Annotated in this window: 101 protein-coding genes and 1 pseudogene (2 of these 102 cut by a window edge); 40 read left to right on the top strand and 62 right to left on the bottom strand. The window is 43.2% G+C overall.

What is annotated here, in order from left to right:
- The 15 genes from E4N65_RS07020 to E4N65_RS06950 all read left to right on the top strand — a co-directional run.
- Positions 1–2,159: the 3' portion of a type IV secretory system conjugative DNA transfer family protein gene (locus tag E4N65_RS07020; RefSeq protein ID WP_253672465.1), read on the top strand. The gene continues 16 nt to the left of window position 1, outside the view; the window shows 2,159 of its 2,175 coding nt (coding positions 17–2,175); its start codon lies beyond the left edge, outside the window; the stop codon is at positions 2,157–2,159.
- Between the two features lie 291 nt (positions 2,160–2,450).
- Entirely contained in the window at positions 2,451–3,386 is a 936-nt protein-coding gene (mobV, locus tag E4N65_RS07015) for a MobV family relaxase (RefSeq protein WP_253672463.1), read from the top strand.
- Complete coding sequence (locus tag E4N65_RS07010; protein WP_253672461.1) at positions 3,386–3,868, top strand: ribbon-helix-helix domain-containing protein; 483 nt, start codon at positions 3,386–3,388, stop codon at positions 3,866–3,868. The genes mobV and E4N65_RS07010 overlap by 1 nt, the downstream gene beginning before the upstream one ends.
- Positions 3,869–3,873: 5 nt before the next feature.
- Positions 3,874–4,830, top strand: a complete 957-nt coding sequence (locus tag E4N65_RS07005) for an ATPase, T2SS/T4P/T4SS family (protein ID WP_253672459.1) — start codon at positions 3,874–3,876, stop codon at positions 4,828–4,830.
- A 227-nt stretch (positions 4,831–5,057) separates the two neighbouring features.
- Positions 5,058–5,477, top strand: a complete 420-nt coding sequence (locus tag E4N65_RS07000; RefSeq protein WP_253672457.1) for a hypothetical protein — start codon at positions 5,058–5,060, stop codon at positions 5,475–5,477.
- 28 nt (positions 5,478–5,505) lie between these two features.
- Positions 5,506–5,790 (top strand): hypothetical protein, encoded by a 285-nt coding sequence (locus E4N65_RS06995; protein ID WP_253672455.1) that lies wholly within the window; start codon positions 5,506–5,508, stop codon positions 5,788–5,790.
- Between the two features lie 78 nt (positions 5,791–5,868).
- Complete coding sequence (locus E4N65_RS06990; protein ID WP_253672453.1) at positions 5,869–6,123, top strand: VirB3 family type IV secretion system protein; 255 nt, start codon at positions 5,869–5,871, stop codon at positions 6,121–6,123.
- Positions 6,116–6,418 (top strand): HU family DNA-binding protein, encoded by a 303-nt coding sequence (locus E4N65_RS06985; RefSeq protein WP_253672451.1) that lies wholly within the window; start codon positions 6,116–6,118, stop codon positions 6,416–6,418. The genes E4N65_RS06990 and E4N65_RS06985 overlap by 8 nt, the downstream gene beginning before the upstream one ends.
- Positions 6,418–9,000, top strand: a complete 2,583-nt coding sequence (locus tag E4N65_RS06980) for a VirB4 family type IV secretion/conjugal transfer ATPase (protein WP_253672449.1) — start codon at positions 6,418–6,420, stop codon at positions 8,998–9,000. The genes E4N65_RS06985 and E4N65_RS06980 overlap by 1 nt, the downstream gene beginning before the upstream one ends.
- Positions 8,997–9,905, top strand: a complete 909-nt coding sequence (locus E4N65_RS06975) for a hypothetical protein (RefSeq protein ID WP_253672448.1) — start codon at positions 8,997–8,999, stop codon at positions 9,903–9,905. The genes E4N65_RS06980 and E4N65_RS06975 overlap by 4 nt, the downstream gene beginning before the upstream one ends.
- A gap of 5 nt (positions 9,906–9,910) precedes the next feature.
- Positions 9,911–11,854, top strand: a complete 1,944-nt coding sequence (locus E4N65_RS06970; RefSeq protein WP_253672446.1) for a type IV secretion system protein — start codon at positions 9,911–9,913, stop codon at positions 11,852–11,854.
- Between the two features lie 58 nt (positions 11,855–11,912).
- Positions 11,913–12,641, top strand: coding sequence for a VirB8 family type IV secretion system protein (locus E4N65_RS06965; RefSeq protein ID WP_253672444.1), 729 nt, complete (start codon positions 11,913–11,915; stop codon positions 12,639–12,641).
- Positions 12,642–12,659: 18 nt separating this feature from the next.
- The gene (locus tag E4N65_RS06960; RefSeq protein WP_253672442.1) at positions 12,660–13,685 is read left to right on the top strand and encodes a TrbG/VirB9 family P-type conjugative transfer protein; all 1,026 of its coding nucleotides are present in this window, start codon (positions 12,660–12,662) and stop codon (positions 13,683–13,685) included.
- Positions 13,686–13,705: 20 nt separating this feature from the next.
- Positions 13,706–15,349 carry a TraB/TrbI/VirB10 family type IV secretion system protein gene (locus E4N65_RS06955; RefSeq protein ID WP_253672440.1) on the top strand — a complete coding sequence of 548 codons (1,644 nt, stop codon included), beginning with the start codon at positions 13,706–13,708 and terminating at the stop codon, positions 15,347–15,349.
- A gap of 88 nt (positions 15,350–15,437) precedes the next feature.
- Complete coding sequence (locus E4N65_RS06950; RefSeq protein ID WP_253672438.1) at positions 15,438–21,284, top strand: hypothetical protein; 5,847 nt, start codon at positions 15,438–15,440, stop codon at positions 21,282–21,284.
- A gap of 64 nt (positions 21,285–21,348) precedes the next feature.
- Here the strand turns inward: E4N65_RS06950 and E4N65_RS06945 are convergent, their stop codons facing one another.
- The 12 genes from E4N65_RS06945 to E4N65_RS06890 all read right to left on the bottom strand — a co-directional run bounded on the left by E4N65_RS06945 (position 21,349) and on the right by E4N65_RS06890 (position 27,190).
- Positions 21,349–21,822: a hypothetical protein gene (locus E4N65_RS06945; RefSeq protein WP_253672436.1), complete on the bottom strand. Its 474-nt coding sequence runs from the start codon at positions 21,820–21,822 to the stop codon at positions 21,349–21,351.
- A gap of 14 nt (positions 21,823–21,836) precedes the next feature.
- Entirely contained in the window at positions 21,837–22,667 is an 831-nt protein-coding gene (locus tag E4N65_RS06940; RefSeq protein ID WP_253672434.1) for a hypothetical protein, read from the bottom strand.
- A 121-nt stretch (positions 22,668–22,788) separates the two neighbouring features.
- Entirely contained in the window at positions 22,789–22,938 is a 150-nt protein-coding gene (locus E4N65_RS06935) for a Txe/YoeB family addiction module toxin (protein WP_253672432.1), read from the bottom strand.
- 58 nt (positions 22,939–22,996) lie between these two features.
- Complete coding sequence (locus E4N65_RS06930; RefSeq protein ID WP_253672430.1) at positions 22,997–23,869, bottom strand: hypothetical protein; 873 nt, start codon at positions 23,867–23,869, stop codon at positions 22,997–22,999.
- On the bottom strand, positions 23,857–24,153 hold the full coding sequence (locus E4N65_RS06925; RefSeq protein WP_253672428.1) for a hypothetical protein: 297 nt from the start codon (positions 24,151–24,153) through the stop codon (positions 23,857–23,859). Before E4N65_RS06925 ends, E4N65_RS06930 begins: the two co-directional genes overlap by 13 nt.
- Complete coding sequence (locus E4N65_RS06920) at positions 24,141–24,350, bottom strand: hypothetical protein (protein WP_253672426.1); 210 nt, start codon at positions 24,348–24,350, stop codon at positions 24,141–24,143. The genes E4N65_RS06925 and E4N65_RS06920 overlap by 13 nt, the downstream gene beginning before the upstream one ends.
- Before the next feature lie 156 nt (positions 24,351–24,506).
- On the bottom strand, positions 24,507–25,106 hold the full coding sequence (locus E4N65_RS06915; protein ID WP_253672424.1) for a ribbon-helix-helix protein, CopG family: 600 nt from the start codon (positions 25,104–25,106) through the stop codon (positions 24,507–24,509).
- 21 nt (positions 25,107–25,127) lie between these two features.
- A complete protein-coding gene (locus E4N65_RS06910; protein WP_044013453.1) occupies positions 25,128–25,388 on the bottom strand; it encodes a type II toxin-antitoxin system RelE family toxin in 261 nt (86 codons plus the stop codon).
- Positions 25,385–25,639, bottom strand: a complete 255-nt coding sequence (locus E4N65_RS06905; RefSeq protein ID WP_044016929.1) for a hypothetical protein — start codon at positions 25,637–25,639, stop codon at positions 25,385–25,387. Before E4N65_RS06905 ends, E4N65_RS06910 begins: the two co-directional genes overlap by 4 nt.
- A 156-nt stretch (positions 25,640–25,795) precedes the next feature.
- The gene (locus tag E4N65_RS06900) at positions 25,796–25,996 is read right to left on the bottom strand and encodes a hypothetical protein (RefSeq protein WP_144389647.1); all 201 of its coding nucleotides are present in this window, start codon (positions 25,994–25,996) and stop codon (positions 25,796–25,798) included.
- 8 nt (positions 25,997–26,004) lie between these two features.
- A complete protein-coding gene (locus tag E4N65_RS06895; protein ID WP_253672422.1) occupies positions 26,005–26,712 on the bottom strand; it encodes a hypothetical protein in 708 nt (235 codons plus the stop codon).
- A complete protein-coding gene (locus E4N65_RS06890; RefSeq protein ID WP_253672420.1) occupies positions 26,696–27,190 on the bottom strand; it encodes a hypothetical protein in 495 nt (164 codons plus the stop codon). Before E4N65_RS06890 ends, E4N65_RS06895 begins: the two co-directional genes overlap by 17 nt.
- A gap of 42 nt (positions 27,191–27,232) precedes the next feature.
- Here E4N65_RS06890 and E4N65_RS06885 point away from each other — a divergent pair, with 42 nt between their 5' ends.
- The 4 genes from E4N65_RS06885 to E4N65_RS06870 all read left to right on the top strand — a co-directional run bounded on the left by E4N65_RS06885 (position 27,233) and on the right by E4N65_RS06870 (position 38,803).
- A complete protein-coding gene (locus E4N65_RS06885; protein ID WP_253672418.1) occupies positions 27,233–35,743 on the top strand; it encodes a MuF-C-terminal domain-containing protein in 8,511 nt (2,836 codons plus the stop codon).
- 164 nt (positions 35,744–35,907) lie between these two features.
- Positions 35,908–36,633, top strand: a complete 726-nt coding sequence (locus E4N65_RS06880) for an ArdC family protein (RefSeq protein ID WP_253672417.1) — start codon at positions 35,908–35,910, stop codon at positions 36,631–36,633.
- An 84-nt stretch (positions 36,634–36,717) separates the two neighbouring features.
- Entirely contained in the window at positions 36,718–37,728 is a 1,011-nt protein-coding gene (locus tag E4N65_RS06875) for a hypothetical protein (protein WP_253672415.1), read from the top strand.
- 7 nt (positions 37,729–37,735) lie between these two features.
- Positions 37,736–38,803 (top strand): JAB domain-containing protein, encoded by a 1,068-nt coding sequence (locus E4N65_RS06870; protein WP_253672413.1) that lies wholly within the window; start codon positions 37,736–37,738, stop codon positions 38,801–38,803.
- A gap of 114 nt (positions 38,804–38,917) precedes the next feature.
- Here E4N65_RS06870 and E4N65_RS06865 read toward each other — a convergent pair whose 3' ends face one another.
- The 26 genes from E4N65_RS06865 to E4N65_RS06740 all read right to left on the bottom strand — a co-directional run bounded on the left by E4N65_RS06865 (position 38,918) and on the right by E4N65_RS06740 (position 54,154).
- Positions 38,918–39,220, bottom strand: a complete 303-nt coding sequence (locus E4N65_RS06865; protein ID WP_253672411.1) for a hypothetical protein — start codon at positions 39,218–39,220, stop codon at positions 38,918–38,920.
- A 192-nt stretch (positions 39,221–39,412) separates the two neighbouring features.
- Positions 39,413–39,730 carry a hypothetical protein gene (locus tag E4N65_RS06860; RefSeq protein ID WP_253672409.1) on the bottom strand — a complete coding sequence of 106 codons (318 nt, stop codon included), beginning with the start codon at positions 39,728–39,730 and terminating at the stop codon, positions 39,413–39,415.
- A complete protein-coding gene (locus tag E4N65_RS06855; RefSeq protein ID WP_253672407.1) occupies positions 39,720–39,923 on the bottom strand; it encodes a hypothetical protein in 204 nt (67 codons plus the stop codon). Before E4N65_RS06855 ends, E4N65_RS06860 begins: the two co-directional genes overlap by 11 nt.
- Before the next feature lie 76 nt (positions 39,924–39,999).
- Positions 40,000–41,322: a hypothetical protein gene (locus E4N65_RS06850; RefSeq protein ID WP_253672406.1), complete on the bottom strand. Its 1,323-nt coding sequence runs from the start codon at positions 41,320–41,322 to the stop codon at positions 40,000–40,002.
- Between the two features lie 7 nt (positions 41,323–41,329).
- Complete coding sequence (locus tag E4N65_RS06845; RefSeq protein ID WP_253672404.1) at positions 41,330–41,494, bottom strand: hypothetical protein; 165 nt, start codon at positions 41,492–41,494, stop codon at positions 41,330–41,332.
- Positions 41,494–41,694: a hypothetical protein gene (locus E4N65_RS06840; protein ID WP_253672402.1), complete on the bottom strand. Its 201-nt coding sequence runs from the start codon at positions 41,692–41,694 to the stop codon at positions 41,494–41,496. The genes E4N65_RS06845 and E4N65_RS06840 overlap by 1 nt, the downstream gene beginning before the upstream one ends.
- A gap of 18 nt (positions 41,695–41,712) precedes the next feature.
- On the bottom strand, positions 41,713–42,024 hold the full coding sequence (locus tag E4N65_RS06835; RefSeq protein ID WP_253672401.1) for a hypothetical protein: 312 nt from the start codon (positions 42,022–42,024) through the stop codon (positions 41,713–41,715).
- Between the two features lie 195 nt (positions 42,025–42,219).
- A complete protein-coding gene (locus E4N65_RS06830) occupies positions 42,220–42,474 on the bottom strand; it encodes a hypothetical protein (protein ID WP_253672399.1) in 255 nt (84 codons plus the stop codon).
- Positions 42,465–43,388 (bottom strand): ATP-binding protein, encoded by a 924-nt coding sequence (locus E4N65_RS06825; RefSeq protein WP_253672397.1) that lies wholly within the window; start codon positions 43,386–43,388, stop codon positions 42,465–42,467. Before E4N65_RS06825 ends, E4N65_RS06830 begins: the two co-directional genes overlap by 10 nt.
- On the bottom strand, positions 43,388–43,636 hold the full coding sequence (locus E4N65_RS06820; protein ID WP_253672395.1) for a hypothetical protein: 249 nt from the start codon (positions 43,634–43,636) through the stop codon (positions 43,388–43,390). Before E4N65_RS06820 ends, E4N65_RS06825 begins: the two co-directional genes overlap by 1 nt.
- Complete coding sequence (dcm, locus tag E4N65_RS06815) at positions 43,633–44,739, bottom strand: DNA (cytosine-5-)-methyltransferase (RefSeq protein ID WP_253672393.1); 1,107 nt, start codon at positions 44,737–44,739, stop codon at positions 43,633–43,635. The genes E4N65_RS06820 and dcm overlap by 4 nt, the downstream gene beginning before the upstream one ends.
- Positions 44,740–45,066 carry a hypothetical protein gene (locus E4N65_RS06810; protein ID WP_044013417.1) on the bottom strand — a complete coding sequence of 109 codons (327 nt, stop codon included), beginning with the start codon at positions 45,064–45,066 and terminating at the stop codon, positions 44,740–44,742.
- A complete protein-coding gene (locus E4N65_RS06805; protein ID WP_253672391.1) occupies positions 45,067–45,540 on the bottom strand; it encodes a hypothetical protein in 474 nt (157 codons plus the stop codon).
- Positions 45,541–45,543: 3 nt separating this feature from the next.
- Positions 45,544–45,828, bottom strand: a complete 285-nt coding sequence (locus E4N65_RS06800; RefSeq protein WP_253672389.1) for a hypothetical protein — start codon at positions 45,826–45,828, stop codon at positions 45,544–45,546.
- Entirely contained in the window at positions 45,825–46,343 is a 519-nt protein-coding gene (locus tag E4N65_RS06795; protein WP_253672387.1) for a hypothetical protein, read from the bottom strand. The genes E4N65_RS06800 and E4N65_RS06795 overlap by 4 nt, the downstream gene beginning before the upstream one ends.
- Positions 46,344–46,361: 18 nt before the next feature.
- The gene (locus tag E4N65_RS06790; protein WP_253672385.1) at positions 46,362–47,153 is read right to left on the bottom strand and encodes an ATP-binding protein; all 792 of its coding nucleotides are present in this window, start codon (positions 47,151–47,153) and stop codon (positions 46,362–46,364) included.
- Positions 47,154–47,173: 20 nt separating this feature from the next.
- The gene (locus tag E4N65_RS06785) at positions 47,174–47,485 is read right to left on the bottom strand and encodes a hypothetical protein (protein ID WP_253672383.1); all 312 of its coding nucleotides are present in this window, start codon (positions 47,483–47,485) and stop codon (positions 47,174–47,176) included.
- Positions 47,478–48,368: a ParB/RepB/Spo0J family partition protein gene (locus tag E4N65_RS06780; protein WP_253672381.1), complete on the bottom strand. Its 891-nt coding sequence runs from the start codon at positions 48,366–48,368 to the stop codon at positions 47,478–47,480. Before E4N65_RS06780 ends, E4N65_RS06785 begins: the two co-directional genes overlap by 8 nt.
- Positions 48,356–48,580 carry a hypothetical protein gene (locus E4N65_RS06775; RefSeq protein ID WP_253672379.1) on the bottom strand — a complete coding sequence of 75 codons (225 nt, stop codon included), beginning with the start codon at positions 48,578–48,580 and terminating at the stop codon, positions 48,356–48,358. The genes E4N65_RS06780 and E4N65_RS06775 overlap by 13 nt, the downstream gene beginning before the upstream one ends.
- Entirely contained in the window at positions 48,577–48,984 is a 408-nt protein-coding gene (locus tag E4N65_RS06770; protein ID WP_253672377.1) for a hypothetical protein, read from the bottom strand. Before E4N65_RS06770 ends, E4N65_RS06775 begins: the two co-directional genes overlap by 4 nt.
- Before the next feature lie 73 nt (positions 48,985–49,057).
- Positions 49,058–49,270: a hypothetical protein gene (locus E4N65_RS06765; RefSeq protein ID WP_044013400.1), complete on the bottom strand. Its 213-nt coding sequence runs from the start codon at positions 49,268–49,270 to the stop codon at positions 49,058–49,060.
- 25 nt (positions 49,271–49,295) lie between these two features.
- On the bottom strand, positions 49,296–49,736 hold the full coding sequence (locus E4N65_RS06760; RefSeq protein WP_253672375.1) for a hypothetical protein: 441 nt from the start codon (positions 49,734–49,736) through the stop codon (positions 49,296–49,298).
- Between the two features lie 92 nt (positions 49,737–49,828).
- The gene (locus E4N65_RS06755) at positions 49,829–50,275 is read right to left on the bottom strand and encodes a hypothetical protein (protein WP_253672374.1); all 447 of its coding nucleotides are present in this window, start codon (positions 50,273–50,275) and stop codon (positions 49,829–49,831) included.
- 11 nt (positions 50,276–50,286) lie between these two features.
- Positions 50,287–51,054, bottom strand: a complete 768-nt coding sequence (locus tag E4N65_RS06750) for a ParA family protein (RefSeq protein WP_044013395.1) — start codon at positions 51,052–51,054, stop codon at positions 50,287–50,289.
- Between the two features lie 1,105 nt (positions 51,055–52,159).
- On the bottom strand, positions 52,160–53,131 hold the full coding sequence (locus tag E4N65_RS06745) for a helix-turn-helix domain-containing protein (protein WP_253672372.1): 972 nt from the start codon (positions 53,129–53,131) through the stop codon (positions 52,160–52,162).
- A 75-nt stretch (positions 53,132–53,206) separates the two neighbouring features.
- Entirely contained in the window at positions 53,207–54,154 is a 948-nt protein-coding gene (locus tag E4N65_RS06740) for a helix-turn-helix domain-containing protein (RefSeq protein WP_044015980.1), read from the bottom strand.
- A gap of 472 nt (positions 54,155–54,626) precedes the next feature.
- Here E4N65_RS06740 and E4N65_RS06735 point away from each other — a divergent pair, with 472 nt between their 5' ends.
- From E4N65_RS06735 to E4N65_RS06720, 4 genes are read left to right on the top strand one after another with little or no spacing between them, the layout of a single operon-like run.
- Entirely contained in the window at positions 54,627–55,346 is a 720-nt protein-coding gene (locus tag E4N65_RS06735; RefSeq protein ID WP_253672370.1) for an energy-coupling factor transporter transmembrane component T family protein, read from the top strand.
- A gap of 15 nt (positions 55,347–55,361) precedes the next feature.
- Positions 55,362–56,837 (top strand): ABC transporter ATP-binding protein, encoded by a 1,476-nt coding sequence (locus tag E4N65_RS06730; RefSeq protein ID WP_044015984.1) that lies wholly within the window; start codon positions 55,362–55,364, stop codon positions 56,835–56,837.
- A 4-nt stretch (positions 56,838–56,841) separates the two neighbouring features.
- On the top strand, positions 56,842–57,438 hold the full coding sequence (locus E4N65_RS06725; RefSeq protein WP_044015986.1) for an MptD family putative ECF transporter S component: 597 nt from the start codon (positions 56,842–56,844) through the stop codon (positions 57,436–57,438).
- Positions 57,439–57,451: 13 nt separating this feature from the next.
- Entirely contained in the window at positions 57,452–59,197 is a 1,746-nt protein-coding gene (locus E4N65_RS06720) for an ABC transporter ATP-binding protein (RefSeq protein WP_044015988.1), read from the top strand.
- A gap of 68 nt (positions 59,198–59,265) precedes the next feature.
- Here the strand turns inward: E4N65_RS06720 and E4N65_RS12240 are convergent, their stop codons facing one another.
- Entirely contained in the window at positions 59,266–59,580 is a 315-nt protein-coding gene (locus E4N65_RS12240) for a hypothetical protein (protein ID WP_052185538.1), read from the bottom strand.
- A gap of 57 nt (positions 59,581–59,637) precedes the next feature.
- Positions 59,638–61,110 carry an Eco57I restriction-modification methylase domain-containing protein gene (locus E4N65_RS06715; protein WP_044015990.1) on the bottom strand — a complete coding sequence of 491 codons (1,473 nt, stop codon included), beginning with the start codon at positions 61,108–61,110 and terminating at the stop codon, positions 59,638–59,640.
- A gap of 171 nt (positions 61,111–61,281) precedes the next feature.
- On the opposite strand from E4N65_RS06715, the gene E4N65_RS06710 reads away from it, so the two are divergent.
- Together E4N65_RS06710 and E4N65_RS06705 are read left to right on the top strand one after the other, a co-directional pair.
- Positions 61,282–61,473, top strand: coding sequence for a hypothetical protein (locus tag E4N65_RS06710; RefSeq protein ID WP_044015992.1), 192 nt, complete (start codon positions 61,282–61,284; stop codon positions 61,471–61,473).
- A gap of 16 nt (positions 61,474–61,489) precedes the next feature.
- Entirely contained in the window at positions 61,490–64,630 is a 3,141-nt protein-coding gene (locus E4N65_RS06705) for an SIR2 family protein (RefSeq protein ID WP_253672368.1), read from the top strand.
- A 222-nt stretch (positions 64,631–64,852) separates the two neighbouring features.
- On the opposite strand, the gene E4N65_RS06700 is transcribed toward E4N65_RS06705, so the two are convergent.
- On the bottom strand, positions 64,853–67,054 hold the full coding sequence (locus E4N65_RS06700; RefSeq protein ID WP_044015996.1) for a DUF262 domain-containing protein: 2,202 nt from the start codon (positions 67,052–67,054) through the stop codon (positions 64,853–64,855).
- Between the two features lie 249 nt (positions 67,055–67,303).
- Between E4N65_RS06700 and E4N65_RS06695 the strand changes: the two genes are divergently transcribed.
- Positions 67,304–69,058, top strand: coding sequence for an ABC transporter ATP-binding protein (locus E4N65_RS06695; protein ID WP_253672366.1), 1,755 nt, complete (start codon positions 67,304–67,306; stop codon positions 69,056–69,058).
- A gap of 20 nt (positions 69,059–69,078) precedes the next feature.
- On the opposite strand, the gene E4N65_RS06690 is transcribed toward E4N65_RS06695, so the two are convergent.
- Positions 69,079–69,195 carry a BrnA antitoxin family protein gene (locus tag E4N65_RS06690; protein ID WP_253672364.1) on the bottom strand — a complete coding sequence of 39 codons (117 nt, stop codon included), beginning with the start codon at positions 69,193–69,195 and terminating at the stop codon, positions 69,079–69,081.
- A gap of 105 nt (positions 69,196–69,300) precedes the next feature.
- Here E4N65_RS06690 and E4N65_RS06685 point away from each other — a divergent pair, with 105 nt between their 5' ends.
- From E4N65_RS06685 to E4N65_RS06665, 5 genes are all read left to right on the top strand, one after another.
- Positions 69,301–69,921, top strand: a complete 621-nt coding sequence (locus E4N65_RS06685) for a TetR/AcrR family transcriptional regulator (RefSeq protein WP_044016000.1) — start codon at positions 69,301–69,303, stop codon at positions 69,919–69,921.
- Between the two features lie 111 nt (positions 69,922–70,032).
- Positions 70,033–70,617, top strand: coding sequence for an MptD family putative ECF transporter S component (locus E4N65_RS06680; RefSeq protein ID WP_253672362.1), 585 nt, complete (start codon positions 70,033–70,035; stop codon positions 70,615–70,617).
- Between the two features lie 62 nt (positions 70,618–70,679).
- Complete coding sequence (locus E4N65_RS06675; protein WP_044016004.1) at positions 70,680–71,417, top strand: energy-coupling factor transporter transmembrane component T; 738 nt, start codon at positions 70,680–70,682, stop codon at positions 71,415–71,417.
- Between the two features lie 61 nt (positions 71,418–71,478).
- Entirely contained in the window at positions 71,479–73,125 is a 1,647-nt protein-coding gene (locus E4N65_RS06670; protein ID WP_044016006.1) for an ABC transporter ATP-binding protein, read from the top strand.
- An 8-nt stretch (positions 73,126–73,133) separates the two neighbouring features.
- Positions 73,134–73,277: a hypothetical protein gene (locus E4N65_RS06665; RefSeq protein ID WP_158506665.1), complete on the top strand. Its 144-nt coding sequence runs from the start codon at positions 73,134–73,136 to the stop codon at positions 73,275–73,277.
- A 91-nt stretch (positions 73,278–73,368) separates the two neighbouring features.
- Here E4N65_RS06665 and E4N65_RS06660 read toward each other — a convergent pair whose 3' ends face one another.
- Together E4N65_RS06660 and E4N65_RS06655 are read right to left on the bottom strand one after the other, a co-directional pair.
- The gene (locus E4N65_RS06660; protein WP_081984438.1) at positions 73,369–74,163 is read right to left on the bottom strand and encodes a DUF4261 domain-containing protein; all 795 of its coding nucleotides are present in this window, start codon (positions 74,161–74,163) and stop codon (positions 73,369–73,371) included.
- A gap of 162 nt (positions 74,164–74,325) precedes the next feature.
- Entirely contained in the window at positions 74,326–74,691 is a 366-nt protein-coding gene (locus tag E4N65_RS06655) for a four helix bundle protein (RefSeq protein ID WP_235619689.1), read from the bottom strand.
- Positions 74,692–74,852: 161 nt separating this feature from the next.
- Here E4N65_RS06655 and E4N65_RS06650 point away from each other — a divergent pair, with 161 nt between their 5' ends.
- Positions 74,853–75,746, top strand: a complete 894-nt coding sequence (locus E4N65_RS06650) for an Rpn family recombination-promoting nuclease/putative transposase (protein WP_253672360.1) — start codon at positions 74,853–74,855, stop codon at positions 75,744–75,746.
- 186 nt (positions 75,747–75,932) lie between these two features.
- On the opposite strand, the gene E4N65_RS06645 is transcribed toward E4N65_RS06650, so the two are convergent.
- From E4N65_RS06645 to E4N65_RS06635, 3 genes are all read right to left on the bottom strand, one after another.
- Positions 75,933–76,463: a hypothetical protein gene (locus E4N65_RS06645; protein WP_253672358.1), complete on the bottom strand. Its 531-nt coding sequence runs from the start codon at positions 76,461–76,463 to the stop codon at positions 75,933–75,935.
- A 7-nt stretch (positions 76,464–76,470) separates the two neighbouring features.
- A complete protein-coding gene (locus E4N65_RS06640; RefSeq protein ID WP_253672356.1) occupies positions 76,471–76,725 on the bottom strand; it encodes a hypothetical protein in 255 nt (84 codons plus the stop codon).
- 173 nt (positions 76,726–76,898) lie between these two features.
- Positions 76,899–80,963, bottom strand: coding sequence for a right-handed parallel beta-helix repeat-containing protein (locus E4N65_RS06635; protein ID WP_253672354.1), 4,065 nt, complete (start codon positions 80,961–80,963; stop codon positions 76,899–76,901).
- A 294-nt stretch (positions 80,964–81,257) separates the two neighbouring features.
- On the opposite strand from E4N65_RS06635, the gene E4N65_RS06630 reads away from it, so the two are divergent.
- Entirely contained in the window at positions 81,258–82,016 is a 759-nt protein-coding gene (locus tag E4N65_RS06630) for a hypothetical protein (RefSeq protein ID WP_044017312.1), read from the top strand.
- A 74-nt stretch (positions 82,017–82,090) separates the two neighbouring features.
- Here E4N65_RS06630 and E4N65_RS06625 read toward each other — a convergent pair whose 3' ends face one another.
- The 8 genes from E4N65_RS06625 to guaA form a co-directional block, all read right to left on the bottom strand.
- Positions 82,091–82,837 (bottom strand): tRNA threonylcarbamoyladenosine dehydratase, encoded by a 747-nt coding sequence (locus E4N65_RS06625; protein ID WP_044017314.1) that lies wholly within the window; start codon positions 82,835–82,837, stop codon positions 82,091–82,093.
- A 69-nt stretch (positions 82,838–82,906) separates the two neighbouring features.
- A complete protein-coding gene (locus E4N65_RS06620; RefSeq protein ID WP_052185541.1) occupies positions 82,907–83,965 on the bottom strand; it encodes a phospho-N-acetylmuramoyl-pentapeptide-transferase in 1,059 nt (352 codons plus the stop codon).
- Positions 83,966–84,003: 38 nt separating this feature from the next.
- Positions 84,004–84,504, bottom strand: a complete 501-nt coding sequence (gene ruvC, locus E4N65_RS06615) for a crossover junction endodeoxyribonuclease RuvC (RefSeq protein ID WP_044016014.1) — start codon at positions 84,502–84,504, stop codon at positions 84,004–84,006.
- Between the two features lie 81 nt (positions 84,505–84,585).
- The gene (locus E4N65_RS06610) at positions 84,586–84,984 is read right to left on the bottom strand and encodes a type II toxin-antitoxin system VapC family toxin (RefSeq protein WP_044016016.1); all 399 of its coding nucleotides are present in this window, start codon (positions 84,982–84,984) and stop codon (positions 84,586–84,588) included.
- The gene (locus tag E4N65_RS06605) at positions 84,968–85,246 is read right to left on the bottom strand and encodes a hypothetical protein (RefSeq protein ID WP_044016019.1); all 279 of its coding nucleotides are present in this window, start codon (positions 85,244–85,246) and stop codon (positions 84,968–84,970) included. The genes E4N65_RS06610 and E4N65_RS06605 overlap by 17 nt, the downstream gene beginning before the upstream one ends.
- 78 nt (positions 85,247–85,324) lie before the next feature.
- Complete coding sequence (locus tag E4N65_RS06600; RefSeq protein WP_253672352.1) at positions 85,325–87,082, bottom strand: aminopeptidase P family protein; 1,758 nt, start codon at positions 87,080–87,082, stop codon at positions 85,325–85,327.
- 75 nt (positions 87,083–87,157) lie between these two features.
- Positions 87,158–87,763, bottom strand: coding sequence for a glucosaminidase domain-containing protein (locus E4N65_RS06595; protein ID WP_052185542.1), 606 nt, complete (start codon positions 87,761–87,763; stop codon positions 87,158–87,160).
- 10 nt (positions 87,764–87,773) lie between these two features.
- Complete coding sequence (gene guaA / locus E4N65_RS06590) at positions 87,774–89,321, bottom strand: glutamine-hydrolyzing GMP synthase (protein WP_044016023.1); 1,548 nt, start codon at positions 89,319–89,321, stop codon at positions 87,774–87,776.
- Between the two features lie 125 nt (positions 89,322–89,446).
- Between guaA and dnaX the strand changes: the two genes are divergently transcribed.
- The 5 genes from dnaX (at position 89,447) to E4N65_RS06565 (ending at position 99,153) form a co-directional block, all read left to right on the top strand.
- Positions 89,447–90,697: a DNA polymerase III subunit gamma/tau gene (gene dnaX / locus E4N65_RS06585; protein ID WP_044016025.1), complete on the top strand. Its 1,251-nt coding sequence runs from the start codon at positions 89,447–89,449 to the stop codon at positions 90,695–90,697.
- A 137-nt stretch (positions 90,698–90,834) separates the two neighbouring features.
- The gene (locus E4N65_RS06580) at positions 90,835–91,356 is read left to right on the top strand and encodes a DNA polymerase III subunit gamma/tau (RefSeq protein WP_235619691.1); all 522 of its coding nucleotides are present in this window, start codon (positions 90,835–90,837) and stop codon (positions 91,354–91,356) included.
- Positions 91,356–91,667 (top strand): YbaB/EbfC family nucleoid-associated protein, encoded by a 312-nt coding sequence (locus E4N65_RS06575; RefSeq protein ID WP_044016029.1) that lies wholly within the window; start codon positions 91,356–91,358, stop codon positions 91,665–91,667. Before E4N65_RS06580 ends, E4N65_RS06575 begins: the two co-directional genes overlap by 1 nt.
- A complete protein-coding gene (recR, locus tag E4N65_RS06570; protein WP_044016031.1) occupies positions 91,667–92,257 on the top strand; it encodes a recombination mediator RecR in 591 nt (196 codons plus the stop codon). Before E4N65_RS06575 ends, recR begins: the two co-directional genes overlap by 1 nt.
- A gap of 356 nt (positions 92,258–92,613) precedes the next feature.
- Complete coding sequence (locus E4N65_RS06565; RefSeq protein ID WP_253672351.1) at positions 92,614–99,153, top strand: hypothetical protein; 6,540 nt, start codon at positions 92,614–92,616, stop codon at positions 99,151–99,153.
- A gap of 86 nt (positions 99,154–99,239) precedes the next feature.
- Here the strand turns inward: E4N65_RS06565 and E4N65_RS06560 are convergent, their stop codons facing one another.
- Complete coding sequence (locus tag E4N65_RS06560) at positions 99,240–100,139, bottom strand: hypothetical protein (RefSeq protein WP_044016035.1); 900 nt, start codon at positions 100,137–100,139, stop codon at positions 99,240–99,242.
- Between the two features lie 89 nt (positions 100,140–100,228).
- On the opposite strand from E4N65_RS06560, the pseudogene E4N65_RS06555 reads away from it, so the two are divergent.
- Positions 100,229–100,420: pseudogene (locus E4N65_RS06555) on the top strand (toprim domain-containing protein); the annotation flags it as partial.
- Positions 100,421–100,753: 333 nt separating this feature from the next.
- The gene (locus E4N65_RS06550) at positions 100,754–108,046 is read left to right on the top strand and encodes an Ig-like domain repeat protein (RefSeq protein ID WP_253672349.1); all 7,293 of its coding nucleotides are present in this window, start codon (positions 100,754–100,756) and stop codon (positions 108,044–108,046) included.
- 116 nt (positions 108,047–108,162) lie between these two features.
- Here the strand turns inward: E4N65_RS06550 and E4N65_RS06545 are convergent, their stop codons facing one another.
- The 6 genes in view from E4N65_RS06545 to E4N65_RS06520 are tightly spaced (at most 36 nt apart) and all read right to left on the bottom strand, a layout consistent with a single transcriptional unit that may run on beyond the window.
- Positions 108,163–109,011 carry an FAD binding domain-containing protein gene (locus E4N65_RS06545; protein ID WP_044016039.1) on the bottom strand — a complete coding sequence of 283 codons (849 nt, stop codon included), beginning with the start codon at positions 109,009–109,011 and terminating at the stop codon, positions 108,163–108,165.
- Positions 109,001–109,480, bottom strand: a complete 480-nt coding sequence (locus E4N65_RS06540; RefSeq protein WP_044016041.1) for a (2Fe-2S)-binding protein — start codon at positions 109,478–109,480, stop codon at positions 109,001–109,003. The genes E4N65_RS06545 and E4N65_RS06540 overlap by 11 nt, the downstream gene beginning before the upstream one ends.
- A 1-nt stretch (position 109,481) precedes the next feature.
- Positions 109,482–111,542, bottom strand: a complete 2,061-nt coding sequence (locus tag E4N65_RS06535; protein ID WP_044016043.1) for a molybdopterin cofactor-binding domain-containing protein — start codon at positions 111,540–111,542, stop codon at positions 109,482–109,484.
- A gap of 36 nt (positions 111,543–111,578) precedes the next feature.
- The gene (locus E4N65_RS06530) at positions 111,579–112,760 is read right to left on the bottom strand and encodes a DegT/DnrJ/EryC1/StrS aminotransferase family protein (RefSeq protein ID WP_044016045.1); all 1,182 of its coding nucleotides are present in this window, start codon (positions 112,758–112,760) and stop codon (positions 111,579–111,581) included.
- A 16-nt stretch (positions 112,761–112,776) separates the two neighbouring features.
- Positions 112,777–114,342, bottom strand: a complete 1,566-nt coding sequence (locus E4N65_RS06525) for a glycoside hydrolase family 3 protein (RefSeq protein ID WP_044016048.1) — start codon at positions 114,340–114,342, stop codon at positions 112,777–112,779.
- Between the two features lie 12 nt (positions 114,343–114,354).
- Positions 114,355–115,343, bottom strand: the 3' portion of a protein-coding gene (locus E4N65_RS06520) for an exo-beta-N-acetylmuramidase NamZ family protein (protein WP_044016050.1). Its footprint extends 169 nt past the window's final position; 989 of the gene's 1,158 nt are visible here — the last part of the coding sequence; the start codon falls outside the window, past its right edge; it ends in the stop codon at positions 114,355–114,357.

Below are 115,343 nucleotides of genomic sequence, written 5' to 3'. Positions count from 1 at the left end.
AATTTATACGAGGTAAGCCGACTCGAAAAAAAATAACGGTCATTATGGATATCCTTAATTTTGTTATTCCGGTTATCACCGTAGTCGGCGGCTTTTGGTGGAGTACACAAGTTTTCGCACACCTTATGCGCTATAATCCTCATATTGTCAGGTATCCGTTATTTCGTTTTCCTTCAGGATATCCGGTGTATAATCCGTTTGTGTACTTCGGCTGTTTCATCAAATACTTTCTTCGTCCCGGCTTTGATGTGTATTTATTCCGCTCAATAAAGCCGGCGCTCATTGGAACAGCAATCGCGATCGGTTTTATTATTCTGTATGTCATTCGCTCGTTACGGCAAAAGGAAGAACATCTTTATGGAACGGCGCGATGGGCAACAGAGAAAGACCTTAAAAATGCAGGGATGTTTCGTGAAACCGGCGTCGTATGCGGGCAGACGGCAGATGCTGAAATCAGTGCCGAGTACAATGCAAAAGATGATGCCGTACGCCTTAAAACAATATCCGAAGGCAGAAGGCTCTTGTGCCATTCGGGGAAAACCAACACCCTCTGCCTCGCTCCAACGCGGAGTGGAAAAGGCGTATCCGTTATTATCCCAACACTATTGAACTACCCGCATAGCGTTATTGTCTTTGACCCTAAGGGAGAAAACTGGAATATTACGGCAGGTTTTCGAAAGCAATTTTCACACTGCCTTAAATTTTCGCCTATTTCACGTGATACGCTGAGGATCAATATTATCGATGAGATACGGGACGGAGACTTTATGTATAGCGATGCGAACCTCATTGCCGATATTCTTTTCGCAAGTGATAGTGCCAAAGATTCAGGGACGGAACAATTCTTTAATAATAGCGCCAAAGATTTTGTTACCGGTGTCATTTTGCATGTAAAATATTCTGATCAATACCCTGCAAAAAATCTCACCACCGTGTTACGGCTCATATCGGAGTCAAATGCCTTTTTCTCACAAGGACAAACGGAAACCGATATTAAAAATCCGCTTGTTGAGGCGATGCTTAAAGATAGGCACAGCGGCAATAAAAGCGCTTGTAAGACAATCGCCGGATGCGCAAGCAGGCTTTCAAAAAATCCGAAAGTCCAAGCAGACGTCCTTTCAACGTGTTTTTCAAAATTGCAATTATTTGAAGATCCGCTTATCGAAAATGCAACATGTGCAAGCGATTTTTCAATTGAAGATTTTATTTCAACGAAGACCCCAATATCATTATATCTGACCGTTCCATATGCACATATTAAACGGATCGCACCGGTATTCCGCTTACTCATTGAATTTATGCTCAGGAAATTTTCTGAAGGAGAAACACAGTACGGAGCGGTTAAGCTTTCTGAAGATTTACTTTTCATTCTCGATGAGTTTCCGATACTCGGCTATTTCCCGTTTCTTGCAGAAACGATGGGTGTTCTTGCAGGTTATGGGGTACGTTTCTTAATCATCTGCCAGGCAATGAATCAGCTTGTGAAATTATATGGACAGGAACATCCGTTTTTAGACCATTGTGAAAACACGATTGTTTTCAGGCCGAGAAAGCCCAGTGATGCGAAAGTCTTTACTGACTTACTTGGTAAAGAATCGGTCGTGCATGAAAACATTTCACAATCGGGAAGGAGGTTCGGCCCGCTTGATAACCGCAACCTTGCGGCACAAGAGATACAGCGGGACTTAATGAATCCTGATGAGCTTACAAAACTTGATTGGAATTCACTTCTTTTAATTAACAATGGTATGCCGTATATCGGAAAGAAAGTGGTCTACTTTGACAGTCCCCGCTTTAAAGATCGTGCCAATATGAGTGTACCGCAAAAAAGGAAAGAGCTTTTAAGCGAATGTGTAAAACTCCCATCTAACAATGGAATCGATATTTTAGCACGGTCAGCTGAAGTTGAAAAAGCCATGCAAAAAGATACACCGCTTTTTTTAATGAGCGGACAGGATATCCATGTCGAAGAAGCGACGATGGAAAACGCAACACTTGCCGATTTTCTTGAACCGCTTCCGCAGGAAGGTGAGCGGCATTTTTGCGATCCTTCCGATCCGTGTATCCAAGAATTAAAAAGGAGAATTAGCACACTGGAATTACAAATAGCCGGTGAGAGTGAAAATGAATGGGAGAATCAAGATCATGAGGTCTTCTAAACGAAAAGAATGGAAATTCTCTATCAGAGTTGACAGAGAGTTGTATGAAATTTTATTGATAAAGAGCAAAATGCGGCGCGTTTCTGTTTCTGAAATTGTCCGCGATGAGCTCACTCGCGTACTGATGCCAAAAATAGAAGACACCAATACACAGGAAAGAAAGGCAATAAAAAAGCCTCGTTACAGAAAACAAAAGATGTCGAATTTTGGACGATTAAAAAAGCGCGTTGCAGACATAATCGGCAAGCTCTTTATAAAGCAATGAAAAAGAAAGGTTTGAGGAGGCATTGGATGGCGCAGTTTTGCATTATGAGAACAAAGAAACTCAAGGCTGACTTGAATGTTGGAGCGAGTGTCTCTCACGCCTTGAGAACCCGCGAGACCTTAAATGCTGATGAGCAAAAAACACCGGATAACTGGTGCTGCTGGAAAGGCACGAAGGAAGAGCGCAGAGACAGAGCAATGGCAGAATATCGCAAGCGGCTTCCGGAAAAGGTGCGGAAGAACGGGGTTCGAGCGGTTGAGCTGATGATGACGGCCAGTCCTGAGGTTTTCACGAGAATAAAGGCGAATGAATACCTCAATGCTTGTGACGAATGGGCTAAAAAAGTATTTGGTGCATCAAGCATTTTTCTCATCACGCATCACTATGATGAGACCACTCCTCATACATCGATACTCCTCGTGCCAATCGATCCGAAAGGAAAGCTGAATTGTCGGTATTTTCTTGGCGGAAGGGAGAAGATGAGCGCGTTACAAGATAGCTTTGCGGAAACCGTCGGGAAGTCGTTCGGTCTTGATAGAGGTGTAAAAGGCTCGAAAGCAAGGCATCAGACGATAAAGCAGTTTTACGGTAAGGTGCAGGCTTTGGATAAGGCAATAACTCCGCCAAAGAAAAAACTACTCGAAAGTCAGGCAGAGTATGAGGAGCGGTATAAGGAGCAGCTTGCGCCGGTTGTTAAGAATGCCCTAGCTGCCAATGCGCTCAAAAAGCAAGTCGATGAATATGGCAAGGTCCACAAGCAAAGGCTACAAGCCGTTAAAACAGCCTACCAGACGCAAATAGCGGGCTTACAGAGCGATAATATCAAACTAAGGCAAGAAGCCGATTATTGGCGCAATTTAAGCCAGCAGGAACTTATGAGCTATGCTAAGGCGCTAGAGAAAGAGGGCGTCGGGAGCGTCAAGGAGCTAGGAGAAAAGGTGAAGAAGGAGGGGTGTATTTGATGAAAAAAACAAATAAAACATCAGTGCCGGTTTTTTCAGGAAGAAAAGCGCAGTTTATTGCTACACGAGTTGATTCAAAGCTGTATGAACTGCTGCAGCTGAAAAGTAAAGAACAGCGTCAGTCGCTTTCCGATATTGTTCGTGATGCACTTGCACTCTATGTTACGCAAGAAGTGAATGATAAAAATTTATTCTATGATGCAATTTCTCAAGTAAAAAGTCTCCTTTATTTTCTTGAAAAAAAGGTCGATTTTCATCGGGAGTTATGGTTTTATTCTCTTATTCCGCAGTTTGCCAATTACGTCGATTATTTCGATAAAACGGCAGAAGAAAAAAAACAGATTGGATCTATCGCTGTCAAACGACGTAATGACCTTTTAAAAAGTTTCACCCAAAGAATGTACCGGCAGCCGTCAGTGATAGAAAATTTTTTACAAGATTTTCTTGAACAAAGCAATGCAGTGGAAGAAAGCCAGGAATAGATGATATGAGCGATGATGATATTCGATTAAAACGACAATATGATAACCTTATGCGGGATTTACAGCCGCTTGAGTGTTATCTTGCTGACAGTGAAGTCACCGATATTGCAACTCTTGCAGACGGTGAAATTGTCATAGAAAAATTTTGTAAAGGAAAAGAATTTACCGGAATATATCTTACGGAAGGACAGACACAGCGGATTACGCGAAGTCTTGCGACGGTTCTCCATAAAGAGATTGAAAACTCGCGTATTCCAACGCTTGAAGGTGTTATTCCTCATTACAATGCACGTATCCAAGCGGTCTTTCCGCCGTGGACAAAGCGGACACAAGTATATATCCGCCGTCCTGCGCAAAAAATATTTACGCTTGAGCAGTATGTTGATCAAGCATTTATGACGGAGGAACAGTATGACGTAGTGACAAAAGCAATTAAAGCGAGAAAAAACATTATGGTCGGAGGAGCGACCGGAAGCGGAAAAAGCACATTTTTAAATGCCGTGTTACACAAGATGGTGGAATACACGCCCGATGACCGGTTTCTCATTATTGAAGATGTCCCTGAATTACAGTGTACGGCACATGATGCGCATTTTCTTTTGACAAGTTCAAAGGAAGCTTCCGAAGCAATCGCCTCGGCAATGCGTATGAAGCCGCGCCGTATTATTTTTGGGGAATTACGTTACGGCAGTGTCGCGAATGAGCTCTTGAAGGCATGGCAGACCGGGCATCCGGGAAATGCTACGACTATTCATGCAGAAAGCGCACCGCTCATGCTTGCGCGTATTCAAGGGCTTTTACGGGAAGTCATTATTGGCTCATTACCTCCTGTATCGGATGCAATACACGTATGTGTGCATTTGACTGCAACGGAAACGGGACCAAAGGTCACCGAAATACTCGATACGTCGATAAGCGGACTTGATGAATACATCAAGGAAATGCAGCGCATTTCTTCATGATGCTATTGATGGTATAACCGCAATATATTATAGTATTATAGACTGTACGGTAATAAAGTCTGCGCTATCACAGATGTGGTAGGTATATGGGTAGATGACGGCGGCAGAGCTTCATATCAATGAAGTATTCAATGTGTCGATAAACAGCACGTTTTTGCAATGATATTGATGTAATAACATCAATATCATTGCAGTATATCGCGCGCTGTAATTTTAAGGAGTGTTACATGAAAAAGAAAGTGCGTGAAAAACTTTCACACAGCACAAAGCTGTCCTCTAAACGGACAGGGAATGGGAAAAAAATAATCGCATTTTGTATTGTTTTTTTCATCTCAATTGTATGCGCCTATGCAGATAGCGGACGAAGCATTGGAAAGCTTGATGATTATGCTCGATTGATTTTGGGCATCTTTACGAGTTTTTGGATGAAAGCCCTCTGCGCGGTAGCTTTTATCATTATTTGTATGCGGGCAATTACTGTCGGTCGTGACGAGCCGGGGCTTATCAAAAAATACATTCCGTGGATGATGGGCGTTTTATTACTTATGAGTGCCGGAGACATTGTTAATTTCTTCTTCAACGGAAACGAAAATATCGCCGACCAGCTCGGAGGCTTAGTACAAGCGGTATCGCTGCTTGTTGCATAACAGACTATAGGTAAGGAGAAAAAAGAATATGGCGAAAGTTGTAACGCATTTATGTGCTGCGATACGGCAATATACGGACAAAGATGGAAAAGAAAAAACACAGTATCAACGGATTGGCTGTGAAATGGAAGATGAAACCGGAAAACGTTTTATCATTCTTGACCGCTTCATCGCCCTTTCAGGGCTTCCTGATTTTTCAAACGGGAAATATAGCGATTCGGTTTTGGTCTCGAAATTTCCTGTAAAGAAAAAAGGAGAAGCTGAGAGTGAGACAAGTTTTGAAAGTGAAGAAGCCGATAACGGCATCTTTTAAACCTATTTGATACGAAACAAACGGAGCGTATTGAATAGCCAATGCGCTCCGTACTCGTAAGATGTGGAGTGCGAAAAAATGGAAATGATAAGTGATTATGCAATACCGGTTCATAGAAGCCTTATACAGGTTGATATGCTTTTTGGTATTGGAACAAAAGCGGCGATCCTTCTTTTAATTGTTACGGTGGTCATGATACAGATTACCGGCGCGTGGTTTTTAATCGTTTCAGCGGCACTTTTTTTTCTCATGCGATTACTCGCAAAGCATGATCCATATTTATTGGATATTCTTTTTGATTCGGTTTTGCAACAGGATATTTACTATGGATAAAGAAGAAGGCGAAGATCTGCGTGAATACGATTTTGCACTCGCTTTAAGCGAAGAGCGCAGGATAAGCGTACAGGAAGCGCTCTATAGCTGCCAATACTTACGGGATTTTTTCCGTGAAAAAATCCTTGAAGGAAAGTCCGTGTATATCCACGGCATCGGCAGATTCCAGGTGAAAAAAAGGAAATTTCGGCATTGTAGAGATTTTCAGTCAGGGCAAGACATAGGGGAAAAAGAAGTTTTGACTCTGCAGTTTACAAGTGCCCATTCATTACGAACACAGTTAAGAAAAAAATAATGGAGGGAAAAAAAACGAAAAATGTATTAAAAAGCCTTTTTAAACCACGCCGGTTTATTGAAGGGTTCGACTTAAAAAGGTACAAAGAAAGAAAAAATATGTTTTCCTCATGGTGTCCATGGGCGACACTGTTAGCAGATGGACTCGTTCTTTTAAAGAATGGAGCACTGTTACAAAGCTTTGCCTTTTCAGGGCCGGATCTTGAATCGGCATCGGCGGCAGAAATTGCAGGAGTATCGGCACTTTTTAATGACGCAGTAAAACAGCTCGGTGGAAGGTGGGCGCTACAACTTGAAGCGCAACGGTATAAAACAACCGTGTATCCTTCAGCGCGATTTGACAATCCTGCAGCATACATTATCGATAAAATACGGGAAGGCATCTACTCAGCCGGTAAGGAAAATACGCATTTTGCTTCTTCATATTACCTTTCCTTCACGTATGAACTGCCCTCTGATTTAAAACGAAGCAGTACTCGCTTCTTTTTTTCCGGAGGAGATAAAAGCAAAGGAAGTTACACGCTCAACATCGATGCGATTATGGGGGAGATAAAAAGTTTTCAATCGGTAACGAGTAAAATAACAGACACGCTCAAGCGTGCGCTTGTTATTGAACCGCTCAATTCCGATGAAATGCTTACGTATCTTCACACGTCCGTTTCACTGAAATGGCATCCGTTAAAAGCGCCTGAGTACCTTTTGTTTTTGGATAAGATTATTACCGATTCAAATATCGAAAACACGATTCCATTAAAGCTCGGAGACTATTACGTGCCGGTTATCACAATTAAAGATTTCCCGCAAGAAACGTATCCTGCCATTTTTGACCGGCTTAATCGCACCGGCATTGAATACCGCTGGTCAACCCGCTTTATCTGTCTTGATAAAAAAGACGGATTAAAAGAAATCGACAAGTGGCAGGGACGTTTTCATGGGGGAAGAAAAAGTGCGAAGCAAATTATGACTGAGTACACCGAAAAGCACGAATCAAGCCGCATAAATCAAGGTGCGGTTGCCCTTGAAGCAGACGCTTCTGCTGCACAGGTAGAGGCGATGACAGACCTATACCGGTTCGGCTATTACACCTCGACACTTGCCGTATGGGATCGCGATCTTGAGAAAGCGGAAGAGAAAGCGCGTATTTTGGAAGGCGAAATAGCCGCTTGTATGTTTAACAGCATCCAAGAGACGGCCAATGCATTCGAAGCTTTTCTTTCGATGATGCCGGGTAATGTCTATGCGAATATCCGCCGCCCCTTAATTTCAAGCGGGAATCTTGCCCATATCATTCCGCTTTCTGCCGTGTGGACAGGGATTATCCATAATGATTTTACCGAAAGTATTTCAGGATGTGCATCGCCTCTTTTAACCTGTTCGAGTAATTATGCGACACCGTTTTTCTTTAACTTAAATGTCGGTACTGTTGGGCATACGTTCTTTTTCGGGCCGACGGGATCGGGAAAATCGACAATCTTAGCGCTCATTGCCATTCAATTTTTAAAGTATCCGGATAGTAACGTTATCATATTTGATAAGGGCAAAAGTGCACGCAGTGTTACGATGGCCGCAGGCGGCGTCTATGCAGAGCCCGGTATCGGAGACATCGGCTTTCAGCCGCTTGCAGACCTTACTACCCCGTCAGATATTTTGTGGTGTGCAAGTTTTATCGAAGTACTTTTAAGCGAACAGGCGGTTACCGTTGACGCTTCAATGCGGAACGCCATTACCGAAGCGTTGAAGCTCATGAAAGATATTCCGCTTGAAGATCGTACCCTCACCACCTTTACCACCTATGTGAGCTACACTAATCCTTCCACTGGTATAAACGACATTAAAGCCGGTTTAAGCCCGTACCTGAAAGGAGGACAGTTCGGCAATATCTTTGATGAATCAGAGACGTCGCTTCCATATTCAAAATGGACGATGATTGAAATGGGGTCTCTTATGGACTTATCGGAAAAAGCGGTACGTCCTGCCCTTGTCTTTTTATTTAAATATATCGAACGTATTTGGAAAGGAACGAATGCAAAACCGAAACGGAAAAAAGAACTCACCCTTTTAATTCTCGATGAAGCGTGGCTGTATCTTGATAATCCCGTTTTTGCGACTCGTATCAAAGAGTGGCTTTTAACGTGCCGTAAGGACAATGTGTTTGTCGTTTTTGCGACGCAGCAGGTAGAAGCAGCTCGCCGATCAAGTATCGCTCCTGAAATTGTGCAGTCATGCCTGACAAAAGTCTACCTTGCAGATAGAAGCGCGCAAGACGCTATTCAAAAAGAAGCATACCGTTATTTCGGTTTAACCGATGCGGAAATTTATGCGATTTCAAAGGCACAGCCCATGCGCGATTATTTTTATAAATCTTCGCTCGGAACACGTATGTTTAATCTTAACCTCGAAAAAGGGCAGCTTGCAATTCTTTCAAGCGACCATGCCTACCTCGATTTACTTGAGCAAAAGTACGGAAGGAATTCAAAACGGTATCTTGTTTTTGAAATATTAAAACATCGTGGAATCCCATTTACTCATTTTTTTGATCAGCAAACACTCACTGAATTATTGAATGAAAGGAGCTTACTATGAAAAAAGTACAGTGTATTATTCTTGCCATTCTTCTTTTCGCAGCTCATACCCATGCGCAAATGGCGGTTTTTGATCCGAACAATTGGTTAACGGCTATCGATACCCTTTATGCAACGTACGATCAACTGATGAATACGGTTCAACAGCTCAAGACACAGTACGAGCAGCTGCAACATGCATACGAGATGGCAAAGACATGGGATTTTTCAAAACTAAAATGGGATGGAGACTGGGATTTCCGTAATGAAATTAGTAATGCCGGAGCTGCGGTCAACCGGCAGCTGGCAGGCTTACGGAACATGAAAGAAGCACTCCAGAGTCAAAACATTCGATTGGGAGGAGTAAGTTACAGTATTGCCGATTTAGTCGGTGCCGGAGATGTAAATAAAAATATTTTGCGTTTTGTTGAGCATGGCGCTGAGTGGATGAGTAATGAGCAAATGAGCCGCGCGGTACGTGGTTTCACCGGAAAAATGAGCGAAAGAGAAAAGCGTGCAATCTGGAGCAAATACGGTATCAGTCCCGAGAACTTTGTCTTTGTCAAAGAGACGGAAAAGTTTTTGAAAAAACAAGCCGATCGGGTGCTAGCGGCAGGACTTGATGAAAATACCAATGAGCTCATTGAATCGACGACAAAAAAATACGGAGACGTGTTTGCCGCTGCTATGAACGGTAAAAACCCGACGGAACTGTTACAGCAGCTTGCGGCAATGCTGAAATTGCTTGGAGAGCAGGTAAATACGCTCAATACGAATTTAAGTCAAATCGGAACGCTGTACGCAACCCATACCCAAAGAGAAAAAACGCAACAAGACATTGCTCGCGATACGGCAAATACCATCAATGAGGCGCAAAAACGAGGGACGCCTTCCAGTATGTTTGTTACCACAAGTGAGGATAAATAAAAGGAATGAATTATAATTGGATTGACGTTCCATTTCTCGATGCGATGGAATATTTTTCGAGCATCTTCTATTACTTTCTCATTATTGCAAAACGGCTCGGCTACATTCTTGCTATCGTAGGAATCGGCTGGACAGCACTACAGCTGATGTTCGCATCCGTTTCGACGGAAAAAGCCTTGAAAGGACTCTTTTTTAAGTTCGCCCTTTTCTTTTTTGCACTCAATGTCTATCATCCGGCGGTTACCCTTCTGGCAAAAACCGTCACGAAGTGGGGAGTGAGAGCCGGAGACGGGGATAACGTGATTCAAGAAAACCTGACCGTTCTTCTGAAAAAAGCAGAGCACGATTTACAAATTGCAGAGTCTCTTGAAGCGGGGGGAAAAAATGCGGAAGTTTTAACGGTTACGGCAATTCCTCAAATGAAAAGCCTTAAAAACACTCACATAAACGGATCGCCGCTTGTAGGATCAGATATCATTGATTCTCAAGGGAGAGAGCAATACGTCAATGCAGTTAATAAATATCGTACTACGGAAGAAAACCGCGAATGGGCAGAAAAGACGATTAAAGCAGTGAGCGCCGTATTAAAACCTACCTATTATAAAGATAAAAACGGAAACCTCATCAAAGGATATTATCTTGATGTTATGATGAAAGGGAAAGGCAGCGTTGCAAGTTCCTTTGTTTCCCCGAATGCGATTTTACGAATCGCCCTTTTAACGGCAAATATTTTAAATAGCCGTCAGATGGATTACCTCACCGTTAAAATGGAAGAAGGGAAAAAAGATGCCGGTTGGCTTTCGATGAATAATATCGGTATTGTGCATTTAACGATGGCAGACATCGGAAACACGCTTCTTACATGGCTGTGCTGTCTTTGTCTTATCGTCGGCTCTATTTTTGCCATTATTCAATACGTCATGTGCATTTTGGAATACTCCATTATTGCAAGTATCGGTATTGTATACGTGCCGTTTATACTGTTTGACGGAACAAAAAGTTTTGCTCAAAAAATTATTCCTGCCCTCACCGGTTTTGCCACTAAGCTTTTAGTGATGACGTTGTGTATTTTCTTTGTCTTTTATCAGTATCTCTACCTTGCAGGAACACAAATGGGAGAGACAAGCCCGCTTGATTGGACGGTTTTTGCCTACATCGCGTTTATGATCATTATCAGCTGGGTATTAACGCAAAACGCACCGCAGATTGCAATGACACTTCTAACGGGAAACCCTCAGCTTTCGATGGGAGAGTTTATGCAGGCCCTTGGAACAGGCGCGGCGCTCGGAGGAGCTGCGGTAACAGCTGCTGCCGTTACCGGTAAGGGAGCGCAGATTATGAAACAAGGAGGCGCAGCGCTTATCGGCGGGACAACGAATACAGTTGTCTCAGGAGCGGGAATGCTGACAGAAGCAAAAGCGGCAAAACAAGCGGCCGTACAAGATTTACGTGCTAAAGGATATAGCGCCGATGAAGCGGCAGCCGTTGGTAATAGAGCCTACAGGGCATCAGTTGGAAACCATATTAAAACCGGCTTTAAGAGTATGGCTCACAGGCTCTCTCATGCCGAAGGTTCTGCAGGAGGTAATGGCGGAGGATTTGCAGGAGGCGGCTCTCGCTTTGTAAACCGCTATAGCGGTAAAGACGGAAGCGGTATGGATGCCGTCAAGCAGCCTGACGCTAATCACAGCTCGTTTAAATACGCAAAAAATCCTGAGACAGGGGCTTCGCTTACCGCAGCTGAATTTTTAGCGGAACGGCGAAATGCCGGTACGGCTCAAGGATCTGCAATGAGTGCAGCGTATGCACCGAAAAACACACCGCCTCACGGATCACAAAAGAACATAAAAAGCTCTATCGAGTTACCGCAAGCCCGTGAACAAAGGAGCCTTCCTGAACCTTCACGTGAAGCGTTACCTGAACCGAAGCCGCGCCTTCCGGCTCCGTAATAGAGGATTATCAAGAGAAAAAAAATTTTATTCAAGGAGAATAAAAAGGAACACTACTATGGGAAGTAAATTTTATTTACCGAAAGGGTTTAATACCACACCATTTAACCGGAACATTAATAAAAAGGGTGTTGAAGTCGGCTTGCGTCATTACGATGAACTTATCGGCGCAGAAAATGAACACAATATTGCATGGCGTTTCGTAGCGCTTTGCTCAATACTTGCCTTCTTTCTTTCTGTCGGCGTTAATTTTTATGCCATTACGAGACCTGCAACGGTACCGCTTGTGATTACCGTCTCTGAAACCGGAGAAGCAAAGTATGTCGGAGACATTTCACACCTGTCGTACGGAAACATCAAAGTACCTGAAGTCGCCATTAGACGGCAGCTTGAAGACTTTATCACCTACACCGGAACGCTTTCAACTGACGGCGCGGTTATAAAAGCGAACATTGCACACTGCTACGCGATGTTAAACGAAACGGCTGCCAGTAAATACTCAAATCTCTTACGAGACAAGCATCCGTTTGAGCTTTTCGGGAAGGCAAAGAAAAATATCCTTCTTGAAAGCACCTTAAAGCTTTCTCCGCAAACCTATCAAATCGATTATATCCAAAACACTACCACCCTTGCAGGGCAAATTACCTCACGCATCCGCTACCGTGCCATTATCAGTATGGTGTGTATGCAGCCGCCTGAAGGAAAAGAAAAAACAAACCCGCTCGGTATTTATATTACCGATTTTGACATTACCGAAGTCAACGTACTTCAAAGCTCAAAAGAGTAATTTTTGCATAAGGAGTTTATGATGCATAAAAAGTATTGTATTTCAGTTTTTTTCATTGCTGCCCTCATGGCAACAAGCTGTATGACAACCCGTTTGGTTAATGAACCGATTCCGGCGGAACGGACAATCGAAGGAAATGCCAAGACGCGTGAAGAGGAAGAAAAAGCAATCGAACAGGAAGATGAAAAGCATTTGGTTGAACTTCTTGAAAAAGAAGTTGATGTTGCAAAAACGGTTGTCTATGTTGAAAAGCCCGTATACCGGCCGGCTGAAGCAAAAAATGATCCGCTTGCACGGGAAAATGTTCAAAAAGGACTTCCTGCAGCAAAGGCGGCAATCGATGGCGCCTTACGGATGCCTGAAAAATATTCAGGTGCAAAGATGCTCTATGATTATGATGAGCGCTTCGTTTATGAAATTTACTGTAAGCCCTACCATATCACCGATATTGAACTTGAACCGGGCGAGGAGGTATGGGAAGCGCCTTTTGTTTCCGAGCCGGACGTATGGCAGATCGGAGCGGGGGTGAGTAAAAAAGGCGGAGTTGATGTTCAGCACTTTTTTTTAAAGCCGTCATATTCAAAGCTTGCAAGTAACATGATTATTATCACGAACCGCCGGATCTATCATCTCCAGTTGAGAAGCTATAAGGATGATTACATGGCGATGGTGCAGTGGAATTATCCGCCTTCCATGCCATACGTGATGGCAAAATCTGAAAATGCGGTTAATTCCGTTAAAAGCGTTTTAAGCGGTACTTCTCCTGAATTTTTATCCTTCGATTATAAAATCAAGTATTCACCATTTAAAAAACCGGCCTTTATCCCTATTCGTATCTACGATGACGGAGCAAAAACGTATATCGAAGTAGACGACGAGGTGCTGCACGGACAGCTGCCCGCCCTTTTTGCTGAAGACAAAAACATTATCAATTATCGCGTAAAGGGTAATCTTTTTATTATCGACCAGCTCATTACCAAAGCAACGCTCCGTCTTAATAAAGAGAAAGTCATCATTGAAAAGCTCAAAAGCAAAAGTAAATAATGCAGGGAGAAATGAAGTATATGAGTGATATATTCGGCTTTGACGACGTTCTTGAAGGAGCGGAAAACGATACCGGCAATGAGTTTACCGGAGGAGCGCCGGTTACGAACGATGAGCTGTCAGGAGAACCGGCACTTCGTGATGAAAAGAGCTCACCATACGGCGAACAGACAAATGGCGATGAAATTATTGCGGACTTTTTTGGAGATGAAGAAAATGCCGCTTCATCCGATTACGAACGAGCAGGTGAAATCCCAGTAAGCGATTCTGATGAAAGTGGTAACGATGCACAAGGTGCGTTCGATACGCAAAATCCAGTACCGGAAGCAGCTGCTGAAATGCAAGAAGCATCGAGCGAGGCTGTCCATGCAGATGAAAAATACTCCGCGCAACAGGCTCTCTCAAGCGGTAAAAGTGCGTTAAAACTGAACCGCCAATTGATCTTTACTGTTATGGGCATTTTATTTCTCGCTGTTTTCTCTATCTTTATCTTTTTCACTTCATTTCGGAAAAAACCGGAAGAAAAGAAAACCATTGCAAAAGCATCAGAACGCTATGTCCCGGACTTTCCGCTCTCTCAAGGAAATGAAAAAGAAGGAGAGAAAAACACCGCCCTTTCTGAAACCCTTGCAAAAGAAGATCCTCCCGATAACACGAGTCCCTATTATTACGAGGAGCCTGTCGCCTCTTCCGAACAAAATACTTATACCTATCAAGGTACGGCAGGAGGAGGAGCTTCGCGATCAAAAAGGCCTGATACGCGCAATAACGCAATTCAAAAACCAATTCAAGGGATTAAAGGTTTAACGCCCACCGGAAGAACGGCACAGAGTGCTGCACAAGGCTCCTATCAAAGTGGTACAGATTCCGCAATAGCTGTTTCTCAAACAAACCCGTATGCGCAATTCGGACTGCCTGCAAAAGAAGATTTAATGAAGCAAATCCTTTCTCAGCAAGGCTTACGTGGCGGCTTTATCAATAGTTATGATGCGCAGAATAACCAAAGTGGCAAGGAAAACTTTTATACGAGCGGAAAAGGAACAAGCGATGCCGGACAATTTCTTTCTGCCTTTTCCCTTTTTCAAGGTACGATTATTCCTGCGGTTCTTATTACCGGCATTAATACCGATTTACCCGGAGACATTATCGCACGGGTAACGAGTAACGTATATTCTTCACAAACCGGTCAATTTTTGCTCATCCCGCAAGGAACACTTCTTTTTGCCTCCTATAATTCATCCGTCTCTTATGCGCAAAACAGGGTACAGATTGCATGGAAAACCCTCATACGGCCCGACGGGTTTATGATGGAACTGGGCAATATGCAAGGAGCTGATGCACAAGGCTATGCGGGAGTACGCGGAAAGGTTGACCATCATATATGGGCATTTTTAGGCGGTATGCTTTTAACAACCGCTGTCGGACTTGGAGAGACGGCGCGTAAAGTCGAACAGTTACCAAAAAATTCATACCTTAATAGTGCGACTAATAGCGCCTATGATGCAACAAAGCGGCTCGCTGATAAAATTATCGATCGTGCCCTTGATATTCAGCCAACCATTATTATCGCTCCCGGTGAGAGTGTGAATGTTTTAACGAACGCAAACCTCGCGCTCCCGCCGGTTGAGTCCCCGGCAGTTACACGCCGATACATTCGCCATTAATGTGCTCGATTGCTAATGTTATGACATTATCAAATTATAACGAGGAGCGTTTTCCTCCTCGCATACATTTTTAATGAAGGAGAAAAAAATGATGAAACACCGCATCACCCCACTTTGGAAAGCGCTTTCACTGCTCGTTGCCCTACAGCTCAGCGCTTGTTCGCTCTTTATGAAGCCCGATACATCGAAAGGAAGTGGTATCGAGCTCAATCAACTCGAATGGGAAAAACCCATACTACAAATGAAAGCAGGCGGTATGGAACACGTAAAGCTCACCGCTTCCCCACGGGAAAAACAGCGTAATGCCAACATTACGTTTGAGTATGATGAAAAGATTATTAAAGTGATAACGAATAACTATGGCGTCGTTATCGAAGCGCTGAAAGCCGGCCGTACCGTGCTGACTGCCCGAAACGGTTCTTTAAGTACCAACCTTGTTATTACCGTTGACGGATATGCAGAAGGCTATAGCCGTCCGCCATACATTTATTCGCAAGCAAAAGTATTAACGTTAAGACCTTTTATCCAAGAGCGTATCTCTGTTTCCCTTTATGCAGGACAACCGGAAGACGGCAGTGAGTTCCGTTGGACGAGTGAAAATCCTTCCGTCGCTGAAGTTATTCCGAACGGTCAGTTTGCCCTCATCGAGACAAAAGGAGAAGGACATACTCGTATTAAAGTAACGCACCCCAAAGCGGAACATCCCTATACGATGCTTGTCTACGTCTTTGCCGATAATCAAAAGCCGACCTTTATTACCACGCAAGAAAATGTCGTTACCCTTCAAAAGGATAAGGGAGAGCGTACGATTACCGTCGACCTTGAAAATCCGCAAGGAACCGTTAACCCTGCAAGTTATCGCTGGACACTTTCCACCAAAGACGGTAAAAATCCGTGCGTCAAAGTCGAAACGAACGGGAATAAAGCAGTCCTGACTCCCCTCGAAGCGGGAAGTTCCCTTCTACAGGTTTCTCACCCGCAGAGTGCCTATCCGCTTGAAATCCTCGTTCGCACCGTCGAAATCGTTAAAAACGTACATATCGAATTGACGAAAAAATATGTCGAGCTTTCAGGAACGGCGACAGAGACAATTACCGCGACATTAAAAGGGTTACCGGTAGATGCTTCTTCCTATGATACCAATGCGTTCGTATGGAATATCGAAGAAAATACCTGCCTTGAATCCGTCGCTCATGCCGACCAGCTCTATCTTTCGGGAAAGGCAAACGGTATCGTCCGCATCTCCGTCTCACATCCGAAAGCGCAATATCCGCGAGAACTGTTTGTTTCCGTTATTAATCAACAAGCCGACGCCCTTGATGCCTCACGCTATATTACTACCACTCAAAACTTTATTCGTACAAAAGTTGGCGCTGCCGCTATTCCGGTTGATATTCAACTTTTTGGCGGCGAAGAAGGGGATGAGCGGGATTTCCTCTGGACGGTTTCAGGAAAAGACGTTGAAGGAAACAAGGCTGATATTATTAAGCTTGAAACACCGACTGGTACCAGTATCTCCCGTGCAGCAGCTCCTACGTATGCGTTTGGTAAAGCACTGATCACACCGTTGAAGGAAGGCACGGCAACGATTTCCCTTACCCATAAGAAAGTAAAGTACCCGACCGATATTATCGTAAAAGTACTTCCTTCTTATGCCGTTCTTGAAGATCCCCTCTATTTTACCGGCTCTTCTCTTGAAACACTGATAAACGGTGCGGAAAAAGATATTTCCGTCCGTCTGATGGGAACTGTGAAAAAAGAAAGTGATAACGAGAAAATTAGCTGGAAGTCAAGTAACGATACAACTCTTTCCGTAACCGGCAGCGGAGAACAGGCGCACATTAAAGCTACGGCGAGCGGAAATACCGTTTCCTTTATTACCGTAAGCCACCCGAAGGCCGAAGAAAATAAAAAAATTACCGTCCTTTCGGCTGATTCAGAACAAGACCTTCAAAATATGAAAGTCCTTTATGCTGATAAATATTCCTACGGCCTAAGAGCAAAGGCGGAGGCGGAAGCGTTTATCTCGTATTACGGATTATCGGAAAGTGAAATCGAATCCCTCGTTTGGACAATACAGGATAACGGCATTATATCCCTCGAAAACCCGACCAATGAACAAACGCACAAAGTGCAGCATACGATGGCAAAGTTGCGCGGTTTAAAAGCAGGGCAAACAACCGTTACGGTGAGTGTTAAAAATATCCCGACCATTAAGCCGGTAAAACTCACCGTTACCGTTTACCCTGAAAATGCCGACCTCTCCGTACAAGGGCAAGCGCCCTATCTTACGACTGACCAAAATGTATTGGTGCTTTCAAAAGCCGGACAAACCGGCGCTCTACAGGTACGAGCCATCGCACTTTCTGAAAGCAAACAGCAGGCGATTACGTGGACACTCGAAAAGCCCGGCATCATCGCGCTCGCTCCGAACGGCTCATCTGCTCATGTAACAGCCTTACAGGAAGGAGAAACGAAAGTAACCGTTTCTCATCCAGACAGCCAAAATGCACTCACCCTCTTTGTCAAAGTCGGAAGTGAATACATTCACAATAACCCTAAAACGGCTTTTATTTCGCTCAGTGCCGATACGGTACCGCTCGTAAAGGATGCAAAACCGGCAACCTTAAAGGCAACTCTCACTAATGCAGGAGGCGCTCAAGGCGGCTTTTCTTTTACGATCGACCATCCTGAAATCGCCTCTCTTTCAAGTACCGACGAAGGCGTTTGCGTTATAACGCCGGTAAAAGCAGGACAGGCACAGATCGAGGTAAAAAATAAACACTGCTCCCTTTCCCGTAAAGTTCTGGTTCTTGTCGCAAACTCTCCGGAAGAGCTGAAAGGACTGACCTATCTTACGACCAATATGAATGTCGTAACGGTTTACAAGGGGCAAAATAGAAATGTCTCTGCTGCAGTCCGCAATAGTGACGCTCCAATCCTTGACGGCTTCCGTTGGGAAAGTGCCGATAAGGGAATTGCAACCGTTGAACAAAGTTCCGGCGCCAATGCCGTTATCCACGGCAATGAAATCGGTACCACCCGCCTGACCGTCTCGAATACCCACTGTATCTATCCGCTTGAAATTATCGTCCAGTGTGTCGATCCTATCCTTGCAAAGAATCATCCGTATATCGACACTCCGGCAAACATTGTTCCGTTGACTGTACGTGCAAACAATGTACCCGGCGGATGGCAGACTATTACCGCCTCTCTTGAAGGAGGAACCGAAGCGGATAATCAGAATTTCAGTTGGGCAATCGAAGATTCCTCTATCGCCCAGATGTATGGACAAGGCTCCTTATGTAAGGTACGCGCACTCCTTGCAGGTTCGACCCGCATTGTGATTCGCCACCCAAAAGCAGAAGAGCCGTGTTACGTTCTCCTTCTCTGTGATGCAGCCCCTCAAACGAATTGCTCCATCTCCGTTCGTGAATCGATTATCACAATGAAGCCGTCGGAAGGAGATAAAACGATTACGGCAACCCTCATCAACGGTACCCTTGAAGATAAATATGCCTTTAAATGGTGGGCAGATACCTACGATGTCATTAGCCTTAATTATTCGGCAAATATTGCCAGTATCCGTCCCATCGGTGAAGGGGAAACAACCATCCATATCACCCATCCGAAAGCACCTTATGAACAGGAAATTAAAGTGCGCGTCAGCGAATACACCGAATTTGCCTTTGCTGCCGACTTTATTACCCTTACCGAAGGAAAGACGCAGTTCCTTTCGATGAAAGTCCCGTCTTCTTCGATAAAAACGCATATCGAGTATATCAGTGAAAAACCGACGCTCTGTATGGTAACCGGTACCAATAAGACCGCGCAGCTGAGTGCCTTAAAACAAGGTTCCACGAAAGTAAAGGCACGCCTTATCGCCACTAAAACCGGTGCCGTACAGGCAGAAGCCGAAATTCTGGTAACGATTGAAAAAGCCGACCCCGATATGGTCTATATCACCGCCTCTAAAACTGTCTATATGATTGAACAAGGCGCGACGCAAACCATTACGGCGAATATTCAAGGGAAAAATATTACCCCTGTTGACGTGCAGAATTTAAAGTGGAAAAGCTCTGAGCCTTCCATTGTCAAGCTTGCCGCCGCTTCTTTTACCGGCATTTCCATGGGGCCGGAAGCGGTCTTACAAGCGGTCGGACAAGGAGAATGCACCGTTACCGTCAGCCACGAAAAAGCGCAGTCGGATTTAGTCTTAAAAATAATCGTTCCCGGAAAGGATAAACAAGAGATTACCTTAAATAAAACCTATATTCGCCTCGAGACAGGTTCTCAGACTGAAGTAAAGGCGAATATTCCGGGGGGTAAACCAAACGACTATAAGATGATTGAATGGTCAATTGCAAAGTATAATGGAGAAACAATTGCAAATGTGCTTGGCAAGGGACAATCCGTTGCCGTCTATGCGGTAAAACCCGGTAAGTCCGCTTTACGTGCGACACTTCCGAACGGCAGCGTCGCAGAGTGCGAAATCCTCGTCGAAGCAAGTAGAGACTTACAGTTTTCAACGCAAAGTATCCGCGTCGCTCCCGGCGCTACACAGACCTTTACCTATCAAGTTTCTCCTTCCGATGTCGCCGTCGAATGGCGCACCTCTTCGGATGATGCCTTCTCTTACTCCGTCGATACCGTTAAAAAAGAAGTAACCATTACCGGCCGCAATGAAGGAAACGGTATCCTCACCGGTGTTACCCAATACGGCAATAAGGCGTCCATCCGTATCGTCTGTGCATGGGATTATGCCTTGACCCTCGGAAAGTCTGCGATTATAAGCGAGCCGGAAATTAACCCCGCACGCCCGGAGGACTTCGTTATCCCCTATACCGTTAATCCGAAAGACGCCGACTTAGAAATCAATTGCGACACCGATATTGCAGGCTTTATCGTCGATAAAGAGAAAAAGAAAATCTTTATCACCCCGAAAAAAGAAGGGGAGACAAGTCTTACCGTTACTGCAAAAAATCCGCATAAAGACGACTATACCTTTGCTACCCGTAGCTGCATGATAAAACTGCGCTACGCGAAAGTAAACCTAATTGCGGAAAAAATTACGCAAACCGGTTCCTTTAGCCGCTTTGATAAAGGCATAAACCGCATTACTATCGGAGACGGGGAAGACTTTACCTTCCGCCTCGCTGCCGATAAAGAGCGTGCAGACCTTGCCGTCACCAATGCAACCTTTACAGCAGCGAATGGTACTGAGATAACCCTCAAAGAAGACTCTTCCGGTAATGCAGATATGTACACGCTTTCGCACCCGACCGATTACCTTGAGTATCGCTATCTTATTGATAAAGATGTACGGTGTATGATAAATATGATTTACTATACATCTCGCTACGATTCATATCATGAAGTTGACACAGAGGTTCAACATGATGATTGGAAAGAGTGTTCAAATATCGGCTGGCGAGAATTTAGTACCCAATACCAGGGGGCGTGGCCAGGGACAACAGGACGTAAAGGAATGGCCTTTTATGGCATAAACAACGGATATGAAATAAAATTAGATCCACGAAAAGAGATAGGTCGTTTTAATAACGAATACTTCTTCAAGCAACGTGAGGATTCAAGACTCGCTGACCTTGTAAAATTCGAGACAACTCCGTGCACCCCGTATTATGTTCTTGAGGCAGAGTTTAAACACAACGGCTTATGGTATAAGCCGGCAATTCAATATGAAAATACAGTTGTTAAAAGAGATGGGCTTAAAACCTGGTGGGAGCATGTTTCGTATGATGACCATCCTGAAAAAAACTTACATAATTTTGCACGTTCTCCGGTTGTCTCAAAGGAGGTAAAACTCAACGATTTTGTAGGAAACCTTACCGTTACCTATACACACCTCGGAAAATCCGGAAGTCAAAAAATACCGGTTTACTTTGAAAAAAGAAGCTGTATGAAAGATCGATAAATAAAAGATAAAAAGGCACCTGCTATTATAGCAGGTGCCTTTTATACTTAGGGCTGAAGTGTTTTTAAGAGGGAAGAACAATAGAAGATACCGTTTGAGGAATCAAAGAAGTAAGGGTCTTGCTTGAAAGAATAAACACGACCCCCCAGTCTCTTGACTTTAAAATAAGTGTAGTGCCTTGGTATGAATAAATAAAGTTCATACCAAGGAAATTCAGTAAATTATTGGAAATTGTGTACGGTCCGGTTCCTCTACCTTTATCTATCCATTTGTTTTCATCTTTAAGATACTCCTCTCCAGTTATTTCATATGTCCCATCTTTCTTAAAAACAACCCGAACATTCCGAAATGCATCGTATAATTTTGTTTCTTTGTTGGTTGCTTCATCATAAGAAAATACGATACCGCTACCGGTAAATACCGCTTTATCTTCTTGGGGCAAGGTTAGACCCTTACCGCCGGATGTTATACCTTGCCCACAAGAGAGGGCGGCACAGACAAAAGCAACAAGTGCTATTAATTTCATTCCTTTTTTCATACAACAACTACTCCTTAGTCTTCCATTCTTATGGTATAGCTATCTATGCTGAAAGTAGATTGTTCAATGGATTTGATTTTTCCTTTTACAGAAACCATTTCACCCTTACGATATTTTATATATTCATCATTATTAGTATCAAAAGTGATGTACATAGTCGATGATGTAAAAAATTTTGACTCGGGTGTATAAGAACCGGTAATTCGATATTTATATTCCTTAGAGAGGCCTTCTTCCATATTGTGCATCATATACTGTATTGAAAGTATCCGATTAGAGAGGTTAATCGCTTCTATCCATCGTTTAAAGGCAACTGAATTCATCCCATAGCAAACTGAATGCAAAAAATCCAAATTTGAAATTGTTTTATTGAGTCTATTTTCAAAAGCTTCATCAGATAATTTCATAATATCGGTAATATTTTTTGCAGCTTTATTCTCAATACTGACAAGATCTAATTGTGTTGTTCTGAATGCACCCGTTTTTAAATCTTCAATTTCAGGTTTACTTGCTGTAACCAAAACAGCGGTTGTATTATCCGCATTTTTTTCTGCTGTTATGGTAACAGAACAGCGCACTGTTACATTTTGTATACCAAAATTTTTAGCCATAAAATACATTGTCGCTTGATACTCATTTCGCAGAACATCAAAACCTGTAAAATAAGTTCTACCCTCAGCATTGTTAAGGCCTTCATACACGCCAACAAACAAGGGGCGTTCATTATTATACGCATAGTGTTCTTTTACGCTTTGTTTAACAGCCCCTCCGAATAGAAAGCATCCGCTTACCAAACTTGTAATTATGCATAAGATAATGACAGCACTAAGATTGCTTTTTTTCATACAACAACTACTCCTTCATTTTTTGTTGTTTATTCGATACTCGATAGCCATTCGGTTATCGTTTGTTATACAAAATTAAGTATACGTTACCGGCACACAAAATGCAACAAGAAAATCAAAATCAGCTGTCATAATGGCCTTTACATGAAACAATAAAAATGATACCGTCTTGTTCATAATATACAATTCTATTCGCATCATCGATACGCCTGCTCCATAGACTGGTCAGATTTCCCTTTAATGGTTCCGGTTTTCCGATCCCCTCAAACATATTTCTCTTTTTGCTCATCCGTGAGCGGATTGCATTTTGTTCATAAAGTCAAAAATAACTATAGTCCTACATTTATTTTAAGCGCTAGCAGAGGATTTAGTATCCAAGGTTCCTGTGGAATAAATCCTCGTGGCAATGAACCTTCAAAAGCTTCTTTCGTAATATGTTCGTCAAGCGATAATTTATCATATGGTATTTCTTTAAGCCTCTTATATTGTTCAAGATGCTGCAGTATTTTGCTATACTGCTGTTTTTCTATTTGATGGCTCACCCCATTTGTATGATACGCTATGAATTTAAAAGCGTCAGTGATAGAGTATTTAGAATCTCCATCAATATCATACGGTTGATCAATCCAGCGAAAAAACGCAACGAGCAGGATATTCGCATACCATGAAATATCACCATATTCAACAGGTGTACTCATACTAACTGCAATTTTAGTAGCACCGATGATGATAATCTCGGGAGTATATGTACCGTCTCGTTTTTGCTCCTTTTGTATCTCTAAATGGTCAAAAATACCAGCATAACACTGCCCTAAAAATAATAAGACCGTGCTTGCGTTCGCATACTGCTTTATTGTATATAAGAATTGATAGGGCTTTATTGGTAAACGAGCATCTATCCCCTCAATACTACCGTGTCCTGTAACAATTATCATAATATAACGCCTATTAAGCGAAGCTAATAATGATGGAAGTTTGTCATAATTATGGATAACCGTGTTTTGACCGAGTAGCGGAAAAAATATGTTACGGATTCTTAAACTATCATCGTCCATTACTAAAGAAATATTATTGATTGGTATACCTTTCTTTAAGAGAATTGTTATGCCGAAAACAATATCATAAATATGCCGATCTTCCGGTTTTTGAGAACTTGTCAGCATAAAAAGCCACTGTGTATTCTCTTTCGTTATATCATCCATGACGATTCTGCAAGATTTAATTTTGAAGGTTTCGGAATATCATCAAAATTGATAATCGATTTATAGTCTATATCAGCCGTTTTCGGATATATACCAACTGCACTGCCATCTTCGGATAACAGTATGTCTTGTTTATCAGTTGATAATAAATACCTTACATTAGAATCAGATGGATAATCAACTTCATATAAAAACCATATCCCGTAATTAATGAGATCTTTTGTGATGCCCTGCAGGTGTCGTAATGATGAGGATGTAATATCTTTTGTTTTTAGTGTTTGCATACTATTTTTCCTCCTTTTATTCCCGCAAAAGCAATTGCGGCATCTGCCCGTAAAGCATCCATATCGGCTTCCAGTGCTTTTTGATCATTGGTATACGATAAAACAATATCATCATATGGAGTATATACACCGAGCAAATCGATAATACTTGCAATGCCGTCTACCACCGATGGCTTTGATAATAAAAGTTTTGTCATTGAATAGTACTCCAAAAGAATTTTTTGATTGAATACTCAAGCGAGCCGACAACCTGATCTTCCATAGATAGCTCTTTTCATCATTTACTACCTCCCTTGTTATACATAAAATATGTTAGTGTATTAAGCAGTTTTTTGCAAGCGGATAACAAATTATTACTTTTCTCGTTTTTCATAGATGAACCAGAGGTCTGGATCAATCCAGTGCCGTAATGCACGTATCATAGAATATGAAGGAAAGCCAAAAGCTTTCCTACTCTTCAAGTTATAGAGCTGATCATAATTAATGCCGTTTTCAGCACACCATGAGTAAGTAAGCGGCTCTAAGTGTTTATACCCTGCGGAATGCTCCCTCACGATTCGGTAATCATCCGGGCCGGTAAAGTGTTTTTGCTCAGGCTTTGCTTCTGCCGTCGAGGTTACCCACCAAGAAGGCGGAATAACATTCCGTAAGCGAAACATCGTCTCGTAGGTCGGTTTTGTCATACCGGTGATATTTCTAAAGAAAGAGATGTACTCAAGTCCATTCTCAAGCGCAAAGGAGCGGATACTCCTCCCGCTATTTTTTACAAATTGAACTGCATACAGTTCGCTTTTATCTTCAGCGGGTTTGGTTGCTTCTGCAACAGGTTCTTGTGTAAGGTACTGCATCAAGGCCGCTTCGATAATCTTCGATTGCGAAACGCCGGTCTCTTGTTCTTTCTTAAGCAGTTTATCATAGAGATTTTTCTTTATATTTGCGCTTATTTGTTGCATCGTAGTGTTCCTTCAAACATGCTACTCATCGTAAACCTCTTTGCGATGACCTACTTCAACAACAGTAATTACAAGCTCTTTATCAACAATTCTGCAAAGAAGCCGATAATCGCCCACCCGATACCGCCAGAAGCCTAAGAGGTTTCCTACAAGCATTTTTCCACTAGCTCGTGGATCGCTCATACCTTCCAGCTTCAAAATAAATTTTTGTATTTGCTTCTGAATAGGCGTATCAAGCTTCAAAAAAAACTTTTTCGCCTTATCAGAAAAAACAACTTTCATAACCCAGCCTCAGCAAAAACATCTTCCGAAGAAAAAGACTTTTTACCAGACTTTTCATAATCAGCCCAAGCAGCGACAGCAGCTTCATAATCTGCCTTATCTTCAAGGCATTCATTCAGGAACAACTCCGCCGCCTTGTTCATAAACCAACTTCGAGAGCAACCACGATAATCACAAAAATCATTGATTTTCTGAAACATATCGGGCTTAAAACTCACGCTCATACTCTTAGCTTTAGCCAAAACTGCCATAAATGCCCCCAAATAACACCCCTTACGGGGCTATCATCTGATACTAAAAATAGTACTTATTTAATAATTTTATTAAAAATATTAGAATTATTCATATTTGTCAAGCAGTATGGGGTAAAACAACAACCGAGAAAGGCTTCAAAGGACTAAAATTTTCTAAAACAGCATCGATTGTATTGTACGAATGGCTTTTGCGATCAAGAAAGGAATATTGTAATAACAGAAGATGGCTAAAACCGCCAGCATACTCAGCTTGAGCGCGAACATAAGGAAGCGTAACAGCCGCGATCGTCGCCGGTATGATTGGCGCGGAATAATGATAATATACGGCTCATCATCGTCAAAAAAACGCATCATTGGTTTCCTTACAGGCTGCTGTGTACCGCATGCTTATGGGGACTATCAGTTAAGCAGTCGACATAATGTGCAAGACGCATCACATAATGAATATCAAGTGGCTCTTTTATACGAACAGCAATATACAGCCGCCCATCTTTTTTAAAAAAGCGTACCGGAGACAGTTGTAAGAAGGATATTAAAGATGGAGCTGTAAAGGTAAGACGCAAGGCCATCGGATCTCGGATATTCATTTTGCCTTCCTGTCCGCAAGAAAGGAGTAGACCATGTTCGGCAATGTTTTCAATGATGCAATCATATTCATAGCCGTCTATCAAAACCGTTTGATACAGCTGTTTAAGACCGAGCATTTTCCAATACGTAACTCCTACTGGAAGCCGTCTTTCGCCTCGTTTATCTGCTGTTTCAAAGCGGCTTTGAAGAAATGCAAGTTTATATGCTAATTCTAACGGTAAGGTATGAGTGAAGACTGCTGTGTAATGCCGCCTTTTACCGCGAACACCGGTTAATTGTACCGGTACCGATAAACGTTCCCTTCGATAGGTAATAAGCAGTTTATCATGTCCCTGTCTCGGGGACAATTCCGTAATACAGTAAAGCTGCCATGCTTCTTGAAAGAAAAAAACCGGAATACACGAATGAGGTGCTCCAGCCTCCTCAATTACAATCTTTTCAATTCCTAAATAGCTTAATACCTGTTTATCGACATGAATCACAGGGGACACTCCTTTTTCCTTGTTCGGCATACCAATAGCCGTATTTTTCTAACAACGTGATAAGCGTTCTTTTACCCATCTTTTTTTGATCGAGGAGCAGCCCCAACTCTCGATAAAAAAGTGCATCAAACCCAAAATACGCACCATAAGTAAGGTTATCTAAAAGAAATAACATCCGCTTTAATACATCAATACGCCTTCCGGTCGCGGTGTATAAAACGGTTACCGCAGGCCTTACCAAAGGAAGTATCCGTTTACATCCGGTTTCTTTCCCATAAATAATGTATGCACGGCGCGTGGAAGGGAAGGTGTAAAAAAGAATGACGGGACTTTTATCATCAAAGGTAAAGACGGTCGCATCCGGAAGCGTTTCAACATGGGCGGCTCCTCCGTGTGCGAATAGAGACAGTCCCTTTTTTTCAGATGGAATAGATACGGTAATCATACTATATAAGATAATGTATTGTAGTAATAACATCAATACGATATACTAAGAGTATAATATTGTAGGAGGAATTGTATGCAAGGATTCTTGCCTCCGGCGCCTGAAGTGCGCGTTTTAACTCAAATTACCGAATCATTTAATCTTTCAAAAGATGAAGCTGAAACCGCTTTGTTACTCCTGAAAGCCCGTGCCAAAACCCTCGATATGTCATTCGATGAGTACCTTTCAACGTACCATCCGAAAGGTTTTGTCGTTTCCGATACGAGCCTTCCGGATGATGTAAAAGGCTATACAGCCTTTTTATCAGGTGATGCCCGTGCCCTTATCGGGGCAGGGAAAAATGCGGACTTTTTCACCTTTGTCCATGAAGCCGCTCATGTCTTTAGGCGGCAGTTAACCGGAACGCTTAAAGAAAAGGCAGAGAAAGTCTTTAAGGTAGAAGAAAGTACATGGACTGAAGCGCAGGAAGAAGCGTTTGCTTTCGGGCTTGAACAGTATATCCGCTTACGCCTTGCGGCTTCCGAAGACCACCACCTCGTCTTTGAAAAAGGAGCGGCCTTCGTACAGCGCGTTTATAACGGCCTTGACCGAATTATTCCGCTTAATCCCGAAATGATCCGGGTATACGATGAGCTTTTTACAGCCGAACGGTTTATGTTTAATCAACAGCGCTTTGATGAAGCAGTCGATACCATCAGTACTCAAAAAGATGCATCGCAGTTTGCTGAAAGTCATCTATACCTCGGTATGACGGCGCCTATCTATCAAGAACTTGGCTTTGAACGTTTACCGGTGATGATAACTGCTCGTCATATTCAAAATATTATGCAGCCGGAAAAAGAAGGAAGCGCTCCCAATTACCACGGACTTACGCCTGAGATGATAAAACAAATTCCGGATGCGTTAAAAAAGCCGCTTCTTGTTATGCAATCGCAACGGAGCGATAGTAAAGAAGATATTATTGCGGTTGTGTCACTAAAAGATAGTGAAGGCCGCCCGATCATTATCCCGCTTTCACCGAATAAAAAAGGTTTTTTCAATGGTATTGAAGTCGATATAAATCTTGCAAAAACGATATACGGGAAAGACCGCTTTACCAACTTTTTACAAAAAGCAGTACAAGAAAAGAGAGTGCTATATATAAATGAAAAAAGCCAAGAATTAGCAATCCCGGAGCTCCAATTGCTCCGCAACTACCATTCTCAGCTTCTGTATGAAAATATAGCAGCATATCATGATTCTGTCAAGCAAAAAAATCCCGGCATTCCGCTTCTGTATCAAAAAACAGCGTATTATGCAGGGCAGCAGGGGGCATTTGATTTTTTAAATGATCCGGTAAAGCAGGATGCTGTAGCAATGTCTCACAGTCCTCATCATACCGTTTCGCATATCGATATCGCAGCGGATAAAAAAGAGGCAGACGGTAGTGCGAATGCGAATACCCTAAAAATAGTCAATAATACCGCACTGAAACGTGTGCAGCTCTTTTTTCCGGACAAGCCATCTGATGATGTCAGAAGCGATTTAAAAGCGCATGGCTGGAGATGGTCGCCGCGCAATTTTTGCTGGCAGCGGCTCAATACCGAAAACGGCCTTGCCGACGCCGCCAGAATTCAAAAAACATGGTATCCGGAAAAAGACGAGAAACAAGCACCGAATATAAAGCCGGAAAACGTACCGCCGGTTTCTACAGAAAAGCAAGAGTTGCCTCTTACCCCTGAAAGAAAAGAGATAGTTCTTACCCGGAAAGACTTTGCTAATGCCCAAAAGGTTATTCCACCTTTGCAGTACCGCACAACGGTCGCTTTCACACGGCAGTCAGAAGATGCAGAATTCTTTAAGGAAATTATTAAAACCGTTTCCGAAATAGTTGAAACAGATCGCGCTACCTCTGACAAAAGACGAGGGGGAAAACAAGGACATCCGATTCTTTTGCGCTATTTTCATCCCTCCGGTACTGAATACTACGTGTCTGACATTGATAAAACAAACGGAGAAGTCTATGGCTTTGGTATTTTAAACGGCGACCTTGAAAACGCCGAATGGGGATACAATAACCTTGACCAATTACGTTCGGTACCGAACATGGAGCTTGACTACCATGTCCCCGAAGGGATGACCATTGAGCGGCAGCTGCATAAAACGTATCCTTCTTACTTCCCTGAACCGGAAGATGAGATTGAAAACAGCGGAAAAGATCTCAAAAAAGGAGTAAACCAGATACCGCAACCGATAGTAGCGCCGCTCGCTTCTAGCGAAAAACACGCGACAGCGCTTACACACAAAGAAGCGTATCCGCCGGTACAAGAAGTCGATCAGCTTCAAGCGGCTCAAGGCTCATGGAATATTTTTTACCCGCCACACCGCCACCGGTGGAATAAGGGGCCTTATATCGAAATCTATCATATTGACGATTTTAAACAAGGAGCCATAGGAACAGCCAAAAACGGAAAGTCAAAAAATGATTTTGGCGCATTACTGGAAGGTCTCGACGATGTGGTATTCAAGGCGGATCGTTGCGGAGAAGAAAAAACTGAACGTTTTTTGGAGCAATTTAAAAGCTACGGCTTTCACCCACAAAAGCAGTATACTAATAAAAGAGGACAAAGGCAGTTTATCCTCATGATCCGTGATGGCTCAAAATCAGGCAACGTCGAAATGATCCCAGAACGGAAAGATAAGCAGTTACAGTATACCGTCTTAACGAAAGACGATGACGGTACGATACTTGAAAGGAAAACTTTGAGTGGGGTCCCGCTCTTTAATGTACACTTCTATATGGAAGAGAAACGACAACAGCTCAAAAGGGAGAAAGAATATGGATGGAACCTTGATAGCGGAATACCGGACGGACAGGGGAACCGTCATACGGAAATGGGAGATGCCGGACGGACAGAAGATACAGGAAGAAATACCGGCATGGATGACGGAGCGTTTGAGCGCAGAAGAGAAAACGCTGACAGAGCGAATAACGTACCGCATTACGCCGGAGAAGTTCGGCCGCGTTCTCAAAACGATGAGCGTGGAAGAGTCTCTTTTGTGGGCGGTTCAGATAAACCGAAAAATGGGAAGGCCTCTTACCGAGGAACATCTGATGTCGGCTCTGATCAACCTCGAAATGGATCTATAAAGGCTGAAGGCAACGATAAACAAACTATCGGGGATATAAAGCGTATCCGCGAACAGTGCCTCATTCTCTTAAACGAAAAACGAGCCGATGAACTGACGACTGAAGATAAAAAAATGCTTATGCAGTATGAAGGAGGAGGCGGAACCGGCGAAGCGGATCGGAGTGCATCCGGTGTCTTATATGAATTTTATACACCGAAAGCCGCCTGCGATGCACTCTGGCATCTTGTCGACGCGTATGATCCTACCATAAAAACAGTTCTTGAACCGGCCGGCGGAACCGGACGCTTTTTAGAAGGGCGAGAGCACAATGACTGTACACTTATCGAACCGGATGAGACTGCAAGTCGTATTGCTCGGCTTTTGCACCCTACAGCTGAGGTAAAAACACAAGCGTTTCAAGAACTCTTTTTTAAAGACGGTGTTATTCACAATGCACAGTATACGGGAAAAAAGTTTGACCTTGTAATCGGTAACCCGCCGTACGGTGTCTATAGCGGCTTTTATAAAGGAAAGGGCGAAGGATCTTCTCATAGCCGCTACGAGCAGTATTTTCTCGATCGGGCGCTCGATGTCGTAAAGGACGGCGGCCTTGTTGCGTTTGTCCTTCCTTCTTCTTTTTTACAGAGTGCCCAAACAGAAGGAAAGCGCCTTATTGCTGCAAAAGGAACGCTCATCGATGCGTGGCGACTCCCTTCCGGCGTTTTTCCAACAACCGATGTTGGTGTTGACCTCGTTATCGTCAAAAAAGAAAGAGGATATGAAAAAGATTTTTCACTCGATTCTTTTTTTGCCCGGCACCCTGACCATATTCTCGGAGAAGAAAAAGAAGGAGTCAATCGCTTCGGACAAAAACAAATCACGATAGCCCCTTTTGCAGGAGAATCGCTTGAGACAACTCTTGCGCGTATTATGCCTGAAAGCATTCTGAAACCGGAAAAAGAAGAACTCCACCAAAAGGTCGTGGAAACAGATGCAGCGAACAAAGCGGGAGCCGTTAGCGGCAATAAAGAATCTATTGGAAGTGCTAAAAACTGGTTTGAAGATTACTACAAAAACTCTGTAGGCGGTATGGTACTCCAGTCAGTAAAGGACGGCAACGTCCATATCATCGATCTTACCGGAAAAAATAAGCGAGTATCAATAGTACAAGAAGAACAAACTAATACCGTTTCCGCTGAAAACGAAAATGTCAAATCCGGTACTGCTTCATGGATGAACGGAAGCGTACTGGCAGATGAGGGCATAAGCAGCACATCTATAAAATCAGCGCAAAAACAAACCCTAAAACGGCAACCGGTACCGAATAATGATGAGATGAAACGGCATGAAGGTAAGCTTCTGTCCGCTTCTGACTTTGCCGCTAAGTACGGTAAAACGCTCGATGAGCGGGAAGCGCCGCTTTGGAAAGCGACTGACTATGAAGGGAAAATTGAAAACGCATCGCTAACGGCTGAACAACGCGCCTTTATTGCCCAGCACCCCGATTATATCAAAATCACTGAAACGGCATGGATGCACACGGTCAATTTTACCAAAGGTAATATTTATGAAAAGCTTGAGGCGCTTGAAAAAAATAAAGAGTCGATTGGCGAAACGCTTTACCAACGGCAAAAAAAACTCCTTGAGCAATCCTTGCCGCCTGAAGTACCGTATGAAAAACTGGCTATTCCGGTTCATTCAAATCTCGCTCATGAGTTTATCGTCGCTCGTGATGACAATGGAGTTCCGTATAACCTGAGGGAAGGTTTTATTAAATGGGCAACCGGTGAGCAGTTCCTTTTTGAAGCGGGACTGCCTCTTTCACACCCCTCACGAGTGACGCTCAACGATGAATCGCCGATACGGCCGGAAGATTTACCTCCTGAAATTCGGTGGTATGATATTATCTCGTATATTGATCGGGATCCGGTGCGAGCACATCAAGAGTATACGCCCCAAAAAAAGAAGGCGGCACAGCTTGAAGCTAACAGAACGCGCACTCTTCGGCGCGAAACGGCTGAACGGCTTTTTAACCGTTATATCCAAGAAGGGGTACCTGAAGGAAAACGCCGTGAGCTTTTAACGCTGTGGAACCGCCGCTTTAACGGGTATCGCGGTGCCGATTATGCTAAGCTGCCGCTTTTTGTTTCGGGTATGAGCGAGAAGAAAGACGGGGAAGTCTTTACCCTCTATGAGCAGCAAATAAAAGGGATTTCATTTTTAACCGACAAAGGAAACGGTCTTCTTGCCTATGATGTCGGCGTCGGTAAAACTGCTTGCGGTATTGTTGCAACCGTCAATCAAATCCAAGCAGAAAGAGCTCATCGTCCCCTTATTTGCGTTCCAAAAGCGGTGTATTCAAAGTGGCTCCATGATATAAAAGAACTGTTCCCGACTATCCCGGTAAACGACCTTGGAAACTTTAGTGAAGAAAAGCTCAAACCCTTTTTGGTCGGTGAACACGGACTTTCCCTCGAAAAGGGCAGTATATCCTTATGTACGCATGAAGCGTTACAAGCGGTAACCTTTAAAAAACAGACGCTTGAAGGAGAGTTAACCGTCGATTTACTCGATGCCCGCAGTACCGTAAGCGGTAACGCATGGGATAATGCACAAGAGAAAGAAAGTATTCAAAAGATACTGGGGGAAGCCTCTTCCGTAAAAAACGGGTACGTCTATTGGGAAGATACCGGATTTGACCACATCACCGTTGATGAAGCGCACCGGTTTAAAAACCTTTTTACTATGCCGCGGCCGCAGTATGATGATGAGGCAAAACGGCAAGCCAATGAATTTGAAGGCATCGGAAGCGGCACGCCTTCAAAGCGGGCACAAAAGCTTTTTGCCATTACCCAGCTTATCCAAAAGGAAAATAACGGTAGAAATGTCTTTCTTTTAACGGCAACACCCTTTACGAATTCGCCGACGGAAATCTATTCAATGCTTTCGTATGTCGGGCGGGAAAAACTAAAAAATATGCACCTGTATAATCTCGGCTCCTTTATGACCGAGTTTGCCCAAACCCATACCGAATGGGCGGTAAAACCGAACGGAGAAATACAGCCGAAACAGGTGATGAAAAACTTCCGCAATGTGCAGAGCCTTCAAAATCTTTTGACGGAATATATTGATAAAGTCGGCGCAGAAGAAGCAGGCGTTATCCGGCCGATAAAACGCGTTCATGCGATTGAGCTTGAAGCGACGGAACTCCAGAAAAAAATTATCGATGTAGAAACAAAGCGCCTCAGTACGATTTCAAAAGATGATCCGGGCGGAGCGCTTGTCGCGATGAATAATATGCGCATGGCGCTTTTATCCCCGGCACTCGTAAAAGCAAGCGATTATGATTTTGCGCTGCCTCCCATGACTGAACTCGTTGAAAGCTCTCCGAAATTAACTTTTGTCTGTAATGCCATCGCGGCTTCTTATAAAAAAGTTCCTGCAGGCGGGCAGGTAATGTATATGCCGCGCGGGGTACAAGAAGCGGAAGAAGTAAAACGGTATCTTATTGCGCATGGAGTTCCGGAAAAAGCAATCGGCATTATCAATTCCGGAACATCAAGTAAGAAAAAAGATGAGATGACCGAACAGTTCAATGATAAAACAGCTCCATTAAAAATCATTATCGGAAGCGAGACTATCAGCGAAGGAATCGATTTAAACGGTAATTCTTTTGCCCTCTATAACTGTATGCTCGGTTGGAATCCGACTGAAAGTACGCAAGTTGAAGGGCGTATCTGGCGGCAGGGAAATGAGCAAGGTCATGTCCACATCACCTATCCTCTTATCACCGACTCCATCGATTCGCTGATGTATCAAAAGCATGATGAAAAGTCATCCCGCATCAATGCCTTGTGGAGCTATAAAGGGGATACGCTTGACGTGCAGGATATTCGCCCCGAAGAATTAAAACTTGACCTTATCAAAGACCCTGAAAAAAAAGCAGCGTTTATCATAAGCCGAAAGAAAGCTGCATTGGAAGGAGATCGGGCAGTCATTGACCTCAAATTGAGTACCATCGATTCGATTATCGAAAAAAAGCATGCCATAGCTATCAACCTTGCTGCAGCCGAAAGATGTGATGCCAAAGGAGAAGTACGCTTTTATAAGACAAAACTACAGCTACTTGAAAAAAAAGAAGCTGCGTGCGGCATCGACAGTGAGCACAGCGCCGCTATGCGGATTGCCGAACTCAATGAAGAAAAAAGAAAACTTACTGAACGCATCGACTCAATCGAAAAGGAAAAACCGCGTCTGATTGCCGAGGCGAAGAAAGCGCAAGCTGCGGAACACTCTCTTGCAGGCTCTCTCGTTGATATTACCGAAAACTATGTACAAAATCTCTTAAACGACTTAAAACCGATGGCAGAGGTAAGAAAAGAAATTGAGCTGGACAGGAAACACAACACGCTTTCTACAAAAGAAGTAGTTGAAAATATGCCGAATGAAAAAGTTCTCTCGCATAAGAATGTCGAGATACCGCTTGAAGCGGTTAACAAAACGCAATCGGTACAGCCGATTATTGCACCGCTTCGCTCATCTTCCGGTAGCACGATCGCGTCGGTTACGCAAACCGTATCCGGACAAAGCAAGACAAAAACCGCACAGAGTGCCAATAAACATGATATGTCATTCGAGCGTGCAGTCCCTTCGTGTTATGCACGGATCGGTGGCAGAACGCTTTCTGTACAGTCTCTTGCACAATTGCAAACACACTTTTCTTTTCGAACCGTTGCGGGCAATAATACTTCAACTTTACAACCGCACGAGATTACCGCTGTCGCCCATGCGTTCGCCGATATGGCTGATGTCTTACACCTACCTGATACACAGATCGGAGTTTTTTCAACGCTCGCCCTTTCACTCGCCGGAACACAACAGAAAAGAAGCGGCACCCATTACGATCGGAATAAACAAACACTCTCCTTAATGCATGGAAAATCAGGCGGCCTTTTAGCTGAAAAATGGTTTTCTGCCTTCGACAACCTCCTTTATAGTGCTGCTACCGGTCAAAAAAAAGATGTGTGTCTCACTGAGATTCCTCAAGGAAAAGGAAAAATCAATCAAGCGTTTCAAAACCTTATCACAGCTATTACGGAAAAAGAGGATAAAACCCCATCCGATTATCTCCGTCATGCCCAGCTGCTTGACGGAAAAGAGGCGGCTCATCCGTATTGGGCACGGAAGCAGAATTTAGCAGCACGTGCATTTTCTGCGTATGTTTCTGACAAGCTTGAAAGCTTAGGGAGAAAAAATACGCTTTTATGTTTTAAGCCGGATAACACCTTTTATAAAACACATACTCCGGCGCAAGGAGTACCAAAGCCGTATCCTGAAGGGGCAGAGCGTGCCCGCATCAATAAAGCGTTCGATGCACTGTTTGACGCGCAGCGGCAATTCCTCTACGCGAAAGAACACCGACCACTTGTCGCACAGACGGTAAAACCACAACCTACTTTTACCTTTGAGCGATAGATTTTCATCTACTGTATATTGATGTTATAACATTTATATTGTATACTGCTGGTAGAAAAGATGTTAATTGATAAGCGGCACCGGAAACCAGTTGCCGCGTAAAAGATGCTTTTCATACGTTTTATTCTTGTACGGTGATAATGATGAATACTCAAGAAGAAAAAATGACCAATCAAACAGATGACCGTAAAACAGGCGTTACTTTCAAACCCATTACGGAACTACAAACCGAGCATATGCTCGATCTTTTGGAAAAAAGAAATCTTCCCTTCCTTCCGGATGAAAACGGATTCTGCGATACCCGCGCTGTTCGTAATGCCCTGACCGGTTATGAGTTTACCGGTATCAATCAAATCCTTGCAAAAGCGTATTTGCATGAAAAAGGTTTAGACGGACACAATATTTTGACCTTTGATCAAGCCAATAAGTGCGGCGCCGGTATCAAAAAGGATGCCAAAGCCTTTCTGCTTTCTTTTCAAGATATGGATAAGCGTGATGAAAATGGAAAGGCAAAGGTGGTTATCAATCACTACTTTGCCGATTCCCACGTAAAGCGGCCGGAGAAATTGCCATCACTTTGGAAAATATCGATCTATACAAAAGATAGTATCGAACCGCGCTTTTCAAATCCATCAAAATATCTTGGGGCTTATCTTCTTAGCATACACTATGGTATTGGGTTTACCCCGCCTTCTGAACTTGCAGCAGAATTTTCTCAGAAATTTAAAGAAGCACTCCAAGCTTCCCCCTCCAATTTATTTAAAATCGGACGGGATGCACACAGATGGATGAAAGAAGATGTTTCACAAACAGCTGAACGAGCTGAACGAGCTGAACGAGCTGAACGAGCAGCGCCGACTCACAGCGCATCTTCTTCTTTCTCTCGATAACCGTATACCGCACAAGTACATCTAAGGGAGACCGCTCAAAACAAACGTTGCGAGTGCTCCCTTTAATAAGGAGCAAATGCTACTATGCCTTCTTTTTTTGACACCTCAACACCTATCAATAAAAATGCCTATCGTTCAACCGTCTATCTCGGTGAGAAAGATGAAGTCCTCGATCAATGGACATCAAGCGATACTGCCCGTCACGGAAGCCCTGAAGAGTTTTATACCGACCAAGTCAATAAACTCCTTTCCGTTTGCGTTACCGAACATAATGTTCCGTTTTTCAGGCAGGGAGATAAACCTGTGCCGAACAATCTTTTAAACGGTACGGTAATGAAAGATATCAATAAAGCTGCCGCTGAACTTCATGCGACAGCGACCGGTTGTAAGAAAACCGACTATATTTTCGGTCATGAAGCACGTTCTTTAGGACTTACCCTTGACGTAAGCAAAAACACGACGCCGCTTTTAGTCTGTAACGACACAAAATTTGCTTCCCGCAGCCCGCTTTTAAACGAAATACGAGTTGCCGGAGAAGGAACAAAGACAGGCTTTCAGTATATGTATAATGTTGAACAATTTGACGATCGCAGCCGGAAGCTTTTACACAAAATATTACCTGAGCGGAAAACGTTTGAAAGTGAACAAGCACAAAGCCATGCTCAATCTCAAAAGAACTTTCTCGATAATACCCGTAACCCTGCTATCAAAGAAGCGATGCGGCTTGAAAACGAAAAGCGGAAAGATGAACTTTCCACTGTAGGACTTTTAAATGTCTACAAAGCCATACAAACGCATAATATTGTACAGCAACATGGATCGTATGACCTCGTAGGCGGCGTTCCTTCTTTTGACGCTGATGCCCGTATGAGTGCACTTTTTTCTATGGAAGTGCAAAATGCTTTAAAGAAAATTGATAAAGGAACACTTACAAAACAAGCGCTTCTTTACAGTATGTATCAAGGGCAAGATTTTTCAAACCGCGCGGTAATGCCTCAATTCTCCTATGAAACGAAACATCAAATGGATGAAAAGCTCAAAAAAGAGAAAAATATTCACCTCTCCGCTGCTCCATCCGTCTCTATAAGCCGATAAGCAAAGTATGACTCTTTCTCGCTATGTAAAACAGCACCGGCATCCTTTCGATTTTCCCGACTACCTCGTCGAAAAACCGATTGACATTACTGCTGATGGAACCCTTTCTGAAAAAGGGCTCCATCAGGCCTATCACCTTTTATACCGCTACCGCAGTAAAAAGGTAGAAACGTTCCGCCATATCATCGTCGATGCATCCGGTACTATCCGAGATCAAATCGCCATCACCAATAAAAGCCTTATCTCCGCTTCTTTTTCAGCAGAGAATAAAGATGCAAATACCAAACAAAACCACTACTGGAATGCTATTAAATCCTATTTAAAAGAGCATAACTATTCGCTGCTTATTGCGCATAATCACCCGACAGGACAAATTGTCCCTTCTACACGCGATGAAACATTAACTGCCCAAATCGAACTTGAGCTTTCTTCACTTGGTGGCACTTCCCGCTTTTTAGGACATATCATCCTCGATCATGGTAATTTTGCTTTTTATAAGCCGGGTAAGGGCTGGCAGTATTCCGCAGATCCCGAAACTCGTAAAATACACGATCCGCTCATGCATCCTAAAAAAAATAATAGCATTATTCCCTTTATGATAAGCGGAGATGATACGCATAAAATGATGTGGATTTTAAACGATATTGATGGAAAATCACACTGGAAAACGGAAGGAAAAACACCCTTTTTTGCTCTTGATCAGCGATATGTCATCGCAGGTATTTACTTTTTTAATAACCGTGATATTATTGCAGCCGCTCAGTCGCCTGAACAATGGAACCGTTTTTTCATTGATTTTCATAAAAAGGCAGCCTTACTCGGCGCCGATTCTTTTTTCCCGGTTAACCGAAGCGATGATGAAAAATTAGAAAAGGCATTGCTGTTTATGGCAGAAAAAAAGATTTTCCTTGACGGCTACAATAAAAACTATTGCTTTTCCGATAAAGACCCTGACCTCGCTTCTCATTACATCGATCCCCTCTATTCGCCGACTGTCATTGCATCTTCAAAAGACTTTAAAGAATTTGCACGGCAAAAGAAATTAAAACGAGTGAGTACGTATATCGAACGATAACACGCTTCCATTTACCACAAGCTCCACAGTCAAAAGTCAGCTCCGGGATGTTTTGGGCATCCCTTCACCCGCCTTTTTCGTGTGGATTTGTGGAAAATGAAAGCGGCAAGTCCCTTATTTTTCTTCGACTGAAACGAGCCGAACACTGCCATCGGCATTTTTTTCATACTTTTCAGTTCGCTTAAAGCCGTTCGTACTGATTTCTTTCAAGACTCCTTCCTCCCAGTACTCGATATGTCCCGGCCCCTCAATTGCCGGATACGTCTCATTTCCGTGTAATAACCCATTTTTTAAGCGACAGATGTATCCTTCAACGAGCATATGTTCTCCGTTAATTGGAGTCGGATCATCCCCTTTCGTAAAAACCGCTTTTCCTTTTAACGCATGCGGAAGAATACTTGATGTTTTCTCATTCATATTGATCTCCTCTTTTATCGGTATCATTTATACCATTGTTTTTTGTGTTTAATTTACTCAACGCTTTATGTATCTTTTGCCGATGTTTCATTGAATTCCATTCGTAGGCAAGATACAGTGTGCCAATACAGAATATTACTATGAACGCAATACAAAAAAGAGCGCAGAGTTCACTCGCTGCTTTGATGACAATCATTCCTCTTCTTTGTACACGCTCAACAGCTTGCCCCCCTCCCAATATTCTTGCACACCACTTGCAAGATCATAGAGTGCCGGTAATCCTTTCCGGTGTAAAAGTCCTTTTTGGCGATATTCGACATAGCCGGTTGCACTTTCTATTGCCGGCTGCGTCCCTCCGTCCAAATAGCCATTCTCGTCAAAGCGGAATATCGTTCCGTCGGCGCTTATCATATCGTCGGTAAAAATATGCCCGCGGCGGTCGGTAATCTTCTTTCCGCTTAACGCTAAAAATTTGCATATCGTTTTTAGTTCATTCTTTTCAGCTGTCATACAGACACTCCTCATCATAGTATTGCTCGAACTGCTCAATTTCTGTTTTCTGACACTGACATTTTTTCTGAATTCCTTGCGTAATACACACTAAAATTCGCTCAGTTTCAGGAGAAATACCGCAATCCTGATTTTTTAAATCTTTCCTGATTTCATGCAGCTGCTCCGGCCGCACATCTATCAACACTTTCATAAGTTTCACACCTCCTTAAAAAACTTTTTTCTCAGAGCCGTTTTACAAGGCTCTTTTTAAAGCAAGTATACAGCGCTTAAAATACAACCCCGCTCAATAAATCCTGTTCATCACAAGAGTTTTCAAGACGGCTGTGTTTAAAAAGTTCCGGTAACGCTTCCTCGCTAAAATCTTGTTGAGGGGGTGGAGAACGTGCCGTATCTTGAAGCTCAAATGCAGCCATTTCGAAATGATCAGGTAAAAACCGTGAAATAATTTTTTCACTGCAAAAACCGCTAAAGGGTAATCGGCTTTTCCACCACGTTTTACCGCTTTTTTGCAGTGCCAACACCTGCACATAGTTTTTACACGCGCTAAGAATATTGGTATCAAACGGAATTGTCCGCTCGTGCAGCTTAGTAAGCCCATATTTAAAATCGCGTTGTAAAAATACCAGAAACTGATCGGCTTTGTTTATTCCTGCCTCTACAAACAGCGCATAAATCTCTTCTGCCAGTTTTGTAACAGACGGATTTATTGCTTTTTGATAGGCAATCTTTTCTTCCTCCTCCTTTTTTTTTCGTATCTGTGATTTTTCTTCATCTCCGTCTAAGCTTGATCGTACTTCAAGGGAAGGAGAAGAAGTAATCGTTGAAGGTAATTGATGTATGTAATCGATGTTATTAGTAGATTCGGACAATTTGTCCGAATGGATTCGGTCATTTTGTCCGGATGGATTCGGACATTTTGTCCGGATGGATTCGGTCATTTTGTCCGGATGGAACCGGTCATTTTGTCCGGATGGACTTTTACCAACTTCTCTGAATGACGGCAGAGTGTTTTGTACGCCCTCATCCTTATTTGCATGTGGTATAATACAATTATCTATCACGCCTTTTTCAGAAGACGAGCGTTGTTGCTCTTCTTGTTCAACCGGAGTAGACTCATATACCGCCTCTTCTTGTGTGTTTTCACAAGATACGACAGCGTCTTGATTTTCATCGCTATCATGTACACCATGATTCTGTGATTCCTCTTGCTTTTTTCCGGTATAGAGCATAAGAAGACTGTCGATTACTTTTACCATCACTCGCCAATGACATACCGGTATTCCATTCCTGTGCAGAATCTTCATTTCGATATAGCCTTTTGCAACAAGGTAGTCTTTAAGCCTTCTAAGCTTTCGCTCTTTGATAAAAAGCTCTTTTTCCCATTCTGCATACGTTTTATATATCCAGCCATTTTCAAGGTACGATTTATCAGACCAGTAAATAATTTGGCTTAAAAAGACTGCTGCCTCATAATCATAATCGCACAAAACGAGGTATTCTTTTTGAATACTTACTACGTTCCCTTGCCCTGAAAAGGCAACGAGTAGTGCAAAAACATCTTTTTTATCTACATATTTTTTATCATTCATACTCATATTATCCATGATTGATTAAACTGGTAATATGTCCACGTCCTAAAAGCGGCCGGTCGGATCGAGTACTGCGTACGTATCCCTTTTTCTTTTGCGGCTCAAGAAGCGGTTTTTGCGCATCCTCGCGTTTTACTTGTACTTCTTGGCGGATATTTTCAGTAGTAGTCATTATTCCTCCCTTAGAAATTCAAGCATCGTTTCCCGCATAACGCTCACCGGAATATAATTTCGCTCAGCGACATCCGTAATGATGGCATCAAATATTCCTTTTAAACCTGTTAAAAGCACCTCGTTTGTGCCGCTTGCAGATAAATACGCTTTATCAGAGCTTTCGTCTAGTTGCCAGCTAATATGTGCCCGCTCTTTCATATAGTTATTCCTCCTTCTTTAAACCTTGAGCGTTTGAAATTCCGCCCATGCAATAACGTATGGATTATTCCTCTTACGTTCCCATGTGTCTGAGATGATCATTCCTCGCTCTCCTTTAGAAGCAAAATAAAACAGGTACTCTTTATCTTCTTGAGGAGGGGTATCTCCGTCTTTCAAAAAGTGCCAACCGTATTCATTAAGGCAACTTTGATAACCGGCATCAAAGTCTGCAATCTCAGCCCACTGCTCCGGATTCTCGCTTGCGCAACATGGCTCAAGAGGTCTATCATCATTGTAACCTTTTTTCCATTCTTCAAAATTAAACGCCATCGCTATTCCTCCTCAATTTTTTGCTATCGGGTTAAACCCAATATGCTCCGCAAGTACCTCGATATTGCCATTTGTCATATTCTGTTTCAGGTGTCCGACAATTTGTATGCTTATGCAAATTGCACCGTTGACAGGATGGGAAAAGATTGTCCTTTACATCTTCTCCAGCTATCGCAGGTTTTTCATCTAAACCTCTCAATGATCAAGAGTGTCTATTTTCCATTCATACGGAATATGTTTTGCAAACATATCGCAGGAAGAACCGACAAAGATAAAATTCCCTGTTCCTAAGTCTGTTTTTAATTCTTTTTCGTCAAAGTGCAACGGCGGCTGTTTGCCCCAGCGTTTCATATAACAGTAGCTGCATCCGTGCGGACATTCACCCTTAATTGTGTTCCAAGTGTGAGTTATAAAGTTATACATATTTCCGATCGATTTATTTAACGGCATGTGATATCCCCTTCTAAACTCTGGTATAACTTATCACCCAGAAGCTGAATAATTTTTGTTACTACTTGTCTTTGTGATAAATCGTCATTATCAATACATTCTGCTATATCACTATCAGTAATATAGCTTTCTGCTTGTATCGCCTTAACATAGAATTGTGCAAATGCTCTATTATCATCTAATGATAATCGCTCTATTTTTTGTTTAACAGAAAAACGATTAAGCACAGCATCATCAATAATATCAATCCTATTAGTGGCTGCAATCAAAATAATATTATTTGGCAGCATATCAAATTCCTGCATTAAGGTTATGGTAACTCTTGAAAACTCTTTTTCTGCTCCATTAGCACAACAACGGCTTTCTGCTATACAATCTACTTCATCAAGCATAAAGACACACTCACGCTTTTTTACATAATTAAATATATTTGCAATATTTCTCCCAGTATTCCCTAAAAGAGAATCTATGATGCTTGAAAAATTAAGATAAAATAACGGTAGATTAAGCTTATGTGCTACATAGCGAGCGAATTCTGTCTTTCCTGTGCCGCTTTCTCCATAAAGAATTGTTGCATTGCGGTAATGAATACGCATAGAAGCCATCATCTCTGCAACCGTCTTCATTTTCATAATTGATTGTAAAACGGAATCAATCCATCTTTGTTGGGTGTAATACCGTTCAGGAATAAAGTTTTCAGGTGAATAACAGATTACCTTACCCTCAATATTTGTCGGAAGTCTTACGGACTGCTCTGTAAGTTTCTTTTTCATCTGTGCAACAAAATCGGTATTTGCCGTTTTCGTATCATCATCTAAACAGTTTGTTATGCATCTTTTCACTGAATATGATAAGTAGTCATTTTCAGTTACAAGTGTTTCTAACAGTGCTTTTGTATTTTTATTTAATGACATTATTTATCCTCCTCTTTTGTCTTATTTGAATAGCGGCTATCAATTTTTATTCCTGCTTTGTTGTAAAAATAGTTTTCAAGTTCTTTTTCAAGATAATTAGTCTTGATTTCCCTCTTCAATAAGCGTAAAGCAATCAAAGAAAAACAACTCAGTAATAACCCGCTTATATTTATTGGAAAGGTGTTAATTATTATTCCTACAAGAACTGCATAAATGATAATTATAAAAATAACTGTTTTTTTTTTCATTTTATTTTCTCCTCTATCCTTTTAATCCTTTCCCCGATCCAGCGCATGACAGGGACTGCCATACTGTTACCGATTGCCTTGTAGCGCAAACTGTCGGGGCATTGTTCAGCAGGTTTCCCGCGCCATTCAATCTGTGTATAATCGTCAGGGAAGCCTTGCAACCGTTCGCACTCAAGCGGGGTAAGGCGGCGTATACAGCATTGCGTATTGGTCTTTTCTGTATAACATACCGTATTTGTCCGCCCGTCCGTATCTAAGGTAACAGCCCTATTTTTACTAATAACAGGGTTTTGCCGTCCGTTTACGACAAAAGAATCTCCGCTAACTGCTTCTTGATTGTTTTGCCATAAATGCTTACCGTACTGCCCTAAAAGCGTTTCTGCTGTTTCTTTTTCATTTGTTAAAACTAAATCGAAACAATCAGACGATGCACTACTTCTTAATGTTGCGGCTTTCTTATCTTTGTGATATTTGAAGTTTCCTCCGCGACGGAAATAGTTAACGCCTTTTCCAATAGCGGCGGTAGTTTTCTTTTGTGTTTCGCTGCCCGTCGCAATATTCCCGCACATGCTTTCCGGCTTAAATAATACTTCTGCGGCAAGGTCTGCCCTGTTATCAGAATGTCCGATAACAAAGACTCGACGGCGGCGCTGGGGTACTCCGAAATACTGAGCGTCAAGCACCCTGTACGCCCACCCATACCCGCATTCTTCCAATCCGGCAAGGAACGATGCAAAATCATATCCGCTGTTCGATGACAATACGCCGGGGACGTTTTCCCATATAACCCAGCGGGGGCGATATGTTTCCACAATTCCCAAATAGGCATACATGAGAGCGCCTCGCTCGTCAGCGGTTCCGCCTCGTTTCCCGGCAATACTGAAAGACTGGCAAGGTGTTCCTCCGGCCAGAATGTCAAATTGTCCTGCGTTCCATTTCTCATATTGTGTTATGTCTCCATAATTTTTTACGTTCGGGTATTTTTGCTTCAACAATTCGCAAGGGAATTTTTCTATTTCTGCAAAACCGATAGGCGTAAATGCTAACGGTTCCCATGCAACGCTTACCGCTTCTATACCGGAGCAGACTGATAAGTAGGTCATTTACTTACCTTTTGTTTTTTTGAATTGTGTTCTCCACAGCTCTATTTTACGACGCAGTTTTTTTTCTTTTTTAAGATAAACTCTCCAATCAAGATTTATTCCGCAAATTGGGCAGCATTTAAATTCTCTAGCTCCACCTGCTAAATTAGCGCGCACTCCAGTAGCCCTGCAGACAGGACAAGATGCTTTAATCTCTGTATATTGTCGTTCATCATTGGGAATTTCTCCATATCCATAATAGTGAAGAATAGGCTTTACTTTGAGTTTTCTTTCACAAACATATTTAGCATTATTGTCAATAATCATTAAATCAGTCTTTATTTTCATTTACTCCTCCACCAATTCCCCGCAGGGGCTGCCGTCGTCGGCAAAAACATAATATCGAAGTATATCATTAAGGGAATACCAAGAATTCAGTATATTTATTTGCTCATTACTTTTTAAGAATACAATACTCAATATGTTATTCCTTTTATCTTTAACCCACCTGCCGTGTGCCTTTATCGCCGCCATTGCCTTTTCAACGCTCTGGAACGGCTCGTACATACGATCGGGGGGCGAAGAGATAAGGTAGGCGTAACGATATTTAACACAGTAACGATACTTATAATTATAATAAGCTACAAACCGCACCCCCCTAATACCATTGTGCAGTCCAATGAATGTGTCCGCGTAAATGGCATCACTAGTTTGTACTATCTTTTTCAAAGCTCTTGTTGTGTTCGCAAAAAAACACTTGCTTCCTATCTTTAATTCTTCTGCATTAAGTGCAGAAAATACACGGGATTTGTCAAATTCCATTGTTTATTCCTCCTCGCTTTTGTAAAAATCTTCGTTACAATTAGTAAATACCCCTTGTCCGTCAGCTCTTATTGGAAGACCTCCTTCACATTCACCCAGCCCTAGAACTTCCGTATATTCACGGTCTGCAAAAGAAGAATCAAAGATTTCATTAGCGGAACATTCAAATATTTTGTAGGCATCTTTAATGTTCCTTGCCCATACTTCAATTTCCTCTGTATAGATCAGTTTTTTGATATACGCCGAATACCGCTTAAACCCTTTTGCTTTCATTTCTTCAATGGTCATTTTGTTTTTCCTTCTTTTTCCCAATCTACCGGGATAAAGATTTTATTAAACTGCAATTTATCTTTAGCAAATACTGTTACGTGTCCTAAATCAAAAAGACCGTAAACTTTCCAATCGCAAGTTTTGTTATCTTTTTTGATACCTGAATTACACTCGTAAGGATTTGTTGTAATTCCTTTACAGCAAGGGCAAATAAACTTCTTAGAAGGAATAGATTTTAGAAAATCATCTACAGTTTCAAAAACAAAAACGTTATCACCCTCGATTTTTGGCATATTATAATCTTGATAATAGTTCATATACCAATAATCTCGTTCTTCTTCCCATTTATCCAAAAGTTCAGAGGAAGATAGATTTAGTTTTTCTGCATAATACAGCACTCTTTCTATTACCCAGTTTAATTTTTCTGTGAATCTTGTATCTTCTGGGTTTCGAGCAATATCTTGCTCAACCGCTTTTGATAAAGTCTGATACCCTTTACATTTTTTCAATTCAATTAAATCTTCTTTTTTCATTGTTTATTCCCTCCATTATCAATTTACTTTTCGCAACTTTGGGCGGTAGCTTTCCCAGTTACAAAGGACAACTTCACCGACTTCATCAATACGATCTTTGAGTGCATGTTTGCCACTCTGATCGATACGGCTGCAGAGGGTTTCAAGATCGATATTACCGCAAAGAACGAGTGGCAACATATCGTTATACCTTTTGCGCAATATGATATTGAGCCAATTGATGCGACCGGCTGTTGGGTTTACTTTGTCCACTTCATCAATAACTAACATTGGGGCGGATGCATATTTAGAAATTACTTTCTTCATCCCCTCTCCGGATCTTTTTTGTGCATCCTGCATATCGATAGCGATGTCATCGAACTCACGAAATATTCCACCGGTCATTTTTAAGACCGCATGAGCGAGGTGTGTTTTTCCGGTACCATTCTCTCCGAGTAATAACAACCACGTGTTTCTCGGTTCTTTTGCAAACTTCAAAACACGATTAAATGCAGCTGTCTTTTTTTCAGTTAACTCAAAATTTTTAAAACCGGCATTCCGATATTTTGCAGGAAGCCCATCAATCCTATTGAAGATTGTTTTAATCTTCTCACGTTCTCGATTTTCTTTCTCTTCCGCTTCTTCCTGTTCCTTACAACAAAGAGGACACATTCCTTCCTCTCCTGAATCGGTAACAAATGTCTGATAGGTGCCATGTTTTTCACAAACCCTTTCAGCAGGCTTATATTTTTCAGGAAGAAGACGCATAAGAAACGAATCACGAGGATGGATAGGAGACGAGGTAAGAGTACCTTCTGTTTTTGTTTGCATGATTCACACCTCCTTCTTTTTTAATCCTTTGCGCTGTTCAACCGTTTCTGAAATTCATACATACACCGCGGATATTCTTTTCGTGTTCGCTTTAAATACCGCATAATGTTGATCGCAAGTTCTGTTGCTTCCTGCTCTTTTTGTTCACTCAGTAGTGAGCAAACCATACACATCTCTTCAAGACATACCAATTTTGCCGTATGCATCCAAACTCGTAATTCTGATTCTTCTTGCGGATTAAATGAGGTACAACCTGAGGTAAAGATAAGTTCCTGATCACCGACCCCGATAAATACTTTCCCGTCTTTTAAGACGGGGGCTATTTCATACATGCGTTTCATCTCCTCTATGTTCAGGTTTATCCGGTAAGGCCGAAAGCGGAAGCCAATAGGATCCGGTCAAAAACGTATGTAACACTTCAAATTGACCAAGATCATGATGATAGGTTCCTTCGTAAATATATCCTCCGTTTTGTTCAGATGCCGAAGGTGCAATAAATAATACCGGAGTATTTTCTTCAGGTTTCTGGTCTGCGGTCGATATCCACTGCGGTGCTGTCACTTTTTTTACAACACCGTCTTTTTTATCGCTTCTTTTGTGCAGCTGTTTCATTGTGTCGGTATATCCTGCATGAATGCTCATTGCACCGGATGCCACAGCAGCCTGTATTTCAGGTGTTGCTTTGTTCTGTATGGTACGTACTTTCTCAACCTTTGATCGTGATATACCGATTTTCTGTGCGGTTATTTCTGCTGATTTTCCTTGTTGTCGAGGCTCATTATCATCAGTTGTTCGTCCGCGGCTCTTTAAACTATCCAGTGTTTGCAGAGTTTTATAAATCTCTGCATCAGACAAATTACGTCGGTCGGTTTGAAGTAAAATGGCATATTCCAATGCTTCTTCCATACTATTAAAGTGATGGTAAAAAACCGGAACCTCACGTAATCCTGCTTTAATAGCCGCAAGCCGCCGATGATGCCCATCAACTAAAAGCATTCTTTCTTTCCATACATGAAGAGGTTGACTTTTGTCATAACCTTTCTTTTGCATCGATCCACTGATTCGGCTAACCATCACCTCATTAACCGGAAATAAATCCTTAAAATGAGTATCAAGCTGTATATCATCAATCGATACAAGAACTGATAATTCTGCGGCTCCCGAATTGGCGATTGATGCCTTTGCTAAATTACTTAATGCGGTTAGTGTTGCCATTGATCTCCTCCTCCAATAATTCTCATTTGTGTTTTAAGAGCTGATGAAAGTGTTTTTCGGTAATGCTTTTTTATCACGACACCATTGACAATAACGTATATTTGATGTGTGTATGCGCGAGTCGGTGTATTCATTACGACCGATTCAATAAAATCGGTATGCTGTAGTATATGCTTCCGGTTCTGCTCGTATGACGGGTAATAGATTTTCATAATGGTTCTCCTTCCATAATAATACCCCCGAACAATATTAGACTCAGTACGCAAGAAAGAGCAAAAAAATACGGCAGTATGGAACGCCTCCCTTTTCCTAGAACCTTACATTCAGCCTCACTTGAGGTTATTTCTGTATCAGGAAATAAATCAGGATATTTGTTTGTATCAACTTTTGCTAATCCCAAAAACGACAGGTTTACTATCTTATTATGCTTAATAATATCTTCCGCTATCTGTTTCCTATCTTTATCGTTTAGTTCAGAAACAGTTTTACACTTCTCCTCGATAGAATATTTATTCATGAAGCAGAGGCCTGTAAAATTACCCCATACTATGATAAATACAGCTAGTCTGATGAGAATACTGCGCGGTATTTTTGTAAAACGAAATAAAACAACCATAACTAGTAGCGTAAAAAAGAAAAACATTGTTCAAACTCCTTTTATTAAACTTTTTATTTAGCCTCAGTTGAGGCTATTTTACGGAACGCATCCTCAAGCCGTTCGATGTCTTTTTCTGAAACAGCATTCCTTCTTTCCATACATGAAGAGGCTGACTTTTGTCATAGCCTTTCTTTTGTATCGATTCACTGATTCGGCTAACCATCTCCTCATTAACCGGAAATAAATCCTTAAAATGAGTATCAAGCTGTATTTGTTTTGTTCTATCTTGATTTATAGTAAGCATTTTACTTCACTCCTTTGAGGCTATTTTATTGGCAAAAAATAAAAAACATCAAATCTGAAACCAAATAAATCATATTTATTATGATGAGATATCTTAGATTCACGTGTCGGTAGTTTTTTATAAAAATAAAATTAACCGTAATCGTGATAATAGCGAAATAAAGTGCTATATAATGTCTCTGGTCTGAATTATTTTGCGGCCGCTTTGTTGTCTCAGTTGAGTTTATTTCCGTAGCAGAAAATAAATCAGGATATTTATTTGTATCAACTCTTGCTAATCCAAAGGCAAAGCGATCTATGAACTTGTTATAACTAACAATATCTTCTACTAATTTCTTTCTATCTTCATCCTTGAGCTCAGAAATAGTTTCACATGCTTCTTCAGCAGCGTATTTATACACAAAAGTAAAACAAATCCACAAACCCAATGCAACGACAAGTAACGATACAAGAAGAGAAAGTGTCACAGATGAACTTAGGTTCTTGCAAGATATAAAATACATGATAAACAAGCACAATAATACTCCAAATACAAATAGAATAAGATAAAAATACTGCATTATTTGCCACCTTTATGATTTTTTAATCGATTGATATGCTCAAGCAGAAAAAGGCAATGACTGGTACTGCGTTCCTGTTGTTTACTGCCGACCATAAAACTATAGCCGGTCGGAATAAGTTCAATGTCTTTAAGCACACTCCCGTCATAGTTAAAATAGGTTTGTTTGATAGGATAATATTCCTTGCCATATGAAAATTCTTTTACAAGAAAAACCATTGCAGTCGCCATATTACAATTTTCGCGAATAGTAATAGTATCCTCTTTATCATCGCCTACGGTTACATAAACAGGGTATGCTTCTTTATTTGCAACAATCTTTTCAAGAAGTTTTTTTGCTCGCTTTGAAATCGGTTTAAGAAAAATACCCGCTAACTGTTGTTCTCGTTTCCGTGCCTCCATACTGACAGCTATACGGTTAAGAGCCTTTTCAATTGTTTCTTTCATATTTCGACCTTTTAAAACTTTTCGGGACGAATCTCTTCTTCCAACAGTATTGAACATAGCTCGCACACCGCCTTGTGGAGCTTTTCCGTTTGCCCTTTGTTGCAAAGGGCTTCATTGGTATCCGCAAATTTCCGCATATTGCGGGTAAAAGGAAATCTTACCGGTAGAAGTTTTTTTCCTAAGATGTCATGCTGCGAAAATAACAGGTGATATTGGTTCTGGAGACTTTCAGGATTCCCGTCGTATCGGCTTTCATAGCCGTTGAAGAATAAGAACCATTTATCAAAGCTTTCCGTCTCTAAACGGAGCTTTTGACTTAAGAATATGGACGTATTGAAGTTAAATTGATCGTAATTTATCGGGGTGATAATATAATCTGCTGCGTTTATTGCATTAAGTACAATATTATCGTATGTCGGCGCCGTGTCGATAAACACGGCATCATACCGATTGTTAAGACTTGTCATTAGTCTTTTTAATATGCTCGTCGACATCGCTCTAAGATCGACGAGACGTAAGCTTGACGGAATAATATCGATATTTTCATTCTTTGTAGTAATGATGAAATCGGAAAGATTATCGCTTTGCAATGCGTAGGCGATATTTTTTTGCCCACTCTCATTACTATTTTGTAAAAAATAGAATGAGACCGAATTGTTTATGTCCATGTCTATGACAAGGACTTTTTTACCGGCAGCCGCGCAGCATTCCGCAGCGGTTATCGTTGTCGAAGATTTGCCGGTGCCTCCTTTGAGGCTTGCAAATGTGTACACCTTCATCTTTTGCTCCTGTGTGTGTAGGGTTGGGTTAGTCGATAGGATAAAAAAACGCCCTCAAAGGCCGTTTTCTCTTTGAGGGCGTCCCGGAATGATAGTCTTTAAGAGAGAGCTATTATCCCTATTAACCAACGACTAACCGTCATTGATAAAAATAAATACATGGAAAAACGGCAAAGCCATATACTTATTTTTCACTACAATGGAGCGAATCGAGCCTTTAGACCGCCGAAATAGGTTCTAAAGAGCGCTATCCGCGCTTTGTGTGTAAAAATAGCTTTGTCAATTTTTGCTACAATGAAGGTATGCTCTTTTTCGTGATTGTTATAAATACTGTTTTGATAATGACTTGCCTGTTTTTATCATGTTTCGTGCACGCACAAAACTCGCCTTCAACTGATGTACATGGACGTACAACAGTTGAAGATGGTTCAAATGGTCTCACAGTCTCAATTTTTCCGCGATTTTTATCTATTCTGCCTGATGCGTTTACCCCTTTGATGGAAAAATGTGCGAAATTTTATGCAAAATTTCGTACAGAAGAGAGACTTGAGGATAGACCTTCCGTTAGTCTTTTGGAATAGATGGTACAGATGCTAGGAGCGCATAAAAAACCCCCGCAGGCACGACAAAGAATGAACATTCGTGTACATTCTTTGTCTGCGAGTTCACAGTGCGAACTCGATTCCGTTTGAAACCACTGCCATCCTTGGCCGTTTTGATACGTCGAGGATTTTCAAAAGCGGCACGGATGCCGTTGGTTCTAAGCAACAGCGATGTTTTTTTGCTTTGCAAAAAAACTCGCGTGCAAATTTTGACACGGAAGTCAATTCAGAACGGACAAGGATGTCCGTGGTATTAGACAGACGCGATGTTTTGACGTAAGGCAAAACTCGCAGTCAAAAATGTACAAGGATGTACATTTTTGACGTTGCGTTAGGGATTGCAGCGATAGCCTTTTTGCTGCCGAAAGAAGTCACATGCAGTTTTCGACGCGAGGAGAAACACTGCTGAAATGATACAAACGCAGCAAAAAGCTATAAGCGTAAAGCCCGACGGGAACCGGAACGCCCAAAATAATTATCCATTACAAAGTATTAATTATAAATTACTTCCGGCGATATTCCCGCGGAGAACATCCGAATGTATTCTTAAAAGCGGAAGAAAACTTATTCGGATTTTCATATCCGGTCAGAGTAGCGATTTCCGTAATCGATTTTTCCGTAGTGTGTAATAGCTGCGCCGCTTTTTGCATTTTGTATTCTTTTTGAAAAGCATAAATCGGTTTTCCGTACACTGCTTTAAAACAGTCTTTCATTACCGTTAAACCGATGCCGTATTTTTGCGACAAATCTTTTAACCGCGGATTTTCGCTCCAGTGTTCCGTAATATCAGCTTTAATCGCTTTTATCTTTTTTATATATACTCCTGAAAAACAGGTATGTGCCGCAGACTGCTTTTGCGGTTTATAGTGCTGCAATAAAAACAACAGCTCTAAAACTTTCAGGCGCAGGTAGCCGTTTGTTGTATCAGAGGGAAAGCGGCAATCTTGGGATGCTTCATATAATTCATTGAATATACGGAGCAGCATCGGCGGTGTTTTAATAACTGCGCATTTATTGTCGGGGCAATAGTTTTGCAGCAGTGCCGCTAGGTCAATGGATATACCTTTGATAGTATTCTGAAAAACCATACCTGTCTTTTTGACATCGATAATGATTGTGCAGCCGGTGTAATATCCTAACGGGAAATAAGGCTTTTCCGTTTGAGCTTCCAAAACACCGACAGCAAAATCACCTTCACCGATATATGTAAAATAACCGTTTTTATATTCGCATTCAAATCGGCCTGACTTGCAATAGGCTATTTCGATAACATCGGATACTGCATGTTTGCGGTAATCACATGAGGTCGCTTCAAAAGTTGTAAGTGCATAATCAACTCCTGAGAATAAATGAAAGGTTTTCATACGCCCGTTCGGTGTATCGCAGTTGATAGCGTATTCCGTTATCAAATTGGTATTAGATACAATAGCGGCGCGTGTTCCGTGCCATTCGGTTGCGTGTACACAAGAGTTCATATTAAGGTTCCATTATGAGGGTGATACTGTCTAATAAAGATGGATGAAACAAAAATAAGCGAATATCAATACATATCAATGGGTGCGGTAGTCCGACGGCAAGATACCCGTATAGTTTTTAAATTGAGTTGAAAAACTTCCCGCATTTTTGTAGCCGAGCCGGTAAGCAATTTCCGCAACATAGAGATTGCTGTGTGTTAAAAGTTCGCAGGCTTTTTCCATCTTTTTTTGCGTTATGTAGCCGGAGAATGTTTGCCCCGTAACCGCTTTAAACACATATTTGAATTTTGAAACACTCATATATGCTTCGGCTGCCAGTTCGGATAACAAAAAGTTTTGAGATAAATGATCGTTCGCATATTCTGTGATCTTTGCAACGGCACACTTGTCGGAAGCTGCAAGTTTTAGATCATGCATAGAGCGGAACTCTTCCGCTTTCTGCATAATGATTGCAGTCAGCTCATCGATCTTGCTTTTGAAAAAGAGCCGTGAACTAAGTTCACTCCCGTTAAAGCTGCGTATCTTGCTAAATATCGCTGCAATTTCAGGAATTACAACACCATGCGGAAACACCTGTAGATATTTTTTTAAATCAATTCCTTTTATACTGAACTCTTTTTTGAGATATGTTTCGTAATAATCCGGCAGCAGCTGAATACCAATCACCTTTGCCGGAACATTTTTTTTGATGACATATCGATAGGTTCGGTTATCCGGTGCATAAGCGATATACTGCATTCCTGCCGATACATTCCCCTGCGGATAACGCCGATCAGAATCGATGGAATCATACTGCTGTATGCTGATGGAGTCCTCTGCCGGCACGGAATATTCAAAATCCCTGATATATGAATGTTCCGCAATGCATATACTCGCATAGGAATCGAGCTGATATACGGCAGTGTATCCTTTGCCGTAGTCGGATGAGAATTGGTATGTATCAAAACACTCGTTCAGCAGCGCGCTTTTTTTGGTAAGTGTGCTGCCGGTATGTTCTATAAAACTTTGATAACTGTTGGTCAATTTTGATGTTCCTAATATAATCAATTATAAAATTGTACTTCTGCGTTATAGGCATCAGGCACTCTCCAGTGCGTCAAGATTGCGGAATGCCGTTATCGGTATAGGTAATTACAATTCCATCTTTTTCACAAAACACTTTACGACTCATAATAGTCTCCTACGTCCTATATTATACAATATATAGCCGAATAATGCTATGTTATGGAACATTATTTTATTTTAGAAATATTTGTCACTTTTCTATTAACCTGTATAATGCCGGTAAAATAAATTTTCTTCCATACCCTCCTCGCTTTCGCTCCCAGCCAAAAGATATAGCAAAAAGACAATGTTACGATGTTTTGATAGCCTTAGCTAACTTATATAGCTATGATAATACACAGGATTCCGGTATCTGTTAAAAAAGCTCAAGACGAATATTTAGGCATCAAAGATTACCGGCGCCTATATAAAAAGGAAAAAGTTGTACGATATGCAAGAAAACAAAACGGCCGTATTCGATGCGAGAACACTTCTTTTTTTAGATATGTTGATTATGGTTTTTATGCTGATTTCCGGAAAGCCGGAAGTAACGCTCGGCTCTTTTATTGTTGCGGCAGCAGTGCCGGTCATAACGGGATTATACGGCGCCTTAGTGTGCTACGCTATTTTGTTTGCAGTGCTTTTTTCTTATTACCAACTGATTTTTCATTTGAAGCTGCCGGTGTTTCACTACGCGTTTTTTTCCGTTATTGGAATACTCGCTTTTATCGTACAGCGGATTATTCCCTTTATGCTCCAGGGGACGGTAATTAAAAAGCAAAAAAATATTTCGGAAATTACGATGGCGCTCGAACGTATGCGACTACCGAGAGGAATTATTCTCAGTATAGCGGTGATGTTCCGCTATTTTCCTGCAATAAAAGATGACTTTTTTGTTATCATCGATTCGATGAAGCTGAAAGGTTTGTATACGTCAAAACGTTCGGCTATGCTTCATCCGATAAGGACGATGGAATTTATAATTGTGCCGATGCTGTTTAAAAGTCTGCGAACTGCCGAAGAACTTTCCTGCGCAGCACTGATCAAGGGCATTGAAAACACCGGTAAGAAAACATCGTATTTTGATGTCAAGCTCAGATCGATTGACCTTATATTTTCGTTCGCCGCACTCGCAATTCTAACAGCAAGTACAAGCGTAAAATTATTTTGAATGAGAGCCGCGCGTATGATCAATCTGAATGATGTAAGCTACAAATATAACGATGCTACGGCACAGGCAATTCGACACATATCCTTGTCCGTAAAAAAAGGTGAATTGGTTGCTATTACCGGAAAAAGTGGCTGCGGAAAAACAACACTGTTTCGCTGTATGAATGGGCTGTGTCCTCATTTTTATGAAGGAGAAATAACCGGCAGCCTTACGCTAAACGGCAATGCTCTTTCATCGATGCATATATGCGATATATCAGACATTGTGGCATCCGTTTTTCAAAATTCCGAAAGCCAGTTTTTTACTACCGATGTGCTTTCCGATCTTGTGTACCCATGCGAAAATTACGGTATAGAAAAAGAGGAAATACAAGAGCGGCTGCACCGTGTTACAAAACTGTTATCGCTGGAACCGCTTTTGAACAGAAAGCTTTCGGAACTCTCCGGAGGTGAAAAACAAAAGATTGCAATCGCTTCTGTTTTAATGTTGGATACGCGCGTTGTATTGATGGATGAGCCGTCTTCCAATCTTGACTATCGATCCGTTGAATTGCTTACACAAATACTTGCACAGCTAAAATTAAAAGATTACACGATACTCATCATCGAACATCGGCTGCATTATTTGGCGGAACTCTGCGATCGGCTCATCGTAATGGAAAACGGGTCTATAGTACGGGAATATGAAAAAGCTTTGTTACGCACTATCGGTAATGATGAGTTGCACAAACAAGGACTTCGCGGCTTGCATTTATTTCAAAATAACTGCGATACACTGATCTCTCCGCAGCGGCAACATACAGACAAACCGTTGTTGGTACTGCACGATATTCATTTTTCCTATCAAAAAAATGTTGAGGTTTTAAAAGGAATACATCTTTCAATATATCCCGGAGACAAGATCGCTTTAATCGGTAAAAACGGATGCGGAAAAACAACGCTTGGGAAAATCCTTTGCGGATTAAAACGAGAGAAAAGCGGCAATCTCTTATTTGACGGAAGCGCATTCCCTGCAAAGGTACGCAGTAAGACGGTCGGGTATGTGATGCAGAATGTAGACTTTCAGCTTTTCGGGTGCAGTGTATATGATGATTTATTGCTCGGTAACGAAATGCTGCACGACCGGAAAAATCAAATACAAACAGTGCTTGCAAAGATTTGTCTTTCAGAGCTGCAAGAACAACACCCGACCACACTGTCGATGGGACAAAAACAGCGTTTAGTGGTCGCATCATCATTTTTGCAAAATAAGCGGCTTACTATTTTTGACGAACCGACAAGCGGTTTGGATTACGGCAATATGCAAAATGTCTGTGCATTAATCGATTCGATAACAGGCAAGACAAACGCCTCTGTTATTATTACGCATGATTATGAGTTCATTTTGAACACCTGCAATAGAGTTGTTCTTTTGGAAGACGGACGGATAACCGAAGATTTTCAATTGAACGGCTCGATGCAGTTGGAACATATTTTTAAAGAGAGGTTATAAAGGTATGGAAACAAAAAACAATCACTGGAAAATCAGTTACTTTGTTTTAATCGGTTTAATGGCGGCGATTTATGCAGCCGTTATTTATGGGGTCGGAATGCTGACGTCTGTTACTATCCCCGTTATGCACGTGTTTGCGCCCAGTATGACGGGAATTCTCATGGGGCCTATCGTGCTTTTTGTTGTAAAGACTGTCCGGCGATTCGGCGTATTGACGCTGCTTGCCGGTTTGGGCGTTGCGCTTTTTACGCTGACCGGAATGGGAAGTATTAACTGTTTAATTTTTGTCGTCATTATAGGCTTGATAGCTGATGTAATTATCACAAAAACAGGATTCAAAACACTTTCAATCGGTATCGGTCACGGACTGACGCAGGCTGCCTATTTTACCGGAGGCGCGTTTCCCTTCCTTTTCTTTTTGGAACGAGAATTAGCAAAGTGGCAGGAAATGGGAATGAGCCGGGAAGAGATACTTGAATATGTACACTATTTTACCGGAACTTTCGCCGTAATCGGCATCGTATCTGCTATCATTTTCGGTATTGCAGGTATCTATATCGGCAAGCTCATTTTAAAACGGCACTTTAAGGATATGAAGTAGAGGATTGCCAATCATGCGATTTAAGGATTTTGTAAAAGAACATATTCCGGTTTATAGTGTTTCTGTGGCTCTGGCGATTGCTTCCGTGTTTTTCGGGTTGTTGCCGTATTATGCGGTGTACCGGCTGCTGCTGCGTATTGTGCAGGGCTGCAATGGGCGAACGGTGTTGTGGTATGCGCTGTTGATTTTGCTGTCGCTTGCGCTCGAAATATTGATGCACTGTCTTTCAACCGCTCTTTCGCATAAGACGGCGTTTTCTATTTTGAAAAAAGTGCGGCTTTCCATTACGGAAAAAATGATGCGTATGCCGCTGGGCTACATGCAAGCAAAAGGGAGTGGCTACTTTCACAGTCTCTTGATTGACAGCCTCGAGCATCTCGAATATCCGCTTGCGCATGCAATCCCCGAAACGACTTCAAACGTCCTGCTGCCTGTCAGTGTTATCGCATTACTTTTCAGCTTTGATTGGCGGATGGGACTTTCACTATTGGTACCTGCGGGATTGACCTTGCTTTTCTATCTTCCGATGTATATCGGCATTATGAACGAGTTTGCCGCAACCTATTATACAATGCTTGAAACGATGAACGGGCGCGTTATCGAATATATCCGTGGGAATAAAGAAATAAAAATTTTCGGACGGGAAGATGCGGCGCTTTCAAAATATGACACCTCCATTGATGAGTATAAAACCGCAACGCTGCATCTTTATAACAGAATGTATATTGCCGCTTCTCCTTCAATCGTTGTGCTCTCTTCGCTTTTAGCAAGCGTGCTGAGTGTCGGCGGTTTTTTATACTGCACCGGAAGTTTGAGCGCGTACTTGTATTTGTTTTCCGTGTTGGTGTCCGTCGGAATCGGTACGTCTCTTTTAAAGTTCACGGAATTTATGGATAACTTTTACTATATTAAAAATGGTGAGCGCCTTATCGACGAAGTTCTTTCCGCTCCGGAATTGCAGGAACCGGATACAGCCGCCCGCAGCATACCGAGTAATGAAATTGCGCTGCAGCATGTTTCTTTTGCTTATGAAGATGTGCAGGTGCTGCACGATATTTCACTGGTATTCCCTGAAAAAACAAAGACGGCGATTGTCGGTCCTTCCGGTTCCGGCAAAACGACTGTCGCCAATCTTATTGCGCGGTTTTGGGATGTGCGGGAAGGAAGTCTGACCATAGGCGGTGTTGCGTATCGGGATATATCGTTGGATGAACTGATGCGGCGGGTCAGCTATGTAACGCAAGACACCTTTTTATTCAATATGTCTATTTTAGAAAACATACGGCTTGGGAAATCCGATGCGTCTGATGAGGAAGTAATTGAAGCGGCAAAGAAAGCGTATTGTCATGAGTTTATCTGTGCGTTGGAAAACGGTTACGATACAATGGCGGGAGATGACGGAGCGAAATTATCGGGAGGACAGCGGCAGCGGATTATTATTGCGCGTGCAATGCTGCGGAATGCGTCGGTGTTAATTCTTGACGAAGCGACCGCCTATGCGGATATGGAAAATCAGCAAAAGATACAAAAGTCGCTTGAACAATTGTGTAAAGATAAGACACTTATTTTAATTGCTCACCGGCTGTCGACGGTTACCTGCTGCGATCAAATTATCGTGATGAATAACGGAACGGTCGCAGCAACGGGAACACACAGCGAACTTTTAAGAACCTCGCCGCTGTATGCAAAGCTGTGGGACACACACGAGCAAAGCCGCAACTGGAAGCTGGAGAGGGGAAAGGGGAATACGGTATGTTAAAAACGGTAAGGGATTTTATTAAGTTGATTATTTATGCGCTCCGATAAATTTATCACCGTTAAAGTGAATCATGTGTGTCGGATTATCTGCAATGCTTCGGCTGATATTTGATATACGGCATTGGGACTATTAACCGGTCGTGCAGGATCGTCTGGATTATAGAGAACTATTCCTGCTTGTACCATTTGATGAGTACTAAATCTCCTAAATGTTTCGCACGTATTTGGGGCATATATTTTATTATAATATTTTTTTGCAAAGTTCATCATTGGGGTAATACCCATCAACGGATTTTCAGCGTTTTTCCACTCTTTTTCCGGTGTCATATTTAAGAGTGAAAGTAGACAATATGCTGTCCGTTCATTTTGCTGTGCTTTCGGCATTCCAAACAAAGTAAGCAGATTAATTGCCTCTTCAATTTTTTTGTTGTATTTGTTCGTTTAGTTGCATAATGCGATAGACTCCACAAGTGAATCAAAAAGCGGTTGATTCCATTGATTTGATTGTTGCAGCTGTTTTCCCAGCTCTTTTAATTTCTGTAGATTAGGATACGGGATATTTCGTAAATCTGTTGCATTTACTTGGGTATGACCGCTAAATAGTCGAAAATTTCTATCAATATACGTTGAATTAAGCCAACAAATTAAACCGTATGAAATATCCTCAGATAATGAAGTTTTATTTATATGAAAAATATTCAGGTGATTTTCAAATGTAATACCATCAGTTATAAAATCTTGCGGCGTAATAAGTGAAGCAATAATACGCTTGGGTTCTTCTTTTGTTGAAAAGCGCTTTACTGCAACATAAAAACCTTTCGGGAACACTAATTTAGCAACATCTTCAGAATATAAAATTGCATTAGTTTTTTTTGATTGCTTTGGCCATTCAAGACGGAAATGTCGTAAATGAAGAGGATATATCAGAGGGCAAGCTCCGTTTTGATAGTCTTGTAGTAAAATATCCCATTTTCTGAAATCTACAACCGGTCCGGTAGAAACATTGATATGTAAATCTTTCAAAGTTGAATAACTGGAAAATGTTTCCGTATGAATCTTTTTTTCTTCGGGAATATGCAAGTATTTTTCTTTATCAAATGGATTAAGAATTTGAGAGAAATCAGCATCAAATACTTTAAAATCTGCAAACGACTCATCAGTGCAATAAGATACGCTTACTTTTTCTTGCTGTACATTTTTTTGCAGCATAATAATAATATTTTCCTGCAAAACCGCTTCATCCTTAAATGCTTTACTTCGCGACTTAAACAGATGGATATGTTTTATTGCACAGTGTTTCAAAATAAACTCTCGAAAGGGTTTATAATAAACACCATTACAAAAGCTTCTTGGAATAATAGCAACAATATGCCCCAATTCTTCAGTAATTGCAATAGCGGCTCCGATAAAGGCAGTGTATAAATTGACCGTCTCAAGACCAAAAACACGAGCGGCATGACGTTCCATAGAATGAGTTGCTATTTTTTTATAGGGCGGATTCATAATAACATGGGTATATGTCTTGTTTATATTCCATGTGTATTCAAATGCCGTTTTTGTAAGGAAATCTTCGGAAATTATTTCATAATCGGGTTTATTAAAACATGCATATGCTATATTTTTCTCTAATGTTTGCAATACCAATTCATCAATGTCGTACGCAGAAACAGAAATATCCGGCGCTTTCCAGTTTTCCTGCCGAATCCGTTCTAAAAAAGTGCAGGAAAGTGCTCCGATACCAGCTCCGGGATCGAGCAACCGTATTTTTTGATCGGTAACCGGAAATAAAGATGCCATAAAGCGGGCAATCGGATAGGGTGTAAAATATTGCCCTAAACGTGCCTTGTGTTCTATAGCGGTATTTACCGCATGAGTAAGTCTTTCTTCCTCCAGTGTCTCTGCCAGTGCAAACATACTGTGTTATAGCATATTTTGAGATTTTGTGGGAGAGGTATTCTGTTTTGTTAAGCAAAGTTGAGGTAATGACCATTTTTCCTGCTTGTTCTTTTTTAGAGAATATCTATAATGAATATACTAGGGCTTATAAGATGATTGTAGCTAATCTTTAAAAATTGGGATTTGTGTATGATAGATAAGAAGATAAAAGACGGATTTAGCCGTAGTTACAGAGCCTCGATTGATAGAATTGGAAGCCAATCAAGGCAAGTTGCACTGATTGGCGACCAACGGGAGGCTCTCAAGGCAATAGAAACCTGCGAATCCGAGATTGCTGCTGCAAAAGTGGTGACGGTTGCCTGTGCAGAAAAGGAAAAATGATATTGGGTAGCTGGTTATGAATAACGAAATGAAAACGATGGATAAAGACGTCTTTTTGAGAAGTTTTAAAGTGCTTTCAAAACACTCTTTTGATTTGCTTCTTGGTGCGGGAGCATCTGTCTCATCAGGTATACCGTCGGGAAGCGATTTGGTGTGGCACTTCAAACGAGAGATTTTAAATAGTAGCGGAAAAATAAATAACAAACAATTTCATGACTTAAAAATAGAAGACAATAAAAAGATAATTCAAAGTTATTTTGATATGAAAGGCGACAACAACATAACTAATCCATATTCGTATTACTTTGCACAATGTTATCCTGACCCATTAGTAAGAAAAGAATTCTTAACTGGCTTGGTAAGAGACAAAAAACCTTCTATTGGTTTTTTGTGTTTGGCAGCAATGGTTGATCAATGTAAGATCAATACGGTTTGGACAACGAATTTTGATGATTTGATTGAAAAAGCAATAAATGGATTAAATTACACAAGCTGTCAGATAGTATCACCTGAAAACGCAGCTTCTGTTCAAAATTTCAAAGAGGATATTCCTACCGTTGTGAAATTACATGGAGATTTTCGATATGATCCACTACAAAATACAGATGAAGAATTGCAAAAATTAGAGGAAAATTTACATCAATATTTTGTAGACGCATTAACAAAAAGAGGTTTGCTAGTGGTCGGATATTCAGGCAGCGATGAGTCTGTTTTAAAATCACTTGAAAAAGTCTTAGAGAAAAATAATGCTTTCCCCAAAGGCTTGATTTGGTGTATCCCAAAAGGCGTAACACCAAATGAGCGACTAACTCAACTGATTGGAAAGGCCAATACCAAAAATCAACGTTCTGGTTTTGTAATAATCGACAGTTTTGATTATTTTATGCATGAGCTTTATAAAATTTGCGAAGTAACAAATGTTCATATCGATTCAATTGCTAACAAACGTTTTGAAATGCGGCAAGCTTTCAGATTAAACCAGAGTATTTCAAACATCTCTCCTATTTTTTTGAATGCAATTAAAGCAATAAGTTTTCCTAAAAGCACTTTTTTAACTAAAACCAATATTGTAGGAGAAGGTAAATGGAGAAGATTACATGAAATAATTGGTAATTCAAATATCGTTGCCTCTTTTGGAAAAGAAGACTGCTTAAAACTTTTCGGTAACGAACAAGAAATAAAAGATGTTTTAAGAAACCATTTGACTGACGAATTAAAAATTGCGGATATTCCTGAGCATATATTTTTCTATTCCGATTCTTTTTATCTTGGAATGCTCTATGAAATGATTGAAAAGTGTTTAGTTAATGATTACGGATTATCTCTTTATGCAAAAGGTCGGAATATAAGAAGATTTTATTCCGTAAATGATCCCTTGAGCGAAAATGAAATACACGATATTCAACAACGAAACAGAAATTTTAATATCAATCAAAATAATAGCGTTTTTGAGGCATTCGAATTTAAGCTCGAATTTGTAAACAAAGAGCTGTTTTTACTTATTTGCCCAACTATTCACATACAAACAAAATCAGGAGAAGATCCTTATAAAAATGTCCTTCAATTTCTCTCGAATACAATCCTCTCAAATCGTTATAATAAAAAGTATGGGCAAAAATTAAATTTTTGGATAAAAAGATTACAAAATAAAAATAGAGAGTTATCATTTAAACTTGGCGACTTTGAAATTAAATTTTCAGATTATTATTCAACAGCTGCAAAAAAGGGAAAAGATAATATTTATTGCTTTGACAATCATATCAAACTTAACGAACCATCGATTTATTATCATTATCAAGATGAATCGAAGCAATCTATCCATCCTATCAGTGGCTTGAAAATATTTGGACCTTTAGGAAGAAGTTTTGAACCGAATAGTAACCATTCTCCGGTTAATCTTGCTATTATAACACCTGATTTTGGATTTGATAAACTTAAAAGACATTTAGAATCGCTATTAGATAGCATAAGCCCTCAATCGGAAAGAGAATATTTGAGAGATTTTCCTGGTTTTTATAACGTATTTAAAAAACATTTGATTATCCCTAATTCGATTCAGAGTGAGTTCGTAATTTCAATTCCCAATAACGAAATAAAATCATTTTCTCCAGTTCAGTTTTACGACTATTTGAAGGGTAAAATAGATAATCTTGCTTTAAAAAATCATGATATAGACTGTGTTGTAATTTATATCCCTGACCAATGGAAATGTTTCCGAGAATTGAAAAACGATAATACATACTATGATTTACATGATTCGCTAAAACTTTTTTGTGTGAAAAGGGGCTTGAAAATACAACTTATAGAAGACAAGTCCATAAATTACCAAGACCAAGCAAAAATACGATGGTGGCTTTCGTTAGGACTATATGTAAAAGCAAATGGATCGCCTTGGAAAATAAAAACATCTAATAAAGAAACTGCTTTTATTGGTTTGGGATATGCAGTAAGACAAAACGCAAAAAATAAAGTTGTTCTTGGGAGCAGTCAAATTTTTGACGCTAACGGGAACGGATTAAAATTTCTATTGCAACCTATTGAAAAACCTATTTTTTATAATAGAAACCCATTTATGAGTAAAGATGATGCGTTTAAATTAATTAGCAACATCAGAAACATTTACCATAAAATAGACCCAACTATAGGATTAAAAAAATTAGTTCTTCATAAAACAACATACTTCACAAGTGAGGAAATGGAGGGTATAAGTCATGCATTAGAGGGGATTGATAATATTGAGCTATTACAGATTCAGCAGTTTAGTAATTGGAGGGCGATAAAGTTGTTAAAAAAACAAAATGCAAACACCCATGATTTTGATGCTTATCCGATAGAACGGGGAACGGTTATACAATTAGATGATTTTAGTTTTTTACTATGGACACATGGACTCGTTCAAAATCAAGAATTGAATGGAAGATACTATCAAGGTAAACGTGGTATCCCAGCCCCATTATTAATTAAGCGTTTCAGAGGAACAGATTCCATAGAAACTGTTGCTAATGATATTTTGAAGCTTACTAAAATGAATTGGAACGGAGCAGAATTATATAAGACTTTACCTGTGACAATTGATTTTTCAAGGCGCCTTTCAGTCATGGGAAAGCAATTAGAAGAGCTTGGAGGCAAGGCGTATGATTTTAGATATTTCATTTAATGTGTTTTATGTTCTGCCTATTGATTAGGTTAAAATGTGAATATAAATCGTTATCGATGGCGACAGTCAAAACATCGAACAAAGTACGGACACAAAAGGCAATTTCTATACGGTGTATTACGATGAAAAGAAATAGAAATTACTCCTACATACATACATATCACTTAAGCGGTATCAAAATAAGAAATCTTCGAGGTCGTCAAAATTCGTTGCAAACCACTATTACTTTAAAGTAATAATCACAAATTCTCTCGGCATATCAAACTTGGTCATAATGCTTGCGATACGATTCATACATGTTGCTGCGGATATATTGGTATGAATAAACAGCATATTACCTTTAAGGTTTGAGATTTTATCCGGGAATAGCCCATCAAATGATTTATATCGGGTGGTTAGGTCTATATTCTTGTCTATGATCGTTTTTAATAAACCCCAGTGTAGAATTACACCTTCGCGATTGAATAAGTCAGTTTGATTATCAAGGATAAATTGGAAATCATATCTGCTATCTTCTTTCATAAATGTGATAAACTTTATAAATACATCTTGCCAAGTAGAGACGTTAAAAACGCTCTCGTTGATTATCATTTTTGCCGGTTTATTCCCCTCTGCCCAATCACCGGCATCGTCATCTATAGGAGAAAAGGTTGTAACATCAGGTTTTTTTCTATCATAGTTAGAAGCTGCTTGATATTGTTGAGGTAATGGGAATGTCTCCAAGAACCAATTAATCATATTTGATTGGTGTTGTTTTATACTATCCTCATTCCAAACATCATTGTTAAGTATTTCCAGTCTATAATATAAAGAAGAGGTGTGCAGTTTGGTTTTCTTATCTTTGAAAGGGCTATTCCCTATTTCACTATTAAACTCTGTTAGAATGAGATTTCCAATATTATGCAAATATTTTTTATATATTTCTTCATAATTATTTCCAAGCATTGTTTTCCACTCATCATTGAGTGTCTGCGGCATAATGTGTTCTATCGTGATTTTAGCATTTCTAAAATCAACCGGGACTTTTGCATTGTGTTCTTCTATTTTTCCCAGAATAAATTTTCCATACGTTTTAAAATCTTCATAAAATTTTGAAATCATCAAGACTTGCCGCATTTCATCATCATTCGGAAGTCTCATTTTATAAAACATACTTGATAATAAATCGATCATTTCAATTTTCTTTTGCACGAGATCATGTATTCGATTGCAGAGAAGTACGATATTTTTATTTTCTCCTTGTGTTAGCCGTGCTATTCGTCTCCGTATTAGATACGTTCTAATGATTTGCAATATCGCTATAAAATTATCATCACTAAATATGATAGTGCTTGTTTGATTTTGATGATAATAAAGCAGTCCAAGGATAAACGGTTTAAATGCTTCGGTCTTTATATCATGAAAAATATTCCTCAACAGTTCCTTTATTTGACTGTCTTTTATTTTATCTGGTGAAATAGTATCAATGATTTCTGCTTGTATAATCCAAGTATAAAGTTTTACATGCTTTACGATGTCGTCAATAAAAGCTTTATGATTAGCATACGATTCTTCGACAAAGTTTTTGAAGTTTGCATAAATTTCTTTTGTGTTATTATCACTTACAACTTTTATAGAAGTAGATTTTTTATACTGTAAAAAATCTCGAAAAAAGTCCGACGTACTACCGGTTAATTGTAGTTCAATTTTTGGATACCAAATTGTTTCATACATGATCGATTGATGCGTACAGTCCATATTGAGCAAGACATAATTTCTGATTAAATCGGATAGAGTGAGCGGTTTTCCTAAAGAATTGAGCGTTTCAAAAATAATTTGTGGGTCTTCACCTTTAAATGGTCTTTCATCTAAGAAAATAACAGCAACATTAAGCCGTTGGATAGCTATAATATATTTTTCCAATGTAATTTCAGGATGTGATATTTTTATATTTGCTATTAGTTTAGTGAATATATCATACGCATTTTTTATTATACCGGGTTTTGCACTTGTTCCATTTATTAATGCACGATAGGCATCCCAATCTTTTGAAACTTGCTTTAATTTGATTTTATCTTGAAAAGATGATGCGTTATTAGTTAAATAAGTATCGGTGATAAAGTCTCTATTTTCTTTGTTTGGTTCATTATCTCGTAAAGCAATCAAAAAGAGCAGTGTCGTGGTTAATCGTTGTTGCCCATCGACAACAATAGACTTATTCACAAATCCTGCTTTTTCTTCTTTTATAACAAGTGTTCCAAAAAAGTGTTCAAGTTTATCGGATTGTGACGTATCAAGCTCGGAATTAATAATCCTGATAATATCGCTAAAATACCTTTCTATTTCTGTTTTGCCCCATGCATAAGCTCTTTGAAATGGAGGAATAAAAAATGAGGTTGCATTTTTCGCTAAAATATCATGAATGGAATGTGTCTCTGTTTGCATAATTGTTTTTCCTTGCGTTTGCGGGTTAGCAAACGCGACGTTTATAAAGTAACATAGCTGTGCGATTATCAAATAAATCCAGACAACTACTAACCTTATATCACAAATGAGCATATCTTACTACTACCCTAAGTTACTTCCCCCACTTATGCTTGCAGTCAAAATATATCGCAGGAAGACAATGTTTCGTTTGTTATACGGACAGCAGACGGGAAAATGATATAGAATTGCAGAAATGGGGGAATCGGTATGTTAAAAACGGTGCAGGATTTTATCAAGTTGATGAGCAGGCAAAAAAGGGAACTGTATGCTTCGCTTGTGTTGAGTTTTTTTGACGGCTGGCTGATTGTGGTTCCTTTGCTGGCAGCGTTTCATATTACCGCGCGGATGCCGGAATTTAATCCTGACGTTGCGGAGGTTTTGACGATGCCGGTAATGATCCGGTATTCGCTGATTATGCTGGCGAGTATTTTTGCCCGCATCGTGCTGCGCTACCTTGTTTCGTATCTGCGGTCGGGCGCGGGGTATAAATGTATGGCGGAAGAGCGCAAAACGTTGGGGAAGGAATTGCGGAAGGTGCCGCTCGGTTTTTTTAATGAAAAGAATTTGGGCGATGTGGTTTCGACGATTACCTCGGACGCGGCGTTTTTAGAAATAGAAGGCATGGGTGTCATTGAAAAAGTTGCAGTCGGCATTCCGGTATTTATCATCGCGCTTATGATCTGTCTTTCATTTGATTACCGTATTTTTTTGCTCGTGCTTGTCTTGCTCATCCCGACATGGTTTGCCTACCGATATCTTGCAACACGGCAGGATGCGCTCAAGCTAAACCGGCAAAAATTGATCGGGCAGGTAACGGAAGATACGATTGAATTTATCAAGGGACTTCCCGTATTGAAATCCTACAATATGACGGAAAAACAATTTTCTAAAACACAAGACGCTTATGAAAGATTGCGCGCATTTTCCGTACGAGGAGAATTTGTTCATATCCCGCCGATGGGCATGTATCAATTATGTTTTCGGCTGATTACGACAGGGATCGTATTTCTTTCCGGACTGTTTCTATTGAACAAGGACTTCATATTTCCGCAAGCCTTTTTATTGATGCTTGCCTCGTTCAGTCTTTTTACCGGCGCCGAAGCGATGGGTATATTCAGTATCTTTGCAAAGATGACGCAGCAGTCCATCGACCGGATGAATCAGATTAAGACGATCCCTAAATTAGAAGATATTTCCGGCACGGAAAAACTTGAGCGGTACGATATTTGTTTTGAGCATGTGGATTTTGCATACAATAAAACGCCGGTATTGCGAGATGTTAGTTTTTGCGTACCGGAAGGAACGACGACGGCTCTGGTCGGACTTTCAGGGAGTGGCAAAACAACGATTACGAATTTGATTGCCCGCTTTTGGGATATCCTGCCCGGACACGGGGAGATCAGCATCGGCGGCAAAGCGGTAAAAACGCTCTCGTACGAAAACTTGTTAAAGAATATCAGTTTTGTATTTCAGGATGTATTTTTGTTTAATGATACCGTGCTGAACAATATCCGTATCGGACGGCCTGATGCAACAATTGAAGAAGTCTGTGAAGCAGCACGGCGTGCAGGATGTGCGGAATTTATTGAAGCGATGGAAGATGGCTACAACACGGTTATCGGTGAGGCGGGAGCACGGCTTTCCGGCGGAGAAAAGCAGCGTATTTCCATTGCGCGGGCGCTTCTCAAGGATGCACCGATTATCCTTTTGGATGAGGTGACGGCAAATGTCGATGCGGAAAATGAGCAGCTAATTCAAACGGCTTTACAGGAACTTTTGAAAAACAAAACAGTGATTATGATTGCACATAAACTTTCTACTATACAGAACGCTGATCAGATTCTCGTGCTGGAAAACGGAACAATCAGTCAGCGCGGCTCTCACGCAGAGCTGATTGCACAAGGGGGACTATACCGGCGGCTGTGGGATATACAATATGAAGCGGAGCAGTGGAGAATGTAGGGGAAAAGAGGTGGAATAGATTAATAATCCCCCGTCATGATGGCTTTCCTTAAAATCCTATTTATTCTTGTCTGACAGCCTTTACCTCTAGATTGAAGTGCTATAAGTATATCTGCATCGTACCATGAATTTTCCATTGACACATCCGCTTCTTTGTCATACAATGCTAACAAAGTTATCAAGAACAAGAGAGATACTCTAAAAGCTTAAAGTTAGTTTTTGAGGGCGACTACTACACGGATATGGCAAGCGGAACGTACGAAGCAACCCACACAAGAATTTTAGAAAGCGGCAAAGAGATGTTTTTGCGGAATGGTTACGAACGCACGAATCTGCGGGATTTGTGTGGTGCGGCGGGCGTAACGACCGGTGCATTTTACCGTCATTTTAAGGACAAGGAGGCGCTCTTTTCGGCGCTTGTGGAACCTGCCGTCAATAGTATCCAAGATAAATATGAAACGGCTGCGGATGAGTGCTTTCATTGCCTGAGTATGGGAAACACGGAAGACATTTGGGCAATTTCGGCAGAGACGATAGAAGCATTTGTCCGCATCATTTACGCGCATTTTGATGAGTTCAAACTCCTTTTGTGCTGCGCGGATGGCACACCGTATATCGATTTTACTGACCGGCTTGTCGAACGGGAACTGCAAGACACACACCGTATGTACGAATTTTTGGATAAAAAGCATATTAAATACAGCCGGATTGATGGAAAAAAACTGCACATGCTGATCCATTCTTATTTTTCTTGTATTTTTGAAACGGTTTTGCATGATTACACGCAGGATGAAGCGCTTGAAGTTGTGCATACCCTTGCCGAATTTTTTTCTGCCGGCTGGCGGAAGGTTTTGCGAGTGTAATATATTTTTTTTGAAGAAAAGATAACAAAGTGTGCTATCAATGTTATCACAAGAGGTGCTCTAAAAAATACAGATTTTAGAGGTTTCCAATATTTTAATGGAGGTTTGCGTATGCAAAGCAGTAAGTTGTCGGCGAAGGATCTGATAAATATCGGAATCTATACGGCGATGTATTTAGTTATTTTTTTTGTGATCGGGATGATCAACGCGATTCCGGTGCTGTATCCGTTTTTATATGTGATTGTGCCGATTGCGACGGGGATCCCGTTTATGCTGTTTTTGACAAAGGCGGATAAGTCCGGGATGGTCTTTATTATGAGTGTTATTTTAGGCCTGTTTTGGTATCTGATGGGATACACGTATCTTCCGATTATCGGCTATTGCGTGATGGGAGCACTTGCCGATCTAGTACTGAAGGCGGGTAAATACAAGAGTTTTAAGGCGAGTGTGCTTGGCTACTGGCTTTTTTCTTGCGCGATGATAAGCTGTCAGGCGCCGATGTGGCTTTTTGCTGCAACGTATATGGAAAAGGTGCGCAGTTCAATGGGGGATCAATATGTTGAAGGGGTGCAAAAGTTTATGCCGCCGTGGATGGGATTTGCGGCAATCGGTATTCTGTTTGTCTCTTCACTGCTCGGTGCGCTGCTTGGAAGGCGGATGTTGACAAAGCATTTTGAAAGAGCCGGTATTGTATAGGTGCGTATAGATGCTGCCGGTGCTGCATGGTGTTAGATAAGGGTTATATAAAGGATTGTATAATGGAAGATTTTGAGCCGTATAGACCGCCGCGGGCGAAGGGGGTGCACATCGATCCCCGCACCAAGGTGCTGTTTATGTTTTTTCTTGCAACGCTGATTTTTTTTGTGGAAGAGCAGAGTATGCTGAATATGGTGATTGTGCTTATTCCCATTAGTCTGCTTTTTCTGAACCGCCAATACCGGCCGGCGCTGATTTACGGAGGGCTTTTTGCGCTGGCGGCTGCGGTCAAGCTGTCGAACATGGCGGGGAGTTTTCCGTACCTTGCGGCGATGCTGTGGGGGCTTTTAAGCGAGCTGATTTTCCGGTTTTTTCCGGTGTTTATGTTCGGCTACTATATTATCGAATCGACAAAACCGAATGAGTTTATCGCGGCGATGAGCCGGTGGTATGTGCCTGATGCGCTGATTATTCCCATATCCGTTGTGTTCCGTTTTATTCCTACGTTGGGAGAAGAAAACCGTTCAATCGGCAGCGCGATGCGGATGCGGGAGATTGGGCTCGGTACGCCTCGGTTTTGGCGGAACCCTACGATGATGCTGGAGTACCGGCTGATTCCGCTGATGATGTCGATTGCCAAAATCGGAGAGGAGTTATCGGCGGCAGCTTTGACGCGGGGCTTAGGGGGATTGAAAAAGCGGACATGCCTTGTTGAGCTGCACTTTGGCATATACGATGCGGGCATTGCCGTTATCGCGGCTGCGCTGCTTGTCTGTACGGTGTTACGCATCGGGGGATGATTGGGGAGCGACACAGATTAGACAATGATATGGAAAATGATGCAGATGAGAGGATGATAAGATGATTGAGTTAAAAAATGTAACTTTTACCTATCATAACGCGGAGCGGAGCGCGGGAGTGTACGGCATTGACTTACAAATCCCGGCGGGACAGGTGGTACTGCTATGCGGGCTGTCGGGCTGCGGTAAGACGACGATTACCCGCCTGATTAACGGGCTTGCTCCGGCGTATTATGCGGGGACGCTGGAAGGACAGGTACTTATCGACGGGAAAGATTCGGCGTCCGTAACGCTGTATGAGCTTTCGCAAAAAGTCGGGTCGGTGTTTCAAAATCCGCGCTCTCAGTTTTTCAGTTTGGATTCCACGAGTGAAATCGCTTTCGGCTACGAAAATACCGGTGTTCCGCGGGAAGAAATGTACCGCCGCATCGGGCAGGTAAGCAGAGACCTTGATATGGCTGACCTTTTGGATAGAAACCTGTTTGCGCTTTCAGGCGGAGAAAAGCAAAAAATAGCGTGTGCTTCCGCGGCGGCGATGCAGCCTGCCATATTCGTCTTGGATGAGCCTTCTTCCAATCTTGATCTCCGCTCCATTGCCAATTTGAAGGCGGTAATAGGGAAATGGAAGGAGCAGGGAAAGACGGTCGTTATCGCCGAGCACCGACTGTACTATCTGATGGAGATAGCCGACCGAGTGATCTATATGGAAAACGGGCGGATTATCAAGGATTTTCCGATAGCGGAATTTCTGAAGGTGGACACGGAAGCGCTGCATCGGAAAGGTTTGCGTTCGCAAAAAGCAATGGAATACACTCCGGGATGTATCCGTGCATGTCAAACCGGAGGAATCCTTGAAGGAATCTTTGAATGTGCCCCCGCCGAAAAGTCTCCGGCATTTGACTGTGCCTCTGTCGAGAGGCCACCGGTATCCGAATGTGCTCCTGCCGAAGAGCCGCCGGTGTTTGAAGATACCTCTGTCGAAAAGCCGCCGGTATTCGAGCGGTACGTTACGTTTTCCGGTCTTGCGTTTTCTTACGGGAAAAAGCGCGTTCTCGATATACCGGAGCTGAAGGTACCTTCCGATGCGGTTACGGGTGTGCTTGGGTTTAACGGCGCAGGAAAATCGACCTTGGCGCGGGTTATCTGCGGGCTTGAAAAACAGGCGAAGGGGGTGTTGAACGATAACGGAAAATTCTACACGGCAAAGGCACGGCTGAAAAAGTCCTATATGGTGATGCAGGATGTCAACCATCAGCTTTTTACGGAAAGCGTTATCGAAGAAGTCTTGTTGAGTATGGATTCAGGTGATGTAAGCGGCAAAGCGGCGCATCAAAAAGCTCGGCAAAAAGCGCTTGACATTTTGGATGCGATGAATCTTTCGGAATTTAAGGACGTTCATCCGATGGTGTTATCGGGCGGACAAAAGCAGCGACTTGCCGTCGCAAGCGCGATTGCTGCCGATAAGGAGTTTCTTATTTTTGACGAACCGACCAGCGGCCTTGACTACGCACACATGCGGGAAGTTGCAGAAAATATCACACGCCTTGCCCGTGCAGGCAAAACCGTGTTCATTATCAGCCACGATCCTGAGCTGATTGCTGCATGCTGCAATTACTTTATTTTTCTGGATGGCGGAAAATTGGCGTGGAGCGGCGGCTGGTCGGAGGCGATTATGGAGAAGGTGCAGGCATTTTTTGAGGGGAGGTAGCGGGGAGAGTGAGCGGCAAGCTTAGCTTAAAGCGGTGCTCATTAAACGGTATTTATTTCATCATTTCAGCTTCTACAGCTGACGCAATTTCCGTATTGCAGATACGGATACTGCAATCTTCTTCTTCCGAATATCTTCATGGGTTATCGTAAAAGAATGGAGTAATTTTATAAGCTCATTGTTAGAAAGGGTTTCTAAATATGATAAAGCAGCGGAGGATACCTCGGACATCTTGCGTGCAATCTATAATTCTATCTTTAATGATGTGCCATCCAAATAAATTGCCTCCGATTCTGTGATTTTAATTTTCTGTTCTTCGGTAAATCCTATGGTTTCTCCGTGGTGCAGCGTTACATCTTGCCGTAAAACGTACTCAAGGATAGATAATAGAAAATCATATACTTCACTGCCTTTCATATGTGCATCGATTATTTCTATTTCGGATTTACCGAACTCTTTCATCCCGTATGTATAAACACTGCTTTTCTCATCTCCATTGATAATCCCGATATACACCCACAGCTGAATCGGTAACATATCCTCCAATAAAAAATGAGCAAAATCAAGATAAAGATTTTTCTGAAGTAACAGTGTCGATGCACCTTGATATACCCCTATTGCCGTTTCACACGTTCTCAAAATAGAAGCATTCACTTTAGTTAATAAAGAGTACCTTTCCACTGCCGAGGTATTGCCGGCTAAAAGTGAAACTATTGCATGCTGTGTATGTTTTTTTACCTCTTTCTCCGCATCTTTCCAAAGGTAAGAATAGCTGTACATGGATTCAAATTCCTCAGCGGGTATCGGTGCAGGCATCAACGCAATGACTACACGTTCTTCGCCGATTTCAAATGAAGCGGTAGTATCATCACCCTCTATCTGATCAACCGTAAGTCCCCAATATGATTTTAAATCCTCGATAACTTTCTCCAATGAATACCCGCTATCACCTTTAAACATTGGCATAGATAAAATGAGCGGTGCTTGAGTGTCCATTTTTTTATTTTTTTTACCGAATGTGTTCTTCAAAATTCCCATGATATCTCCTGTTTGCTATTATAACTTTTTCTGAATATAATTCTACTTTCTTCACAATTTTTTCCTGCATAACATAAAGATAGAAATAGGCAGCGGTATATCAACCGTTTAGAATGCCTTTCCTTTTTTGAACTGCGATGTTTTTGCTGCGTAAAAATATCGCTACTGAATAGAACCATCGCCATCCGTGCCGCTTCTGAAATGCTTTTTGCAAAGGGGTGGAGTAGATGCTTTGCATTTTTGCAAAAGAGGAGAGTTTAAACATATTAATAGGTAAATACGATTATGATACCGACATAGCAGTACAACGGGAAGAAACTTCTGATATGGGGCTCTCAGAGGGCAAATCCCGCGGTTCCCGAAGTCTGCCTTGCTTTGTCCTTGCTGAGCTTCTTTAATGTTTGCCCCGATGCTCGTTCCGCTTTTTAAAAGCTGTTTTGACATAACAAACTCACGGTTCGTATCGCAGAGCTTTTTGTACAAGGCGATGACCTTCAACGCAAACGCCTTTGATTTATCAACAATCACATTGTCAATTTGTAATTGATAATGAGTAATTCATAATTCTGAATTGTTTTCCCCCTCAGTTTCAGTTTTTATCAAAAAAATGATGAATTATCCCCATTTTGTTAGCCATTTCTTCATCCGTGCTCTATAAGTAGTTATATATGCCTATGGAGGAACATACTATGAAAAAACGTAATCGCCGATACAAAGATTCTGTCTTTGTCGACCTATTCAGTACAGACAAAACCGCGAAAGCTAATTTTTTATCGCTATATAACGCGCTGCACGGTACTGATTACCAATCTACCACTATTTTGAAAAACATACGGCTTAAACAAGTACTCTATATGAGTTTCGCTAACGATGTATCGTATCTCGTTGACAATAAGATTATCGTGCTGGCAGAACATCAGTCGACCATAAATCCCAATATGCCAATCAGATGCCTTGAATATATTGCTCGCTTATACGAACAGTTTTATAAGTCAAAAGAAAAGTATAGCCGTAAACAGTTAGCTATTCCAACACCGGAGTTTTATGTCTTTTATAACGGAAAAGAACCATATCGCGGTGATTCGCTCTTAAAACTATCTGATTCATTCACTCAAAAACATAATGAATATGCCCTTGAATTATCCGTAAAAGTGGTTAATATCAATTATGATAAAGCAAGTGAAATACTTGAGCGCTGCAAGCCGCTGAAACAATACAGCTTGTTTGTTGATGCCGTACGCCGCAATATTGCTGTTGATAAGGAACATGGGTTTGAAAAAGCAATCAAAGAATGTATACAAAACGATATTTTACGGGAATATTTACAACGAAAATCGAAGGAGGTTCTGAACATGTTAATAGGTGAGTATGATTATGATACCGACATAGCAGTACAACGGGAAGAAAGTTTTGATATGGGGCTTGCAGAAGGTGAAGCAAGAGGTCGCTCAGAGGGTTCCCGTCAAGCAAAGCTTGAAACGGCAAAAACAATGCTTACTATGGGCTATCCGCTTGTGGATATTTGTAAAATTTCCGGCCTAACCACAGACGAGGTAGACGCTCTAGACGAAACTCATTCCTAATCCTTCTTGCAGCCGTATTGCTGCTGACTAGTATTACCACCATCTATGGCAGATATGATAAAACAGCCTGATACGTTTTCCCCTCTGCTGGAAAAAACTGTGCGGAATTTTGTGTAAAATTCCGCACAGCAGGGAGGCAACCGCACTAAAATACTTTTGATACGGTTGCCTCCAAGGAATCCCCCCTTAGGTTGCCGTACCATGGCAGTTGTTTTGAAAATAGCCACCACTGTCTCCAATTACCGAGCTGGAGCCTTCTTGGTTGTCTTTGATCTCGCCGCCAGCCCAGTTAAAATAATGCTGAAGCATCACCGCCTTGCCGTCAGTATTTGCTTTATTCTTGGTAATTGTTCCGCCTGACATCGTAAAACTTCCCTGTGAATATACGCCGCCGCCATTTTTGGCTTGGTTGCCGGTAATTGTTCCGCCTGACATGGTAAGTGTTCCGTCTACAAAAACAGGACCTTTTCCGTCATGGTCACCCCCGTTTGTAAACCAGGAATTTTTAAACTCGGTAATTGTTACGCCATTTTTGATTTCTGCCGTGCCTCCGGTTTCTACATAAAGCGCGTATTGACTATTCCTTCCGTACGCAGCGCCTTGCAGTTTTATTAGCCCTTTTAATGTTAATGAGGCATGTTCTTTTACATGTAAGTGTTTATAGTCGTTCCACTTCTGAGGACATGTTAAGGTTACCGCTGTATCAGCCTTGAGCATAATCTTTTTATGTCCCCGGTATTTGAACCGTTTGAAGGTCGTCGATAGTACCCGCCAGCTTTATAATAAAAGGCTTATCATCGGCAGGTGCAGCCTGAACTGCTTCTTTCAACGTTTCAAGATCCTCAACTTCCGCTTTCAACAAACCGGTAGCGGAAATGTACCAAAATATCTTCCCGTTCTCCGATCCCACCGTAACTTTCTGCGGCGGTACGGTGAACTTCTTGCGGTTTTCGCCGGTTGTTATATTGCCCGTAAGCACCGGCGTCGCCCTGTAGCTTTCCGGCGTAATACGCGCGGCGGGTTCTTTGGGAAGATTGCTGCACCGGTTCGCAATCTACCTAAGCGGTTATTTTGAAGATAGGAAGGGTCGAAGGGAAGGAAAGGCTCTTTTATCCGAAACAAGTGTCTTTCTTTCCCTTACCTATTACCCATTTAATTAGGCAGTATATAAAACTTGGCGTTGTCTAAAATTTTGAACTGACTGGCAGCAGTTTTAAGCTGAAAATCATTACCACTAGAACCAGATCCTCCGGAGTCTAAATCAAAGCTCGCGTCTCCATTTACCACTTTACCACTATTTTGCAGAACATCGCTATGATATGTTCTAAAGGTTTTGTAATTAAACTTAATATGTCCTTTACCTCCGTTACTTGTGTCGTTTACTTCGGTAACGTGCATAATGCCGTAATCATATTTACCTGTCATATAAAGTATCAGTTTGCCTTGCAACGTCGTGATGAGGTTGGTAATTGTTTTACCCTCCGTATAAACCATTGCAGAGTTTGCGGCTCCAATTTCGGCTTCTATCTGATCCTTCGTGATATTGGCAAAAATGTCAGCGAGAGTGTTTGACAATGTACCGTCGCTTTTCACTGTCCAACGCTTGTTGCCATTCGGTGTTACGACGAACTTGGTGTACTCCGTACCGACCTTATCTCCCGTAAGCACCTGCGTCCCCGTCTGGTAGTTGTCGTTCGGTACCGTAATGCGCGCCGCGATTCCGCCTTGAGGGGTGAGCGGGTCGTCAACGGTTATCGCCTGTCCGGTCACCAAATACACGTCGTTTTTCCCCTTATCATTCGCCTCTGATCCGGTAGCGGGCGTAACGACTGCGGAGCCGCTCATCTTAAAGGTGCCGCCTTTCACATAAACTCCGCCGCCGCGCTGTGCTGTGTTGCCCGTAATTGTGCAGCCAGTAAAGCCGTTATTTTGCAGTGTTACCGTGCAGTCTTCGCCGACATAAATGCCGCCGCCGTTGCCATCGGAGCCGGTTCCGGTTGCTTTGTTTGCCTTATCCGTATCCGTGCCGCCGATAGTGCCGCCGTTGATTGTTACGGTGGGTGGGGTGCCTTTCTCCTTTTTCGTATAGATACCGCCGCCGTTCTTTGCGGTGTTCCCCGTAAAGGTGCAGTTTGTGATGTTGGTAGTTGTGCCCTCAACATTTAAGCCGCCACCGTTTGTGGCTGCTTCGTTGCCCGTAATGGTACAGCCTGTCATGATGAGCATTCCCATAAAGGTATATACGCCGCCGCCGCCTGAGTCATTGTCGCCTGTTGTCTTGTTGTTTTTAATAGTACAGTCGGTCATTTTAACAGTTGATTCGTTTGCGCGCACACCGCCGGCTCTCCATGCCTCGTTGCCGATAATCCGTACACTGTCAAGCGTTAAGGTACAGCCAGTCACTACAAGGATACCGCCGCCGAATTGCCACTTGCTGGTTACCTTGTTCTTATCCTCGTCTGTGTCGCCGCCGATAGTGCCGCCGCTGATTTTTATGGTGGAAGCAGTACTGCCTACCTCTCGTGCATAAATTGCACCGCCGCCCAGAGCCGCCTCGTTGCCCTTGAGGGTGCAGTTTGTTATATTGACGATTGCACCGCTTGCATAGATCGCGCCGCCATAGTTATCCGCATCTTGTGTCCCCTCTGCCTTTCCACCTTTAAGCGTCAGGTTTTCAAGGGTAAGCGTTTTGCCGCTCTCCACCTTGAAAATGCGGTGCTTCGGTTTACTGCCTGTGTCTTTGTTCGCGTCGATCACGGCGGATGATGCACCGTCCGCCATTTTAATCGTCAGGTGTTTGTTTATTTTGATTTCACCCGCATTGTCTCCGTTTGTCGCCTTTATTTCACCGTCTATGATGATAACGGCATTATTGTCAGCGATTTTAACAACTTCTTTTAACAACTGCCACGCGTTATTATCGGTGTGTTTTACGGTCGTCACCTTCTTAAACTTCACCTTTACGGCTTTATCGCTCTTTATGTTAGAAAGACTATAGGTACTATCCGCCCCGCTTATAGCGGTACTGTCAAGCGTCCAACCTTCAATTTCCCACGCGAGGTTGGGCTGTGCTTTAAAGGTTACACTTCCACCGTGCTCAACTGAAACGGTCGCTGATGAGCTTGTTGTACTCTCAGTGCCGCCCGCAGGTGTTGCTTTAAGCGTTCCGCCCACTCCGTTGTCTACACTGTAAGATACGTCGTATTTTTTGCGCTTTACGGTAAATTTTACGGTGCTTTGCGTACCGTTTTGAGCTGTTACCGTGATGGTAAACTTTTTACCCGTACTGACTGGGATAGATTCGCTGCCCGCAGGGCTTACGCTTGCCGTTGCTCCGTCACTGCCGGTATCAAAGCTAAAGCCTTTTACTTCTGCCTGCTCGGACGCAACCTCGTATTCGCTCGCAAAAGAACTATCGGAAGCCGCAGTTTTGGTTTCTCCGTTAAGCGTAAAGCTCCGTAACTTTGCAACGTCGTTTTTCACACGGGTTATGCTTACCGTTTTTGACCACGCAGGATAATTGCCTGGATCTGCTGCAACGTTTATGGTAATGGTTAGACTCTCTCCTTCCGTTAAGTTAAGCGGCAATGACGGTGTTACGGTAAAGTCAATTCCCGTCTGTCCGCTAAACGCAAGACTTATATCCTCTTTCTTCACTTGAGTTATAGTATAAGGCAGCGTAACGGAACCGACCGAAGCGTCTCGCCCGTGTATTTTAAGTTTACTCAGGTTTAAAGCATTAAGCTGTACAAACTGCACACTTACAGTTGTGTCTGTCGTTACGGTAAGCGTGGCACTCGACTGTCCACTTGCCCCTGTAAAGCCTTCCGAAGGTGTACAAGTCCAGTCTCCTACCTTGTAGTGGGTTGGATCTGTCGGTGTTGCAGTAAAGGTTACGGTTCCGCCATGCAGAACTGAAACGGAACCTATTGTACTCTCAGAACCGCCCTCAGGTTTTGCTTTAAGCGTTCCGCCGGTTCCGTCTACTGCGCTGAATGTTACGGTGTACTTTTTCGCAACCTTATAATAAATCGTTTTTACCGGCGTTGCAGCAAAGCCTTCGCCGTCTATGTAATACTCCAGCTTGTACTTTTTTTCACCGGCGCTGCTTAACGGAAGCAGTACGGTAACGTGCTTGGCGTTGTATCTTGTAACGGAACCGTCGCTTGTATCGGTGCATGTGCAGTGCACCGTGGTATTCGCCGTTGGGGAGGATATCGTCAGTTCCGCTCTGCTGCTGTCGGTACCGATAATCGTCGGATTAGTGTCGCTGCCGCTTCCGCCAGAGGGAGTCCCTTTCGTAATAGCAATATTTTCAGGTTCCGCCTTATTCGGTTTTGTGCTTGCGTTCAATATGTCGGAAACCAAACCTTTTTTATCTATCAGTTTAATTGTATAGTCTTTTTTTGCAGCGCCGGCTTTCACTTCAACATCGGTTTTGTAATACAATACCCACTTGCCGGTAGGAAGTTCATCGCCTTCAGCTCCGCTCAGCCGTTCTACAGCGGACTGCGTAATAAAGACATCAGCCTCCGGCCTTACAAACGTATGTTCCGCCTCGTTTACCGAAAAGGTATAGGGTGTTCCGTTGACCTCAATACGGGTAAGATCTTTATGCAACAGTCCTCCCGGTACTGCCGTATCCATCTCCGGCACCCTGATACACAGCACATAATAAGCAGATGTTCCGGCTGTCTTTGCAACGGCATAGCCCGGCTTCGGAGGCGGGGTATTCGCTTTAAGAGGAATGGTAAAGGTTTGTTTAAACGGCGGCCGTCCGTCATTGGCATACAGGGTGATGGTAGACGAGATATCTTTTTCGCCCCATTCGGAGTTTTTCAAAAAAGAATTTTTATATACAAGCTGCAAGGTATCCGCTGTAAGCTGTGTCAGTTCATAATCAGTACCGGCTGCGGGTTTTGTCCCGGCAAAATGAGCAAACCCAACGATATTTCTTGTTTCGGACGCGGACGGCATAACAAACCGGAACGACTTGGGGTTTTGTACTTTCAGCGTAATGGTAACATCATCCGCAGAAGCGACACTTACAATACCGTTTGCGTCATTATAGGTTTTCTTGTCTATAGTCGAGTTTAGAATAAAAGCCTGGGAAGACCAAAGACTTAAATAGTCGTCTATATCTGCGGTAAACTGCTGACAGGTTGCAAACAAAAGAGTAAACAGTATTCCTGTTAAAATAATAAAAGCTTTGCGCATAAAAATCTCCCTAAAATTCAGCAACCGCACAAAATGTCAATTTTTGAGGATGCTGAATTGGTACGCGGTAGCATACATATACTCTGCGTTATTGTGATGTTTATTGATGATGTAAAAGAATTAACACAGAATATTCCTACTATAGAATAGCAGAATTTCTCTATACAGCCAGCATTTTTAATGAAAAAGAACCATGGTTGCTTAAAAAGAACCATGGTTACGCTGTCCGGCATGGCTATAATCTTTGGGAAAGTCTAGAATTTTCACACTATTTTTGATATGGTACTGCCGATTATGACTAAAAAACTAAGCCCTGATCGTCTGTTATATATTTTAAATGCCGGTATGATGACCTTTGCAATGATAATGAATATCAAAGTAGCTATTCCATATGCATCTGTTATACCGTATATGAATTTAATTAAAGCTGGGTTGAACGCTTTTTGCGTGTGTCTTTCCATTATCCTTATCGTTCATCCCCAAAAAAAACTCTTAACCTACATTGTCTTTTTTGTCGAAGCAGGAAATGCCGTTCTTGTCGGCTTTATGGGAATCGGAACTTCGATGTTCTGTATCGGTATTATCCTCTGTTTTGTTAACGGAGAATTTGCCGTTAATCGGAGAAAAAAGGTGATATTGCTTGGTGTCTACTGGTTGCTGGTTACTATAACAATCTATCCTGTCCTCGGATTTACATTCGTTATATTTGAAATCTTAGGGACACTATTCGGGCTTACTGCCTGCGCTGCATTGTATCAAAAACTCGAAGGAAAGCTTTCGTATCTTTTGTTGCCGAACGAAACGGTAACGACTGCCGTTACCCTGCCGCCGAAAGGTTCAACATTAAAATTATCGGATTATGAGCTTTCGGAGCGCCAAATCGCATTTATCCTCGGTTCGATTAAACACGGTGAAACTTACGAAACGCTGGGAAATCGCTATTATGTCAGCACCTCTGTGGTCAAAAAAGACATGGCTGCAGCCTGTAAGTATTTCGGCGTCGCGAACCGAGAAGCGCTGCGAATTTTGCTTTTGCAATATAAGCTGGAGTAACCGGCGCTGTACCCTGATAATTTCTGTATGGTGTAGTGGTGTAGTAATCAATGGGGATTTCTCATAAAAGAGAACTACGTCTGGGGACATCTAAAAGTTATACTTGAGTTTTTAGAGATCCCCTGTAATATCTGATTGAGTAGATCGCCTGCAAGCAGAATACCGGCTGCGGCGGGTACCCATGAAACCGAGCTTGGCGGACGGCTGCGGACAGCGGGAACTTCCTTGGAATATAGTACCCGCAGCTTTTTTACTCCCCGTTTTTTTAGCAGTCCGCGCATGGTTTTACACAAGGGGCAAACGGCAGTATCGTAAATGTCGGCAAATTGAAATAAATCCGCGCGGAGCTTATTTCCGCAGCCCATTGCCGCTACGATTGGGATGCCGCGGTTTTCCGCCTCTGCTGCCAGTGCAACCTTGAGTGAAATCGTATCAACCGCATCGACAATACAATCGATGTCGGATAAAAAAGGTAAGAAAGAAAGAGAGCCGTCCGCATCGGGGAGAATGTGCTGAACAACCTGATGCACCGTACACACCGGGTTTATATCGGCGATTCGTGCGGCGGCAGCAGCGGTTTTATACTGTCCGATGGTAGAGGTAAGCGCATAGAGCTGCCGGTTAAGGTTTGAAGGGCTTACCGTATCGCCGTCAACGAGATATAGTGTCCCGATACCGGCGCGTGCAAGGGCTTCAACCGTATACCCGCCGACACCGCCGATACCGAATACCGCGACCCGCAATTTTCGAAGCCGGTTAACCCCTTCCGTTCCGATAAGCGCTTTGCTCCGGATAAACAGCGGGTCAGGCTCGTCCTGCATATCCATACCGATATTGTGCGTATCATATGAACTGCGCACAGCGCTCTTGCGATCAGAGTCAGTCAAAGCTTAGCGGATTTTGAATAGGACTGCAAATACGGCAAGCGTAATCAGCAGTTGTAAAATAAGGAATTTTATCAATACCTGCGTCGATGACCATTGAAGGTTTTTCCGCATATGGTCATGGAGCGGGAACCGAATATTCCTAAAAATACGGATATGAAAAAAGCGTAATAACGCCACTTTAACAAGGCCTGTGCCGCCGTTGAGCAGAATCATTCCACTGGTCATTAACAGCAAGAAGGGATTGCCCGAAATAATAACCAATACGCCGATAAAAAAGCCGAGTGCGCGGGAACCGGCATCTCCCATCATCACCTTACTTGGATAGGCATTGTGCCACAGGTATCCCATCAGTACACCGGAAAGACTAAAGCAGATAAGCGCCCACTGCGCGCCATCTACCCGATGCGGAATAAGCAGATATTCCGAAACTTTTACGTTCCCGATAATAAAATAGAAGACCATACCAAGCGAAATAAGCGCCATCAAAATGAGGGTTCCGGAAAGTCCGTCTACTCCATCGGTACAGTTTGTCGTATTGATAGAAAACCATAAAATTAAAACGGAAACCGTAAAAAATACGGCAGGATGTACCGCGATACTTTGACTCATAAACGGAATCCAGTAAGAAATGGAATCGTCAAAATACCAATGAAAGAGCACTGTCGCAGTAATCAGCGACAACACTAAATCCAATGCGCCTTTCCGGTATTCTCCCCACGGATTAACCGACCGGTCGTCAAGATAGCCGGTGAGCATCACCAACCATGTTAAAACCAGTACCGCTATTTGCGTACCCGAAGGCATGATCAGCAGAAAAATCATAACGACAAAAATCGTAATAAATACGACCCCGCCGCCGGTCGGTTTTCCTTTTGCTGCCTCAGGAGAAATACCGAATTCCTTTCCTCTGTCTTTCGGTAAACGGGCATAAAAGCACGGTAAAATGAATACCGTTAAAAAAAAGCCTACATAAAATGAAATTGAAATAAGTACGAGATATGATTGTAAAAGCCGCATGGGGCCGTAGAATGAAGAAAGAAGCCCCGATAAATAAAAAAGCATTGGAACAGTATATACAGCCCATATAAAAAAAACAACCCTTAGGTAGGTACTGTATTTACGTATGTAATCGCCGCCGCCAGCGCATCGGCGGCATGGTCGGGTTTCGGTATCGTTTTAAGGCCGAGCAATAACTGTACCGTGAGCTGTACTTGCTGCTTTTCCGCCTGCGCAATGCCGGTAACTGCTTTTTTAATAGCATTCGGCGCGTATTGAAAGACAGGAACGCCTGCCTGCGCTAAGGCAAGCAGCGTTACGCCGCGCGCCTCCGAAACACTCAACGCGCTCGTTACGTTTTTTGCGAAATAGAGCGTTTCGATACCGGCGGCAGCAGGTTGGTATGTGCGGATAAGCTCCGTAAGCCGGTCAAAGACAATGAGCAGCCGGTCCCCCTGTACCTGTCCCGCTTCCGTTTGAATAACACCGTAATCGATACAGCGCATCCTGCTGCCGGACACCGTAATAATGCCGTAGCCGGTAGAGGCAAGCCCGGGGTCGATCCCCATGATAATCCGTCCTGCGGCTGTCCGCTTTTCCGTCATCTGCTCTATCTTCCTATCATCTTAACATTTGTTTACCCTGCATTGCAGAGCAATGGCGGATTGAAGCAGGCATTAGGTTTCCTAACTTTTCCAGTTTTCCAATTTTAAATATGGGATTTTTTCAAAGTGCTTCACATTGTTTGTTACCAGTGTTAAATCATTGTAAATTGCTGTTGCTGCAATCAATAAATCCATATCTTCAATTCGTATTCCATTGTTAAACATTTTTGCTTTTATATCGGCAAAAACTTCCATCACACCTTCGTTTAAGTCTTCAATCGGATAAAGTTCACGGATATGCCTTACTTTAATCATGTTTTGCTGTTCGTTTTGAGAACGCTTTGCTCCAAAAATCAGCTCTGCATAAGTGATCATTGAAATTGAAATGGGGATGTTCTTGTTCTCTTCAAATTTTATCAGAACCGACTTATCTTTACGAAGAGCAAAAATTATTATATCCGTATCAATTAAATATGCCATCTAATGCCTCAAATCTTGTAGAATTTACTCGCGAACTATAAATATCATCGATTATTGCTTCTGTAGTTCGGCTATCTTCCCAAGAACCTGCAAGTTTTAAGAATTCTTCCGTGGCATTTTTTTGTTTTATGGGAATTGAAGTAAAATAATCCTGTAAAATTGTAATAACTTGTTGACTGATTGAGCGGTTATCCAATTTCGCAACAAATTTTAGCCTATCATATAATCGATCATCTATATCGCGGACTTGTAACATTGCCATATTGAACCTCCACTCATAACTATATAATGGAATACATGAAAAATCAATCAGATTTCATTATTTTACTCCTCAGCCCTCTTACAGTGCCTGTGTCCGTTCTTTTAAGAATGCACGATGTGCCTCATCCAAATGAGGTTCCAGCGCCGTGCGAACCGCTTGATTATAATCATTCAGCCACTTGAGTTCTTCGGGAAGCAGTAGCTCCTTCACCACCGGCCGTGTGTCGATCGGGCAGAGCGTCAGCGTTTCAAACTTCAAGAAGGTGCCGTACTCAGTCGTTTTCCATTCCTTTGTCAGTGTGAGGTTTTCGATGCGGATACCGTGACTGCCAGCGCAGTAAAAGCCGGGCTCGTTGGAGGTAATCATACCCGCCTTCATCGGAGCGTCCGTATAGCGGAGCCCGATATTCTGCGGCCCTTCGTGAACGGACAGCACATATCCGACGCCGTGTCCGGTACCGTGCTTATAGTCTTTACCGTATTTCCGGAGCGGATTGCGGGCAAGGATATCAAGCTTATAGCCGGTCGTGTTTTCGGGGAACTTTGCTAAGGCGAGCTGGATATGCCCTTTTAACACCAGTGTATAATCTTCTTTTTCTTCCGCGGTGAGCGAGCCGAGCGGGATGGTACGGGTAATATCCGTTGTTCCGTCTTTATATTGTCCGCCTGAGTCGAGCAGTAAAAAGCCTTTGGGTTGCAAGGTAGCGGCCGTTTCTTTTTTTGGCCCGTAGTGGATAATCGCCGCATTTGCTCCGTATCCGGCAATCGTGGTAAAGCTCGCTTCGATAAAGTCGGGCTGTTCGGCACGGAAGCGCAGCAGCTGTTCAGAAACATCCCATTCGGTAACGCCACTATCGGCATGATCTTCCACCCATTTGAGGATTTTGACCATCGCGATGCCGTCTTTGAGGAATGCATTCCGGTAGTTTTTAATTTCGGTTTCGTTTTTCACCGCTTTCATCGAAGAAGTGATATTAAGGCCTTCTATGATATTCGCCTTAATCTTGTTGCGTAAGAAGATATTTGTCCGTGCCGGATCAATGTAGACCGTACCCTGTAACTTTTCGGCATCGGCGAAAACCGCTTCGTAAGGAGCAACCGACACGCCTTCTTTTTCCAGCGCCGCCTTCACCTCATCCGTCATTTGCCGCGCGTCGATGTAAAGCCGTGTCCTCTGCATATCAACCAAGGCGTAGGCGGTAACAACCGGTGTGCATTCAATATCGTTGCCGCGGATATTAAAAAGGTAACAAACATCCTCCAAAGCCCCGATAACCGTTGCCTCCGCTTTCTTTTCCCGAAGCGCCGCGCGGACTTCTTTGATTTTTTCCGACGCGGATTTTCCCGTGTAGCGGACATCGAGTAAAAAGGCGGCGCTTAATACGGGCGCAGGCCGATCCATCCACATCTCCCCGATGAGATCACGGTCGATAACAAACTTCATATCGGGAAGCGACGAATTAAACTGTGCAAACGAATTAACCGCCATCACTTTCCCGTCCATACCGATCGTACTTCCCGCAGGAAGCGTCTGTGCAAGATATTCAAATACGGTCGGTACATTCGGTTCTCCGCTCTTTTGCAAGAAGATGCCGCTTCCCTTCAATTCTTCTTCAGCCTGTAAAAAATACCGGCCGTCAGTCCATAAAAAGGCCTTGTCTTTTGTAACCAATACGGCGCCTGCAGAGCCGGTAAAGCCGGAAATAAAGACACGGGTCTTATCGTGTTCGGCAAGATATTCGCACTGATGCGGGTCGGCGGTGGGAATATAATACGCGTCGAAGCCGCATTCCGCCATTTTATTGCGTAATACGTTAATACGTTCAGCTATTGTCATAGTGATCTCCTTTGTAAATCAATTTAAAATAACCTCAAAAATTGAGTTTTTTAGAGGTTACCGGTTATATTTTCGTTACAACCCTGCGTACATACGGCGCAGTAGCTGGTCTATTTTATGCCCGTAAGCGGGATCCGATGCCCACGTTCCGGCAAGGTTATAAATATGCGGCGCCTTGCCTTTCGGGTTTACATAGCGATAACGAGGATCTACGGATGGAAGTTTGAGCGGTTCGGCGCTGGCGTATGCTTTTAGATGCTGAATATGCGCTCTGACTCCCGTTTGCTCGTCGGGAAACACCAAACCCGGATTTTCGGCATTGATCGCGCCGAGTCCGCAAAAATTGTTCATGTCTGCGGTTACCAATCCGCCGAACTGTAAAAAGCCGGTTTCCAAACACATCTGTGCAAAAGCGATATCGGCATTTATTCCTTCAGCTGAGGATTCTTTCACATAATACCCTGCCAACCGCTCGACTTTTTCCTGATCAACTTCTTCTGTTTGCGCTAATGCGGTTTGCATTAAAAAGAACGAAACGAGTTGTTCCTGCGTCATGCGTCCGGTACCCATAATCGCTTTAGGAATGGACGGGGGAACCGACCTGCATGAAAAGCAGAGAAATAGCGAAATAAGAGCAAGAAAAAGAAAAAGTCGTTTTATATGAAGGGTTTTGATATTCATACGGATGGCGTTACTCCCATTCAATGGTGGCGGGCGGCTTGGGCGTAATGTCATACACTACGCGGTTGATGCCTTTGACTTCGTTGATGATGCGGAGCGTAATCTTCTGCAGCAGCGGATACGGAATTTCCGCGACCTCAACCGTCATCGCATCGACGGAAGTTACCGCCCGTAGTGCTATCAGGTTGTCATACGTTCTGCCATCTCCCATAGCGCCGACCGTGCGGACATTGGGGAATACGGTAAAATACTGCCAAATAGAATCCGCCAAGCCCGCCTGCGCAATCTCTTCGCGGAGGATGGCATCGCTTTCGCGCACCCAATGCAGCCGTTCGGGGGTGATTTCTCCTAAGATACGCACCGCAAGTCCCGGGCCGGGGAAGGGCTGCCGCTTGACTAATTCATCGGGAATACCAAGCGCCGTGCCGAGCGCCCGTACCTCATCCTTAAACAGCATCCGCAGCGGTTCAATCAATTCTTTAAAGTCGATATTTTTGGGAAGTCCGCCGACATTGTGATGGGATTTTATGACCGCCGCTTTTTTACTGCCGCCGGATTCAATAACATCGGGATAGATGGTTCCTTGTACCAAAAAGTCAACCGTGCCGATCTTTTTCGCTTCTTCTTCAAAAACGCGGATAAATTCTTCACCGATAATCTTCCGCTTGCGTTCGGGTTCGGTTACTCCGGCAAGTTTTTTTAAGAACCGCTTGGAGGCATCCACATGGATGATGTTAAGACCGAGTGTTTCACGGTATGTTTTTAATACTTGTGCAGCTTCGTCTTTGCGTAAAAGACCGTGATCGACAAAGATACAGGTAAGCTGATCGCCGACAGCCTTATGCACCAGTACCGAAGCGACGGAGGAATCAACTCCGCCCGACAGAGCCGAAATAACCTTTTTGTTGCCGACCTTTTGTTTTATTTCTTGAATGACCGAATCGGCGGCGGTTGCGGCGTTCCATACTTCGGTACATCCGCAAATGCCGCGCACAAAGTTTTTGAGCATTTGTGTGCCGTATACGGAGTGTAATACTTCGGGATGGAATTGTACGCCGTAGCACCCGCGTTCGGTGTTCGCCATAGCGGCGATAGGACAGTTATCCGTTTTCGCAATGGTTGTAAACCCTTCGGGGAGGGCGGATACGCTGTCGTTGTGGCTCATCCACACGATGGAGTCTGCCGGACAATCTTTCCAGAGCGCTGCACCTGCCGAATCTCCGCTGGTGTAGAGCTTGGTTTTACCGAATTCGCTTTTTTCTGCCGGCTGCACTTTTCCGCCGAGCAAATACGTCATCAGCTGCATTCCGTAACAGATACCCAACACCGGTACCCCTAAGTTGAATATTTCAGGATTGCAGGTTGCCGCATCATCGGCATACACGGAGTCGGGCGCTCCGGATAAGATGATTCCCTTTAAAGAAATACTTTGTATACGGGTAAGCTCTGCGTCGAAAGGAAGTACTTCACAATAAACACCGCATTCGCGGATACGGCGGGCAATGAGCTGAATATACTGCCCTCCGAAATCAAGGATAATAATTTTTTCTGTGTGCATAGTGTACTATATCAGTGTATGACTTGTTAGACAAGGAGTCTTTCGATTAGAGGGCAAGACTTTCCGTTAGATTTTTACGTGAGTAAATACTTTATCCAAACCTCAATTTATGATACTATCTCCGAATGGAGTACCAAGTAACGGCGACACGGCGCAGGCCTCAGCGATTTGAAGATTTATTAGGGCAGGATTTTGTTGCGGCGACGCTGCAAAAATCTATTGAAGCGGGAAAAATAGCCCATGCGTATCTTTTTTCGGGGCCGCGCGGATGCGGTAAAACCAGTTCGGCGCGTATTTTAGCCAAGGCACTCAACTGTGAAACGGGAACGGTCGCTACTCCCTGCGGAGTTTGTACCTCGTGCCGCGAAATTACGGCCGGTTCAAGTATCGACGTTATCGAGATAGACGGCGCATCGAATACGAGCGTCAACGATGTGCGGCAAATCAAGGACGAAATTCTCTTTCCGCCTAATACCAGCCGGTATAAAATCTATATTATCGACGAAGTTCACATGCTTTCTACGAGCGCTTTCAATGCGTTGCTGAAAACGATTGAAGAGCCGCCTCCCTATGTTATCTTTATTTTTGCAACAACCGAACTGCACAAAGTTCCGGCAACTATCAAAAGCCGCTGCCAGCACTTTAACTTTAAATTAGTCGATGTAGAAGTGCTTAAACAGGCTTTAGCAGAGGCGGCGGCGGAGCTGCATATCGAGGCTGACGACGAGGCGCTGTACTGGATTGCGCGCGAGGCTACCGGGAGCGTGCGCGATTGTTACACTTTATTCGATCAAGTGGCTGCCTTTTCGGACGGGCATATCACCTTTGAAAAAATACAGAGCACGCTCGGTTTAACGGGTACTGATTCGATCGGAGCCTTGCTGACTGCTTGCGTTCAAAAAGATGCCGCCGCCGCGCTGCTCACCCTTGATACTATTCTGCAAAACGGTGTTTCTACCGAGCAATTTACGGTAGACTGCACCAACTATCTCCGCAGTCTTCTATTAATACAACAGGGCATTACAAAAGAGGCTTTGATCGGGCAGCGCGCGGATCGGTTTCCGCAGGAGATACTGACGGGATGGGATGCGCAACAGCTTGAGCGTGCGCTGTATCTGTTTTTGCAGCTTTTCAGAGATCTCCGCTTCTCGCTTAATCCTCGTTATGAACTGGAATTAACGGTTTCCCGCCTTGCATGGCTTTCCGACTATGTTTCCCCAAAGGAACTGAAAGAAGCCTTTGATGCGGCTCAAGCGCTGCTCGCGGGCTTACCTACGGCAGTTCAATCTGCAACCAGAGCACTGCCCGGCAGCGGGGTGCCGCAAAAAGGCGGGGCTGACTCCCCTTTTTTAAGACCGGCGGCTTCTCTTCGCTGAGGGTTGCCGGTACTTACGGAAATACCGCATCGGCCGGGATACCGGTCAATGCTTCGGTCGGAATAGCAGGCACCTCGCAGACAGGAATTTCGGCCAATGCCCCGCTAGGTTATACTCAGCATCCGGCAACCGGAGCAGTGCAGCAGCAACAGGAGGTACAGCGTCCGGCAACCGGAGCAGCGCCGGTGCAGCAGCGGGATGTTCCGGTACCGCAGGGGACGCCGCAGATTCAGCCGCCGGTGTCGGTACCTCAGCCTTCGGCAGTGCGGCAGTCGCCAACCGGAACCACGCCGCCGCCCCGTGTGCAAAGCATCGATGAGCTCAAGGATGCGCTCGTTCAGCATCTACTCATAGAACATACGATGCTGTCGGCTGCGGTCGGAAAAACGCTCAACTGGCGCGAACGGGACGGCATCCTGTATATGGCTGTTCACAACCCTTTTGAAGTACAGCAGCTGCAGCGGGAAAAAAATATCCTAACCCGAAAGACGGCGGAGCTTTACGGCAAAGAATTGAAAATACAGATAACGCTCGCTCAAGAAGAGACGGTACAAAAAGTTTCCGTCCCTGCGCGGGTAGAGATGGTGCTGCGTAATATCAAAGGTAGCATCGTTGACATACAGAAAAAAGTGGTTGTAGAAGAACCGGAGGAAGAATAATGAATATAAATCCCTTTGAATTGATGAAAAACGCAAAAGATTTGCAGACTCATTTCGGGAAAATGCAAGAAGAACTGGCGGCGCTCCGCGTGCAAGGTGTTTCGGGCGGCGGCTTGGTAAAGGTAACGCTCAGCGGTACCTTCGATATGGTAAAAGTCGAATTGGATCCCATCGCTGTCGATAACCGCGATATTCCGATGTTACAAGACCTGATCCGCTCGGCTCATACCGATGCAATAGAAAAAATTAAGGATACCTTGAAGGAAAAAATGGGACCGCTCGCCGCGCTTACGGGAGGAATGCCGTCATAATGAATGCGCTTGAAGACCTTATCGACAATTTATGCCGCCTGCCGGGTATCGGAAAAAAGAGCGCCGCCCGGCTCGCATATCATATCCTGAAGCAAGAGCCTCCCTATGCCCACCGACTGGCAGACAGCCTCTACAAGCTTCACGAGAGTATTAAGCCCTGCCCGATATGCGGCGCTTTTACCGATCAGGACGTGTGCGCCGTTTGCAGCGATCCGGGGCGGGACGGCTCATGCATCTGTGTCGTGGAGCAGCCGCAGGATGTTTATACCTTGATGAGCATGGGCGAATACCGCGGGCTTTTTCACGTGCTTGGCGGCGTTATCGCGCCGCTTGAAGGTATCGGTCCGGAACAGCTCCGCATTGCAAGCCTTGTTAAGCGTATCGGCAACGGTACGGCGGTAAAAGAAGTGATTCTCGCAACCAACCCGACAATCGAAGGGGATACCACCGCCCTTTATATCCAAAAGGTGCTGCGCGATCTTCCCGTTGAGGTTACCCGCCTTGCATCGGGACTGCCGGTCGGCGGCGATTTGGAGTACACCGACAAACTGACGCTGATGCGCAGCTTCAAAGGCAGGATAAAGATTTAAGATTTATTTTTTGCTTGACAAAATGTTTAATTATCGGTATACATCAAGTGAGATTTAGTAATATATGCGGTAATCTGCCGCCCTCTAAAAGTCATCCATAAAAAGTAATCGTACAAAAAGTTTATCATCAACAACATCAAAATTCTGAGCTATTGATGTCTATACGAGAGGTGAAATAGCAGAAAGTTGTGCCGGTTATGCGTTACCGCTCAGACGGGAAAGCAAGACGGTAAAGTTCTGTCCCAGAGAAGCGGAACAGAAGAAATTATAATGCATTTTTATCGCCGGAGCGTGGGGCCGTCCATAAACTTCAGGTTTTGGATAGTTTTCTTGCTAAATGAAGCGGAGAAAAACTTATGAAAAAGATGAATCACGTAGTATCTTTTGTACTGATTTTATTAACTGTTCTTGCAGGTGTTACCTGTAAACCGTATGTAGGCTTGGGCGGTCAGATCGATATTCTTCCGCCGAGTGGGAAAATCATCTATCCTGATACGAGGGAAACGCCGATCCGTGGTTCCTTTGTGTTACAAGGCAGTGCAAGCGATGATGACGGTATTCAATCGATTTCGGTTGTTTTTGAAAATATCGAAACAAAAGAAAGAAGCTCTGCGTATCGCGCCGAAGGATTTTCCGCAGGGGATGTTTCAGCTTCGTGGACAATAAACGTAAACAACGAATCGACAGGAATCGAACCCGGACACGATCTGGTAAAAGTGTATCCTATTCCCGACGGTGAATATACGGCAATTGTGAGCGTTACCGACAAGGTTGGAAAGACGTCCACATTTACCAAGAGCTATAAAATAGACAACACCCCGCCGGTGTTTATCGTGCAGCGGCCGTCGATGTTTGTTGATGAAAGTACCTCTCCTTCACCATCGGATCCTTCAGACGGTTATGGTTCGACTTTTTCTGTTGTGGGGCAGGTGGGTGAAAAAAATACCGTTGAAAAACTGAATGTGCATGTTCCGGGAACGCCGCCGATCGATATAACTAATATGTTCGTGGGCAACAATATAAACGCACGGGTTGCCGTATCGGAAGTCATTTCAGGCAATGAAACAAATCCTTTATATAATTTGCAAGCGCAGGATAAAACAAAGCCTATCAGAAGTCAATTATATTTATACGATAATGCCCGCAAATATACTGGGGGGGTAACAGACGAAGGTAATAAAGCCGATTGGTATTATCAGTGGGATAGCATTTATACAGATGTCATAGCAAAAGGCTACACGCCTGAAGTAATCAGCGATTATTTTGCCGGTAAAAAGGGGTCGGATAAAGACGAGCATGATAAAAAAATAAAAGAATTGCGCAACGATGCGGCAGCTTTGAATATACTTAAAACGACGATGATTAAAATGACTGAAAAGCGCAGCACTTTTAAACTTGATCCCAGCCAATCTCCCGGTTTTACAGTTGTCGGCGTAAAAAGTTTACCTGTAGAGCCTGCTTTAACTCTTTCAGACGCTACGTCGATGCTCTTTAAAAGCGGAGGTGAAACGGCATTTTCGATAGAGCTTATCCGTAATAAAAATAACACTCCATTGACGGCCGGCTTTGACCTTGCTAGGTATAAGGAAAGCAATATTGAGATCGTTTTACGCAAATGGAATAAAGCGGCCGGCACGAATGAAGCGGATAGCTTAAAAAATGATGAAAATTATGAAGAGAAGAAACTGATAAAATTTTCTGAGTTGACGGATACAAGCAATATTACGGTAGTAGATGGAAAGTTACGTGTAAAATGTGTCTTTGATCCGTCTTGGGGTGAAGGATACTATGCCGTAAAGGTTAAAGGTTCCGACACCTCCGGAGCCGATTCAAATAAATTTGAAGCCTATGACACCTCTAATACGGTAATCAACAGTCTTTATATAATAAACTTTCTTGCTACCGGAAATGGGCCGAGAATACGTCCGATCCGTCCGCAAGGCTTTAAAAATACAACTGTGGATATAGAAGCGGATGTTACCGGTATCGATTCGACTGGTGCTGTATATTACAATATAGGTGCACCGGTAAATGCCGGTAGTCCCGATACAACAAAGATTCTTACAAAGGTCAGTTCCGACCCGGGCAATCCTCGCTACAAAGCGACGGTTGTTTTAACTACTGATTCGCATGGAAAGCTTCTTTGGAATGGGAACCATCTTTCGGACGGCATCCATAAAATTCACTTTTTAGCTAAAACAAATTCCGGTTCTACCGATACGGATACTACCGAATTTACCGTCGATAACACGGGGCCGACGATTGAAATAGTATATCCTGAAGAAACCGATCCGCAAGCGGGAGTGATTGTCGTTTTAGGCCGTGTCAGCGATGAATGGGCCGGAGTAAATCCCGAAAAAACTAAATACATACTGGGTAAAAAGACTCCTGCGCCGACGGTTGATACTGCTGCCGGCTGGAAAATAATGAAAGATGCTCCTGATACTTCGACAAAAGGTTCGTGGAGTATTCACATCAATTTGGATAACGTTCCTTCATCGGAATACGGTGCGGTTATCGGTAGATATAGAAAAATACCGTTATATGTTTTTACGGAAGACGAACTGGGGAATAAAGCTGTACATGAAAAACAGATACTCTTTGATACTGAGGGAACAAAGCCGATTGTGAAAGTACTTTCACCGCAGAATACTACTCCTACTACAAAATTAGGCGGTACTATACAGATATTCGGAACTGCAAGTGTACCTAAAGGTGGACCGGCAGCGGTGCGTGAAGTATATATTCAATTTTCTCGTGATGGTAATTTTACCTCTGCCGCAGATGGAACATTTGGTACAATCAATTGGTACAATAGTGGAAACGGACAGCTTATTCCGGGGACAGATACTAACGGAGGCGCAGACTGGAGAATCAGTATAAACGGCGACGGTTCATTTAATCATGCAACCAATCAAAACCAAGATGTCTATTTTAGAGTCCGTGCGAAAAATAAAAATGGTACATCGATGGGGGACTGGAGCGATAAAATAAAAATAATCGTCGATAAGTCTGCTCCTACGATTGGAAGTCCCAATGCCGTTAAAGTAGACGATTCTTCGAGTACCGTTCTTGCCGGCAGTGCAAACGCAAAAGACTATACGCCTAATATGTGGGTAGGACGCAATAAAAAACTGATCGGCTCATTAAAAGACGATTCGGGTATAAAGGCTGTTCAAATTGCATCGACCGGTTTGGCTGGCGGTGTGAACTATGATCTTGCTCAAGCTAAAGCAGCGGGTTGGATAGCTGATGCTGCAGACGGAAATTATGAGCTAAAGATTCCGTTCGACTTAGATGCGCTGAGCTCTGCTGCAAAAGCGGCTGGAGAGTTTAGTGTAACTATTTCCATTACAGAAAATACAACATCTCCGGCATTGAGTACACAACAAACGTTTACCTTCCGCTTCGACACCACCGATCCTATCGGTGATTTCGGTACCGATAAATATATGAATATCGGGAATTTTGCTTCTGATTCGATAACTGACGCACAGCTGGCGCAAAAAGTGAAAGATTTGGGCGCTACAGAATCTTCCGGCGGCGGATGCAAAATACTGGCGGACAATCATATACTCACGGTAACGAAAGTAACGGGCGATAAGATTGAATTTACCGCCTCTCCGGCTCTTACTGCTGGACGTCACAGCTATATTCTGTATAAACCGGAAACGCTGATATACAAAAACAACAGTGGAAAATGGATTATCAATGGTGTGGCGAATGACAGTGGTTCAGGTGTTGCAGAAGTGAAGGCTTGGGTAAGTGTTGAAACTGATCCCGTATTGCATACGGTAATTAAATCACCTGAAACGGTCATAAACGAAACTCATCCGAAAAACAGAATTACCAAACAGCTTGGTGGAACCGTTATGTGGAAGGGAGAGCTTGATTTTGGTTCCGTATCTGATGGTAAGGGCAAGCTGCATTATACCATAACCGACAAGAGCGGCAATGAATATACCGCTCCTGCTGTCGATGTGCGGGTAAAAAACAAGCCGATAAAGGTTTCTAAAATTACGCTCGCTACCAAGATAGGGGGAAGTGCTGTAGAGTTCGCAAATGATAATGTGAACAAAGCCCTCAAGGATATAGACGTAGATGCTAATCTCGACTTTACCGCGAATTATACCAGCAGTGCGTTCGCCTTTAAAGATAAAGATAATTCCAAAATAAAGGTTGACTTTTCCGGCGGGCAAGGACAGGTAAAATATAATTTGAAATATGCCGGTAATGTTTTGGCCGGTCATAATATGCAGAATATCAGCACCGATGGCGCCATAATGTTGAGCGAAGACAATTTGAATACAATCGATAATACTACAGACGAAACAACCAAAGAATTGGTTTTGGAACTGTGGGATAGTGCACACGACTGTACACCGACCGGCACAGCTCCGCTTGAAAAGAGTTCTTTTGCTGAAGTTAAAATCAATACGCTCTTTGATGCGCTTGACACTAAGCCGCCGACGGTAGTTATTCTTCCGTTCCACTGGAACGGCGAAACCGATAACTCTCTGTATCAAAACAGCTGTGCTAACGGACATGTGGAAATTGATACCTCTTCTGTTTCAGGTAAGGTTACAATCCGTGGCTTTGCGTATGACAATGTTCAGCTCAAGAAACTTACAGCAACGCTTCCTAACGCTTCAAACATAACTGTTACGAACACCAATAATAACTGGTCTATAGGCGAAGATATTTCAAAGAATATCAAGTTTGAAGTTGAAGAGTCTAAATACGACTATCTCGGCTACTATGTAAAATGGAAGCTGGAATGGGACAGTGAAAAAACGTCTGTAGGTCTTGGAAAGACAATCAGTGTTTCGGCTTATGACGGAACCAATTCTTCAGGAACCTCGGCTGCCGATCTGTCTTCCTCATCTTCTTCTCTAACCCGTGATACTAATGATACGGCGGAACATACGGATTTTGCCGTTGCAAAGCCCGGTCAGTTTATTCTCTTTACCAAGGGTGAGGCACAGCACTTAACCAGAGTAAAATCAGTTACCGGTAATAAGATTGAGCTTATAAATGCGGTAGATACCGGTTTTGTGACTGCTACGCTGTATCAAGATACAACAAATAAGCCTTCGATAAGTGTTAACGTGGTGCCGTATATTACCGGTGTCAGCAGAAACAGTACATATAATACAAACAGAGCGCGAAGCGGTGCGATACCCTTACTCCGCGGGGAAGCTGGCAATACGATTACAGGCTTTAACTTTGAAGGAAGCACTCCCTCTTTAAAGATTACCGCAAATAAAGACGGAACCGGTTCTTCGGTTGCAATGGAGAATCTTACTTTGAGCGGTTCGTCTTTCACCTTTACAGTTCCCGATACGGCAAAAGACGGATATTTGCATCTTGTAGTAAACGGTGTTGCTGCGGTAAATAATATAAATGCCTATACCGCAAGTAATACGGAAAAATCCGATACATACGGAGCTAAGGAACATTCCGACGATAGATTTGTGCATATTTGGCGTGTAAATGCGCATGATACGTTTAAAGGCAGCAAAAATGCTATTTATCCTGCAATGACTAAAGATAGTAATGGCACGCTCTATGCATCGTTTAGCAATAACTCAACTTCGGCAGTGTATTATTCAAATCAATTTACGGGAAGTGGTTCTGTTACAGCCGGAGATGGTGCAACAAGAGTATTTGACGGATATGACCCGCCGGAAGAAACCGATATAACCGTTACTGGAAGCGATCCAAATCCTGAAGTAAATGTACTCTATGCTGCAAATTATCATGGCGGTGGTGCTAATAACTGGGGTAATGGAGACCTTTCGGGCACAAAAAAATACCCATGGAATGATACCACTCCTGAGTATGCAGGCGGTATATACCTCTATGATAAGGATGCAGCCGTTGGAACTAGGCATACTAATGTGTATCGGTTTGAACTGTATACCTACGACAATGAATTGCAGCAGTTTAAAAACATACGGACTGTACGTTCCGGTGATAACATCTATGTTGTGTATTATGATAGATTAACCGAAGCTGCAAAATTCGCCTGGGTAGATGACAGTAAAAAACCGGATACAAGAGTCCATGCACTCCCATGGTGTGTCATAGACGGCAATACCGACATAACAGATAGAGAATATAAAGTTCCTGATCACTTGGTCGATACAGCTGTACCGCCTGATTCGCCCAATAATATATTTACATTTGTGAGTCCCAACAAGTCAGCGTATAAGACACCGTATGTACTGAACAATTTTGAAGACAGTCTTTCCGTTTCAAGTGCAGTGTGGGAATCTGTCGACGTTACGGTAACTAAGGACGGTTATCCTGTTGTAGTGTACATGGATGCTGCTACGAGAACCTTACGGCTTGCAAAAAGTACGTCAAAACAACCTACATCATCAGATCATTGGAAGATTCAAAGCGTTCTCGCTTCTTCGGATCCGAACGGTAAGATTGCAAGCGACTACATAAATGCATGTATCGGCAGTGATGGGATTCTGCATATCGCGTTCCAAAACACCAGGGGGCAGCTCGTGTATGTAAAATCCACGAATACGTCCGATACCGGTTCAGCAAAGTATAAGTTTGGCACTTCCGAAGTACTGGATGATTCCGGTACGTTTATAGAGATGACCATGGACGGCACAATGCCCTATATTACGTATATGTCCCGTCCCAACTCGTACGATGCTATCCGGATTGCCTATAAAACCTCTATGGACTTTAACAATACGGGAACGGATGTAGCTGGCTGGGAAACAATGACCGCTCCGCTTAACCAACGGGCAGCAAACGGCCGTATCTGTATTGAAACGAAGGCAAAGTATTACAATACTACGGAGAAGATGCCTGTTGCGGTAGGGTTTAAAACCAGTTCGGATTACCGCGCGGCATTCTATGTAGGAAAGTAGGTGTTTTTGTAAGGTAAAATAAAAGTTTTGGGCATTGCCGTTAAAAACTTTGGTTTTTAACGGCGACGCTTTTTGTATTGTCTTGTTTAGCGGTATTGTTCTTTCATCCACAAAAAATTATCGGCTATTTTGCTCCAACGCGAATTTTGTTTATGAGGAATACAGTCTTCCTGCCAATACCACCAAAAATAGCCGCCGATATAGCGGTGGTTATAGGGGAGCATACGATAATATCTATCTGCCTGGGCATTGAAGGTTTTTCCTGCGTTGTGTGGTTTTGCAAACCCGCATTCACCGAATCCAAGCAAAGAATTAGGAAACATATTATACAGATTTTTGAACATATTCTGCCATTCTTCATGCTTACCGTCATTATCATCGTCATAGTAACTGACTAATACATAATCAAGTGTATTCCGCATATCAGGTGGAATATAGTTTAAAAGCCAGTCCTCCATTGTTATACTTTGATAATCCGGATCAGCCATATATGCGGTAAGTGCCGTTGCAAAACCTTGCTGATGTATGTATTTCCACGCCGTATAAACCTTCTCGGCAATCAATTTCTCCGAACCGCCCAACCATCCTTCTCCGTTGACTTCATTTCCGATTTCCCAAATATCTACGTACGGCGTGAGATATGCCGCACATTCGGCGAAACGCGCCTTATAGGATTCGGCTGTTTTATAAAAAGCCATATCATACGAATCGCATGGACAAAGCATAATATACGCGACTTCGTGAATACCGGCGAGAAGTGAAACAAAATCAGCCGGCTTTTTGTCAGCATCAATAACAATACGTGCTGTCGGTTTTACCGGTAGTGCTTTAATTGCATCTATGATAGCTGTGATAGAATGCTCTGAAACATCGTCAAGCGTTATACCGTACAGCGGAGAAGGAATACGACCTTGTATGTGTGTATCCGTTGCTGTAGCGGTGTAGGCGGACAGTAGTAATATAAAAAATATTGTATGCCGTAACATAATGTTGATACTAGCATGAGAAGCAACTCTGATACAATGTACGCTTAATTGGTCAGTAAGAAGAACCGGAGGAAGAATACGGTACTGCGGTAAAAGAAGTGATTCTCGCAACCAACCCGACAATCGAAGGGGATACCACCGCTCTTTATATCCAAAAGGTGCTGCGCGATCTCCCCGTCGAGGTTACCCGCCTTGCATCGGGACTGCCGGTCGGCGGCGATTTGGAGTACACCGACAAACTGACTCTAATGCGCAGCTTCAAAGGCAGGATAAAGATTTAAGATTTATTTTTTGCTTGACAAAATGTTTAATTATCGGTATACATCACATGAGATTTAGTAATATATGCGGTAATCTGCCGCCCTCTAAAAGTCATCCATAAAAAGTAATCGTACAAAAAGTTTATCAACTAGCAACATTAAAGTTTTGCGCTATTCCTGCCGATACGGGAAGCGGGATAGCAGAAAGTTGTACCGGTTATGTCGCTACCGCTCAGAGGTGAAAGCAAGACGGTAAGGTTCTGCCGCAGAGAAGCGAAGCAGAAGAAATTATAGTGCGTTTTTATCGCCGGAGTGTGTTAGAAACGCTTGCTCAATGGAGCGGAGAAAAGGCTTATGAAAAAGATGAATCGTGCAGTATTTCTTGTACTGATTATATTAACTGCCCTTGCAGGTATTACCTGTAAACCGTATGTAGGTTTGGGCGGTCAGATCGATATTCTTCCGCCGAGCGGTGAGATCACCTATCCTGATGCGGGTGAAATGCCGATACGGGGTTCGTTTGTCTTAAAGGGAACGGCAAAGGATGACGAGGGTGTTACATCTGTTTCCATTGTTTTTGTAAATATCGAAACGAATGACCGAAAAGGTCCGTTTTATGCTGCGGTTTCAAATCCCGGAGTGCCTAGCACATCGTGGAAGGCAGATATAAATAATGAATTTACGGGAACGATAGACAATCATCCTCTCGTAAAAGTGTATCCTATTCCCGATGGTGAATACACGGCAACCGTTACCGTGACCGACAAGGGCGGAAAGACGTCCACATTTACCCAAAACTATAAAATCGACAATACGCCGCCCGTGTTTATCGTTGAAAGACCCTCATTATCGGCAGCGAATGATGCGGTCAATCCTTCGGGAGATCAATATGGTGCCGTGATGAAAATTACGGGTTCGGCAGCCGATATGTACGAACTGCGTTCGGTTACCTTGAAGGTAAATGATAGTCTGTCCATAACAAAAAAGAATAAAGAAACCTCCGTTGATCTTGTTATGGCAAGTGATCCTGATTCGGATTACACAAATTTATTGAATGCTGCAGGAGGAAATGATAAGCCTTTAAAAGCTGTTATAGCTTTACAGGATAATGCCCGAATATGTGATGATGCAACTGCCGATAATGATAATAGGGGAAATGAATCGGCTTTTTATTATATTAAAAACGAACTGGAAGCTGATCTTGATTTAAATAAATATACGGCAAAGGTTATAAGCGATTATTTTTCGGGTAAAAAAGGAAAAAACGGCGGCACCCCGCACGAACAGGCTGTATACGATTTGCGGCATACCGATGAAGCAGCCCGCAATGTTTTATTGAGTAAACGTATAATATCCAATACAACGAAAAGCGTATTTTCGCTAAATCCGGCGAAGACGCCGGGATTTAAGCTTGTCGGTATTTCACCGTTTATTGATCAGCCCAATCCCCCGTTAATGCAGTTTAGTTCAACTACTGCCTTAACTGTTGAATTATATCCGAATAGGGACGGTAATGCTCTTGTTGCAGGTACCGATTATAAAACACGTGGAATCAAAGTTTCCCTTTGCGAAGGACAAACCGCTGAAAATTTAAAAAACGGTATCTATACCGGGGAAAAAGTATTGTTTGATGCAGCAGCGGATAATGCCGATTTTTCAGGTGTCGAACTAAGCGGCAATCTTATAAAAATAACAAAATTGCTGCCTGCCGATACAAAACCGGGTTTATACAGGATTAATGTCGAAGGCACAGACGTAAAAAATAATAGCGGATTTGTACCTTACGGCGAAGGCAATAAGCCTTCAGAAGGATATTTCATTATAAAGCTTGAAGCGACAGGCGCCCCGTATATATTTTTCCGTACGTTGAAGACATATCAAAAAGCCGACTTCGACATCTTCTGTGATGTAAAAAATTTATCCGGCGGTAAAGTAGACTATAACTTTGATGCGGATCCTACAGGTACTCCTGCTTCCTCCGGTCCTTCGCTTTTAACACTAGATTCCCCGGACGTATATAAGAGGAAGGTATCAACGTCCGGACTTCCCGAGGGAAATCATACGGTTCATGTGCGTGCATATAAGAGCGATGTATTATTTAATACTGCATATGTTCCGTTTATTTTTGATAAAACGGATCCGTCGCCGGCTGTTTTAACGGATCCCGTTGAAACCGAAAATCATACATTCAGTACATGGTCGCATACATTTAAGGGAACGGCGGCCGATAAAATACCCACGGGTCTTCAGCTTAGCCAAATTTCGAATATAGATAAAGTAACCTATAGGGTCGGTACCAAGGCAAATTCGTCCGCTCCTATAGTATATAAACCTAACGAAAGTCCTGCTACACTCATTGATCCCGTATCTTCTTCAGATCCGTATAAATGGGAGGCGGTTGTAAGTTTCGGACAAAAAAAAGATAACTATCTGCGTGTAAGTATCTATGATAAGGCCGGTAATAAAACGGATACCGACTTCGGCCCCTATGAGGTAAATACCGATTCTCCGCAGATTAAATTTGAAGATATACGGTTTTCGTTGGGAACAACATATTCCGAGCCTTCTCCCGTTACATTGGTAAAACAAAATGCCGTTATCGGAAACGGAGTAAGTGAAAATAATAAAAAAGCTTCATTTAAAGTTTTTGCACACAGCACCTTTGAAATTGAAAGCGTAAAAGTGTCCGTAGGCGGCGGCGAAAAAGCAGGGACAAAAACAGGTACGGCTACCGATGGATATGAAGAATGGACGGTTAATGATGTACCTCTTGTTGAGGGAAATCCCAATTTTAAACTCTATGTTAAGTCGAAATCGGGTACGCTGACAGAATGGCAGACCCCAGTAATAGTTGATTTTACCGCCCCTAAGGTTAAGCAGTCGTCCCCCGATTTGCACGGTATTTTTTTCAAAGAAATACAACTGATGGGAACTATAATCGATGAAGTTTCTTCCGGATCCGGAATGGCTTCAGGAGCGGATGCCGATACCGTAAAATATAAAATCGGAAATTCCGGCTTTGTAACCGAGCATAAGCCCGGCGGTGTAGAGTGGAGTAAACTGACCTATTCGGGCGGTGCATGGACTATCAATATATCCGATATCGCTCGATATACAGCTGCTTATGGAGCATCCGTCCCTTCGGGAGGTACCATACACAGTATCCCCATACAAATACAAGTTTCTGATAAGGCGGGAAACCTGCACACATCCGATGTATTTACCATAAAATTTGACCCGGCGGGCGGAACTCCCTTTGCGGATTTGACTGCGCCCAAACAAGGGGATCGCTTGGGCGGCGATATTTTAATAAGCGGCAGTGCCCATGTGGCAAACCCCGCATCCGGTAAAACCGTTAAAGAAATTTATCTGCAGATGGGAAAAACACGGGCGGAGCTTGAATCGAATACCGCGTGGACCTTAAACGGTACGAATTACGGAGCTGCAAGCGGCGTTAAAATCTATCCTGCATCCGGGTCTCCCGATGTATATTATTGGAATTACACTCTGCCGTCTGAAGTTAGAGCCGATATTCTTGGTAGTGACTCTTCAAAAGAGGTGTTTTTACGTGTAAAGGCAAAAAACGTAGACGGTGTGTTCAGTGAGTGGACTCAGCCGATAAGTTTTACGATAAATACCGATGTTGCCAAATTTTCCCAAATACAGCTGCAAAAAGGTACAGAATCTAATCCTTACACTCCGAATTCGGTGTGGCTCAAGGGCGATGATTTTAAAATAACGGGATCGGTATCTCACAGTGCAGGTATACAAAATACAATAAAGGCCGAGTCTGCCGCTCAGCTGCCTCAAGGCTATGAAAAGCTTGATACGTCTAATACGTCAGGCTGGTTTACGCAAGCCAATATCGGCTCCGATCGGGGGTATAATTTTGCAATTCCCATAAAAACCTCGCATTATACTCAAAAGGCGGGGAATATTCAGTTTGATATTTCGGCAATAGATGCCCGTACGGACGGAACGCCGGTACCGGTTTCATACATGATAACGCTCAAATACGATAACAGTAAGCCGACTGTTGCGGCAGGTGTGCATAAAGTAAAAAGCGATACTGCCGTATTTACGGGCGGACAATTTGTCGCAAATCTTGACAACACGAAAAAAGATTTATACCGCGTCTTAGTCAATAATCAGGTATATAAGGTACATTCGATAACGGGTACAAATGTTGTTTTAAGCGATGCTTCATCTTTAACCGGCAGCTTTGATTACGGCATCGTAGAGCAGCCTAAAATGATTTATGATGACGGTTCGGACTATCAGATTACCGGTATTGCTTCCGATACCGGATCGGGCGTACAAAAGGTTACGGCAAAACTTGAAGTTGTAAAAGGCGGTTTGACTAAGAGTGTATCGGTTGATATGACAGCCGATCACGCAAGTAACAAAATAAGCACAGAACGCGGCAATATGGTCAGTTTTAAAGGTTCTCTTAAGACCAAGGATGTTCCCAACGGAAAAGGACGACTGACGGTTACCGCTTATGATGGAAACGGTAATGAAATTTCAGAGACGATAACGAATGTCATTGTAAAAAATAAGCCTCTTGAAATTAAAAAGATCGTTTTTAAGACCGACTTATCCGGTGATGGAGATTATAATGATCCTAATGAAACTTTTGAAAGTACCGATTTCGGAAGTTTAGATGCCAACAGGGATTTTACCGGAACGGTAAATGCAGCATCCGAATTTACGTTTAAAAATCCGATAAAATCCCAATTGATAGTTACACTTAAAGGCGGTTATGGGGAAAGTGTAAAAGTATCTTTACTTAACGGCAGTAATGTTGTTAAATCTGTTTCTGTAACCCCCAATGCTTCCGGTCATGAGTATCATGTAGACCTTGATTTAAGTAATGTTCTCAATATCGGGGATGCTGTCGAAAAAGCACTTGTTCTCAAAGTTGAAGACGAATCGATAGGAACGGTTCCGTCGGATCCGCCGGCTCCTCCTACACCGGCTCCTACCAGTCCGTATTGGTGTGCCCAAGCGGATATAACCGTAGGTGTGGATGTTGTCGACGATGTTACGCCCACCGGTTTTATTATGCCGATGTACTACAACAGCGATGACAGCCGTATAACAAAGCCTGCGGATTTACCCCTTGTCAGTGTTGTCTATGATGTTGAAACCGATGCAGGTGTAATAAAAAAGGTAAAAGAGCCTGCAGGTCATATCGAAATATCGGGAATAAGCTCTATAAATGCACATCCCTGTGTTTCGGGTAAGGTGATGCTTCGCGGTATCGCTTACGATAATATTCGGCTTAAAAAACTTGAATTAAGCGGAGCGGGAATCAGCGGTGTAAGCAATGAGTTTACAAATGGAGCCTGGTCGGCAACTTCTCCTCTTAAAATTGTGAAAAAAGGCTTAAGCAATACCGGTCACTATGTTGAATGGGAATATGAGTGGACAACGGGAACTCCTGCGTTGGCTCAAACGGTAACGCTCAATGTAACCGATGCGGCAAGTAAAACAAACGCAGCAGGGAAAACCGAACCTGCCGAAAAAATCGGTACACGGAACGGCGATCGGGGTATGACTCTTGCTTCCGATACAAACCACACTGCGGTAAAGCATCAGTTTATACGTCTGTATGAGAAGGTAAATAATAAAGAGGGCAAAAAATCATATCTGGTGCAGGTTGATACCGTTTCTGCCGACGGAAAAACGGTTACCTGGAAGGACACAAGTGTTCCTACTGGTATTACAAGCTACCGCCTGTATGATAAGAATTCCAACAATACAGCGTTTGCTGTGAATATCGTGCCGTATATAACAAAGGTTACTACAAAACTCTCGGATCTCAGCAGCAACGCTTCCGTCTATAACAGAACGGCTTTGGGAAAATATCCTGTAGCTGATGCGGAAGAAATAACCATAGAAGGCTTTAATTTAAGCGGTGCAGAATTTAAGCTTAACGGAACCGATCTTACTGCCTCAGGCACCAAGTATAAAATAGGTTCTGCAAAATCGGGTGCCCTTGTTGCAAAAGTCGGACAGATTGAGTCAATCAATAACATAAACGACGATACTAAGCCTTATAATCAGGAACCGAATAAGGTTAATAACGACTTATTAACAGATGACCGCTTTATTGATGTGTGGCAGTTTAAACAGGCGGCAAAACCGGCAAACGGCTTTATAAGTTATCCTGTATTAAAGGTTTCTCCCAAGGACGGAAGTGTAGGGCTTGCCTATGCAAACGGCGTTGAATACTTTAACATGGCAGGCTTTGGTAATACTGCAGGACAAACCGATTACAAGAGTGCACGTCGTTTTGATCAAAACTGGGCGCAATATGTGCATACGGATTTTGTCTTTGACGAATACGGATATACCTATGGTATGGCGACCGGTGTCGATATGAACTCTGGGGATAGTGGAGGCGTTGCCTCTTATTCAAAATTTGTTTCCCGAAGACCCGGAGAAATAAATAATTTAAATAATTATGGCAGCAACGGCGGAGCAGGGAAGCCTCCAAGAGGTGAACAGTTTGGAATCGGTCTTCGCCTTGAAAATATCGGTACTACCAATAATCCCTATACAGCAGACCCCGACCGTATACAGTCGCCCTCGATCACAACGGTTGCAGGCAACGCTACTAACGAAGAGACCTTTATCTATCTGGCATATTACGATGCTATCAATCAGCATATTCGCTATCGCTGGGGTTCGGTTAGTAAAAAGACGAATTACTGGGGCAATCCAGAGCAGCCGTATCATAAATATGATGGGCAGCTGATAGACCTTAAGGGTTACGGTAAGATGCAGGAACCTCCGGCATCGTCATTTAGCATATTGGCAGGGCCTCCTGCAAAAAAATATCCCGGAGATAATGGCGGTTCTACTCAAACAGGAACTGTTAATAACTCCGGTAAATATGTGTCGCTTGCGGCGGTTAAGGCTGCTACAGCCGGTACAACACACGATGTAGTTACGGCTGTATGGTATAATTTTAAGGAGCGTTCTTTAATGTATTCATACGCAGGCGGAACAGAAACTCCTCGGAAGGATAATGTTACATGGTCAGCTCCCGTCAAAATAAGTTCGGGCGGTGAATATGTACGCAGTGTTGCAGACCCCTCAGGCGGTATACACGTAGCATTTTACGACAGCGGTAACTTAAAGTACGCTTATTTGCCGGCATACAATAATGCAAGCTGGTCTGTTGTCATTGTAGACTCCTATTCGCTTACCGGTACGCACGTGTCTATTGATCTTGCACGGGCCAAGACTGGCGGAAAATGGATACCGTACATCAGCTACTATATGCAGGGCGGAGCAAGTGCGAAGCTTGCTTACTTGGTCGATGAAACGGCTCCGTCTGCATCTGAAGTGACTGCGGGAATAGGAAGCGGAAGCATAAAAGCCGGTGCCCTTACCGATGAAAGATTTACCGGTGCATGGGAGGTTTCGATTGTTCCGGCTACGAATATGATACGGGAATACCGCATCAATGTCGGTGTGTATAAAGATAGTTTTACGGGTGTGATAAAAGAGATTCCTACGGCTTCGGGTACTGTAGGTACTGATGAATGGATTGTAGGCGGTAACGGCACTGCAAATCCCATCCTCGGCTATGCCGTTGCCGAAGACGGAGCCTTTGAAACCGCACAGAAGAAGTAGACTGGGAGCTGTTTGAGTATCGACTCATCAGGTGTCCTTATGAAAAGAGCGGAGCAGAAGCTGCTCCGCTCTTAATGAGGATAAAGATTTAAGCGGTATAACTTGTCAATCTACACTTAATTGGTTAGTAAGTAGATACTCTCTTCAATCAAATTGAAAAAACACGCCTTTTGGAACTCGGAGATTTCCGCGGCGGAAAAGGTGTCGCTGAAAATCTCTTCGGTTTCTTTCATCAATGCGCCGACACTGCGCCGGTCGATGGGGAGTCCCTTTCCGGTTAAGAGGTTTTCAAACTCTTTACTCTTTATCAGCTGAGTGCTGCCGAACAGCAGTTTAACATCGGAAAGCAGGTTTTTCTGTGTGCGAGCCATAAATACAAAAGAGGCGGTATCGGCAGTAATATGACCGACCGGTCCAAGCCGCTTATAATATGAAATAGTCCATTCTTCAAACGGAACGCGCACACGGAGGATAATATGCGGGCTCTGGCGCAGTGCAGTGCTGCTTTCGTCGCAATACTGAATCAGCGGCATCCAAAATGTTTCTTTCCGTGTCCGTATTTCGATTTTGGTATCGAGCGCGATTAATGGGATAAGGCAGGAATTTTGCATGGGCGCTTGCGCGATGTTTCCGCCGATGGTTGCAAGCGAGCGGATACCGGGATTGGCCGCAAGGGAAATCGCCTGATAGAGAATCCGCGGTACGTTTTTTTCTCCCAGCTCTAAAATGGTATTGAGGCTTGCGGCACCGCCGAAGTCTATGAAGCGTTCCCGTTTGGCGATGGTTTCAAGTTCGGGAAGATTCTTTAGGAATAAAATCGATTCCGGCAAGAGGAAACGGTCGGTATGGCAATCTTTGAGCAATCCGGTAGTGCCGGCAAGCGGAGTAATGTCGGTATGGTTCTGCATCAGCGTATACAGCTCGGCCATGTTTTTTGCGGTATTGACGATATAATTATTTTTCATGCCGCTTGCTCCTCTTTGATTTGCATACCTGTTTTAACGCCGCGGTGATCGAAACAATATCGGTACACCGGCACACGATTCCGATATAGGCATCGCGTATTTGTTCGTCGGTGGGGTTCCAATGTTTTTGTACAATACTGTGAGCGGTTAAAAGAGTACCCGCAGAGCAAAAACCGCACAGTGTAATGCCTTCTTTTTCAAATGCGGTGATAATATCTTTATATTCCTGCGTAGCGCTAAAGGCTTCAAGTGTGATAATGTTTTGCCCCGCTGCAGCAAAGACGGGGAGCATACAGGACGGCACCGGATGATCGTTTAATAACACTGTGCAGGAAGCATACGTCTCCTGCATACAGCTTTTCCGTACACTCAAGATGCCGAAATCCCGTCTCAGCACATCTGACAGCCGTTCATCGGCATCAGCTTCTATTTCTACCGCCTCATTATTGAGATGAAATCGTATCTTCATATTATTTTTTCCCCGTCAAAGCTTTGAATAGCTGTTCTCTACGGATCGGTAAGGTATTTATCCGTGCAGGAACACGCAGCAGTATTTGGTTCAACGCTGCAAGATATGCAGCGGGCAGTATATTCAGTGCAGATGAATCAAAAGCGCTCATCGAACGTCCCCGTTCGGGAATATCCACGGAAAGGGGCGGCATTTCATTCGGCAGTATCATCCGGTATTCCGAATAGGGGAGGGGAGTATCATCGATTTCGGCTGAAGGGAGCGCTTCCTGAGCAGTACGTGATAATGCCGCGGCAATATTTTTACGCAGATAGTTGAGAATCTGCTTTTTTTCGTAGATTTTTCCAGGATGACAAGCGAACCACACTTTCCGGATTTGTATTTTATAGCAAACCGTATCCATTTCAAGTTCGATAATACAGGCCGCGGGCGTTTTGGCAATAAACGGAACACTGTTTTTACCGGTTTCATTTTCTGCCGAGGAAACGTCCGGCTGCGGAGTATCGGGCTGCGGGGTGTGAGTGCTTCTCGAAATACTGATCGGGAGCGGATTGCGGAATCGCTGCTCCTGCAAATCGCTCAGGCATTGCTCAATAAGAGGTAGGACAATACCCGCAGTATTGCCGGCAGTCGCAGGCCCGGACTCATTCATATCGGCAGTCGTAAGGCCGGCAAAGGTAATATCGGATTCGGCGATTTCCAGTTTTTTCGCAGCAAGCTTCCTGATGACTTTCTTTAAATCATCCTCCGCCGGTTCCGCCTTAATTGAAAGCCGGTTGTGGACATCCAACGTCAGCTCTGCCGTATACGTGAAGTTTGCGGCACATCCACTATATTGAAAGCCCGCTGCCAAGCCGATACCGCGCCACCGTCCGTCCCGTTTATCCGTTTTGCCTCGGTTAAAAACATTATACGCGGCATATTTACAGATAAAATCACTTTTGCCGGTTAAGAGTTCGAAGAGGTTTGAAAAAACGGCGCTGTAATCGTCCGGCATATTTTTTATGCGCCATTCCGCCGGAGAGAGATTGTAATCCTGAATAATCTTGTTGATGTGGTTTTCCAGCGCGTTTGATATATAGTAGTCGCCCCAGCCTTCAAGGATATCGATAAGGCCATCCGCTGTTTTTGAAGCCCGCACTTCGATCCGGTAGTTGGGTACGGTGTACGGCCCTAATGCAGCGGCGGTCATTTGCTTGAGTATATTGCCGATGAGCGGGCAGCAGGTACCGGCATTGACAATAATCGATATCTGCATTGCGTCAATCGAATAAGTGTCTGATAGCGCCGATTTATGTTCGATAATCATCTCCGGCGTTTTAGGCGCTGCCGTCCGGCTTTCTTCCGCGGATAGATTGAGCGAAACGGTATTCCGCTGTAGAACCGCCGCAACAGCGCACTGACAGGCAAGGAGAGACGGGAACCATAAAAGTTCATTGAATGTTTCGCCGGTTTGGGTTGGATGCACGACAACCGCTTCTTCCGTAAGACCGGTCGCTTTTGCTACCGCGGTACGGACATGAAACGGCCACTGGGTAGGCACATAGACGTCGAGCCCGTCCTCACGGAACACCGTAACGGCGGAAAACGGCTCCGAACGGGCGGCATATTGCGAAGCGATTTTAAGCGATGAGAATACGGTCGAAGGGGCTGTTTCAAAGATTGAATCGATATTTCCGGCAGTTCGATCTTCCCGTGCAATAATAGGATAATCAAACAGCGTATGCGTTCGTCCTGCCTCAAAACTGTCTTCGGGTATCGGCTCCAGTTCTATTGTGATATCTTTCCGCAGCGCTTCAAGTGTTGCCTCATTATCGCCGGTAAGGATTCCGACTGCTTGTTCTTTATATTCTATCTCGTCCGCTGTAAAAAGCGGGATCGAGTGTTCAAATACTTCGACGGTTTTTTGTCCGGGAATCTGCGCTGCTCCGTAAAAGGCATACCCTTCCGGTAAGGGCGGCAGATGCACGGCGGAAATGATCCCCGACGATACGGGGGCGCGGACAATCACCGCATAGCGCTGCCCCTCAAAGCTCATATCCGAAACAAATTGTTCTATCATATCAAACTTCCTGTCAAAATCCCTACTGTATCTTTCCTATCTGCGGAACTTTTTTGCAGTATCGATTACCGTATCGATGACATACTGCACATCCTCATCGGTCATATCCGGCCAGAACGGAAGGCTGATGCTCTGCGAATAGTGCGCTGCGGCATTGGGGAAGTCCTGTGCGCGCAGGTTATACCGCTCTTTCAGGAAGGTCAGTTCAAAGTGGGGGATAAAGTGGACTGAAATACCGAGTCCCCGTTCTTGCAGCGCGCGGGCAAAGTCATCCCTGCCGACGGAAAGCGTTTCCGGTGCGATGCGGAGGAGGTAGAGGTGCCACGCATTGCCTGCTCCGTCCGGCGGAACTTGAAAAAAGTCGAGCGGTTCAAAGGCGCGGGTAAAGCGTTCGGCGATGAGCTTCCGTTTCCGGTAAAACTCTTCCGCCTTTTGTAACTGTACTCTGCCGATTGCCGATAAAATATCCGGCAGGTTGCATTTATAGCCTTCCGCAACAACATCGTATTGCCAACTGGCGTGCTTGTCGGTGTAGCGATCCCATATTGTGCGGTTGATACCGTGGGAGCGCATCAGCTTAATGCGTTCCGCCGCTTCGGGATTGCGGACGCAGATCATACCGCCTTCTCCGGTTGTGATGGTTTTGGTGGCATAAAAAGAGAACACGCCCGCGTCGCCGAAGGTACCGCCGTAGCCGTCCGCTGTTTTTGCAGGAAAGGCATGGGCTGCGTCCTCGATAACCGCAACGTTGTATTTCTTTGCGAGGCTGTTAATCGCTTTCATATTGCAGAGGTTTCCTGCGATATGGATAGGCACAATCGCTTTAATGCTTTTATCCTGCTTGAGTTTATCTTCGATTTTTTCCGGATCGATACTGTATGAGTCCGCTTCGATATCCGCATAGACCGCTTCTCCGCCGAGGTGCAAGGCACTGGTTGCAGTCGAGACAAAAGTGTACGGGCTGGTGAGTATTTTGGTTCCCTTGCCGATTCCGAAGGCTTCCATTGCGAGCATCAATCCGTTTGACGCGGAATTGACTGCAAGCGCATACGGGCTGTGTACCATATCGGCAAACTCTTTTTCGAAGGCGAGCGTTTCCTTGCCGGTTGTTAGCCAGCCCGAATGCAGCACGCGGATTGCCGCTTCTTCTTCTCTGCGGTCGAACGACGGTCTAAAAAAAGGTATCTCCCTAGCGGGATTTTGTTCGGTTGTATTCATGATCATATTTCCTATTTTATTCAAGTACAATCTTCGGGATAGTAACGCTGAAATGCCCTTCCGGTTTGGCATTCGTTTTGAGCATCTCGGTGATACGGGATAGTGCTGCATTGCTGTATTCATAGGCAGCGAGGCCGCAGACGGTATCAGGCAGGCAGCCGAGGTCGTAGGGATTGCGCAGGGCGACAGCGATCATCGGTTTATGCAGGCGTGTAAGGGCTTGGATCAATTTGAGCTGTCCCTGTTTTACGTGTCCGTTATAGCTCGCTGCGACGATACCGGTAGCCGATTCCGCCTGCGCAACGATTCGCGCGATTTCCGCTTCGTCAGGGTCGATCGACGTATCGATGCCGGTGCCGCCGAATGCGGTTTGCATGGAGCGTGCAAAGCTGATTGAATTATCGACGTCGTTCGACACATTGGTAACAATGAACGGCTGCGGGCCGGCAAAAAACGGTTTGCTGCCGAGGTTGGGGAATCCGCTTTCGGACAGATGATAGCCCGTCAGCGTTTTGCGCCGGAGACTTGCAATGGTTTTTCGATATTCTTCCATCGTTTTTTCCGGCAGCGGCTGTGCGGGTTTGAATTGCTTTTTTAAGCCGATAATCTTTCCGGCTGCCTGTTCGATGGTTGCTGCAGAAATCTGTTTGTCCGCACAGGCGCGCGTTACCGTTTCGATGGCGGCGCAGGCGGTCGGTATGGTGTGGGAGATAAAAATCAGTTCGATACCCGCATTGATTGCCGCCGCAGCGCTTTCCGCGGTGCCGAAGTACGTTTGCATTGCCTTCATCTCCATGCAGTCGCTGATAACCAATCCGTTGAATCCGAGTTTTTCTTTTAATAAGCCGGTTACGATCTTTTTAGAGATGGTCGCAGGGAATTGCTCATCGATGGCGGGAAAGAGAATATGCGAGATGGTAACCGCGGGAAGCAGTCCCGTTTTGATGACGTGTGCAAAGGGGGCAATTTCCATCTCTTCCAGTTCCGCTTTTGATTTACGGACGGTCGGTAACGTGAGGTGCGAATCGACTGATGTGTCGCCGTGCCCGGGAAAATGCTTTGCGGCACTGAGCACTCCTCCTGCGGTGAGTCCCCGTACCATCTGAAGCCCGTAGCAGCCGACAAGGGTAGGATCATCTCCATAGCTGCGTACCCCGATAACCGGATTATGCGGATTGGAATTGACGTCCAGCACCGGTGCTAAGTCAAAGTTTACGCCGTGGGCATGGAGGATTTCTCCCGTGATTTTACCGGCGGTGTAGGCATTTATTTCATCGCCGGTTGCCGCCAGTGCCATTGCGCCCGGTACGTTATAGTAGTCTTCGGCAAGCCGTGAAACAGCGCCTCCTTCTTGGTCAATCGTGATGAAGGCAGGGTGTCCGGTTTCAGCGGTAATCAGGGTCTGTATATCTGCACAGAGCGTCTTGAGCTGCACAAGGCTTGTAATGTTATGCTTAAAGAGGATAACATTGCCAACCTTGTATTTTTTTACCAATGCGATAAAGTCTTCCGGCATTTGCGTCCCCGGAAAACCGCAGGCAAACATCTGTCCGATATGTTCGGTTAACGTAGTGCTGTTCATAGTTGCTCCCTCCTACGAGTAAATAAAAAACGGCCTGATACGCCGGTAAAAAGTTTTCGCTTCTTTTTCAAATATGCTGCACACTTCAGCTGCGGAAGAGGCTGTCCGCAATAGGCTGTCTCCGCCGAGCCGGTCTATCGAAGCCGAAAGATTTCCGTCTGCGGCTGTTGCTTCCGGAGTGGGCAAAAACCGGAAATCATCGGGGTAGGCAATCTTAACGGCAAACAAGAGCGTTACGCCCGTTTTAACCGGCTCGAAGGCTTTGTAGTCGGTGATAAAAAGTTGTACGCCGCGGCACGGCACGCCTACGTATTTGGAGGCGGAAGGGGTAAAACGGGCGGGTAAAAAATGCACGCCGCGCAACTTTGCAGCATTCATCGTATCGGCAAGTTTTTCCGCATCGATGTACGGAGCGCCGATAAGGGTAAACGGATTTGCCGTGCCTCTGCCTTCCGATACATCTGATCCTTCAAACAACGCGGTACCCGGATAGGCGAGCGTATTGTCAAAGTGCGGCAGATTGGGGGAGGGTGGTATCCACACGCGGCCGGTTTCGGTAAAAAGCATATCGCGGCGCCAGTGTTCCATCGGTATAATATGCAGCGGGCAGCGCAGCTGTTCCTCCGTGTGTACCATTCGTGCAAGTTCGGCGGCGGTTAAACCGTAGCGGATGCACAGCGAGTACATACCGACAAAACTTTCAAAGTCTTTTTTTACGATGTTACCTTCCGTTTTAACGCCGCCGAGCGGATTAGGCCGGTCAAGTACGATAAAATCCTTACCATGCGCCGATACTGCCCGCATTGCGAGTATCAATGTAGAAATATAGGTATAAAATCGGACGCCGGCATCCTGAATGTCGTAGACTAAGGTGTCGATATCGGCCAGCATATCGGGCTTAAAATCCTGCCCGTCTTGCCGGTAGAGGCTGTAGAGCGGAATACCGGAAACCGATTTGTTTTCGCCTTCCCATACCGTGCCGGCGTCTTCACAGCCGTAAA

Source organism: Treponema sp. OMZ 855 (assembly GCF_024181145.1).
GTDB lineage: Bacteria > Spirochaetota > Spirochaetia > Treponematales > Treponemataceae > Treponema.
Note: the sequence above shows the minus strand (reverse complement) of the source record. Positions and strands in the feature narration are given on the sequence as shown.

Excerpts from the sequence above, each read along its gene's own strand:
- dcm (WP_253672393.1), bottom strand. The coding sequence starts at position 44,739 with ATGACCTACTTATCAGTCTGCTCCGGTATAGAAGCGGTAAGCGTTGCA.
- E4N65_RS06940 (WP_253672434.1), bottom strand. The coding sequence starts at position 22,667 with ATGAAAAAAAGCAATCTTAGTGCTGTCATTATCTTATGCATAATTACA.
- E4N65_RS06645 (WP_253672358.1), bottom strand. The coding sequence starts at position 76,463 with ATGCTCAAGGCTGATACAGCGGTAACCTTAACATGTCCTCAGAAGTGG.
- E4N65_RS06820 (WP_253672395.1), bottom strand. The coding sequence starts at position 43,636 with ATGAAAAAAAAAACAGTTATTTTTATAATTATCATTTATGCAGTTCTT.
- E4N65_RS06605 (WP_044016019.1), bottom strand. The coding sequence starts at position 85,246 with ATGGCAATGTTACAAGTCCGCGATATAGATGATCGATTATATGATAGG.
- E4N65_RS06890 (WP_253672420.1), bottom strand. The coding sequence starts at position 27,190 with ATGTTATTACTACAATACATTATCTTATATAGTATGATTACCGTATCT.
- E4N65_RS06970 (WP_253672446.1), top strand. The coding sequence starts at position 9,911 with ATGAATTATAATTGGATTGACGTTCCATTTCTCGATGCGATGGAATAT.
- E4N65_RS06915 (WP_253672424.1), bottom strand. The coding sequence starts at position 25,106 with ATGCAACAAATAAGCGCAAATATAAAGAAAAATCTCTATGATAAACTG.
- E4N65_RS12240 (WP_052185538.1), bottom strand. The coding sequence starts at position 59,580 with ATGCCGAAAGCACAGCAAAATGAACGGACAGCATATTGTCTACTTTCA.
- E4N65_RS06610 (WP_044016016.1), bottom strand. The coding sequence starts at position 84,984 with ATGGCATATTTAATTGATACGGATATAATAATTTTTGCTCTTCGTAAA.
- E4N65_RS06755 (WP_253672374.1), bottom strand. The coding sequence starts at position 50,275 with ATGAAAGAAACAATTGAAAAGGCTCTTAACCGTATAGCTGTCAGTATG.
- E4N65_RS06600 (WP_253672352.1), bottom strand. The coding sequence starts at position 87,082 with ATGACAATAGCTGAACGTATTAACGTATTACGCAATAAAATGGCGGAA.
- E4N65_RS06925 (WP_253672428.1), bottom strand. The coding sequence starts at position 24,153 with ATGCAAACACTAAAAACAAAAGATATTACATCCTCATCATTACGACAC.
- E4N65_RS06595 (WP_052185542.1), bottom strand. The coding sequence starts at position 87,763 with ATGAATATCAAAACCCTTCATATAAAACGACTTTTTCTTTTTCTTGCT.
- E4N65_RS06650 (WP_253672360.1), top strand. The coding sequence starts at position 74,853 with ATGAAAAAACGTAATCGCCGATACAAAGATTCTGTCTTTGTCGACCTA.
- E4N65_RS06670 (WP_044016006.1), top strand. The coding sequence starts at position 71,479 with ATGATTGAGTTAAAAAATGTAACTTTTACCTATCATAACGCGGAGCGG.
- E4N65_RS06865 (WP_253672411.1), bottom strand. The coding sequence starts at position 39,220 with ATGAATGAGAAAACATCAAGTATTCTTCCGCATGCGTTAAAAGGAAAA.
- E4N65_RS06735 (WP_253672370.1), top strand. The coding sequence starts at position 54,627 with ATGCAAGAAAACAAAACGGCCGTATTCGATGCGAGAACACTTCTTTTT.
- E4N65_RS06725 (WP_044015986.1), top strand. The coding sequence starts at position 56,842 with ATGGAAACAAAAAACAATCACTGGAAAATCAGTTACTTTGTTTTAATC.
- E4N65_RS06835 (WP_253672401.1), bottom strand. The coding sequence starts at position 42,024 with ATGGCGTTTAATTTTGAAGAATGGAAAAAAGGTTACAATGATGATAGA.
- E4N65_RS06625 (WP_044017314.1), bottom strand. The coding sequence starts at position 82,837 with ATGCAGGACGAGCCTGACCCGCTGTTTATCCGGAGCAAAGCGCTTATC.
- E4N65_RS07005 (WP_253672459.1), top strand. The coding sequence starts at position 3,874 with ATGAGCGATGATGATATTCGATTAAAACGACAATATGATAACCTTATG.
- E4N65_RS06710 (WP_044015992.1), top strand. The coding sequence starts at position 61,282 with ATGATAGATAAGAAGATAAAAGACGGATTTAGCCGTAGTTACAGAGCC.
- recR (WP_044016031.1), top strand. The coding sequence starts at position 91,667 with ATGAATGCGCTTGAAGACCTTATCGACAATTTATGCCGCCTGCCGGGT.
- E4N65_RS06630 (WP_044017312.1), top strand. The coding sequence starts at position 81,258 with ATGACTAAAAAACTAAGCCCTGATCGTCTGTTATATATTTTAAATGCC.
- E4N65_RS06830 (WP_253672399.1), bottom strand. The coding sequence starts at position 42,474 with ATGCCGTTAAATAAATCGATCGGAAATATGTATAACTTTATAACTCAC.
- E4N65_RS06965 (WP_253672444.1), top strand. The coding sequence starts at position 11,913 with ATGGGAAGTAAATTTTATTTACCGAAAGGGTTTAATACCACACCATTT.
- E4N65_RS06620 (WP_052185541.1), bottom strand. The coding sequence starts at position 83,965 with ATGCTTTTTTATTTATCGGGGCTTCTTTCTTCATTCTACGGCCCCATG.
- E4N65_RS06885 (WP_253672418.1), top strand. The coding sequence starts at position 27,233 with ATGCAAGGATTCTTGCCTCCGGCGCCTGAAGTGCGCGTTTTAACTCAA.
- E4N65_RS06700 (WP_044015996.1), bottom strand. The coding sequence starts at position 67,054 with ATGCAAACAGAGACACATTCCATTCATGATATTTTAGCGAAAAATGCA.
- ruvC (WP_044016014.1), bottom strand. The coding sequence starts at position 84,504 with ATGACGGAAAAGCGGACAGCCGCAGGACGGATTATCATGGGGATCGAC.
- E4N65_RS06745 (WP_253672372.1), bottom strand. The coding sequence starts at position 53,131 with ATGAACTCTTGTGTACACGCAACCGAATGGCACGGAACACGCGCCGCT.
- E4N65_RS06765 (WP_044013400.1), bottom strand. The coding sequence starts at position 49,270 with ATGCTTACTATAAATCAAGATAGAACAAAACAAATACAGCTTGATACT.
- E4N65_RS07010 (WP_253672461.1), top strand. The coding sequence starts at position 3,386 with ATGAAAAAAACAAATAAAACATCAGTGCCGGTTTTTTCAGGAAGAAAA.
- E4N65_RS06930 (WP_253672430.1), bottom strand. The coding sequence starts at position 23,869 with ATGGATGATATAACGAAAGAGAATACACAGTGGCTTTTTATGCTGACA.
- E4N65_RS06635 (WP_253672354.1), bottom strand. The coding sequence starts at position 80,963 with ATGCGCAAAGCTTTTATTATTTTAACAGGAATACTGTTTACTCTTTTG.
- E4N65_RS06560 (WP_044016035.1), bottom strand. The coding sequence starts at position 100,139 with ATGTTACGGCATACAATATTTTTTATATTACTACTGTCCGCCTACACC.
- E4N65_RS06715 (WP_044015990.1), bottom strand. The coding sequence starts at position 61,110 with ATGTTTGCACTGGCAGAGACACTGGAGGAAGAAAGACTTACTCATGCG.
- E4N65_RS06705 (WP_253672368.1), top strand. The coding sequence starts at position 61,490 with ATGAATAACGAAATGAAAACGATGGATAAAGACGTCTTTTTGAGAAGT.
- mobV (WP_253672463.1), top strand. The coding sequence starts at position 2,451 with ATGGCGCAGTTTTGCATTATGAGAACAAAGAAACTCAAGGCTGACTTG.
- dnaX (WP_044016025.1), top strand. The coding sequence starts at position 89,447 with ATGGAGTACCAAGTAACGGCGACACGGCGCAGGCCTCAGCGATTTGAA.
- E4N65_RS06995 (WP_253672455.1), top strand. The coding sequence starts at position 5,506 with ATGGCGAAAGTTGTAACGCATTTATGTGCTGCGATACGGCAATATACG.
- E4N65_RS06985 (WP_253672451.1), top strand. The coding sequence starts at position 6,116 with ATGGATAAAGAAGAAGGCGAAGATCTGCGTGAATACGATTTTGCACTC.
- E4N65_RS06675 (WP_044016004.1), top strand. The coding sequence starts at position 70,680 with ATGGAAGATTTTGAGCCGTATAGACCGCCGCGGGCGAAGGGGGTGCAC.
- E4N65_RS06905 (WP_044016929.1), bottom strand. The coding sequence starts at position 25,639 with ATGGCAGTTTTGGCTAAAGCTAAGAGTATGAGCGTGAGTTTTAAGCCC.
- E4N65_RS06825 (WP_253672397.1), bottom strand. The coding sequence starts at position 43,388 with ATGTCATTAAATAAAAATACAAAAGCACTGTTAGAAACACTTGTAACT.
- E4N65_RS06550 (WP_253672349.1), top strand. The coding sequence starts at position 100,754 with ATGAAAAAGATGAATCGTGCAGTATTTCTTGTACTGATTATATTAACT.
- E4N65_RS06540 (WP_044016041.1), bottom strand. The coding sequence starts at position 109,480 with ATGAAGATACGATTTCATCTCAATAATGAGGCGGTAGAAATAGAAGCT.
- E4N65_RS06750 (WP_044013395.1), bottom strand. The coding sequence starts at position 51,054 with ATGAAGGTGTACACATTTGCAAGCCTCAAAGGAGGCACCGGCAAATCT.
- E4N65_RS06945 (WP_253672436.1), bottom strand. The coding sequence starts at position 21,822 with ATGAAAAAAGGAATGAAATTAATAGCACTTGTTGCTTTTGTCTGTGCC.
- E4N65_RS06780 (WP_253672381.1), bottom strand. The coding sequence starts at position 48,368 with ATGGCAACACTAACCGCATTAAGTAATTTAGCAAAGGCATCAATCGCC.
- E4N65_RS06910 (WP_044013453.1), bottom strand. The coding sequence starts at position 25,388 with ATGAAAGTTGTTTTTTCTGATAAGGCGAAAAAGTTTTTTTTGAAGCTT.
- E4N65_RS06950 (WP_253672438.1), top strand. The coding sequence starts at position 15,438 with ATGATGAAACACCGCATCACCCCACTTTGGAAAGCGCTTTCACTGCTC.
- E4N65_RS06660 (WP_081984438.1), bottom strand. The coding sequence starts at position 74,163 with ATGGGAATTTTGAAGAACACATTCGGTAAAAAAAATAAAAAAATGGAC.
- E4N65_RS06920 (WP_253672426.1), bottom strand. The coding sequence starts at position 24,350 with ATGACAAAACTTTTATTATCAAAGCCATCGGTGGTAGACGGCATTGCA.
- E4N65_RS06805 (WP_253672391.1), bottom strand. The coding sequence starts at position 45,540 with ATGGAATTTGACAAATCCCGTGTATTTTCTGCACTTAATGCAGAAGAA.
- E4N65_RS06685 (WP_044016000.1), top strand. The coding sequence starts at position 69,301 with ATGGCAAGCGGAACGTACGAAGCAACCCACACAAGAATTTTAGAAAGC.
- E4N65_RS07000 (WP_253672457.1), top strand. The coding sequence starts at position 5,058 with ATGAAAAAGAAAGTGCGTGAAAAACTTTCACACAGCACAAAGCTGTCC.
- E4N65_RS06960 (WP_253672442.1), top strand. The coding sequence starts at position 12,660 with ATGATGCATAAAAAGTATTGTATTTCAGTTTTTTTCATTGCTGCCCTC.
- E4N65_RS06845 (WP_253672404.1), bottom strand. The coding sequence starts at position 41,494 with ATGACTACTACTGAAAATATCCGCCAAGAAGTACAAGTAAAACGCGAG.
- E4N65_RS06840 (WP_253672402.1), bottom strand. The coding sequence starts at position 41,694 with ATGAAAGAGCGGGCACATATTAGCTGGCAACTAGACGAAAGCTCTGAT.
- E4N65_RS06690 (WP_253672364.1), bottom strand. The coding sequence starts at position 69,195 with ATGGAAAATTCATGGTACGATGCAGATATACTTATAGCACTTCAATCT.
- E4N65_RS06795 (WP_253672387.1), bottom strand. The coding sequence starts at position 46,343 with ATGAAAAAAGAAGATTTAATTGAATTGAAAAAATGTAAAGGGTATCAG.
- E4N65_RS06860 (WP_253672409.1), bottom strand. The coding sequence starts at position 39,730 with ATGACAGCTGAAAAGAATGAACTAAAAACGATATGCAAATTTTTAGCG.
- E4N65_RS06565 (WP_253672351.1), top strand. The coding sequence starts at position 92,614 with ATGAAAAAGATGAATCACGTAGTATCTTTTGTACTGATTTTATTAACT.
- E4N65_RS06935 (WP_253672432.1), bottom strand. The coding sequence starts at position 22,938 with ATGTTTGAGGGGATCGGAAAACCGGAACCATTAAAGGGAAATCTGACC.
- E4N65_RS06535 (WP_044016043.1), bottom strand. The coding sequence starts at position 111,542 with ATGATAGAACAATTTGTTTCGGATATGAGCTTTGAGGGGCAGCGCTAT.
- E4N65_RS06975 (WP_253672448.1), top strand. The coding sequence starts at position 8,997 with ATGAAAAAAGTACAGTGTATTATTCTTGCCATTCTTCTTTTCGCAGCT.
- E4N65_RS06575 (WP_044016029.1), top strand. The coding sequence starts at position 91,356 with ATGAATATAAATCCCTTTGAATTGATGAAAAACGCAAAAGATTTGCAG.
- E4N65_RS06870 (WP_253672413.1), top strand. The coding sequence starts at position 37,736 with ATGACTCTTTCTCGCTATGTAAAACAGCACCGGCATCCTTTCGATTTT.
- E4N65_RS06980 (WP_253672449.1), top strand. The coding sequence starts at position 6,418 with ATGGAGGGAAAAAAAACGAAAAATGTATTAAAAAGCCTTTTTAAACCA.
- E4N65_RS06990 (WP_253672453.1), top strand. The coding sequence starts at position 5,869 with ATGGAAATGATAAGTGATTATGCAATACCGGTTCATAGAAGCCTTATA.
- E4N65_RS06790 (WP_253672385.1), bottom strand. The coding sequence starts at position 47,153 with ATGCAAACAAAAACAGAAGGTACTCTTACCTCGTCTCCTATCCATCCT.
- E4N65_RS06800 (WP_253672389.1), bottom strand. The coding sequence starts at position 45,828 with ATGACCATTGAAGAAATGAAAGCAAAAGGGTTTAAGCGGTATTCGGCG.
- E4N65_RS06730 (WP_044015984.1), top strand. The coding sequence starts at position 55,362 with ATGATCAATCTGAATGATGTAAGCTACAAATATAACGATGCTACGGCA.
- E4N65_RS06770 (WP_253672377.1), bottom strand. The coding sequence starts at position 48,984 with ATGGTTGTTTTATTTCGTTTTACAAAAATACCGCGCAGTATTCTCATC.
- E4N65_RS06955 (WP_253672440.1), top strand. The coding sequence starts at position 13,706 with ATGAGTGATATATTCGGCTTTGACGACGTTCTTGAAGGAGCGGAAAAC.
- E4N65_RS06695 (WP_253672366.1), top strand. The coding sequence starts at position 67,304 with ATGTTAAAAACGGTGCAGGATTTTATCAAGTTGATGAGCAGGCAAAAA.
- E4N65_RS06545 (WP_044016039.1), bottom strand. The coding sequence starts at position 109,011 with ATGAAAAATAATTATATCGTCAATACCGCAAAAAACATGGCCGAGCTG.
- E4N65_RS06880 (WP_253672417.1), top strand. The coding sequence starts at position 35,908 with ATGACCAATCAAACAGATGACCGTAAAACAGGCGTTACTTTCAAACCC.
- E4N65_RS06850 (WP_253672406.1), bottom strand. The coding sequence starts at position 41,322 with ATGAATGATAAAAAATATGTAGATAAAAAAGATGTTTTTGCACTACTC.
- E4N65_RS06775 (WP_253672379.1), bottom strand. The coding sequence starts at position 48,580 with ATGAAAATCTATTACCCGTCATACGAGCAGAACCGGAAGCATATACTA.
- E4N65_RS06900 (WP_144389647.1), bottom strand. The coding sequence starts at position 25,996 with ATGATGCGTTTTTTTGACGATGATGAGCCGTATATTATCATTATTCCG.
- guaA (WP_044016023.1), bottom strand. The coding sequence starts at position 89,321 with ATGCACACAGAAAAAATTATTATCCTTGATTTCGGAGGGCAGTATATT.
- E4N65_RS06810 (WP_044013417.1), bottom strand. The coding sequence starts at position 45,066 with ATGAAAATAAAGACTGATTTAATGATTATTGACAATAATGCTAAATAT.
- E4N65_RS06875 (WP_253672415.1), top strand. The coding sequence starts at position 36,718 with ATGCCTTCTTTTTTTGACACCTCAACACCTATCAATAAAAATGCCTAT.
- E4N65_RS06680 (WP_253672362.1), top strand. The coding sequence starts at position 70,033 with ATGCAAAGCAGTAAGTTGTCGGCGAAGGATCTGATAAATATCGGAATC.
- E4N65_RS06525 (WP_044016048.1), bottom strand. The coding sequence starts at position 114,342 with ATGAACAGCACTACGTTAACCGAACATATCGGACAGATGTTTGCCTGC.
- E4N65_RS06530 (WP_044016045.1), bottom strand. The coding sequence starts at position 112,760 with ATGAATACAACCGAACAAAATCCCGCTAGGGAGATACCTTTTTTTAGA.
- E4N65_RS06785 (WP_253672383.1), bottom strand. The coding sequence starts at position 47,485 with ATGTATGAAATAGCCCCCGTCTTAAAAGACGGGAAAGTATTTATCGGG.
- E4N65_RS06855 (WP_253672407.1), bottom strand. The coding sequence starts at position 39,923 with ATGAAAGTGTTGATAGATGTGCGGCCGGAGCAGCTGCATGAAATCAGG.
- E4N65_RS06720 (WP_044015988.1), top strand. The coding sequence starts at position 57,452 with ATGCGATTTAAGGATTTTGTAAAAGAACATATTCCGGTTTATAGTGTT.